The organism is Candidatus Hydrogenedentota bacterium (genome assembly GCA_012730045.1).
In the GTDB taxonomy this organism is placed as follows: Bacteria; Hydrogenedentota; Hydrogenedentia; order Hydrogenedentales; family CAITNO01; genus JAAYBR01.
Map to the genome: position 1 here is coordinate 1 of JAAYBR010000001.1, position 82,506 is coordinate 82,506.

An 82,506-nucleotide genomic window follows, 5' to 3' on the forward strand; every position below is an offset into this window, starting at 1 on the left:
CGGCTAATGTCCTGCATCCCTCCGGGATGCCCAAGACTTTCGCTTTCGGCCATTTCCACGTTTGGCAGAGAAAAACCGGCGGCTTGGGGCGCGGAAGAATACGTCCACTTCATTAGCAGCGAAGCGAGGCAATCTCGTTCCCGCAATGACTGCGGTCTGCGCCTGTTCCGTCCGGCGATCAGGTGATCGGCGCGGCTTGCCGGGGAGCGGGGGAGGGGGGTACAATCGCCCCTTCGCCCGGGGCATTTGGGTCCGGCGGGGCAAAGGAGCAGGCAAATGAACACGTTTCTGAAGATTGTGGGCGGCATTGTGGGCGTGAGCCTCGCCGTGCTGGCCATCCCGCTGTACGCCTATTTCCCCGGCCACAACTGGCGCACGGTGGAGAAGGGCGCCTTCTACGGGTCGCGCCAGATGAGCGGCGCGGCCATCAAGCGCTATGCCAAGAAGCACAACATCCAGACCCTGCTCAACATGCGCGGGCAGAACCCCGGCTCGTCGTGGTATGACGAGGAGGCCAGGGCCTGCGCCGAGGCGGGCATCGCCCACGAGAGCTTCGGCTGGTCCAAGAACAGCCTCCCCGATCCCGGGTCGCTGGCGCGCTTCATCTCCGTGCTGGAAACGGGGCGCAAGCCCTTCCTCGCCCACTGCCAGGGCGGCACCCACCGCACCGGCGTCGCGGCGGCGGTCTACCTCCTGCTCAAGGGCGCGGACGTCGCCACGGCGCGCAAACAGTTCGGCCCCATGTTCAACGACGCGCCCATCGGCGAGTTGCTGGCCCTCTACGAGCGTGGTGGCGCGGGCAGGCCGTTCAAACAGTGGGTCCTGGATGCGTACCCTGCGGCCTACGCCGCGCACAAGGCGGCCAAGGACGCCGCCGCCGCCCCGGCGGGCGCCGTTCCCGCCCCGGCCCCGGCCGGCTGAGGTCCGCCTTGATTGCTGGACAATTCAGGCGCGGGCCGGAGCCGTAGCGGGCAAGAGATTGCTTCGTTTCGCTCGCAATGACGCGGCAACGCATGCCATTGCAGTGGCGCGCATTTTCGTGTCATTGCCTTGACCGCGGAAAGACACGTCATTGCGAAGGAGCGCAGCGACTGAAGCAGCCTCGTTCTCGCCTCGGCTTCGGCTCTCACAACGTCTTATCCGGCAATCCGGGGGCCGCGCCCCGTTTGCGCGGGCAATCCGCCCTCGGGTAGCATCAGCGGCGCCCGAAGGGAACACGCCCATGCCCCCGGAACACAGCACGCCCCCCGGCCCCGCCCGCGACCATGTGCCCGAGATGTTCGACCGCATCTCCTGCACCTATGACCGCGCAAACACGGTGCTTTCCATGGGGTGCGACCGCGCCTGGCGGCGGCGGCTGGCGGGGATGGTCCCCCCCGGCGCGGCCCGCGTGCTGGACCTCGCCACGGGCACCTGCGATGTCCTGCTGACCCTGGCGCGGCGCGAAGGCGTCCGGCTGGCCGCGGGCGCCGACCTGTCGGCGGGCATGCTCCGCCGCGGCTGCTGCAAGGTGGCCGTCGCCCGGCAGGGGGGGAGGTGCGGCCTGGTCCGCGCCGACGCCACCCGCCTCGGCTTCGCCGACGGCGCCTTCGACGCCGTCACCATGGCCTTCGGCATCCGCAACGTCACGGACACCCTCGGCGCGCTCCGGGAGATCCGCCGGGTGCTGCGCCCCGGCGGCCGCGCGCTCATCCTTGAATTTTCCCTGCCGAAAAACGTCCTGTTAAGGGCGGGCTACCTGCTGTACTTCCGGCACATCCTGCCCCGCGTGGGCGGGCTTGTCTCCGGAGAGGCGGGCGCCTACCGTTATTTGAACAGGACTGTGGAGACCTTTCCCTACGGCGGGGCGTTTTGCGCCCTCCTGGCCGAGGCGGGGTTCTCCGCGCCGCGCGCGGTCCCGCTCACCTTCGGGATTGCGGCGATTTACGAGGCGGTCCGACCGGAAACCGGCTGAGATCCCCTGGAGGCACCGTACATGAAGCACCTGCTCCCTGCCCTGGCCCTGCTGCTGGGCGTTGCGCCCGCAGTGTTTGCCGAAGACCCCGCGCCGGCCGCCGCGCCCGCGGCCAAGGCCGACCCGGAAACCCTGGAGGAGTGGAAGCCGCCGCTGGCCAAGGTGCGCGAGCAGCTCGACCTGGTGGACCTCTTCGCCCAGACCACCCGTTTCGGCGGCATGACCGTGAAGGTGCCGGGGGACCTCCAGCGGGTGCCGCTGGAGCTGATCGAGGGCACTGAGGAGCTGCGCAAGCGCGACATCGAGCTGTATGTCAAGGAGCTGCGCTTCAAGGACCTGCGCGTCGCCCGCGAGCCCAAGGCCCTCTGGGTGGAGGCGGAGCGCCCCGGACTCCCCGCGCTTCTCGACTTCGCCACGCTGGGCCTGTCCATTGAGGCCAAGACCAAGATGGGGGTCATCCCCCTCGGCGCCACCTTCACGGACGGCAAGCTGCCCCTGGACTTCCTCCTGAAGCCCGAGGGCTACGACATCGGCGTGATCCCCGAGCGCCGCAAGGCCGACGCGAAGATGGACAACGTGAAGCTCGAGGTCGGCGGCCCGCTCACCAGCGGCATCGCCAACACCTTCTTCAAGAAGACCGTCGCCCAGCTCGTGATGAAATACGGCGTCGGCCAGACGCTAAAGCTCGGCGAGAAAGACCTCCTCAGCGGCGGCACCGCCGCCACCCTGCTCGACCTCAAGGCCGGCTCCGCCGAGGAAAAGGCCGTCTCCGGCGTGCTGGACCGCCTGCTGAAGAAATAGCGGGGGCAACGCGACCCCATCCGACCGATCCGACGGATCCGACCGATCGGTCCGATGGTTGGCGGCTGCGCTGCGGTGTTGTCCGGCGGGCGGCTGTTCTGTAGCGCAGGCGTCCCGCCTGACCGGTCTTCGTTTACCCGGCTTCCGGCCTCGTGCGGGAAAAAGACAAGGCCGCCGGGACGGCGGCGCTATGGAGTCGCCCGTTTCCCCCTACTCCTCCGCCGGGTCCTCTCCGAGGAGGAGGCGCACGACGGCGTTGGCCTGGTGGTCGCGGGGGGCCATGAGCCCCCGGCCGGGTTCTGCGGCGCGCCCTGTCAGTGGATCAGAACATTGCATACGGCAGGGGGATATGGATACTATCACTGTGGCGTTGGTCGTTTGGACTGGATCTGACCGACTCAAATGGATGGCGTCCCAAAAGAAAGGTTCTTGCTTGATCGTTGATCTTGGTGGTAGCATAGCCATACAGTCAGCAAAGAGGAGAAAAGTTGTGGAACAAACCCCTTTCAGTGATGTAACTTTCGCGGATAACCCGGAGCAACGGTGTCCAAGCCTGCTCCTTCTGGACGTTTCAGGCTCGATGGCCGGAGAACCGATCACAGAGCTTCAGGCAGGACTTGAGGGTTATTGTGACGAACTAGCCGCAGACCCATTGGCACGCAAGCGTGTGGAGATTGGGATCGTAACATTCGGCGGCCCCCCACGTGTTGTTCAGCCTTTCAGTACGGCTGATGCGGTATCAGTGCCACAGCTCCAGGCCAGAGGAGACACACCCATGGGGCAGGCTGTCAATATGGGCCTAAGCCTCTTGGACGAACGCAAGAAGGAGTATAAGCAGCACGGAATACCTTACTATCGACCCTGGGTCTTCCTGATTACTGATGGTGCGCCCACGGATGACTCTACCCCAGCGTGGCAGGAGGCTGTGGCGCGCCTGCGCACAGGGCAAGAGGAACGAGCTTTTCTGTTCTTTGCCGTGGGGGTAGAACGCGCCAACATGGACGTTCTGAAGCAACTGAGTGTTTCACGCGATCCTTTGAAGCTCAAGGGCCTTCGGTTTCGAGATCTATTTTCTTGGCTGTCAAATTCACAACAGGCGGTATCTCGGTCTATTTCTGGCGAAACAGTGCCCCTTGAAGACCCAACGGGGCCGACTGGATGGGGTGAGGTTAACGTCTAGTGTGGAAGACCATTTCCGCAAGTGTCGCAGGCTCAGCACACAGTCGACGGGCTGTAGAATGCCAAGATAAGTCCGAGGTCCTTGTCTATGATGTTCAAGGGTCGTGCCATCTCGTTGCCGCCGTTGCCGATGGGGCAGGCTCTGCTCTTCATGGAGCCCTTGGAGCCCAAATTGTTGTCACAGAAATGGTAAGAACTCTAATTCAATGCGCAGATGCAGTTACACCTCCTAGTGAAGTTGACGCTAGACAATGGATAAGCAACCTTCAAGGGATTCTTGATGAAAGGGCGGCGGAAATATCTGAAGAGATTGGGGCGCTTGCCTGCACTCTCCTAGCGTGTCTAATAGGTCCAATGCATTCAGTATTTATTCATATTGGGGATGGAGGTTGGATAGCAAAGGTTGATAATGAGTTGCAGGCTGTGACCTATCCGTACTCTGGAGAATACGAAAACGAGACCGTTTTCATTACTACACCAACATGCGTAGACAAGCTTCAATTCGTTTGCATTGAAAGGCCTGTCGAGATGGTTGCCGCCTACACAGATGGCCTTCAGCACCTATGCCTCGATTACAGATCTAGGCGTCCGCACGAGGGATTCTTTGGCCCAATCATGCTTAGACTCAGCGAGACGAAGAACGTGGATGCTCTCAACGAGAGCCTGGTGGCATTCCTGAATTCGGACGCTATCAACGAGCGCACAGATGACGACAAGACTCTCTTCATGGCGGTGCGCGATGAGGCATATCAGAATACATGCTTCTAGTTTCTGACATGGGTAGAGAGCATCACCTTGGCACCAGACTGGGCCGGGGAGGGGAGGGTGCTGTATTTAGAATATCCAATCGTCCTGGGTTTGTTGCCAAAATATACCACAAGGCTCTAGGACGCGATCGAATAGAGAAACTGCAGCACATGGTGGTCTTGAACGATAATGAGCTCGCTGCAAATTCTGCATGGCCATGTGAGCTGTTGTATCGCAAGCAGACTGAGCCTCCATGTGGATTCGTTATGCAGGCAGTACCATGTGGACACGAGCTCCATGAATTATATGGACCGGCATCTCGAAAAAGGCTGCTGCCAAACGCAACATGGGCATATTTGGTTCATGTCGCGCGCAACTTGGCGTGCGCCTTTTCTGTGCTTCACGCGCGAAACATCGTTATCGGCGACGTAAACCAGAGCAATGCTTTCGCGTGCTTGGACGGAAAAGTTATCCTTGTAGACTGCGACTCGTATCAAGTGACGAGTAGTACCCGATGCTATCCCTGCCATGTAGGAGTTCCAATGTACACTCCCCCAGAACTGCAGGGAATGAGCTTCAGAAACAGATGCCGCTCGCCTGAACACGATGGATTTGGGCTTGCTGTTCTCATATTCCAGCTTCTCTTCATGGGTAGGCATCCATTTGCCGGCATTGGTAAGATGGCCCAGCATCTTTCGCTCGAAAATGGCGAGGCAATTCGCAGAGGGCTGTACGTGTATGGCCAGCTTGCTCATCAGTCTGGAATGCGTGTTCCTCCTAATACACTGCCAATTAATTCTGTGCCTCCCCGTGTGCAGTCACTGCTAGAGGCAGCGTTTGTAAACAAAGGAGGACTGTTTCGCCGGCCACAGGCTACGGATTGGGCAACTGCTCTGGATCAACTGAAGAAGGGTCTAGTTATATGCCGTAGAAACAGTTGTCATGTGTACTCGAACCATCTCAAGAGTTGCCCTTGGTGCATGCTCGCACAGAACATGGGTACAGTGTTCTTTGGCCGAGCGTCCTTTCACGAGACATCAGGCTTTTCCATCAACAGCAGTTTGAACTACCGAGCTAAGGTAGATGCGCACGTTCTCCAGCTTTCGGCATATCACGATTTGAATGTATATGTGATGCGATACCACTATGAAGGAACCCCTTTGCCTGCTGCGTGCCGCGGAGTCGCTAATGACTTTATCGCTGGTGTTGTAATAGCATCTTGTTCTATACTGGCCGCTTATGCGTTTTCGGGTTTCTTTCTATTTGGAGTCCTCTTTGGTTTAGGTGGAATCATGCAAGGTTGGCGTAAGCCAGAGTACTATAACCAGCATATAGAAAGAAAAGCACGTCTTAATGTAAGTGAGAAACGTGCTAGGAGTGAATATCAATCCATGCGTGGCCTCCACGAGTCTCTAATGTCAAAGCATGCGAAAATGAAAACAAGTGCACTGCGAACCGTGTTGGAATATGAGCAGCTGGAATCAGTTTACGATTCTGAAATGCGCTCCCTAGTGCAAAAGAAAAGAACGCTTCAGTTAGAAGAATTCCTGAAGAGATATATGATTTGCTCTAGTTGTATTTCTGGCATAGGACCTGCTCGAAAAAATAGTTTATTAGCATATGGAATCGAAACTGCATCAGATATAGTTGCATCAAAAGTCCTGTTGGTTCCCGGAATCAAGGAACACTACTACCAAGTCTTGTCTCAGTGGAGGCGGGAATGTGAGAAGAAGTTCATCTACGATCCTAGTCTTCCAGTTCCTGCCGAGGAAATTGACCGATTCAACCGCAGGATGTTGGCGCGTAGAGACAACCTTCAGGAGCGCATTAGGAAGGTGTTGCACGAACTTGATTCCTTTGAGGCTTCAGCTTCGAAGGATATGAGTGAATCTATACGAGCAGTTGAGGTCGCCTGTCAAGAGTGGAAAAAGGCCGTTGCAGACTATCGTGTTATGGAAAACACATAGTATCACGTGCGCCTGCTGCCCTCCGACATGTGTTTCCCCCTATTCCTCCGCCGGGTCCTCGCCGAGGAGGAGGCGCACGACGGCGTTGGCCTGGTGGTGGGCGGCCACGCCGACGCGGGGGGCCATGAGCCCCCGGCCGGGTTCTGCGGCGGCGGTTCCGTCGCCCACGAGGTACAGGTGGGGCGCGGCGCGGCGGGTGCGGACCGTGTTGGCGGGGCCGTGGCCCGCGAGGCCGGACGCGGCGACGATGGGGACGCCGGGGAAGGCGCGGGCGTAGGCGGCCACAAGCAGGGCCTTCTGGTCGGCGCGGTCGAAGGCCTCCACCAGCACGTCCATGTCCCGGAAAATGCCCGGGATGTTCGCCTCCGTGAGGCGCACGGCGTGGGCGGTGAGGGCGACCCCCGGGTTCACGCGGCGCAGGGTGTCGCAGAGCGCTTCGGTCTTCAGCATCCCCAGCTGGTCCGTGAAATACTGCTGGCGGTTCAGGTTGCTCGGCTCCACCACGTCGAAATCCGCCAGCACGAGCCGGCCCACGCCCATGCGCGCGAGGGCCACGGCGACGGCGGAGCCCAGCCCGCCGAGCCCGGCGATCCCCACTGCGGCCGCCTTGAGCCGCCGGTGCACGCCGGGCGTGTGGCGCGCGGCCATGAGCGCCTCCAGCTCCTCCGGCGGCGGGGTTTCCCCCCGGCGGATGAACACCACGGCGTCCCCCTCGCGGAGCGGCAGGTCCTCCGTGACGGCCGCGCCGTTCACCACCACCACGTCGGCGCCGGGCTTGACGGCGTCGCGCAGGGAGAAGGCCGTCGCCCCGTCGGGGGCGTCGTGGGGCTGTTCTGACAGCAGAATGCGGGGCATGGGCGAATCCCTCATTGCGCGCGGGCGGTCCAACTTGGTAGAGTCAGCGGGGGCGCGGGACACCCCGGTCCCCCACGGAACAACCTCCCAAGGAGAGACACACGATGCGGCGCATGACTGTTCTTTCGGGCCTTCTCATTGTAGCACTCGCGGCGGCCGCCGCCCTTCCCGCCATGGCGGCGGACGACGACAAGGTGATGGGCGTGTACGAGGGCGCCTTTGACGGCGGCGGCTGGGACGGGAAGACGATCCGCGCCCAGGTCCGCGCCGAGAGCAAGTTCGCCCAGACGGCGGTGATCAAGATCGGTGACGGGACGCAGGAGGTCCGGGTCGAGGTGCCGGGCAAGGGCCGTGAGGGCCGTTTCACCTTCACCGGCGAAGTGGACCTCGGCGCGCTGGGCGGCAAGGCGGAGGTCTCCGGCAAGATCGCCAGCGAGACCTTCACGGGCGCAATCAAGACCAAGAAGGAGGCGGCCTTCACCCTGAAGCGGAGCTTCCCCGAGCCGCCGACGCGCGGCATGGCCGCCCCCGAGGGCGCCGTGGCCCTGTACGACGGCACGAACCTCGACCAGCACTGGAACCTGGTGCCCCACTGGTGCCCCCAGCCCGACGGCTCGGTCCAGATCTGCAACACGAACCTCCAGACGAAGGAGGAGTTCGGCTCCGGGCTCTACCACATCGAGTTCATGACGCCCTTCCTGCCCGAGGAGCGCGGCCAGGGCCGCGGCAACAGCGGCTGCTACATCCTGGGCCGCTACGAGGTGCAGGTGCTCGACAATTTCGGCTGGGCGCCCAAGGACAACCTCTGCGGCGGCATCTACCAGAAGGCCGTCCCCATTGCGGACGCCGTGCTGCCGCCCCTCCAGTGGCAGACCTATGACATCACCTTCACGGCCGCGCAGTACGACGCGGCGGGCAGCAAGACGGCCAACGCCCGCATCACCCTGGTGCACAACGGCGTCACGGTCCACGACGACGTGGAGCTGGACAGCCCGACGCCGGGCGGCGTGAGCGACCAGGACGCCCCGAAGGGCCCGCTCTTCTTCCAGGACCACGGCAACACCGTGAAGTTCCGGAACATCTGGTTCAAGCCCGCCGGCTGAGCCGCGCGGCAACCCAACGGGGGCTCCGGCCCCGGGGAGGCATGAGGCGTGCGTCTTTCGCTGGTGATACCCGCCTACAACGAGGCGGCCCGCATCGGGCCGACCCTCGAGCGGGCGCGGGACTATCTCCGCAGGCAGGAGGGCGATGCCGAGATCGTCGTGGTGGACGACGGCAGCACGGACGGCACGGCGGATGTGGTCCGCGGATTCGAGGCCGACGACGGGCCCGCTGTGCGCCTGCACGTCTTCCCGGAGAACCGGGGCAAGGGCGCGGCGGTGCGCGAAGGCATGCTCCGCCAGGCCACCGGCGCCTTCCGCTTCTTCACCGACGCCGACGGCTCCACCCCCGTGGAGGAGATGGAGAAATGCGGTGCCCTCTTCGGCGGGGAGGCCGACATCGTCATCGGGTCGCGCGCCCTGCCGGAATCGCGCATCGAGATCCACCAGGCGTGGCACCGCGAGCGCATGGGCCGCGTGTTCAACACCCTCCTGCGGACCGTCCGCCTGACGCGGTTCCGCGACACCCAGTGCGGCTTCAAGGGCTTCACCGCCGGCGCCGCGGAGCGCTGCTTCTCCCGCCAGACCCTCGACGGCTTCTCCTTCGACGTGGAGGTGCTGTTCATCGCGGGGCTCCAGGGCCTGCGCGTCCGGGAGGTGCCCGTGGTCTGGCGCAACAGCCCGCAGTCGCGGGTCCACGCCTGCACCGACTCCACCCGCATGTTCCGCGACGCCCTGCGCATCCGGCTGAACGCGGGCGCGGGGAGATACCGATAAGAAGACGAGGACGCGTTTGCCGGATACGGAAACGAGAGAACGGCTGGCTGCGGGAAAACGCGCCCGCCAAAGGAAGACCGGAGGCCTTCCGACAAGAGATTGCTTCGCTACGCTCGCAATGACGCGGGGACAAAAGCCGCTGTAATGACGCAAGAACACCCGTCATTGCGAAGGAGCGAAGCGAGGGAAGCAATCTCGTGCTGGAACCGCCTCTGCGGGCACAAAAGGAATGAAGGTTTGGCGGGCACGAGATGGCTTCGCTTCGCTCGCCATGACGCGCCGCCGCCCGTCATTGCGAAGGAGCGAAGCGACTGACGCAATCTCGTGCCCGGAAGACACCATGGGCGGGCTTCCAGCCCGTGATTAAGGAGCACTCACCATGAAGACAACCCGCAGAGCCTTCCTGGGCATGGCGGGGGCGGCGGCGCTGGCCGCCGCGCGGCGGCCAGCGCCCGCCCACGCCGCGGCGAAGCCGCCGAACATCATCTTCATCCTCGCCGACGACCTGGGCTACGGCGACCTGGGCTGCTACGGGCAGGAGCAGGTGCTCACGCCGCGCATTGACGCCATGGCCGCCGGGGGCGTGCGGTTCACCCAGTGCTATGCGGGCAGCACGGTCTGCGCGCCGTCGCGGTGCTGCCTCATGACGGGGATGCACACGGGCCACGCCCGCGTCCGCGGCAACAGCCTCGTGCCCCTGGAGCCGGGCGACGCGACGGTGGCCGGGGTGCTGCGCGGCGCGGGCTACGAGACCGCCCTCATCGGCAAATGGGGCCTGGGCGAGCCGGACACCACCGGCGTCCCCACGCGCATGGGCTTCGACTATTTCTTCGGCTACCTCAACCAGAAGCACGCCCACAACCACTACCCGGATTACCTCTGGGAAAACGAGACCCGGGTGGACATTCCCGAGAACGTGCAGGACGGGAAGCACGAGGGCGTCTGCGCGCAGTGCGGCGTTTACGCCGACGACCTCTTCGCGGACAAGGCGCTGGCGTTCATCGAAAAGGACCGCGAAAAGCCCTTCTTCCTCTACCTCAGCCACGTCATCCCCCACGCCAACAACGAGCGCGGCGCGGCTCTCGGCAACGGCATGGAGGTGCCCGACTTCGGCCCCTACGCCGACAAGCCCTGGCCCGACCCCATCAAGGGCCACGCCGCCATGATTACCCGCCTCGACAGCCACGTCGGCCGGGTCCTCGACACCCTCCGCGCGAAAGGCCTCGACCGCGACACGATCGTCCTCTTCGCCAGCGACAACGGCGTCCACAAGGAGGGCGGGGTAGACCCGGACTTCTTCAAGAGCTCCGGCCCGCTCCAGGGCATCAAGCGCAGCATGCACGACGGCGGCATCCGCGTGCCCATGGTGGCCTGGGGGCCGGGCCGCGTGCCCGCGGGCGCCGTGAGCGACCAGCTCTGGGCTTTCTGGGACTTCCTGCCCACGGCCGCCGAACTGGCGGGCGCGCAGGCCCCGGCGGGGCTCGACGGCGTCTCTGTCGCCGCCGCCCTCACCGGCGCCGCCAAGATTGACCACCCGCCGCTCTACTGGGAGTTCCACGAGGGCGGCTACTTCCGTGCCGCCCGGATGGGCGACTGGAAGGCCGTCAGCCTCAGTCCCAACGAGCCCACCCAGCTCTACAAATTCCCCGAAGACATCGGCGAGGCGAACAACGTCGCGGCGGACCACCCCGACATCGTCGCAAAGGTGGATGCCTTCATGGCCTCCGCCCGCACCCCCTCCGAACACTGGCCGGGACGCGCGGGAAAGAAGAAAAAGAAGTAGGCCGCGCCACGGAACCTCCAGCATGGCACACCCCCCGCCCGGCCGCCGGGCCTGCATACACACCCTCGGATGCCGCCTGAACCAGGCGGAGAGCGCCCTGCTGTGCGACCAGCTCGCCGCGGCGGGGTATGTGGTCGTGCCTTTCGGCGAGCCCGCGGACCTGGGGGTCGTCCACACCTGCACGGTCACGCGGGAGGCGGACGCGAAGTCGCGGCAGATGATCCGGCAGTTCATCCGGGCGAACCCCGGCGCGCGCACGGTGGTCATCGGCTGCTATGCCCAACTCCGGGGGGCGGACATCGCGGCGATCCCCGGGGTGGACCTCGTGCTGGGGAACGCGGAGAAGATGCGCCTCGCGGAGCACCTCGCCGCGCTGGACGCCGCGCCGCCGGAGGACCGCGTGCGCGCCCCGCGCCTGGGACGCGCGCCGTTCACCCTGCCCTGGACCCCGGACGGCCCGCCCGTCACGCGGCGCATGAACCTCAAGATCCAGGACGGCTGCGACTTCATGTGCAGCTACTGCATCATCCCCTTCGCCCGCGGGCGGTCGCGGTCGCGGCGGCTGGACGACCTCGTTGCCGAGGCGGCCTCCCTCGCGGCGCGCGGCGCGCGGGAGCTCATCCTCACGGGGGTGAACCTCGGGGGCTACGCCTGCGACGGGAAGACGCTGGTGGACGCAGTGGACCGGCTGAACGCCCTGCCCGGCGTGGAGCGGATCCGCATCAGCTCCATCGAGATGACAACGGTGCTTCCCGGGCTGCTGGAGCGCATGGCCGACCCGGCCCACCGCCTCGCGCCGCACCTGCACCTGCCGCTCCAGTCGGGGTCCGACCGCATCCTCGCCGCCATGCGCCGCCACTACACGCGCGCGGAGTACCTGGACACCCTGCGCGCCGCCGAAGCGGCCGTGCCCGGCATTGGCCTCGGCGCGGACGTGCTCGCGGGCTTCCCCGGCGAGACGGAGCAGGACCAGGCGGACACCCTGGCCCTCATCGCCGAAAGCCCCCTGGCCTACCTGCACGTCTTCAAGTACTCCCCCCGGCGCGGTTCGGCGGCCGAGCGCCTGCCCGAGAAGGCCGACCCCGAAACGGCGAAAAGGGGAAGCGCCGCCCTGCGCGCCCTCGGCGCGGCAAAACACCGCGCCTTCCAGGAGCGTCACTTGGGGCGGACGGTCGAGGTGCTTTTCGAGGACCGCGCGGGCGGCTGGTGGACCGGATTCACGGGGAGCTACCTGCGCGTCGGCGTCCGCGGCGGGGAAGACCTGGCCAACCGCATCGGCCGGGTGGCGGTGGAGGCCGCGCACAAGGACTTCGTCACCGGCACCCTCGACGGCCCCCTCCGCTGAGGGGGGGGCGCGTTTCGCGCGCTTGCAGACACCCGGGCCTTCCGCCCAAAAGGCCGTGACCCCCGTGTCCGGCGGAGCCCGGCAGCCGCGAGAAACTTGACACACGGCGGGGTTAACCGCTATGCTACCCGTCCTGTGCGGACGCGGTGTGTCCGCGTGCGTGTCTTTTTGCCGGAGACGGCGTCAGGCCGTTTCCCGTGAAAAACCACTGAACCCGGCGCGGGACACGTCCGCGCCGAAACGAAGGACCATCGGAAACTGACATGGCGAGATATCTCGGACCGAAGCACAAGTTGAGCCGCCGCATCGGGAAGTGCATCTGGGGCAAGCCGAACAGCCCCGCCGCGAAGCGCCCCTATCCGTCCGGACAGCACGGGCCGAACCTTCGGCGCAAGCTGTCGGTGTACGGCACGCAGCTGCTGGAGAAGCAGAAGCTGCGCATGTACTACGGCGCGATCATGGAGAGGCAGATGCGCCGGATTTTCGACAAGGCGCGGCGGCTGGGCGGCAACACGGGCACCAACCTGATGATGTTGCTGGAGTCCCGGCTGGACTGCGTGGTCTGGCGGATGGGCTTTGCGCCGACGATCTTCGCCGCGCGCCAGCTGGTCACGCACTGCCACATCCTGGTGGACGGCGAGAAGGTCAACATACCGTCCTTCCAGGTGAAGCCGGGCATGGCCGTTTCGGTCCGTCCGAAGAGCCGCAAGATTCCGATGATCATGGAAGGTGCGGAGCACCCGCCGGTGCAGATCCCCGAATTCCTGGACCGGGCGCCCAAGGCCTTCGAGGGCAAAATGATCGCCACGCCGAACGCGGCCACGATTCCGTACCAGGTGGACACGAACAGCATTATCGGTTTCTACTCCCGGTAATCCGGTTCCGAATGCGTTATCTTCCTGGCGGACCGCGCCATCGGCGGTTCGCCAGCCTTTTTTTTGCGATGGAAGGGCCGTTTCCCGGCGCCGCGCGGCGCGGGGCAGGAGCTTAAGGCATGAGCATTGAAGTCGTCGTCGGAGCCAACTGGGGGGACGAGGGCAAGGGGCGGATGGTGGACTACCTGGCGCAGGACGCGGATTTCGTGGTCCGGTTCCAGGGCGGGAACAACGCGGGCCACACGGTGGTCAACGAATTCGGCGAGTTCAAGCTGCACCTGCTGCCGTCGGGCGTGTTCAACCCGAACGTGGTGAACATCCTCGGGCCGGGCATGGTCATTGACCTCCAGGGGCTGGCCGGGGAGATTGCCGACCTGAAGGCGCGGGGCATCACGCCGAACCTGCGCGTGTCGGACCGCGCGACGATCTGCTTCCCCTTCCACCGGATGGAGGACGGCTGGGAGGAGGACCGGCTCGGCAAGAACGCCTACGGCTCCACGCGGCGCGGCATCGCCCCGGCCTACGGCGACCGCACGATGAAGAAGGCGATCCAGACCGGCGAGCTGCTGTATCCGGAGCGCTTCAGGGAGCGGCTGGCGTCGGTCTGCGAGTGGAAGCTCCAGAAGGCGGAGCGCTTCTACGGGCGCACGGGCGAGTTCACCTTCGAGGAGATGCTGGCGTGGTCGGAGGCGGCGGCGGAGACGGTCGCCCCGCTCATCTGCGACACGTCGGTGCTGCTGGAGGAGGGCGCGCGCGCCGGGAAGAAAATCCTCTTCGAGGCGCAGCTCGGCACCCTGCGCGACCTGAGTTTCGGCATCTACCCCTACACCACGTCGTCCTGCACGCTGGCGGCCTACGCCCCCATCGGCGGCGGGCTCTTTGGCCGTCCTGCGGACCGTGTGGTGGCGGTGGTCAAGGCGTTCTCCACCTGCGTGGGCGAGGGCCCCTTCGTCACGCTCATGGAGAAGGACCTGGCGGACCGGCTGCGCGAGTCGGCCAAGGAGTACGGCGCGGCGACGGGCCGCCCCCGGACCATCGGCCACTTCGACGCCCTGGCCACGCGCTACGGCGCGCAGGTGCAGGGGGCCACGGAAATCGCCCTCACCAAGCTGGACAGCCTGACCGGCATGCCCTCGCTGAAAATCTGCACGCACTACACGCACGGGGGAAAGGTCTACGACCGCTTCCCCCTGAACGCGGTCCTGGAGGAGGCGGCGCCGGTGTACGAGGAGACGGCGGGCTGGTCGGAGGACATCTCCGGCGTCCGCAAGTTCGCCGACCTGCCCGAGGCCGCGCGGAAGTACGTCCTCCGCATCGAGGAGCTGGTGCGGTGCCCCATCCGCTTCGTGTCCGTCGGGCCGGAGCGGGAGGCGCTGATTGACCGGGGGGCGCGCGGCTGAGGCCGGCCCGAGAAGACGCCCCATGCCAGAGACAACCATTCCATTCCCCCCCCTCGGCGCGGTCGGGCCCCTGGTCGCCGCGCTCCGGGAAAAGGGGCGCCGCGCCGCCCTGACGGGGGCGTGGGGCTCGGCGAAAACCCTGGCGGCCGCCCAGGCCGCCGAGGCCCTGGGCGCGCCCCTGTTCGCCGTGGCCCCCGGGCGCGTCGAGGCCGAGGCGCTCCACGACGACCTCTGCACCCTCTTCGGCGAGGAGCGCTGCGCCCTCTTCCCCGCGTGGGAGGTGCTTCCCACGGACCTCATGAGCCCGTCGGACGACATCGTGGCGGAGCGCATGAACACCCTGGAGCGCATGCTCGCCGCCCGCGACGCGGGCGCGCCGCTGCATGTGGCGGCCCCCTTGCGCGCGGTCATGCAGTATGTGGCCGACCAGCGCCGGCTGCGCGCGGACACGCTCACCCTGCGCGAGGGGGAGGAGCGCGACCTGGACGACCTGCTGGCGCAGCTGGTCAAACTCGGCTACGAGCGCGATGTGATGGTGGAGCGGCGCGGGGATTTCAGCCTGCGCGGCGGCATTCTGGACGTGTTTCCCATCTCCTCCGAGCTGCCCTTCCGCCTGGAGTTCTTCGGCGACCGCATCGAGTCCCTGCGCCTCTTCGAGCCCGAGACCCAGCGCAGCGTGGGCAAGGCCGTCTCCGTCACCCTGGCGCCCCGGTCGGAGAAGGCCCTGCTGGCCGAGGGCCTGCGCGCCGGACGCCACAAGGCCGCCCTCACGGAGTACCTGCCCGGCAACACGCTGGTGCTCGCGGACGAGCCCGTGTCCCTCGCGGAGAAGGCCGCGGAGATCGCGGAGCAGTCCCGGAACAACCCCTTCTTCATGTCGCCGGAGGACCTGGAGAAACGCCTCGGCGCGTTCCGCCGCCTGGACGCGGCGCAGTCGCCCTTCGACCCCCTTCCGGGCGTGAAGCCCGTGCGGATGGCCACACTTTCGGTCATGAACTTCAGCGGGCGCGGCCCGGAGTTCTGGGAGCAGATGCGCCGCTGGGAGCAGGAGCGCTACGCCGTCACCCTGTTCTGCGTGAACACGGGCGAGCAGCGCCGCCTGCTGGAGCTGCTGGAGGAGCAGGGGTTCATGCCGGGGCGCGGCGGGGACTTCGACCTGCGCGTGCGGGTGGGGCGGCTTCGGGCGGGTTTTGTGTCGCCCGCGGACCGGCTGGCCGTCCTGAGCGAGGGCGAGATCTTCGGCCGCCACTACGTGCGCCGCCGCCGCCGCCGCTTCGAGGCGGGGGCCGCGGTCACGCAGTTCAGCGACCTGAAGGCGGGCGACTACATCGTCCACGAGGTCCACGGCGTGGGCCGCTACCTGGGTCTGAAACGCTTCGCCGGGAAGGCGGGCGACTACATGGCCCTTCAGTACGCGGGGGGCGACACGGTCTACGTGCCCATCACGCACATGGACCAGATACAGAAGTTTGTGGGCGGCGAGGGCGCGCTGCCGAAGATGGACCGCATCGGCGGGGCGAGCTGGGCGCGGCGGCGCGCGCGCGTGAAGAAGGCGGTCCGCGAGATGACGGACGCGCTGGTGCGGCTCTACGCCGCGCGGGAGACCGTGCGCGGCCACGCGTTCGGCCCGGACACCCCGTGGCAGCACGAGTTCGAGGACGCCTTCGAGTACACCGAAACGCCGGACCAGGCGCGGGCCATCGCGGAGACCAAGCGGGACATGGAGTCGCACCGGCCCATGGACCGGCTCATCTGCGGCGACGTGGGCTACGGCAAGACGGAGGTGGCGCTGCGGGCGGCGTTCAAGGCCGCCATGGACGGCAGGCAGGCCGCCGTGCTCGCGCCGACGACCGTGCTCGCCCAGCAGCACTACAACACCTTCCGCGAGCGCATGGCCGACTACCCCGTGCGGATCGGCCTGCTCAACCGCTTTCGCACGCCCGCCCAGATCCGCGAGACGGTCCACCAGCTCCGCGACGGCGAGCTGGACATCGTCATCGGCACGCACCGGCTCCTGTCCAAGGACATCGTGTTCCGCGACCTGGGCCTCGTGGTGATTGACGAGGAGCAGCGCTTCGGCGTGGCGCACAAGGAGCGGCTCAAGCAGCTGCGCACGCATGTGGACGTGCTGACGCTGTCGGCCACGCCCATCCCGCGCACGCTCCACATGTCCCTCATCGGCATCCGCGACATGAGCGTCATCAACACGGCGCCCAACGACCGCCTGCCGATCCACACCTGCGTGGAGGCGTGGGACGCCAACCTGATCCGCGAGGCCGTGGAGCGCGAGCTGGCGCGCCAGGGCCAGGTCTTCTTCCTGCACAACCGCGTGCAGACCATCGAAAAGGCCGCCGCCTTCGTCGGCAAGCTCGTGCCGCGCGTGCGCGTCGGCGTGGGCCACGGCCAGATGCCCAAGCACGCCCTGGAGGAGGTCATGACGGCCTTCGTCAACCGCGAGCTGGACGTGCTGGTCTGCACGACCATCATCGGCTCCGGCATTGACATCCCCAACGCGTACACGATCATCGTGGACCGGGCGGACCATTTCGGGCTCAGCCAGCTCTACCAGATCCGAGGCCGCGTGGGCCGCTACAAGCACCGCGCCTTCGCCTACCTCCTCGTGCCCGGAGACCGCGCCCTCACCGAGGACGCCCAGCTCCGCCTCAAGGCCCTGGAGGACTTCTCCGCCCTCGGGTCGGGCTACCGCATCGCCATGCGCGACCTCGAAATCCGCGGCGCCGGCGACCTCCTCGGCGCGGACCAGGCCGGGCACATCGCCGAGGTCGGCTATGAGACCTACCGCCAGCTTATCGAGGACGCCGTGGCCGAGGCCCGCGGACGCCCCGCGCGCCGCCGCCAGCTCCCGCCCCTCGACGCCCCCGTGGACGCCCACATCCCCGAGGACTACATCCCCACGGGCCAGCAAAAGATGACCATGTACCGGCGGCTGGCGGGCGTCGGCTCCGTCGAGGAGCTCCGCGAACTGCGCGACGAGCTGCGCGACCGCTTCGGCCCGCCGCCCGCGCCCGTGGACCGCCTGCTCCAGGTGATGGAGGCCCGCGTGCTCGGGCTGGACGCGGGGGCCACCGCCGTCCGCGCCGGCCGCGCGGAGATCTTTGTGGCATTTGAAAGCGCCGCCACGCTTCCCCAGGCCGGCGAGGCGCGGCTCCGCCGCCTCTTCCAGGGAAGGCTCCGCCTCGACCTCCACGACAAGCCCGCCGCCGTGCTCACCCTGCCCCCCGCCGCCGACCCCCTCCGCGAATGCCTCGACTTCCTCCAAGTCCTCGCCCGCGAACGCGCCGGAGAGGGGGACGGGGAGGAGGAGTAGGCCGCCGCGCTGGTGACATGCGCCAGAAGGCCAGGCTAGAGCCTGGCGCTCCCAGGGGGCGCGATGGGCCGGTCATCCAACGGCCGCCGCGCTCCTGCAACACCACGGCTTCGACGTGTCCCTTACCCCGAAAGGACAGATACCCGCCGGTCAGTGCGCCCTGCCCCCCCCAGCGCACGGATAGCCGCCGGTCAGTGCACCCTGTCCCCCCAGCGCACGGGTAGCCGTCGGTCAGCGCACCCTGGGATCGCCAGGCTCCAGCCTGGCTGGGTCCACTCCACGGCCCAAGTACGGCGCGTTGACCCAAGAACATGCCTGGAGAGCGAAGACAAGGCCGCCGGGACGGCGGCGCTACGGGCGCGCTGACCCAACATGGAGCATGGAAGGCGAAGACAAGGCCGCCGGGACGGCGGCGCTACGTGGGCGTCGTCCACCGGTTGTCTCCGTAGGGGCGAATCATCCTTCGCCCTCTTTCCGGGAACGCCAATCTCACCCCCTGCCGGGTTTCTCCTCCCCCAGGAGGATGCGGTGCTGGCGGAGGCGTTCGGCGTCGGTGCGGGCTACGGGGAGGGGGTTCCCCTGGGGGTCTATGCCCGCGTAGTACATGGCGGTGGCGACGGTGCCGGGGGTGGGGATGAAGCACTGGACCTGACGGGGCCGCCAGCCGCGGGCTTCCAGCCAGCCGGCGAGGGCGCGCATGTCGTCGTCCGTGCAGCCGGGGAAGGCGGTGATGAGGTAGGGGATGACGTACTGCTCCTTGCCCGCGCCGCGGGTGCCCTCGTCGAAGAGGCGCAGGAATTCCTCGAAACGGGCGAAGGGGGGCTTGCGCATGAGGCGCAGCACCTTGTCGTCGCAGTGCTCGGGGGCCACCTTGAGCTGCCCGCCCACAAACTCACCCACCAGCGCGCGCAGGAAGTCCCCGTCGTTGTCGGCGAGGTCGTAGCGGATGCCGCTGGCGACGCGGACATGGCGGACGCCGTCCAGGGCGGCGATCCGGCGCAGGAGGTCCAGATAGGCGTTCTCGTCGGGCCGGAAATGGCGGCAGACCCGCGGCGTGAGGCAGTCGGGCCGGGCGCAGGCGTCGGGGTCGGCGGCGCAGCGGGCGCGCCACATGTTGGCCGTGGGTCCGCCCACATCGCTGATGGACCCCTTCCACGCCGGGTGCCGCGTGAGGGCGCGCGCCTCCTCCAGCAGGGAGTCCGCGCCGCGCGACTGGATGCGGCGGCCCTGGTGCAGGGCGATGGAGCAGAAGGTGCAGCCTCCGGCGCAGCCGCGGTGCGCGGTCATGCTGAAGCGGATCATCTCGGCGGCGGGCACGGGCTCCCGGTGCGAGGGGTGCGGGTCGCGGGTAAAGGACAGGCCGTGGAGCCGGTCCATCTCCGCCTCCGACAGGGGCACTGCGGGGGGCGTAAAGACGACCTGCCGTTTTCCGCAGGCCTGCACGGCCCACTGGACGCCCTGGTGGGTCTGGCGCTCCAGCGCGAGGGTGGCGCGCATGAGCGCCTTGGGGTCCGCGAGGATGTCCTCATGCGACGGCAGGCGCACCCAGTCCGCCGGGGGCGGCGCGCCGGGCAGGTCCCCCAGCCGCTCCTCCGACGCCGCGCAGCACGCGGTGCCCGGGATGCCCGCCAGCGCCTCCGCAGCCGGGGTGTCCGGCGCGCGCGCCTCCAGCCGCCGCGCAACCTCCAGCACGGCGCGCTCGCCCATGCCGCAGACCACGAGGTCGGCCTTGCTGTCGAGGAGAATCGGGCGGCGCAGGCTGTCGCTCCAGAAGTCGTAGTGGCTGGCGCGGCGCAGGGACGCCTCGACGCCCCCCAGCACCACGGGCAGGCCGGGGAAGGCGTGGCGCACGAGGCCGGTGTAGACGATGCACGCGCGGTTGGGCCGCGCGCCGTGGCGGTCGCCGGGGGTGTAGGCGTCGTCGTGGCGGAGTTTGCGGAAGGCCGTATAGTGCGCGAGCATCGAGTCCAGCGCGCCCGCCGTCACCCCGGCGAAAAGTCGGGGCCGCCCGAGGCGCAGGAAGTCCTCCGGCGTGTCCCAGCGCGGCTGGGCGATGATGCCCACGCGGTACCCGTGGGCCTGGAGCCACCGGCCGATGAGCGCCGCGCCGAACGACGGGTGGTCCACATAGGCGTCCCCCGTCACCAGCAGCACGTCCAGCGCCTCCCAGCCGAGGCGGTCCATCTCCTCCCGCGACACGGGCAGCGGCGCGGGCCCGGCCTCCCGCGGCGGACGCGCGCGCCCCCCGCCCCCGGACCGTGCCGGGGCGGGGGCGGGTCCGCGCGGCGGGCCGCCGCGTTGGGGGGGACGCTGTCCGCGCATCATGCTCTCCCGTGGGTGGGCCCTACTTCTTCGGCGGGTAGGCGTCCGGCAGGATGCTCACACCCGTGGTGAAGACGAAGGGGAAGGGGAAGTCGCCGTTGGGGAACTCCATCTCCAGGAAGAAGGCCGTCCAGCCCTTTTCCGGGGCTTTGACGTCCGTGGTGTAGACGCCGTCTGCGGACAGGGGAAACTCGACGGCCTCGTGCTTCTTGCCGAGGGTTTCCAGCCGGAAGTCGCGGGCGTCGGGGTTCACGGCCTTCCACAGGCGCACCGCCGTCGGCTTGGTCTCGCAGCGGACCGTGAGCGATCCGTCCGTGGCACGGTCCCAGGCGAACTTCGGACGCGGCGTGCCCGCCATGAGGGCGTGGTAGAAGCCCGCGATGCGGAAATAGGCGTCGGCGTTCAGGCCGTGGTCCGTGTTCGGGAAATAGCAGAGGAACTTCTCGTCCTTCAGCCCCTCCCAGTAAAAGCGCCAGGAGTCCGCCGGGAAGAACTGGTCGCCCGCGGAGTTGCAGACGTACTTTGGCATGGTCAGCCGGTCGCGGTAGCTGTACGGGTCCACGACGTCCAGCAGCGCCTTCATCTCCGGCGTGTGCAGCCGGTCCGTGATCTTCATGTCCACATAGTCGGAGACCGAGGGCGCCCAGAACCCGTAGGCGTTGATGTGGTTTTCGAGCGAGGGGATGAAGTTGAGCACGTCAATGACCGCCGGGGCGATGCCGATGACCCGCTTGTCCACCGCCGCGACGGTCCAGGTGGTCCAGCCGCGTTTGGACCCGCCCGCCACGAAGAATCCGTCCGTCTGCGGGAACTCCTTCTGCACGAGGTCCATGGCGCGGACCACGGCCTTCGTCATGGGCAGCCGCGCCAGCCAGACCGGGTCGCCGCCCTGGAGGAACTTGTCCCACCCGTAGGTGATCAGCTCGTCCTCCTTGCGGCCCTTCTCGGCATAGCGCGGGTCCGTCTCGTCCGGGAAGCGCAGGGGCTGGTTGGGGATCTGCCTCACCTGCGCCACAATGGACTTTGTCGCCAGGGCGATTTTGTCAAAGGGGTCGTTCTCCGGCGAGGGCTCCGCCTTCAGCGGGTTGCCGCCGCCGCCGATGAACATCATCGCCTTCGTGAACGCCGTCTCCTTCGGCACCGTCACCACCACCTCGTGCTCCCACAGCGGGCGGTCCACCTGCGACGCGTCCAGCCACGTCTGCGAGACCATGTGGTAGAGGTAGGTGGTCGCCGCCGCACTCTCGGACTTCCCCGCCAGGGTGTACTTGAACGCCGGGTCCGGCGCCGCCACATAGTCGTCCAACGGCGTCGCAACCGCCACCGCGCACCCCAGCATGCACACCGCCGCCGCCAGGACAAGCCGTCCAAACATCATCTGCCTGCGCGTCATCGGAAATCTCCTGTCCGGCGGGAAGCCGGTCTGGTTGCCTCGGGAAGGCGGTCAGTGTGACACACTCTCCCTGAAAACACAACATGCGGGCGGTTCATCGGTGTTCATCCCTGTTCATCGGTGGTTCTCCTTAGAGGAGGGAGGCAACCACCGATGAACACCGATGAACACCGATGAGGAAGGAAGATGCCGCAGCGGCCGGGGAGAGGGCAGGAGCGGAGGGCGGCGAACCGCACGGGCGGCTTTCCTCACTCGCCCGTGAGTTCGCGCAGGATGCCCTCCCGGTGGGCGAAGAAGTCGCTGGCGACGCGGTAGTGCTCGGTCTCCTCGTAGGGCGTCACGGTGATGCCGTCCGCGGACAGGACGTGGATGCGCGCGCGGGGATAAGCCATGAGTATGGGCGAGTGGGTGGCGATGATGAACTGGGAGTTCTCCCGCGCGAGCCCGGCCATCAGGGACAGCAGCGCCATCTGGCGCGTGGGGGAAAGCGCGGCCTCCGGCTCGTCGAAGACATACAGGCCGTTGCCCCGAAGCCGCTTCGTCATGAGGGTCATGAACGCCTCGCCGTGGGAGCAGGCGTGGAGCGACTCCCCGCCGTAGGGAACCAGCCCGCCGTCCGCTTCCAGCGACTCGAGGTAGGTGGCGGCGTTGTAGAAGGTCTCGGCGCGGAGAAAGAAGCCGTCCCGGGGTCGGCGCACGCCGCGCACGAGGCGGAGGTGCTCATGGAGTCCGGCGTGAGTCTCCCTGGTCGAGAAGTTGAAGTTGCGGCTGCCGCCCTCCGGATTGAAGCCTGCGGCCACCGCGAGGGCCTCCAGCAGGGTGGATTTACCCGTGCCGTTCTCCCCCACGAGGAAGGTGACCTCCGGATGCAGGTCAAGGGTGTCCAGATGCCGGACGGCGGGGATGTTGAAGGGGTACTCGGCGAACGAGGGCACCCCCTCCCGCTTCAGGGACACGCTGCGGAGGAACTGGTCTGAAAGCATGGCGCGCGGACTCCCGGCCCCTTCCGGGGCGGTTGATTTTCCGCCGGAGGCGCGCCTATAGTCAATTCATGGTTCGGTGACCGGCCCGGGGGCTGGAACCGGACACCACCCGGACGGGCCGGAGAGGTGTCATGGGCGCATGGTTTTTGCCAACCTTCGAGGGGGAGCTGGAAACGCCGGAGGGGGCGGAGGAGGCGCTGGCGCGGGTTACGCGCGCCTTAAAGGAGCGCCGCCTGTTCCCCTTCACGAGCCCCCGCTGGCGGTATGAGATTGTGGAGTCCAGCCGGAACCGCCTGCGGTTCCGCGCGGCAAATCTGGCCACGGAAATCACCATCGGCCTGAACGACGTCTTCATGGAAACCTACGGCGGCAGGGCGCTGCGCTACAGCGTTTCGTCCTTCAAGTGGATTCTCTATGTCGTCGCGCTGGCGGGGGGCATCATGGCTTTCCAGGGCGCGCTGTTTCTGGTGCTGCCGTCTGTTGGCAACGGCATGACCGGCGGAAACCCGGGCGCGCCCGTCTGGCTTCTTGCCGTGTCGCTCTTCTTCTTCCTCGTGGTGTTTTCCATGATCATGCTCCTGGTGCACCGCCCCATGGCCCGCCGGATGCTCGAGGCGCGGCTGCGCGCGGTCATTGCGGGGACGGATCCGGACGCGTCGCCGGAGGGGCGATTCATGACCAACAACGGCTACCGGTACCGGTCTGAGGCGACCGTCTGGGGGCTGCCGCTGGTCAGCATCGCCGTCGGCCCCAAGGACGGAAGCCTGCGGGGGGTCGCGAAGGGGGTTATCGCCGTCGGCGACGTGGCGGTGGGCGTGGTGGCCGTGGGCGGGGCGGCGTTCGGTGGGGTGGCGCTTGGAGGGCTGGCCGTGGGTGCCCTGGCCGTGGGCGGGGCGGCGCTCGGCCTGACGGCCTTTGGCGGCCTGGCCGTGGGACTCCTCGCGTTCGGGGGGCTGGCCGTGGGGGTCGGTGCCGTGGGCGGACTCGCCATTGGCATTTCGACTTTCTCCCCCGGCCCTTAATGCTAAGATGACCCCGCATGCGCGGCGGGATGCGCCGGCGCGGGGAGTCTTCCTTATGGCGCAAAAAATCGTGGTCACGGGCGCGGGCGGGTTTGTGGCGGGGAGCATTCTGGCGCAGGCGGGGTCGGCGGTGGGACTGCATGCCGTCACGCGGGGAAAACCGCTTCTGGAGCGGCCCGGCATCGTGTGGCATGCCGTGGACCCCGGCGACGGGACCCCGGTGGCGGAGCTCATCCAGGCCCTGCGGCCGGACGCGGTGATCCACACCGCCGCCATCGCGGACATTGATTATTGCGAGGCCCACCGCGACGAGGCGGAGCGGGTGAATGTCGCGTACACGCGCGCCGTGGCGCGCGCCTGCGCCGCCACCGGCGCCCGGCTGGTCCACTGTTCCACGGACACGGTTTTCGACGGGGAGACGGGCCAGTATGCCGAGGACGCCCCGGTCCACCCCCTGAACTTCTACGGCGAAACCAAGGTGCGGGCGGAGGAGGCGGTGCGCGCGGCGCTGGCGAACGCCGTGGTCGCGCGGGTCTCGCTGGTGATGGGCCTGCCGGTGCTGGGGGTCGGCAACTCGTTCCTCGCAAAGATGATCGCGGCGTTCAAGGAGGGCCGCGAGGTCGGCGTGCCGCCGAACGAGATCCGCAGCGCCGTGGACGTGGCCACGCTGGGCCTCGCCCTGCTGGAGCTGGCGGGCCACCCCTTCACGGGGACGATGCACCTGTCGGGCAACGACCGCCAGAGCCGGGTGGACCTGGTGCGGCGGGTCGCCCGCCATTTGGGGTATCCTGAAAGCCTCGTGGTCCCGAAGGACCCGGGGAACATCCCCGGCCGCGCCCCGCGGCCCCGGGACGTGTCGCTGGACAACACGCTCGCGCGCAGGACCCTCTCCACGCCCATGGCGGGCACGGAGGAGGGGCTGGACCGCGTGCTGGCACTGGAAAGGAAGACGAGACGTGGTGCCCAAGATTCTGTTTGAGCTGGAGAGCAAGTTCGGCTCCACCTACGGCGAGGAGGAGCAGGCCGCGATGATGCGGGTCCTGCGCGAGAACGCGCCCACCTCGGGCGACCACTGCATCGCCTTTGAGCGGGCCTTCGCGGAGTACTGCGGCACCGCCCACGCGCGGGTCGTCTCCAACGGCACCGCCGCCCTGTTCCTCGCGCTCCTGGGCGCGGGGGTCGGCCCGGGCGACCGCGTGCTGACGACGCCCCTCACCTGGATCGCCACGGCGGCGGCGGGCGTCACCCTCGGCGCCGAGGTGGACTTCGTGGACATTGACCCCGACACCTACAACATGGACCCGGCCCGGCTGGCGGAGAAGATCACGCCGAACACGAAGGCCGTGCTGCCGGTCCACCTCTACGGCCAGTGCTGCGACATGGACGCGATCCTCGGCCTCGCCCGGAAGCACGGTTTCGCGGTGATTGAGGACGCCTGCCACGCCGTCGGCGCGGAGCACAAGGGCCGCAAGGCGGGCAGCATGGGCGCGGCGGGCTGCTTCAGCTTCCACGAGCAGAAGAACATGTCCACCCTCGGCGAGGGCGGCGTCATCACCACCAGCGACCCGGAACTCTTCGAGCGCGCGGCGCTCTACCGCTCCCACTGCACGCGGGTCTACGGCAAGAGCACCAAGTATTGCAGCCTGGACGAGGCGAAACTGCCCATGGGCAAGCGGTTCTGGTGGCAGGACTTCGACGACTGCGGCTACAACTTCCGCATGACGGACATGCAGGCCGCCGTGGGGATCGTGCAGCTGGCGAAACTGGACGCCCTCAACGCCCGCCGCGCCGAGGTGACCGCGCAAATCCAGGAGGGGCTGGCCGGGGTGCCCGGGCTGAAACTGCCCAAGGCGCGCCCGGAGAACAAGCACGTGTGGCACCTGTGCCCCATGGAGATTGACGCCGCCGCCTTCGGCATGGGCAAGGACGACTTCGTCTACGCCATGCGCGAGGAGCACGGCGTCCGCATCGGCACGCACTACATCCCCCTGCACTGGACCACGGCGTTCCAGAAGCGGGGTTTCCGGCGCGGGCAGTTCCCCGTGGCCGACGCCGCGGCGGAGCGGCTGGTCACCCTGCCGATCCACCCCCGGCTGACCGACGAGGGCATCGCACACCTTGTTTCGAGCATCAAGGCCCTGTGCCGCCGTGGATGACCGTCCGGAGGTGAGCCCGCGCACGGCGGCCCTGCTGGCCGCGTTGCTGCTGTGCCTCGCCGCCGCGAATCTCTGGTGGCTTGCGAACGACCGCCATCCGTGGTGGCTCGACGAGCAGGTGCATCTGGAGAAGACCCGCGAGGTCTACCAGGCCCTGTTCCTCGATGATGCCCCCCTGCCCGCGCGCGTCGCCGCCGCGTTCCGCGTGCCCCCGGGCAACCCCGCGCATCCGCCGCTCCTGTACTGGTCCGGCGCGCTGCTCATGGGTGTCTTCGGCTACCACCCGGACATCATGACCGCCGCGAACACCCTGTGGTTCCTCCTGCTGCTGCTGGGGGTGTTTGCGCTTCTGCGGACCTGGCTCCCGCCGGGGGAGGCCCTGTGGGGCACCGCATTGGCCGGGCTCACGCCCGGCGTCTTTGCGCTGTCGCGGTATTTCATGACCGACTACCCCGCCGCGTGCCTCGTTGTGTGGGGCGTGTGCGCCCTCGCGCGGAGCGAGGGCTTTGCCCGCACGCGCTGGGTCCTGCTCTTTGCCGGGGTGAACGCCCTCGCGCTCCTCGCGCGCACCGTCGCCCCGGCGTATTACCTCGCGCCGCTCCTCTGGGTGCTGGCGGCGGGGGGCTGGGCCGCGCTGAGGGGAACACGGACCAACACGGACCGACACGGACGGAACACGGACGAAGCAGGCAGCGAGGGCCCGGGGTCCGCGCCCCCTGGGACCGCCAGGCTCCAGCGGGACCGGGCCGGGGGATGGCGCCCCGCGCTGCGCTTCGCCCTCCACCTGATCCTGCCCCCCCTGGCGGCGCTCCTGCTGGCCGGGCCGTGGTATGCCGTCCACCGCGACGCCTTCCTCGGCTACTGGACCGGTCACCGCGCGGCGGACACGCCGCCCTTCGCCTTTGTGGAGACGTCCGCCCCCGCCGCCCCGCGCGCGGGCCTCACGCTCATGGCCGAGCAGGCGCAGGGCGCGAAGGACCAGAAACCGGCCGCCACAAAGCCGAAACCCCAGCCCCCGCGCGGTCCCCTCGACCCCGTCCTGCGGCCCGCCGTGCCGTGGTCGCGCTATCCCGTCTTTGTCATCAACAACGGACTCTTCCTGATCCCCTTCCTGCTGGCGCTGGCGGGGGCTGTCGCCGCTCTGGCCGTGCCCCGGTTCCGGCGGATGGCGGGCTTTCTCGGCCTGTGGATCCTGGGATCGTGGGTGCTGTTCACCGTGCTGTTCCGTTTTGGAACCCCGCGCTACGCGCTCCCCGTGCTGCCCGCGCTGGCCGCCTTTGCGGCCCTGCCCGCGCTCCTGCCCCGGCGGCGGGCGGTGCGGTGGGCCTGCCAGGGCGCCTGCCTCGCCGTGTTCGCCGTGCCATGGTTCGTGCTGACAGTCCAGCCCGTGCCGGGGCTGCGCGGTCTCTGCCTGCCCCTCACCCCCGACGCCGGGTCGCTGGCCCGGTATGACGAAAAGGGCCTCTACCTCTGCAAGGACCGCCTGAGCATGGGGTTTGCCTATTCCTGGCTCGGCGCGCCGCAGCGCGACAACTATGTGGAGCGCATCTTCGCCGTGATGGCCGCCGAAACCGCCGACCGTCCCGATGCGCCGGGGCAGGACGCCCTCTACGCCGTGGTCAACCTGCGCGGGTTCGGGTTCCAGGACGCCCATTACCGCCCCGGCGACCCCTTCCGCCTCGCGGGCCTGCCGGAGGCGCGGCTGCGCCTCGGCGCGCACCGGAGCACGGTGGAGGAGCTGGAGCCGTTCCTGTCCAGCCTGCGCTTCGTCATCTTCGCCCTGGAGACGGGCCGCGAGGGCGGCGAGGCCGCGTGGACCGAATGGCTCACCGGGCGGGGTTTTCATCTGCTGGACCGCTTCGAGGAGCCGCGCCGCGCCACCGTGCCGGGGTATCTGGTCGCCGTCTTCGCGCGGAACCCCGAGCCCGGCACGGGGCCCGTGACGCCGGAGCAGGTGGAGGCGGCGGACATCCCGGCCCTTTTCACCGCCCTCAACACCCCCGGCGCGCTCCCCGCGCGCGCCGACGCCGACCGCGCCGCCGCCCGGCTCACGGCGCTCCTCGCCGAAGCCGACAAAACCGCCCAGCCCCTCGGCAGCGCGCTGGGGCTCACCGCCCACGCCTGGGAGCCGCGCCCCGGCGGCGGCCTCCGGCTCACCCTGGTCTTCCGCGTGGCCGCGGCGCCCGGCAACGGCACCATCGCCCTCGCCCCCCGCGACGCGGCGGGCGCCGCCCTCGCCCCCGCCCAGTTCCGCCCCGCCCCCCCCATGACCGAATGGCTCCCCGGCGACTACCGCATGGTCCGCCACGACTTCCCGGCGGACACCCCCGCGCCCGCCCAGGTCCAGGTGGCCCTCATCGGCCCCACCGGCGCCCCCGAGCCCCCCGCCGCCACCATCCCCGGGCCGCCGCCGCAACACTGAGCCCCCGCACGACTCCCGGCAGAAAAGACATTCATCCGCAGATTGCGCAGATGACGCAGAGGGTTGATTTCAAAGGACATAGGCGCGACCCATTCCCCCTGTCCATCTCGTCCATCCTGTCCATTTCGTCCATCCCTCCGCCGCATTCCCCAAAAAACCTTTCCGCCCCCCTTGACAAACGGCCAAACTTGTGTTAGTTTATTGATACAATCAGGCAAAGGAGCGGCCCCATGCTCATCACCATCAACCAGAGTGACGGAACCCCGATCTACTTCCAGATCGTCCGTCACATCAAGCACCTGATCGCCACGGGGCGTCTCGGGCCGGGGGACGAGCTCCCCACGGTCCGCGCCCTGGCCCAGCAACTGGTGATCAACCCGAACACCGTGGTCCGCGCCTACCGCGATCTGGAGGCCGCCGGGCTCATCTCGTCGCGGCGCGGCGCGGGCACCCGGGTGGCCGACCGTCCGGTGCCCTATTCGGAGGACGAGTGCCGCCGCATCCTGTCGGAGCGGCTGGACGGCGTCATTGTGGAGGCGAGAAACCTGAACATCCCCCTCGGGAAGGTTGTCGAACTGCTGAAAGAACGCGACCGGGCGCTGCGTCCGGCCGGAAACACAACGCGCAAGGAGGAAGGTCATGAGTAACGGGAACGAGTCGGCGCCGGTGATCGAGGTGACGGGGCTGGGCCGCAAGTACGGCAAAAAGGAGGCGCTCCAGGACGTGAGTCTGCGCGTCGGGTCGGGCGGCGTGTTCGGCCTGGTGGGCGAGAACGGCGCGGGCAAGACCACGCTGATCCAGCACCTGCTCGGGGCGCTGCGGCCCCAGTCGGGCACGGTGCGCGTGTTCGGGGCGGACCCCGCCTACGACCCGCCCGCCGTGCTGTCCCGCATTGGCTACCTTTCCGAGGACCGCGACCTGCCCGGGTGGATGCGCGTCGGCGAGTTTCTCCGCTACATGCGCGCCTTCTACCCCGGGTGGGACGCCGCCTTCGCGGAGCGCATGGTCGGCGAGTTCGGCCTGAACCCCGCCGCGAAGATCCGCAGCCTGTCGCGGGGCGAGCAGGCGCGCACGGGCCTGCTGGCCGCCGTCGCCCACCGGCCCGAGCTGCTGCTCCTCGACGAGCCGTCGTCCGGCCTGGACGCCGTGGCGCGCCAGCAGATCCTCGCCGCCGTCGTGCGCACCGTGGCCGAGGAGGGGCGCACCGTCGTCTTCTCCTCCCACCTCCTCGACGAGGTCGAGCGCGTCGCCGACCACGTCCTCATGCTGCACCAGGGCCGCGTGGTCATGGACATGCCCATGGACGAGGTCAAGGCCCGCCACCGGACCCATCTCCTCCGCTGGGCCGAAGTCCCCGCCGCAGACGCCCCCGCCCTGCCCGGCATGCTCCGCGCCGAGCGCGACGGCCGCGAATGGCGCGTCCTCTGCGATGGCGACCCCGAAGCCCTCGCCGCCGCCGTCCGCGCCGCGGGCGGGGAAATCCTCGAAACCGCCCCCGCCACCCTTGAGGCCGTTTTCGTCGCCCGCGTCGGCGCGTAGGGAAGGGAACGCATCGTGGTGGGTAACACGAAAATGCGCGCCCTCCTCTGGGAGGAGGCGCGGGTTGCGGGCAGCATCGCGGCGGCCATGCTTGCCGTCGGGGTTGTCGCGCTGGTGCCCCTCCGTCTTTCGTACATTGGGCAGCACAACCTCTGGCACCATGTGGGGGATCATGTGCGGGCCGTGGTCATTCTCGTGCCGGCCCTGACGGCGCTGCTGCTGGTGCTGGGCATGGGGAACTCCGGACAGATGCGGGGGGGCGGCTTTCCCCGCCGACTGCTGCGGCTGCCGGTGCGCACCCGCACGCTGGTCACCCTCGCGCTGGTCTCCCGGACGGCGCTGCTGCTCCTTGTGTCCGCTCTGCTTGTGCTGTGCGCGAACCTCCTGTTTGGACAACGGCTGGATTACTCGCCGGTCCTCCTCATTGCGGCGGGGTATCTCGTCATCCAACTGGCCGACTGGGTGCGCCCCGTCGCGCCGATGCTCGCCGTGGCCGCCGTTGCGGCGCTGGCCGCGCTGCTGCCGCAGGCTGACGCCCTGTCCCTGGGTGTCGCGGGGAACGCCCTGCCGTGGACCGCGCTGGCGGCGGGGGGGGCGGTGCTGGCCGGGGCGGTGTGGGGGCTGGGGCTGTGGGTGGTGGACCTCCACCGCCACGGCGAAACGGTCCGCTGGCTGGCCCTGCCGCGCTGGCGGGAGCCCTGGGAGGGGCACTGGACCCCAAAGGCCACCCCCTTCAAATCCCCCTTCGCCGCCCTGTTCTGGTTCGAGATGCGCCGCACAAGCCTCTTTCTTCCCCTCGCGACGGCTCTTTTCTGGGTGCTCGGGGCCGCTCTCATAGCCGGGCTTCAGTGGCCGAAGGGGGACGAGAATTCTTTTGTCATGCCCCCCGACGTCTTTGTATTCCAGATACTGCCCTTCGCGGCGCTGATTCTGGCCGCCTTCGTATGGCACGGGTTTGCTTTTCTCCCCAGCATCTCGGCCAGTGGAAAACGAGGGTTCGCAGGTCCTTCGCCGGTGCTGCCTGCCCCCCCCGGTGCCCTGGGGTCAGCGCGTCTCGCTGGGGCCGCCCTCAATCTGTCCCTGGCCTTGGGTATGGCCTGGACAACGCAGGTAGTGCATTTTTTGGTCATGGACGGGGGCCGCTATGGCCAAATGCTGGCGCGGGGACTGGCCGAGGACACCGTGAGCGTCCGCGAGGCGGTGATTAGCCTGCTGGGGCCCGGGCTGGTGGTGGCGGGCGCGTGCTGGGTTCTGATGACGTCCTTCTACGGGATCGTGTTTCTTTTTCTGGCAAGGCATGTGCTGTTCATTTCGCCCGACTTGTACGACTACTATTCGCTCGGTCTGTTTCTCTTCTTGATCATCGTTCTGCCGTTTCCCGCACTTTTTCTTGCCGAGGCCTGGGCAGGGCGCCATGCCCGCCGGACGGTTGCCGGGGTGATGCTGTTCTGGGCGCTGCTGGCAATGGCCCTCTTTCCCTTTTCCAACGCCGCGCCGCAACGCCAGATACTCGACGTCCTTTTCTGCCTGGGCCTTTCCGGGGCGCTGGTGTCGTGCTGGCCGTTCAGCCTCATCAACCGCTGGGGCTGTACAGGACACCGCGTGCCCGCGTTTCACCGATGCAACCATCCGGCTGTCGGCGGGCGAAAGGCGACGCCCAGAGTCCCGCGTGCGCTTGCGGTGGCGGCAGTGGCCTTGCTCTGTCTCACGGCCTGGCTGCGCTGGCCCTTTGAGCCCGCCTGGCAGAAGGAATTCCGCGACCAGGGACTCCCGGTGACCCTTGAGGAGCTTGAGGCCGCGCACCCGCCCGTCCCGAAGTCGGAAAACCTCGCGGAGCTTCTCCTGGCCGCCGCAGAGGCGGCGTGGCGGATGGAGGAGGAATGGGTGCGCACCCAGCCGGAGTATGGCACTCTGAAGTGGACTTTTCGGGACAGGCAGCCCCTCCGGGGGGAAGTCTCCGTGGAGCGGCGCTCAAAGGTGCCGGCCGACGCCCTGGAGATAACGGCGGCCTACCGCGAAAACGTGGGCAGGCATGTTTCCGCAATGGTGCATGAGGCCGTGACCTCCGGACTGACCCGGAGCCGGTATCCGATGAACATCCGGAAGTTGCTTGAAGACGACAGAAACCATCTCAGCTTTCTTTTTGAGCTGTCCAGGAACCAGTTGGTGGAGGCGTTTCTCGCGGTGATGGAGGGGCGCAATCAGGATGCCGTCACCGCGCTGGCCGACACACTCGGCATGGCGGATTCCCTGCGAGAGGACCCCTTTCTCATATCCCAACTGGGGCGCGGGCGCCTCCTGCAGCAAACGACAAGCGACTTGGAACTGGTGCTCAACCGGACGATCTTGAGCGAGGAGCATCTTGCGCGCCTTCAGACTGCCCTCTTCCATGCCCTGCCGCCAAGGTCGGAGCCCCCCTTCATGGAGCCGTCCTTCCATTTCGAGACCGTTATTGCCATGCACCAGTTGGAGAAGATGCTCGACGGACTGTTCGGAGTCTCAGACAAGCTTGTCATTGTTGACGATTACAGGGAACGGCGCGATTGGGCGCGCGCGATTCTGCGGACTCGGGCATTTCCGGACCGTTCAAAGGGCCATGGGTCACGCGATCTTGTTCCCCGGACTATCCCGCTCATGATGTACGGCATGCTCAGAGGCGCCTTCACCCGCGCCCAGGAGGCCGAATTCCGATTTCGAACCCACGTGAACCTGGCCCGCACCGCGCTGGCAGTGGAGCGGTTCCGGGGGGCGACTGGGCGTTTACCGGAACGGCTGGAGGAGCTGGTGCCGGAATGGCTGGACGAGGTGCCCGCCGACTATTGGAACGAGGGCAAGCCCCTGTCCTACCGCGTGCGGCAGGATGGGGAGTATGTGGTGTACTCCTTCAGTCAGGACCGGGAGGATGACGGCGGGGACGAGGTAAAGAAATGGTGGCGGGACGGCGACATGACCTTCACCGTCGCGCCGCCGGAGGCGCGGGCGGAACTGCGGGTGCCCGCAGTGGAAGGCGCGGAATCATGAGCATCGGGAGGGCGGGGCGATGAACCCAAAGACACGGGCGCTGGTGTGGGAGGAGGCGCGGGTCGCGGGCAGCATCGCGGCGGCCATGCTTGCCGTCGGGGTGTTCATTCTGGCAAGCCTCCGCGTTTCCCATGGCTTCGTGCAGAATCCCTGGAATGTTTTGGGGGACACAGCGCGGGCTGTGGTCATTCTCCTGCCGGCCCTGACGGCGCTGCTGCTGGTGCTGGGCATGGGGAACTCCGGACAGATGCGGGCGGGCGGCTTTCCCCGCAGGCTGCTGCGGCTGCCGGTGCGCACGCGCATGCTGGTCACTCTGGCGCTGGTCTCCCGGACGGCGCTCCTGCTCCTTGTGTCTGGTCTGCTTGTGCTGTGCGCAAACCTTCTGTTCGGCCAACGGCTGGATTACTCGCCCGTCCTGCTTGTCGCGGCGGGGTATCTCGTCATCCAATTGGCCGACTGGGTGCGCCCCGTCGCGCCGATGCTCGCCGTGGCCGCCGTTGCGGCGCTGGCCGCGCTGCTGCCGCAGGTGGACCCCCTTTCCCTGGGTATCGCGGGGAGCGCCCTGCCGTGGACCGCACTGGCGGCGGGGGGGGCGGTGCTGGCCGGGGCGGTGTGGGGACTGGGGTTGTGGATGGTGGACCGCCACCGCCACGGCGAAACGGTCCGCTGGCTGGCCCTGCCGCGCTGGCGGGACCCCTGGGAGGGGCACTGGACCCCCACAGCCGCGCCTTTTAAATCCCCCTTCGCCGCCCTGTTCTGGTTCGAGATGCGCCGCACGAGCCTCTTTCTTCCCCTGGCGACCGTCTGTTTCTGGGTGCTCGGGGCCGCTCTCATTGCCGGGCTTCAGTGGTGGGTGGGGGATGAGGACCACATGCTTGCGCCCCCCGAGGCCCAGGAAATCCTCTTCCAGATGCTGTCCTTCGCGGCGCTGATGCTGGCCGCCTTTATGTGGCAAATGATCTTCCATCGTCCTGATCGCGCGTCCAAGGGAAAGCGCCGGTTCGCTGGTCCCTCACCGGTAGTGCCCGTGCCCCCCGGCGCGCTGGGGTCGGCGCGCCTTGCTGTGGCCGCCCTCAATCTGGCCCTGGCTTTGGGAATCGCCTGGACGGTGCAGGTCGTCCACTTCTTGGTCCTAGACGGGGGCGTTTATGGCGAAATGCTGTCGGGAGGACTGGCCGAAGGCACCGTGAATTTCCGCGAGGCGGTGATTGTGCTGCTGGGGCCCGGGCTGGTGGTGGCGGGCACCTGCTGGGCGCTCATGACCACCCCCTATGGAATCATGGGCCTTCTTTTCATGGCCCAGCATCTCATCCTGATGTTCGCACCGGAGCGCGTATGGGTCCCCATCCTGATCCTTACCTTTTTCGCCCTCCAGTTCCCTGCGGTCTTCCTCGCCGGCGCCTGGGAGGGACACTACTCCCGACGGACAACCGTGGGTGTCATGGCCTTCTGGGTGTTGATGTCGGTGGCCCTTTATCCGTTTTCCAAGGGGCTGCCGGAGGCGCAGGTCGTGAACGCCCTTCTTTGCCTGGGGGTTTCAGGGGCTCTGGCCGCCTGCTGGCCGTCCAGTCTTGGGCAAACGTGGGCAATCGGGAGGCGCGGCATGCCTCTTCTTTACCGGTTCGAGCGCCCGGACTGCGGACACCGGAAGGCAACACCCACCATCCCGCGCGGGCTTGCGGTGGCGGCGGTGGCGGCCCTCTGTCTCGCCGCCTGGCTTCGCTGGCCCTTTGAGCCCGCCTGGAGGCGGGATTTCCGCGCCCAGGGGCTTCCGGTGACCCTGGAGGAGTTCGAGGCCGCCTATCCGCCCGTGCCCAAGGCGGAAAACCTAGCGGACCGCCTCCTGGACGCCGCAAGAGCGGCGAAAGAAATGGAGGAGGCTTGGGTGCGCACCCTGCCGGAATACGGCGATCCGGGGTGGAATCCGCAGGACAGGCAGCTCATCCGGGGGAAGGTGTTGGTGGAGCGGCGCGAAAAGGTGACGGCCGACGCACTGAAGATAACAGCCGCCTACCACGAAAACGTCGGCAGGCATGTGTCCGCGATGGTGCATGAGGCGGTGACCTCCGGACTGACCAGGAGCCGGTATTCGCTGAGCTTCAGGAGGGGGTATGGTCCAGACAGCAGGGATCCTTTCTCCGCTCTTTTTGATCTGTTCCAGATCCAGTCGCTGGAGGCCTTCCTGGCGGTGATGGAGGGGCGCAACCAGGACGCCGTCACCGCACTGACCGACATCCTCGGCATGGCGGACTCCGTGCGGCAGGAGCCCCTCCATTTCGCCCAGATGATTCACGGAGACCTATTGGGGTGGGCGGCAAGCAACGCGCAACGGCTGCTCAACCGGACGGTGTTGGGCGAGGAGGAGCTCGTCCGCCTGCAAGAAGCCCTTTCCCGCGCGCTGCCCCCCGAAGTGGAAGGCCCGTTCAGGGAGACCGCCCTTTATACGGAAACAATTCTGCAATGGGACTACTGGGAGAGGATTTATGGATTGCCCGGTGTCACGGAACAGCTTGTCATGATTGATTACTTCAGGAAATGCCGTGACCACGCCCGAAAAGCGCTGGATCGCCGGGTGCTGTCCGATTTTCCCCGGTGGAACTACTCCAGCAGTCTCTTTCCACGAACGTCGTTCCTCCCGATCTATGTGTCCGGACCTCACCTTGCCTTTTCCTATGAGAGGGAGTTCAGTTGCCGTACCTGGGTGAGCCTGGCCCGCACCGCGCTGGCGGTGGAGCGGTTCCGGGGAGCGACTGGCCGCCTGCCGGAACGGTTGGACGACCTGGTGCCAGAATGGCTGGACGAGGTGCCCGCCGACTATTGGAACGACGGCGAGCCCCTGTCCTACCGCGTGCGGGAGGACGGCGCCTTTGTGGTGTATTCCTACGGCGAGAACCGGACGGACAACGGCGGCGTCGAGGTGGACACAAATTGGCGCCGGGACGGCGATGTGACCTTCACCGTCGCGCCGCCGGAGGCTCGGGCGGAACTGCGTATGCCGGCCGCCGCAGAGGCGGCGTCATGAACCACGGGAGGTGTGAGCGATGAACCCCAAGATACGTGCGTTGATGTGGGAGGAGCTGCGGGCGGGCGGGGCGATTGCCGCGGTGAGCCTGGCCAGCGGGATGCTCTGCGTGGCCGTGGCGCGGGTGCATGTGCAGATAACGGTGATGAACGCGAAGACCGCGGTGGACGCGCTGCGCCTGCTCGCCGGGCTCCTGTCGGACTTCGCGGAAATCCTCCAGGTGTTTACGCTGGGCGTGCCGGCGATGTGCGCGCTGCTGCTGATTTTCAGCGTGGGCAACTCGGGCCACCTGTCGGGCGGGTTTTCCCGGCGGGTGCTGCATCTGCCGGTGACGACGCATTCGGCGGTGGCGGTGTCGCTGTTCCTGCGGCTGGTCGGGGTGATGCTGTTGACGGTTGCGCTGATGCTGTTCGCGGCGCTGCTGGGCTTTCCGCTGTCCGCGCCGGTGGACCCGGAGCTGCTGGGGCATGCGGCGCGCACCGGCGCGCGGATGCGCGTGGCAGTGCCGACTCCCCTTCGCCTGTCGGCGGACCCCGCCGAAGCCCTGCCGTGGTTTTTCGCGCAGGCCACGGCGCGGCCGTGGTCGTCCGTGCTGCTGCTGGGGCTGTTCTATCTGGCGGTGCAGCTCTTTGACTGGCTGCGCAAGATGAGCCTGCCCGTGGCGGCGGCAACCTTTGTGACCGTGTTCGCGGTGCCGTTCAACCCCACGGCGATGACCTGGCTGGCCACCCATTCGGGCGCGCCCGGCAGGGGCATGCCCCCTGCCTTCGCGCTGTTTTTCCTCGCCGCCGCGGCGGTGTCCTATGTGGCGGGGTGGGGGATGGTGCGGCAGTACCGCTGCGGCGATGGGTTCCCGGGATACATTTTGCCGCGCGTGCGGGACTATGTCCCCGACCTGCATTTCGGGACCGCGCGCCCCCTGCGGTCGCCCGCGTCGGCCCTGTTCTGGCACGAGGTGCGCCTGTCGCGCTGGTTGATGCCGGCGCTCACCGTCCCTTTCACGGTGGTGTTCGTCGGAATCATCGCGCTGGCGGGCCCCCAGGGCGGCCGGCTCACGCAAATCACCGTCTTCGCGCCCCTGCTGGGGCTGCTGGCGGCGGCCTTCGTGTGGAACCTGCGCATGACCTGGCGCAACCGTCCCCGAAAAATCCGGCGGGCGGATTTCGACATGCGGCTCCCCGTGCCGCGGGCAGAAGTGGCGCGGGCGCGCATGATGGCGGCGCTGGCCAACCTGGCGGCGGCGGTCGGGCTGCTCTGGGCGGCGCACACGGCGGCGTTCCTGTTCATGGACGGCACACTGGTGCCCCGGCTCTTCTGGGAGGGGCTCGCGTCGGGCGCGACCAGTCCGCGCGAGGTGGCGACCCTGCTCTTCGCCCCCTTCCTCCTCGCGGCGGCGGCGGCTTGGCTGGTCATGCACCTGCCCACGCGCCTGCTCCTGCCCGTGCTGGTCTTCGGCACCGTGGGCTTCCTCATCGTGTCGCTGTACCAGGACCGTTCCGACCTGCTCATAAGTCTGGCGGCGCGCCGGGACCTGCGGCACGCCGTTAATTGGGCGCTGGACCGCATTCCCTTCTTCCTGATGGTGCTGGCCGTGGTCGGGCTGCCGGTCACGGCGGCCGCGGGGGGCCGGATGGGGCGCCTCGCGCCGCGCCGCGCGGCGGTCATGCTGGCCCTGTGGGCGGCGCTGGCCGTCGGGCTGTATCCCTTCTCCCTGGGGCTCACGGGCACGGACGCGCGGAGCGCCGCCTTCCTGTGCCTGGCCCTCGGCGCGGCGCTGGTGCTGCCGTGGCCCGTGGTGACGCTGACCCTCGGCCGCGAGGGTTTCCGCACGCGCATGGACCTCGAGAACCCGGCGCAGCACGCCCGTTTCGCCGCCGGAGAGCCCGGCCCGGTCCGCCTGCGGCGCGCGGTGGGGGTGCTGCTCCTGTTCGGCCTGCTCGCGTGGATGCGCTGGCCCGCCGACCCCGCGTGGAAGACCCTGCTGCAGGAGCACGGGCTGCCCACGAGCTGGGAGACCCTGAACACCTGGTATCCGACCGTGCCTCCGGAAAGGAATCTGGCCCGGCTCTATGTGCAGGCGGGGGCAAACCTGATGCGCGGCGACGCGGCGCATATCAAGGAGAACGCGGAAAGGGACATGAACACCCTCATCGTCGGCCAGGCCACCCTGAAACGGTGGGAGCCTGTCCCGGAGGAAGTGCTGGCCAGCACGCGGGAGTATTACGCGCGGGTGGGCGCGCCGACGGCGGAGGCGCTGCACGCTGCGGCGCGGTCCGGCCTCACGGAGAGCCGCCACGATGTGGACCTGAGCGCGGGCTACAGCATGCTGCTCCCGCATCTGGCCAAGATGCGCCAGCTCGCCCGCGTCCTCTCCGTCGAGTCGCTGCTGGCCGCGATGGACAACCGGGGCGCCGACGCCGTCACGGCGGTCCTGGACATGGTGCCCATCGCGCATTCCCTTGCCCAGGAGCCGGTCCTCATCTCGCAGCTTGTGCGGGCAGCCATCCTCGGCATTGCGGTGGACGCGTCGCAGACCGCGATGAACCGCGCCGACCTGTCCGACGCCGACCTGCTCCGGCTCCAGGAGGGGCTGGCCGCCGCCGTGCCGCCCATGGACCGCGAGCCCATGTTCCGCCGCGCCCTGCTGGCGGAGTACATCATGAGCCTCCCGGCGCTGGAAGTGATGGCGCGCCGGGAAATCTCGGCGAAGAGCCACGAGCATCCCCCCACCATCCTGAACCTCCTTCGGGACGAGACGGCCGGAAGGCCGGGGTTGTGGCCTTTTTCACATAAACCCTGCACCAGGTACTGGCAGAGCCTCGCCCAGGGTGTGGGCGAGGGATTCTCCGGCATGCGGGAGATGGGCGCCCTGGTCACCTGCTGGACCATAAACCGCCGCATGGGCCTGCTGGAGGAGCGCAGCGCCGCCGCGGCGCTGGAGGACCACATCGCCTGGCTGAAGTCCCTGCCCAAGCGTAGCACCCCCCTGGGAGAGACCGCTCTTCCGCAATCCGACATGCTCGCCGCGCGGGCGGTCGTCGCCTACATCACCCTGCCCGCCCTGTCCCGCGCCTTCGAGGCGGAGTGGCGCATCCGCACCCAGCTTGGCCTGGCGCGGACGGCCATCGCCGTGGAGCGGTTCCGTCTGGCCAACGGCCGCCTGCCGGAGCGGCTGGAGGAGCTGGTGCCCGCCTTCCTCGACCGGGTGCCCGCAGACCCCTGGAACAAAGGCGCCTCCGTGACCTACAAAGTCCGGAAGGCGGGGGACTTCGTGCCCACGGGACACGCCATCAGGAACCGACAGGAGGCGCGGCAGGTGAGGGAGGACGGCGAGTTCGTGGTGTACTCCTACGGCCAGAACCTCAAGGACGACGGCGGCGGGGAGATGGACAGCTGGTGGTACGAGGGCGACATGACCTTCACCGTCGCCCCGCCGGGGCTCCGCGCCGAACTGCGCATTCCCCGTCCGCCGGAGGAGAAGAAGAAGGCGGAAGAGGAAGAGTTTATCCGCAGATGACGCAGAGGAGAACTCTTTGAGAGGCGCATCTGGGGTCGCGAAGGCCACGGGGCAAGCAGCGCGCGAAGCGCCTTGGAGTGCGGCAGCTTGCTGCCGCCTTCCAGACCGGGGCGCCGGGCTGACCTTCGGGGGAAGGCAGGGAGAAGACGGAAGCGTTCATCCGCAGATGACGCAGATAAGCGCAGATGACGGCCTGGTAACGGTCCCCACGGAAGAGAATGAAGAGCGTGGACGCGCGCATGGGGCGCGCGGTGCCAGGCTGGAGCCTGGCGGTCCCAGGGGGCGCGGACCGCAGGGTATGCGCGCGCGGAGCGCGCCTTGGAGTGCGGCAGCTTGCTGCCGCCTTCCAGACCGGGGCGCCGGGCTGACCGCGGGCGAACGCCCAAGCCGCGCGCGGGCAAGCCCGCGCGAAGAAAGGCGGTGGCAAGCCGCCGCACTCCAAGGCGCTCCGCGCTGTGCAAGACTGGGGCATTCGGGAAATCAGGGGGGGCATTTCCGCACCCTCCCGCGGCCCCGCTATTTCTTCGTGAAGCCCATGAAGTTGCGGATCATGGTCTTGCCGCAGGGGGTGAGGATGCTCTCGGGGTGGTACTGCACGCCCCAGATGGGGAACTCCCGGTGCGCCACGGCCATGATGACCCCGTCCTCGGTCTCGGCGGTGATGTCGAGGCAGGGGGGGCAGGTGTCGCGCTTGATGACCAGTGAGTGGTAGCGCGTGGCGGTGAAGGGGTTGTCCACCCCGGCGAAGAAGGGGTTTCCGTTGTGGCGGATGGTGCTGACCTTGCCGTGCATGATGACGCCCGCGCGGACGACGTCGCCGCCGAAGACGGCGCCGATGCTCTGGTGGCCGAGGCACACGCCGAGGGTGGGGTAGCGGGGGCCGAGCTCGCGGATGACCTCCATCGAGATGCCCGCCTCGTAGGGCGTGCACGGCCCGGGCGACACGACGATGCCGTCGGGCCGCAGCGCGTCAATGCCCGCGACGTCAATGGCGTCGTTGCGGAAGACCCGCACGTCGTTGTCCAGCTCGCCAAAGTACTGCACCAGGTTGTAGGTGAAGCTGTCGTAGTTGTCCACGATGATGATCATGACTCGAGCCCTTTCTCGGCGAAGTCCACGGCCTTGAACAGCGCCATCGCCTTGTTCACCGTCTCCTCGTACTCGCGGTCCGGGTCGCTGTCGTAGACGATGCCCGCGCCCGCCTGTAGGTAGGCCGCGCCGTCCTTGACGACCATGGTGCGGATGAGGATGCAGGTGTCCATCTGGCCGTCGTAGCTGATGTAGCCGCAGCCGCCCGCGTAGGGCCCGCGCCGCTCGGGCTCGAGCTCGTCAATGATCTCCATGGCCCGGATCTTCGGCGCGCCGCTCACGGTGCCCATGGGGAAGGTGTGCGCCAGGGCGTCGAAGGCGTCGCAGTCGGCGCGGAGCCTTCCGGCGACCTCGCTGACGATGTGCATGACGTGGGAGTAGCGCTCGACGACCATGAGCCGCCCCTCGACCGGCGCCACGGTGCCCGGGTCGCTGATGCGGCCGATGTCGTTGCGCCCGAGGTCCACCAGCATGATGTGCTCGGCGCGCTCCTTCTCGTCGGCCATGAGCTCGCGCTCGAGGGCGAGGTCCTCCTCCGGCGTGGCGCCGCGCCGGCGGGTGCCCGCGATGGGCCGCACCATGGCGGTGCCGCCGGTGGCCCGGGTCATCACCTCGGGGCTCGACCCCACCAGGGCGAAGTCGGGGAACTGGAGGAGCAGCATGTAGGGGGACGGGTTGATGCAGCGCAGGGCGCGGTAGAGGTTGACGGGGCTCGCGCCGACGGGGCGGCGGAAGCGCTGCGAGAGGACGACCTGGAAGATGTCGCCCGCGCAGATGTACTCCTTCGCCTTCTCTACGGCCTCGCAGAAGGCCCCGCGGGTGAAGTTGGACTCCACCGGCACGTCGCCGACCGCGTTGTGCAGGCGCTCGGTGCTCACCACCAGCGGCCCGCGCAGGCGCTGCTCGATCTCGTGGATCTTGCGCAGGGCCTCGTTGTACACCGCGTCCGCCGGGCCGTCCACATGGGCGTTGGACACGATCTGGATCTTGTTCTTCACATGGTTGAAGATCACGATGGTGTCCGTGATCATGAAGCAGAGGTCGGGCAGGTTGAGCGGGTCGGGGTTGGCGTCGGGCAGCTTCTCGAAGAAGCGCACCTGGTCGTAGCCGATGTAGCCGACCGCGCCGCCGTGGAAGGCGGGCAGCCCCGGCACGGCCACGGGCTCGTACTGTTTCAGCAGGGCGCGCAGCTCGTTGAGCGGGTTGTCGGACGTGAAGCGCTCCTCTTTGCCGTCGCGCAGAATGACGCCGTCGCGGCCCTTGGACCGGAACACGATGGACGGATGCGCGCCGAGGAAGGAGTACTGGCCGATGGTGTCGGCCTTCTCCACGCTCTCCAGGAGGAAGGAGAAGTCCTGGCCGCGCGAGAGCTTGAGGTAGGCGGTGACGGGGGTCTCGAGGTCCGCGAGAATCTCGCGGCAGACCGGGATCACGGCGTTGGGGCGGGCCAGGCCGCGGAAGGTTTCGAGGTCGGGGTAGGTCATGGCGATGTTCCTTTACGGGATGTCCACGCCGGCGGCGGGGCCGCTCCGGGGCGCGGGGGGTGCAAGCAACGCAACAAACGGAGACAGACTTCGGGGGTCAGATACTGGGGCCGCACCATCGGCGGACGCGCTGCTCGTGATGGAACATCTCTTTCCGTCTCCTTGGGCGGCCGGGTCCCCGGCCGCGCGGTGGTTACAATCGCACAGACACGCCGTGCCGTGCAAGATATTCCTTCGCCTCCCGGATCGTGTGCTCCTGGAAGTGGAAAATCGAGGCGGCCAGGGCGGCGTCCGCCCCGCCCTCCTGCAGCGCCGCGCGCAGGTGGTCCAGGTTTCCCGCGCCGCCGCTGGCGATCACGGGGATGCCCACGCTGTCGGCGACTTCCCGCGTCAGGGCGATGTCGTAGCCGTCCTTCATGCCGTCGCAGTCCATGCAGGTGAGCAGGATTTCGCCCGCGCCGCGCCGCTCGGCCTCCTTCGCCCAGGCCACCGGCTCCAGCCGCGTGGCCCGGCCGCCGTCGCGCCCGCCGTGGCTCTTCACATAGTAGCCGCCGCCCTCCTCCGGGGCGCGCCTCTTCGCGTCAATCGCCACGACGATGCACTGCGCGCCGAATCGGGACGCGGCCCGGTCAATGAAGTCCGGGTTCTCGATGGCCGGCGTGTTGATGGAGACCTTGTCCGCCCCGGCGTTCAGCATGCGGCGGATGTCGTCAATCGTGCGGATGCCGCCGCCCACGCACAGGGGCATGAACACCTGCTCCGCCGTGCGGCGGACCACGTCGAGCATGGTCTCCCGGTTGTCCGTCGAGGCGCGGATGTCCAGGAAGACGATCTCGTCCGCCTTCTCCTCGTCGTAGCGGCGGGCGATCTCCACCGGGTCCCCGGCGTCGCGCAGGCCGAGAAACTGGACCCCCTTGACGACGCGGCCGTCCGCGACGTCAAGGCAGGGAATGACACGTTTGCAGAGCATGGCAAGGGTTCCTCAAAAGATGCGGAAAAACCCGCGTATTGTACACCACCCCCCCGCCCCCGCGCACGGGAAGGCGCGCCGAAGCGCATCGCAGGCGTTTGCCTTTACGGATTGCCGGGCAAGCGGCGGGGCGGATCCGGGGCATTCCCGGAACACGATCGCATCCCTCGCTTGCGCCCCTTCGCGATGATGTTGCCCCCTTCGTTGTCGCGGGCCCCTGACCGCCGTGGGCGGGAATTCTGCCTATGAAATGGGGTTTGCGGGAGGGCAGGAAACGTAGACGCGGCATCTTGCCGCGTTCTTGGGTTTTTCGTTGGCCCAAAGAACGCGGCAAGATGCCGCGTCTACTGTGCGGGCGCGCGGCCCGCCACCCTCCGGTCGGGGCGTTGCCGTCCGCGGGGGTCGCGGCGCGCTATTTCCCCGCGCGCGGCGCGCGGCGGAGAAGGCGCGGGGCGAGAGCCGCGACCAGGTAGGCGGCCCCGGCGATCAGGATGATCACGGGGCCCGCGGGCCAGTCGGGGCGGTAGCTGACGGTGAGTCCGGCGACGCAGAACAGGGCGCACAGGACCGCGGCCCCGGCCATCATCTGGAGGAGGGACCCGGCGAAGCGGCCCGCGGCCGCCGCGGGCAGGGTGAGCAGGGCGATGACCAGCACGACGCCGACGACCATGGACAGGGCGACGACGGTGAGGGCGGTCATGGCCAGCAGCAGCAGGTAGTAGGCGTCGGCGGGCAGGTTGCGCAGGCGCACAAACTCCTCGTCGAAGCACACGGCGAGGAAGGGGCGGAAGAAGAGGGCCGCCAGCCCGAGGATCACCGCGTCGAGCAGGAGCAGGAACCAAAGCCCGCGCCCCGTCACGAGGAGGATGTTTCCGAAAAGATAGCCCATGAGGTCCTGGTTGTACCCCGGCGTGGCGTGGAGGAAAAGGATGCCCGCCGCCATGCCCACGCTCCACACGGCGCTGATGACGGTGTCCTCGCGCTCGCGGTGGCGCAGGGAGATCCACCCGATGAGCCCCGCCGCCGCCAGCGCCGCCGCCAGCGCGCCGTATTCCGGGCGCAGCCAGTCCCACCCGCGCGTCACGCTGAGGTACCGCGCCGCGCCGAGCCCGCCGAGCACGCAGTGCGCGACCCCGGCGGCGATGTAGGTGATCCGCCGCACCACGACATAGGACCCCACCACGCCGCAGGCCACGCTGACCAGCAGCGCGGCCAGCAGGGCGTTGCGCGCCAGGGGATACGCCGCCACAGCCAGCCAGAAGTCACCCATGGCCGCACCCCCCGCCGTCCGCGGCCGCGCTGCCCGGAAGACCCAGCCCCGTGATGTGGCGCATGAGGTCCTCGTCCACCCGCGCCGTGGGCGGGTGGACGTGCACCGTCCGGTTCACACAGTAGATGACGTCGAGGAAGCGCGAGGCCACCTTCGCGTGGTGCGTGATCAGCAGCACCGTCAGCCGCCCCCGCAGCCCGTCCAGCACCTCCAGCACCGCCTCCTCCGCCGTCGCGTCCAGGTTCGACGTCGGCTCGTCCAGCAGCAGCAGCTCGGGGTCCGTGGCCAGGCCGCGCGCGATGAGCACGCGCTGGCGCTGGCCCCCCGACAGGTCGTTGAACCACCGGCCCGCCAGGTCCGACAGCCCGACCGTCGCCAGCGCGCGGTCCACCCGCGCCGCCCGCTCGCGCCGCGGCTCCCGCGCCCCCAGCCGCCCCATGGCCGCCACCTCGCGCACCCGCACGGGGAACAAGGGGTCGGCGGTGAACTGCTGGGGCACGTAGCCGACGCGGCGGCGCGCGGCCTCGGGCGGCCCGCCAAAGAGGCGCACCTCGCCGGAGGCAACGGGCAGCAGCCCGAGCACGGCGCGGAAGAGGGTGGTCTTGCCGCCGCCGTTCGGGCCGACCACCGTCACAAACTGGCCCGGCATCACCGTCATGTCCACCTCCCGCAGCACCGGCTCGGCGCCGTAGCCGCAGGTGACGCGGCGCAGGGAGACGGCGGGGGAGGGGGTCATCGCGCGAGCCCCTCCGCCAGCGCGCGGGCCATGCGCTCCAGATTCTCCGCATAGTCCGGCGCCAGGTCGTCCAGCACCACCAGGCGCGCCCCCACGGTCTCGGCCAGCGCCGCAGCCTCCCCCTGCGTGAACTGGGGCTGGGTGAAGACGGTTGCCACGCCGGCGTCTTTCATGGCCTCCGCCAGCTCGTTAATCCGCCGCGCGCCGGGACTCTTCCCCGCGCTCTCCAGCGCCTCCTGTTTCAGGCCGTAGCGGTCGCAGAAATAGCCGAAGGCCGGGTGGTGCACATGCATCACCCCGCCCCGGAACGGGGCCAGCACCTCCGCCACCCGCGCGTGGACGGCCTCCAGCTCCGCGTCGAGGGCGGCGCGGTTTGCCGCAAAGGACGCCGCCTGCGCCGGGAACGCCTCCGCCAGCGCCGCCTCCATGGCCGCCGCCACCCGCTTGACCCGCAGGGGGTCCATCCAGTAGTGCGGGTCCGGCCCCTCGTGGGAGTGATCATGGCCGTGGTCATGGCCGCCGTGCCCCCCTGTGGACGGGGTGGACTCAATGGACGCAGTGGACGTGTGCCCATGGGGGCCGTCTTCTGCGCCGCAGTCGAAGTGCAGCAAGTCCACATGTTCCCGAAGGTCAACGATTTTCGGCGACCCCGGCATGCCGCGCAGCTTCCCCGCCAGTGCCTCCTCGAACGGCATCCCCGCCAGGAAATACACCCGCGAACGGCTCAACTCCTCCATCTGGCGCGGAAGCACCTGGAAGGTCTCCGCCGCCTGACCCGCCGGCACCAGCACCGTCACCGTCACCGCCCCCCCCCCGATCCGCTCCAGGAAATGGCCGAGCGGGGCGATGGATGTGGCCACCCGCACCGACCCGGCATCCGGGGACGCCCCGCCGTCCGGAGACGGCGCGGAACCTCCGCACCCCGCCAGGCATGCGGCCAGCAGCCCCGTCCACACCAAGCCACGCCATCCGCGCATCCAGTCTCCTTTCGGCGGTGAAGCCGTCGGCAGCACCTCGTAAAATGATAATCCATTATTACCAAGGGCGTCAACCCCGGCAGGACCACAGGGTGGGTGGGACGGTTGCCCGTTTTTAAGAGAGCCTTCCGGGGGGATTGACACGGGCGGCAAGAAATGCTATCATACCGTTAGAGTTCTAACAATCATGCCGGGTCTGAGGCCCACGCGGGGTGGGAACAGGGAAAGGAGACGGTCATGGGTGCCGCGATCTTGCTGGCGCTGGTCGTTGTGGGCGGACTGGTGGCGGGATATGTGGGCATGTTCCGGTCGTTCTCGCTGGGCCGGCGCGTGAAAGAACTGGAAGACGCCCTGCGGATCCTGGAACAGCGGGAAGACCGGCAGACGGTGCCCGCGCCGGAAACGCGGGCCGAATCTCCGCCGGCGTCTTCAGCGCCTGCCGCGCAGAGGGCGCCCATCGCGCCGCCGCCGATGCCGGCGGAGCCGGTGGTCACGGGGCCGCGGCCCGTGCCGACGCCCCCTCCCGCGCCTGTGACGGTGCGCGTGGAAACCCCCGCGACGCTCCCCCCCGCGCCTGTGACGGCGCGCGTGGCCCCCTCCGCCGCGCCCGCCCCCGCCCTTTCCGCGGCGGCGCGGGTGGAAACCGCGCCCCCCGGAGCGCCCAAGCCGCCGGCGATGTCCCCGGAGATCACGGGCCGCGGTCTGGAAATGATGCTGGGGATGCGGGGCATCGTGTGGGCCGGGGTGGCGATGATGCTGGTGGCGTCGGCCTTCTTCCTCAAGATGGCCTTCGACAACGCGTGGATCGGCCCGGCGGGGCGTCTGGCCATGACGGCGGCGGCGTCGCTCGCGGCGATGGGCCTGGGGCAGCTCGGTCGGCGGCGGGGGTACCGCGTGATTTTCTACAGCCTTTCCGGCGGCGGACTGGCGGGGCTCTATGGGGCGGTCTTCGCGTCCGTGCACCTGTACAGTCTGCTGTCGCCGGGGGCGGCGCTGCCGCTGGCGGTATTGGTGACCCTGGGGGCGGTGGGGCTTTCGGTGTGGAACGGGGCGGAGGCGTTGGCGCTCATCGCGCTGCTGGGCGGCTACGCAAGCCCGGTGCTGCTCTCCACGGGGGAGAACCGGCCCGACGCCTTCTTCCCGTACCTGTTCGTCCTGTCGCTGGTGGCCTTCGGCACCTCGCTGGCGCGGCGGTGGCGCTGGGTGAACGTGACGGCCTTCACCTGCGTGACGGCGCTCTACCAGATGTGGCATGTCTCCTCGTTCTCGGCGGAGTTTCAGCGGCCGGCGGTGATGTACGCCATGCTGTTCTATGTCTTCTTCCTTCTCGTGCCGACGGTGTTCGGCCTCGTGCGCCGCGCGCCGGGGCGCGTGCCGGAGATGACGCTGGTGGCGGTGAACGCCGCGCACGGGTTCTACGCCCTGTACATGAGCCTGCACACCCTGAACCCCGGGGTGCTGGGGTGGCTGCTGGCGGCGCAGGCGCTGTTTGCCTTGGCGCTGTACCTGCTGTGGACGGTGCGCGTGCGGGGGGACCGGCCCATGGCCGAGTGCCTGCTCGTGGTGGCGATCCTCCTGATGCTGGCGGCGGTACCCGTGCAGATGCGGGTCTACGGCATCCCGCTGATGTGGGCGCTCCAGGGCTTCGCGCTGGTCTTCATCGCGGGGCGTTTCCAGAACTTCTTTACCCTGGCGGGCGGGGCGCTCGCGCTGCTGCTGGCGGCGGGCGGGCTGCTCTACCGCCTGCCGATGCACGACGCGCCGTTCCGGCTGGCCTTCAACGCGCCCTTCGCCTCGTGGATGCTGGTGACGGCGGCCTGGGCGGCGGCGGCGGTTTTCGCCGGTCTCAGGCCCGTGCGCGACTGGACGGGGGAAAGCCGCGCGGCGGCGGGAGGCTTTGCCGTGGGCGCGCTGGCCCTGCTCGGCGCGGCCCTCAGCCTGGAGTTCGCGCTGGCGTGGGAGTTTAACGGGGCACACCTGCCCCTGTGGCCGCGCCACCGTGTGGAGACGCTGATCGCGCTGTGGTCCGTGATGACGCTGGTCACCGCCGGGATGGGACGCCGCGCGGGCGGCCCCTGGCGGTGGGCGGGACTCGCGCCGGTGGTGGTGGCGCTCGCGGCGGCGCAGCTGGGCTTCCGCCACTGGGACTCAGCCTTCACGCTGCTCTTCCTAAATGAGGCCTTCCTGCCGTATCTTCTGCTGATGGGGGTCCTCCTGGCAATGGCCGGGATCCGGTTCCGGTCCAGGGACGCTGAGGAGGCGGCGCTCGCCGCCGTGCTCGAATGCGCCGCCGTCGTGCTGCTCGCCGTGACAACGCGGCTGGAGTTCATCCGGTGGGCGGGCACGCTGGAGGGGTCCGCGCCGAACGCCGGGCCAATGCTTGCGGGGGCCGCGTGGGCGGTGGAGGGGCTGACTCTCACGGCGCTGGGCCTGCGGCCCGGCCGGGCGCACCGCGCTGTCGCGGGCCTGCTGCTGCTGTCCCTGGCGGTGGGCGGCCTGTTCACCGCCCTGCCCATGCACGCGGACATCTTCCGGCCCCTGGCCAATCTGCCCTTCCTCTGCTGGGTGGCGGTGGCGGCGTGCTGGGGCGTGGCGGCGCGGCTGCTGCGCCGCAGCGCGGAGATCGGCGGTCCGGCGTCCAACGCCCAGGCCGGCAACGCGGCGGCCTTTGCCTGTCTCATGCTGTGCGGGTTCGCGCTCCACTTCGAGGCGGACGCCTTCTGGCGGCATGTGCTGCCGCAGGCCGGGGTCCGGGCGCACAACGCCCGCCTGTACGCGTCCATGCTGGTGATCTGGCCGGCCATCGCGTTGACGGCCGCACGCACCGCCCGCGACCGCGGCGTGGTGTGGCGCGGCGCGGCCCTGGTGCCCGCCGCCATCGGCGTGCTCGCGGCCCTCGGCATGCTTTTCGACAGGGCCTACCTGCCCGCCTCGTCCTGGCTATTCCTCAACGACGCCTTCCTGCCCTGGATGGGCTTGGTGGCGGCGCTCTGCCTGCTGGCCCGGGCGGACTACGGGAACGCGGGGAAAGCCGCCGCCCCGGCGCTGGGGCTGGGGGCGGCGGTTTTGGCGGCGGCGGCGCTGGCGCTGGAGATGCCCCGCTGGGCGGGCACCCTCACCAGCCTCGACAGCCGCGTGGGGATCAGCCTGGTGTCCGCCGCGTGGGCGGTGGAGGCCTTCGCGCTGATCTGGCTGGGCCTGCGGTTCCGGCGGGTGTCCCTGCGCGCGGGCGGCATGGCGCTCTTCGCCGTGACCATGGGGAAGGTCATCCTCTTCGACACGTCAACCCTGCTCCAATACCAGCGCGTGCTGTCCTGGATGGCCTGCGGCATGCTCCTCGTGGTGGCGGGCTGGGTCTACCACCTCTTCAGTGCGCGGCTCCTGGAGGAAGACGCGGCGGGCTCAGGCCACGCCGAGCAGTGACACGATGAGGGCCAGGGCGCCCGAAATGATCATGAGGATTTCCCCGATCTTCTCCTCGCCGGAAACGTACAGCCCGAGACCGATCGCAAAAATCACGGTTCATTCCTCCTGTTGAAGGCGGCGGGCCGCCTGTGCGTCCCGGCGCCGGATTCCAAGAATGTCCGCCGAAGTCTAGCACGCCCCCGAAGGCCCGTTCATCCCGTGCGTGCCCCCGCCCGCTTCGCCCACGCCTGTCCGGGATTTCAACTTTCCTTTCAAACATGAGATTTCAAATCACAGAAAGAACGGACGAGGCAAGGCGTCCGTGCGGGAAGCCGCTGCGGGGGGGCGGACGGAGAGCATCCGGACAGTTGCTGAAGAAAGCCGCGGGTGGACGGCTATTCTGAGAGTTTCCGGAGCAGGTCGCGGCGGGCGGCGCGGAAGGCCGGGATGCCGGTGTCGTAGCTGTCAAAGTCTTTGACGAGGCGCGCGGCGATCTCCTTTGCGGCGTCGGGGTCCCTCTCCGCGAGCTGGGCGAGGAGCTCGTAGTCGGCGACGCCGTCGCGCATGGCCTCATGGCGGAGGGAGTCGAGGGGGCCGTTCTTGCCGGGGTAGACGATCCATGGGTCGCCCGCGGGCAGGTAGGGCGGGCCGCCGTGGGGGCGGGTGGTGTGGGTGACGGGGTCGTCGCTGGCCCAGTGGTTGTATCCCCAGTGCAGGTAGCCGGTGATCCCGTAGCGGAAGTTGATCCAGTGGAGGAGCCGGGTCTTGATGAGGGGCTGCTCAATGAAGCGGTTGGCGTACTCGCCCTGGGGGAAGACGCAGGTGTAGAACCACACCTCCTCGCCGGCGGCCTGGCGCGCCTGGTAGTGCGCGAAGTCGTCCTTGAGGAAGTTGAGCTGGGGCACCCAGACGTCCATGGCGCCGACGAGGTCCTTCTCGTGGCAGGCCTCCACGATCCTCAGCTCCGGCGCGTGCTTGCGCAGGAGCGCGGCGAGGGCGCGGTAGGAGGCCTTGTTGGTCGGCGTGGGCTCGTCGGCCAGATGCTGGAGGTAGATGTCCAGCCAGCCGTTCTCCTTGAGGTGCGCCACGAGTTTCGGCAGGAACCACGCGTGGAAAGTCTCCGCCCCCGGCGCATCGGGGGCGACATGTTCACCCACCACCTTGCCGTCGCGCACGACGCGGATGCTGGCGCCAAAATCGGAGTCCCAGCCGCCGGTGCGGCCGCCGAGGTGGCCGCCCTCGATGCGGCCGATGACACCCTCCTCCTGGAAGATGCGGACCCAGCGGTCGAAACGGCTGAAGTCCACGGTCAGCCCGCCGTCGGCGCCCACGCCGAATTCGGCCAGGCCCAGGGGGGAGATGAGCGCGACGTTCTGGCGGTGCTCCGCCATGTTCCGCGCGAAGCGGCGCAGGAGGGCGTAGTACTCCTCCGACTCCGGCTCGGGCGAAATATCCATGTGGTTCCAGTTCACGGAGAACCAGTTGGTCACCCACAGGCGCGACGGCCCGGCGGCGGCGGCGAAGACCTCCAGTTCCAGCGGCACGGCGGCGTTGAACCCGCCGGCGGGCGTCATGGCGGACACGCGCGCCATGCCCCGGTAGAGGCCGGGGGCGGCGTCCATCGGCACGTCCACGGTGATCCAGACGGGCCGCGCCTGCCCCGGCCCCAGGTCCATCGTGTCCGTTTCCATCAGCACGTCGGGATAGTCGGCGGGCGGCTTGCGCAACTGGTCATTGGAGGGTTTCTGCGAGGGCCGGTCCACGTAGACGTAGCCGACCACGCGCGGCGCGCGCGCGGTGAGGACCGCGCCGGAGGGGCCGGTCATCGGGTCCGCGGCCACGCGTACCGCGGTGAGGGGGTGTTCCGCGCGGACGACCACCTGGAAGGTGGCCTGCTCGCCCCGGGCGGCCTCCAGGGGCGGCACGGGTTCGGCGCCGGGCCGCGCGTCGGCGAAGACTTTTTCCAGGGGGTCAACGAGCCAGACCGCGACGGGATCGGCGGCGGCGGACACGGCGCACAGCGCCATCGCGCACAGGCACAGGAACGGCTTCATCATGGCGGACTCTCCCTCGTTTCGCGGCGGCAGCCGCGCCGGGGTCCATGATACCCCCCGTTCCACGAAAAAAGCGAACGGGAAACAGTCCCTGGGTCGCCGGATAAGGAATGACCGTTGGCTCATTGGATGCGGGGAACCTGGGGCGTTCTGACAAGAGGTTGCTTCGCTTCGCTGCTAAGAGAGTACCGGGTTCGCTGGAGAGGCCGCGCCCCTGGGATCGCCAAGCTTCCCCTTGGCTTTCGGGGAAACACGGATCGAACAGGCCCGCGCGGAAGAACCCAAGAGGCCAAGCTGGAGCTTGGCGAGCCCAGGGGGCGCGCGGTTTGGGCGATGGAGGGAGCCGAAGCCGCGGCGAGACGGGAGGGGCGCGCGGCGTCTCCTTTTGGAGTGCGGCGGCAACGACGCCGCTTTGGTTCCCGGAAAAGAGCTGCCGGGAGGGGTGCGGCATGGATCATCCCCGGGAAAAGCGGTGTCGCCGCTTCGCTCTGCCACCGCACTCCATATAACAGACGGACCCGCCAAGGACGTGCGGGGGCTCCCGCGACGTCTGACGCCTGACCCGCCTTTCTTCAACGACATTCCCGCCGCCGGGCGGTCTGGGGCTCGCAATTGCGAGGCGGCCGCCCCGGGCCGCCGCGGCAATCTCTTGTCGGAAGGCCTCGGGTTCTCCACATCTCATGGGTGAACGCACACCTTTCGCACCGCCGAGGCATTCAGCGCGAACCCCCAAGGGGTGCGGTCCCTCGAACACGTCCACGACCGTTTCTTATCCGGCGATTCGGGATCCCTGACGCGTTTGCTTTCCCCCCTCTCCTGTGGCAGACTGGGACACCAGCGGACGACACCTTGGAGGGTTTGACGATGCGCGTGTTTCTCCGGCGGTTCTTTGGGTGGGCGGTTCCTGCGGTGTGCGCGGCGGCGCTGCTGGTTTCCGCCGGCTGCGCCACCTCCTCCAAGCCCGCGCGGGAGGACGCCGTGGCGCGGCGGATCGCGGCGGCGGAGATGCACCCCCGGCTGCTGATGACGGCGGCGGGGGGGGAGGCCGTCCGGGAGCGCATCGCGCGCGACAAGACGGCGGCGGCGCTCTTCGCGGCGGTGCGGGCGGACGCGGACGCGCTGCTGGACGCGCCGCCGGTGGTCTACAAGAAGGACGGCAAGCGCCTGCTGTCGGTGTCGCGCGAGGCGCTGGTGCGGGTGCTGTGCCTGGCGTTCGTCCACCGCATGACGGACGACCCGAAGTACGCGGCGCGCGCGCTGGCGGAGATGGAGGCCGCCGCCGGGTTCAACGACTGGAACCCGTCGCACTTTCTGGACACGGCGGAGATGGCCGCGGCCCTGGCCATCGGCTACGACTGGCTCTACCCGCTGCTGTCACCCGAGCAGGAAAGCATGATCCGCCGGGCGATCCTCGACAAGGGTATCCAGCCCTCCTTCGAGGATAAGCGCGGATGGGTCACCGGGAACAACAACTGGAACCAGGTCTGCCACGGCGGCATGGTCTTCGGCGCGCTGGCCCTGCTGGAGCGCGAGCCGGAGCTGGCGGAAAAGGTCGTGACCCGCGCGCTGGACGGCCTGCCCCACGCGATGGACGTGCTCGCCCCGGACGGCGTCTACCCGGAGGGGCCGTCCTACTGGGAGTACGGCACCACCTACAACGTCCTGCTCATCGCCGCGCTGGAGTCCGCCCTGGGCACCGATTTCGGCCTGAAGCGCCGCCCCGGTTTCCGCGAGACGGGCGCGTATCCCCTCCTCATGACCGGCCCCACCGGCGGCGTCTTCGGCTTCTCCGACAGCGGCCAGACGTTTGGCCTCTCCCCCGCCGTGTTCTGGTTCGCCCGCGAGAACCGGGACCCCGGCCTCGCCTGGGCCAACCACGCCCGCCTCGGCGAGATGCTGGCAACGGAGGGAACCGGACGGAGAAGCCGCTTCCTGCCGCTGCTGCTGGTCTGGTGGGACGGCAAGCCCGCCGCGGAGCCGCGCCAGCCCCTCGCCTGGAAGGGCGAGGGCATCAACCCCGTGGCCGTGTTCCGCACGTCCTGGACCGACCCCGGCGCGGCCTTCCTCGCCGTGAAGGCGGGCACGCCCGCGGCCAACCACGGCCACATGGACACCGGCTCGTTCATCTACGAGGCCGACGGCGTCCGCTGGGCCCTGGACCTCGGCTCGGAGAACTACGGCAGGCTGGAGGCCCGCGGCATGGACATCTGGAACAGGAAGCAGGGCTCCGACCGCTGGCAAATCTTCCGCTACCACACCCTCAGCCACAACACCCTCACGGTGGACGGCGCGGAGCAGGTGGTGGAGGCGCGGGCGGACTTCACCCGCTTCTCCGCGCGGAAGGCCCGCGCCGTCATGGACCTGTCCGCCGTCTACGGCGGCCGGCTCGCCCGCGCGGAGCGCGGATTCACCCTCCTGCCCGACGGACGCGTCCTCATCCAGGACGAGATCACGGCGGGCGACGCCCCCGCCCGCGTGCGCTGGGCCATGACCACCCCCGGCGAGGTGGCCGAAACCGCGCCGGGCCGGGCCCTGCTCACCAAGGACGGGAAACAGCTCCGCGTCGAGGTGCTGTCCCGCCCCGACGCCGTGATGGAAACCTTCCCCACGGACCCGCCGCCCAGCGAATGGGACACTCCCAACCCCGGCACCCGCCAGATCGGCTTCCACACCGACCTCGCCCCCGGCGCGTCCGCCACCCTGGCCGTGCTCTTGACGCCGGAAAGCGCGGGAACCCCGCCGCCACCGGAACTGCGCCCGCTGTCCCGGTGAGCGCCCGCAGAAAAACCCATAAAGTGCCAAACTGTGCTGCTTCTGCGGAGGTTGCATCCCGTGTCCGGCCCCGCTATATACTCACTTTGAAACAACAATCCCCATGCCGTGCATGGGCATAAGGAGCCGCGGGATGAAGAAAGGTTTGGTTTTCTTGTGTCTCGGGATGGCGCTGGCCGGATGTTCGGGAAACGTGCTGGTAACCGGTGTCGCCTCGACGGAGGATCCCATCACCGGGGCGGATGTCTCCCTGGTCTCCCCCAAGGGCCGGGTACTGGCCAACTATCTGGAGGAAACGCAGCAGGGGGGCACCTTCGTGGTGTCCGTGCCGCCGCGGCTGCTTCGGGACGGGTACCGGATCGTGGTGTCCGGCGGCGTCTTCGCGTCCACCGGGGCCCCCTCGCCGCATGTGCTTTCCGCCTTTGTGCCTCCTGTTGAGGATGGACGGCCGGGGTTCGTCCATGTCGGATTCCTTTCGACGCTGACGGACGCGCTGTTGGAGCGGCGGCCGGGCATGACGCCGGAGGAGGCCGAGAACGCGGTCGGCGCCTACCTGGGGCTGCCGGAGACGCTGGACCTGCACCGCGACGGGTTCTTCAACGACGATTTCTTCGACCATGACGTGTTTGCGGAGGCCGTCGGAGAGAACGGGCTGAACGCCTTCGTGGACGGCCTGCTGGACGAACTGGAGGCGGACCCCGGCACGACGCGCACCTTTTTGGGCACGCCTGCGGACGAAACCCCCGAAAAGGGGCTGGCGGGGACTTTTCTGAACGGGCTGGTGGAGGGCGCGGGCCAGGAGGTGGGCAGCCGTGCCGCCGGCTGGGCGATGGACCAGATCTTCGGCAAGGCAGACACCCCTTCCGCACCGACGGACCCCGTGGTGTTGGCGGCGCTCCAGGAGAACGCCCAGCAGTTGAAGGCCATCGCGGACGCCCTGGAGGTGTTCCAAAGCCGCACCAGCGCCATGCTGCTCCAGATTCTGACCACCGCCGAGCGGACCCAGTACCTCACCCTGGTCGCCCCGCTGGGTTCGGAGATCGCCCTGCTGGAGACGCTGCAGGACCAGCTCTGGCTCCTGTGCGAGCACGTCCACGACAACGACCCGGACTATGCGCAGCTTGCCACAGACCTGAACGCCTCGCTGAACTCCATCCAGATCAAGACCATCCTGAAACACATGCAGGATGTGCTCGGCGGCACGGCGTCCACGCCGGGCGCCATTGACACCTGGGGCTTCCTCCAGGCCCGCTACGCCACGCGCGCGCAGAACCACAACGCGCTCTTCGGCCAGTTCCAGTACTACGCCAACATGCAGATCACGGCGCTCAACCTGCTGCTCGAGCGGACCCACAAGGACGCTGCAAAGAGCCTGGGGGACATCTACGTGGCGGACTACCTGCGGGGCATGGAGGTCCAGGCGGACGCCTTCCTCGCCCGCGTCGAGGGCATGATGGCCCTCATGCAGAACTATGGTGAACTCCCCGCGTACATGTCCTATGTGCGCGAATGGAACGCGTACAACGGCGACGTCCTTCTAAAGAGCCCCACCCGGGAATCGGCGGTGCTGGCCCAGGCCGACGCCATCGCGCTGGAGGTCCAGAACACGTCCGGCGCGCTGGTCATCCGGCTGGCCAGAGGCATGTACGCCGACAAGCCCCACACGCCGTCGTGGCTGGCCACGGTGCCCGTGACCATTCAGAACGTGAACACCGGGGCCGAGTATGTCCCGGACAAGGTTTACCGGCGCCGCATCAACCAGCCGGACATCGTCAGCTCGGGGCAGACGACCCATGCCTGGCAGTTGGGACTCTGGGACGTGAACCGGTACGTCTTCACCACCCTGCCCCAGGGCGCCTACGCGGTGAAGAACATCAACATCGCCTATCCCTGCCCGGACCCAACGTTTCGCAAAGCCGGAAACGAGTTGTTCCATCCGGTCTATCTGAACACCCAGACCCCCATGGTTCCGGGGGAATTCCACAACCTGCTGGTGACCGCCTACGCCAATCCCATGGCCCCCGTGTGACCTTGAATCGGGGTGAAAACGCCCCCGCACCCGTCCTCCCCGCCGGGCGGAAGCGGCTGCCGCTTCCGTCCGGCGCCTTTTTTCCAGAAACCGGGGGCGCCCCCGCGCCCGAAGGTTGCATCGGGCCCCCGCACCGGATATACTTCGCGCCTCGAACGGTTTGACACGCGAACTTTCAGGGACAACCCAAAGATGAACAGCAGGGAACGGATGGAGACCGCGCGGGTGGTGTACGCCGCGGAGCGGATGCTGCACCGCCACTGCGTGGCGCGGTTCACCTCGGAGTCGCCGAGGGCGAAACGGTCGCCGGCCCTCACCTTTCCGCAGGTGAACATGATCATGACGATCCGCGCGGGCGGCGGCATGACGGTCACGCGGCTGGCGGAGGAGCTGCGTGTGAAGGCGCCGGCCGTGTCCGCGATGGTGGACCGGCTGGTCGAGATGGGGGTGCTGACGCGCACGGCCAACCCGGAGGACCGCCGGGAGGTGATCATCCGGGTGTCCGACCGGCATGAGGCCTGGGTGGCCGAGCTGGAGCGGCGCAAGCTCCAGACCTTTGCGGAGCTGGTGGACCGCGTGGGCGACGACTGCGCCCGCACCTGGGCGGAGGTGGCCCTTCGCATCCGGGAGGCGCTGCGGGAGGAGGACGCGGGGGCGGGGAAACGGCGGGAAACAGGGGCGCGCGGCGCGCGTCCGGCGAAAGGCGGCACTCTATGAAACGCGCGGCTGGACTCCTGGCCCTTTGGATGGTTCTCGCGGGCGCGGCCCCGCTGTTCGCCCAGGGCCCGCCGGGCGGGAAGAAGATGCCGCCGCAGGTGGCCCTGGCCCCGGCGGCAGTGAAGACCGTCCCGGTCGCCTTCGAGTACGTGGGCCTCACGGAGGCGTCGAAGGCCGTCGAGGTCCGCGCGCGGATCCAGGGGTTCCTCGAAACCCGCGAGTTCCAGGACGGCGCGTTTCTGGAGGAGGGCGCGCGCCTGTTCACCATAGACCCGCGCCCCTTCGAGGCGGACCGCGACGTGGCGGCGGCGCAGGTGGCCGAGGCCGCGGCGCGGCTGCGGCTGGCGGAGCAGGAGCTGGCGCGGCTGAAGGCGGTGCGGACGCCGGGGGCGGTGGCCGCGGCCGACGTGGACCAGCGCGAGGCGGAGGCGGCGGGGGCGGCGGCGTCGCTGCGGCTGGCGGAGGCCCAGCTCAAGAAGACGGAGCTGAACCTGGACTACACGAAGGTCTCCGCGCCCCTGACCGGGTTCATCGGCAAGGCGCAGAAGGAGGCCGGGAGCTATGTGGACAGCGCGCAGAACAGCCTGCTGGCCGTGATGCACCAGGTGGACCCGCTCTATGTGACCTTCAAGGTCAGCGAGTCGGACTTCCTCGCGTGGCGGCGCGGCGAGAAGGAGGGCACGCTGGCGCTGGCGGGCGGCAGGACCGTGCCGGACGTGGCGATCACGCTGCTGGACGGCACCCCCTTCGGCGAGCCGGGCGCGCTCGACTACGAGAACACCGGCGTGGACACGCAGACGGGCACCGTGGAGCTGCGCGCCACGTTCAAAAACGCCGACCGGACGCTCAAGCCGGGCCAGTTTGTGAAGGTAAACCTGTCGGGCTGGGAGCGGCCGAACGTGCTGACAGTGCCCCGCCGGGCCGTGGGCCAGACCCCCAAGGGCCCCGTGGTCTACCTGGTGGGTCCGGACAGCAAGGCGCAGGAGCGCGTCGTGAAGACCGGCGAGTGGTCCGGCGACGACTGGATCATCCTGGAGGGTCTTGAGGCGGGGGACCAGGTCATCGTGGAGGGGCTGACGAAGGTCCGCGAGGGGACCGAGGTGTCCACCGGCCCGCCGCCGGGCGCGCCGGACGCCCCCAAACCCGCAGCCCCGGCCAACTAGGGGCGCGCGCATGATCTCCCGATTCTTCATAGACCGTCCGATCTTCGCCACCGTGGTGGCCGTGGTGATCGTGCTGTGCGGCCTCGTGTCGCTGTTCTCGCTGCCCGTGGAGTCGTCCCCGCAGATCACGCCGCCGACAGTGGTGATCAGCACGTCGTATCCGGGGGCCGACGCGCAGACGGTGATGGAGAGCGTGGCCACGCCCATCGAGCAGGAGCTCAGCGGCGTGGAGCACCTGCTCTATTACCAGTCCTCCAGCGCGAACGACGGCAGCCTCTCGATCACCCTCTCCTTCGAGATCGGCACGGACCTGAACATCGCGGCGGTGGACGTGCAGAACCGCATCAAGCGCGCCGAGCGCCGCCTGCCCGAGGAGGTCATGCGCCAGGGCATGAACGTCAGCAAGCGCATGAGCACCTTCCTCGGGATCATCGCCCTGCAGTCGGACAAGCCGGAGCACGACACGCTCTTCCTGAGCAACTACGCCACGATCCACATGGTGGACGCCCTGGCGCGCGTGCCCGGCGTGGGCCAGGTGCGCATCTTCGGCAACAAGGACTACTCGATGCGGGTCACCCTCGACCCCGACCAGCTCGTGCTCAAGGGGCTGACGGTGAACGACGTGGCCCAGGCGATCCGCGAGCAGAACGGGCAGTACGCGGCCGGCGAGATCGGCGGCGCCCCGAACCCGGAGCCGGTGGACTTCACGTTCCCCGTGCTGGCGCCGGGGCGGCTCACCACCCCGCAGCAGTTCGAGGAGATCATCCTGCTGGCGCGGCCCGACGGCTCCCGCGTGCTCCTGAAGGATGTGGCAAAGGTGGAGCTGGGAACCCTCAGCTACGGCACCGAGGGCCGCTACAACGGCAAGGCCACGGCCATGATCCCGGTGTCGGCCCAGCCCGACGCCAACGCGCTGGAGACGATGAACGGGGTGAAGGAGGAGCTGGAGCGGCTGGCCGGGGACTTCCCGGAGGGCGTCCGGCACATGGTCCCGCTGGACACGACCACGTTCATCACCGTGTCCATCCAGGAGGTGGCCAAGACCTTCCTGGAGGCCACCATTCTGGTGACCATCGTCGTGCTCCTGTTCCTGGGGAGCTGGCGCGCCGCGGTGATCCCCATGGTCGCCGTGCCGGTGTCCATTGTGGGCGCCTTCATGGGCCTGCTCGCCCTGGGGTTCTCCGTCAACTCGCTGACCCTGTTCGCGCTGGTGCTGGCCATCGGCATCGTGGTGGACGACGCCATCATCGCCGTGGAGAACGTCGAGCGGCTCATGCACGACGAGCGTCTGGCCCCGCGCGAGGCGACCATCAAGGCCATGGGCCAGGTGCAGGGCCCCATCATCGCCAGCGTGCTCTCCCTGGCCGCGGTCTACCTTCCCGTGGCCTTCGTCGGCGGCAGCACGGGCGTCATGTACCGCCAGTTCGGCATCACCATCACGCTGGCCGTGGCCATCTCCGGCACCATCGCCCTGGTCCTGACCCCGGCGCTGTGCCGGCTCCTGCTGCGGCCCAACCACCGCAAACTCTTCCTCTTCCGCTGGTTCGACGCGGGCGTGCGCGGGTTCACCGCCCTCTTCGCCTTCAGCGCGCGCTGGATGATCCGGCTGGGCGTCGTCTCCATGGTGCTCTTCGGGGTGCTCGTCTGGGCCACCTACTCCCTCTTCATGCGGGTTCCGTCGGCCTTCGTGCCCCAGGAGGACCAGGGCTACCTCATGATGGTGGCGCAGCTGCCGAAGGGGGCCTCCCTCGACCGGACCAAGGCGGTGGTCTCCCAGATCGAGGAGTTCATGCTGGCGCAGCCGGAGGTCCGGGGAATCACCGCCATGTGCGGGCAGGACCAGCTCTCGAACGCCGCAGTCTCCTCGTCGGCCAGCATGTTCGTCAGCCTCAAGGACTGGGCGGAGCGCGTCGGGCCGGAGCACTCCGCCGACGCCCTGGTGGCGCGCGTCTTCCAGCGCTTCGGCGGGCTCAAGGAGGCGACGGTCCTCGCGTTCGTGCCGCCGCCCATCCGCGGGCTGGGCATGCGCGCGGGGTTCGAGGCGCAGCTCGAGACCCGCGGCGGCGACGACCTGGCCTCCCTGGCGCGGGTCATGTCCGAGTTCATCGCCGAGCTGAACAAGGACCCGATGTTCAGCGGCGTGTCCGGCACGCTGGACGTCACGCAGCCGAAGATCCGGGTGAAACTGGACCACACACGGGCCAAACTGCTGGGCATCCCGGTGGGCGAGGTGTACAACACGCTCCAGGCGCTGCTCGGATCCTTCTACGTCGACGACTTCAACATCTACGGGCGCGTGTACCGCGTGCAGCTGCAGGCGGAACCGCAGTACCGCGACGAGCCCTCCGACATCCGGAAGATTTACGTGCGCAACAACGCGGGCGAGATGATCGAACTGTCCGGCGTGGTGGACGTTTCCATTGAGGCGGGCCCCAGCGTGGTCGGACGGTTCAACAGTTTCACGTCGGCCCAGATCACCGGCGCGCCCGCCCCGGGCATCAGCACGGGGCAGTGCATCCGGCGCGTTGAGGAGATCGCCGCGCGCACCCTGCCGCCCGGCTACACCGTCGAGTGGAGCTCGGGCTCGTACCAGGAGGTGCGCACGGGCAACCAGTCCTACTACGTCATGCTCTTCGGCCTGGTCATGATCTTCCTCGTCCTCGCCGCGCAGTACGAGAAGTGGTCGCTCCCCCTCGCCGTCCTCATGGCCGTGCCCTTCTGCGTCTTCGGCGCCTTCGCGTCGCTGGTCCTGCGCGCCGCCCCCGCCGACATCTACTTTCAGATCGGCCTGCTCACCCTCATCGGCCTGTCGGCCAAGAACGCCATCCTCATCGTCGAGTTCTGCTCCAAGATGCGCGCCGACGGCGCGGGCATCCTGGAGGCGGCCATCGCCGCCGCCCGCATCCGCCTGCGCCCCGTGCTCATGACCGCCATCAGCACCATCCTCGGCGCGCTCCCCCTGGCCCTGAGCCAGGGCGCGGGCGCGGCCGGACGCCACTCCATCGGCAACAGCGTCGTGGCCGGCATGATCACGGCCACCTTCCTCGCCGTGTTCTTCGTGCCCCTCTTCTTTGTCATCATCCAGTGGCTCAGCGAGCTGGGGTCGCGGAAGCCGGCCCCCGCGGCGGCTGAGGCGCCCCCGCCCCCCGAAGCCGTCACGGAACCGGCCGCCCCCGCCGGGGAGGATCAGGCATGAGCCCCCGCGCGTTTTCCACCGCCGCCGCCCTGCTGGCCCTGCTCCTCTCAGGGTGCGTGGTCGGCCCGGACTATGAGAAGCCGTCGCCGCCGGTGCCGGACGCCTGGAGCACCCCGCTGGAGGGCGGCGAGGCCGCCGGCGAGCCCGATATCGCCGAATGGTGGCGCGTGTTCGGCGACCCCGCCCTGGACGCCCTGGTGGCCCGCGCCCTGGAGGGAAGCCTCGACCTGCGGATGGCGGAGGCGCGCATCCGCGAGTCCCGCGCCGCGGAGGAGATTTCCGGCGCGGACCTCTGGCCCGCCCTGAACGCCTCGGCGGGCTACAAGCGCCTCCAGAACAAGAAGGCGGCCTCCACCGGCATCTCGTCCAGCTCGTCCACCGGCCTCTCCGCCCAGGGCGTCTCCCGGTCCTACTCCCTCTCCGCCGGCGGCACCTCTGTCTCCGTCGCGCCGGACCTCACCGGCGCGGGCAATTCCCGCGTCACGGTGAACCGGGGGCAGGCCGCGTCCGCGCCGTCGCGCTGGGACGACCTTTTCCAGGCGGGCTTCGACGCGCGCTGGGAGCTGGACGTCTTCGGCGGCACGCGCCGCGAAATGGAGGCGGCCCGCGCGTCGCGCGAGGCGGCCGAGGAGGACCTCCGCGCGGTGCGGGTGTCCCTCGCCGCCGAGGTGGCCCGCAACTACTTCACCCTGCGCGAGGCGCAGGCGAGCCTCGACATCGCGTCGCGGAACGCCGCCCTCCAGCGCGACAGCCTGGACCTCGTGCGCGCGCGCTTTGAGGCGGGCCTCACCAACGAGCTCGACATCCGCGCCGCCGAGACCCAGCTCGCCGTCACCGAGTCGGGCCTGCCCGGCCACGCCGCCCGCGTGCAGTACGCCATCCACCGCCTCGGCGTGCTGATGGGCCGCGCGCCCGGCGCGCTCCAGGAGGAGCTGGCCCCCGCCGCCGACCTGCCCCCCGCGCCGCCCACGGTGCCCGTCGGCCTGCCCTCGGACCTCCTGCGCCGGCGACCCGACGTGCGCGCCGCCGAGCGCGACCTCGCCGCCGCCACCGCCCGCATCGGCGTGGCCACGGCGGACCTCTTCCCCAAATTCGCCCTCACGGGATCGCTCTCCGGGCAGGACGACGCCCTCTACGGCCTCAAGCGCGGCGCGAACCTGCTCTGGTCCGTCGGCCCGACGGTCCAGTGGCCCGTCTTCGACGCGGGCCGCATCCGCGCCAACATCCGCGTCCAGAACGCGCGGCAGGAGCAGGCGCTCACGGCCTATGAGAAGGCGGTCCTGACATCGCTGGAGGAGGCCGAAAACGCCCTCGTCGCCTACGCCCGCGAGCAGAACCGCCTCGCCTCGCTGGACCAGGCCGTGACCGCCGCGAACGGCACGCTCACCCTTGCCAGCGACCTCTACGCCCAGGGGCTCACGGACTACCTGCGCGTTCTCGACGCCGAGCGCTCCATCGCCTCCGCCGAGGCCCAGCGCGCCCAGAGCCGCGCCGCCGTCCTCACCAATCTCACCGCCCTCTACAAGGCCCTCGGCGGCGGCTGGAATCCCGAAGAGACGACACCGCCCGCACCGGCGGACGTCGAAGAGGCAAAGGCCGCACCGGCGTCCTGATTCCGCGCGCACGCAAGGACAGCCCGGGGCTGTTTCAGGCGTTGGTGTTGAGCGTGAGGCCGTGGAGTCTCGCGAAGGTCTTCGCCCGGCGGGCAAACTCCCCGCAGTACAGGACCGGATGGGGGCCGGGGTAGACGGCGCAGACGTCGGCGACGCCGCGGATTCTCACCAGCACGCGGGTGGCGCAGCCGCCGGCGGGCGGGCACGCGGGGGAGTTCACCACCTCGCCCGCCCACGCGTCCAGCTCGGGGGTCTCGGTGCGGTACTTGAACAGCGTGACGGGGGCGCCGGCGGGCCACTGCACGTCGAGGGCGAGGGTCTTGGGCATCTGGTGGAAGAAGGGGCGCAGGCGGAAGGGGGCCTCGGGCCTGTCCGGCCCGGCGAGGCGCGGGGTGCAGGTGCAGTGGGACCCGTAGTACAGGTTCTCCACCGTGTCGAAGTCGGGGTTGTGCTGGAAGCCGCCGACGCCGAAGAGCTGCGCCCCGAGCATGAGGGACACCGTGGCGTTCAGGTCGTTCTCGCAGCCGCAGGGCACAAGCGCGCCGTTGTTGATCGCGAAGCTCAGGCAGGGCTTGCGGTGCTTGAGGAAGAGGCACTCGATGGTGACGGCGTCCGCGTCGTGGCGCGCCATGAGCTGAAGCACCGCCCCGTGGGCGCGCACGGCGTCCTCGAAGGCGTTGTCCGCGAGATCCGTGACCGCCCCCGCGTTCTTCCGCACCGCATCCGCCAGCCGGCGCATCTCGTCCGTGACCTCCATCCCGTCGTAGAGGTCGTTGAAGTGGGCGGCGGGCACGCCATGGATGGGCAGGCCGAAAAAGGGCTCCGCGGCGTCCGCCTCCTGCTCCAGTTTTCCGCTCACGCGGAGGAGGCGGCTGCTGGCCATGCGCGCCCGCGCGTGGACCGCGCGCAGGCCGTCCTCCAGGGCGGCGAAATTCTCGATGGAGTGGATGTAGTGGAGGCGCGGGCTTGTGCGGAAGCGCTCCGGCGGGAGCTGGTGGCTCGACCCCACGGGGTGGTACACGATGACCGGCCCGTCATACGCGTCGAGAATGGGGAAAATCTTCGCGCTGAAGCTGTTCCAGAAGTTGACCAGCAGCAGGGCGGCGGGCGGCGCGGCCTTGATCTCCTCCGCGAAGGCGGCGACTGCCGCGTCCGTGTATGCCGGATCCGCGTCCATCTTCACGTCCAGATCAAGGCCCGTGGTGATCCGCCGGATCTCGGTCATCAGGCGCGCCTGCTGCTCCTCCGGCTTGAACTGGTTGCCCGGCCAGGTGAACCACTGGTGAACCGCCCAGCCGTCCTCGCACTTGCCGTCGAGCACGACCTGCGCGGGCGGATAGAAAAAGGCGCCGCGCACCACGGCGGGCGGCTTGGGCCGCGGCGCGGGAAACAGCCCCGAGTCCGCGGCGAGGGCGGCAAACCCCGGCCACAGGGGCATGCCGGAGAATGCGGCGGTGGACTTCAGGAAACTCCGGCGTGAAAAGTCCATGGGCATGGCGTGTCTCCTCGGCAGTCCGCCGCCACACGGCGGCGGGAAGGTCAGTATGTCAGGCTGCGAAAATTCGGAACGGTGTGGAAGGTGATCAGGTTGCCGTCGTGGGCGTTCTTGGCCCGGTGGTCGCCCGACCGCGACAGCACCACCAGGTTCTCGCCGTCCACGGCCATGGATGCGTAGTTCCGGCTCTGTCCGGGGGCGCCGGTGTCGGCCACGCGGCAGGCAAAGCACCAGTCCACGCAGTTGCGCGAGAAGTGCAGGACGAGCCGGTGCCGCTCGTTGTTGGGGAGGTTGTAGCGGTCTGCGGGCAGGCGTTCCGGCCGGGTCATGGAGTCCGTGGACTGGTTGGACAGCAGCCAGAAGAGCTTCGTCGGCTCGTCATAGAGGAGGTGGAACTTGAGCTGGCCGCCCGGGCACGGGACATAGAGCATCGGCTCGCCGGAGGGCGCCTTTTCCAGGGAGACCGTGATCTGCCCGTCCTCCCCCTCCACGGCCTTCGCCACGGCCGCCAGGTTGGTGCCGCCGGTGTGCGCGCGCATCCAGAGGTGGAAGGTGCGGCCCGCCGGGTCGTGCCAGACATGGTCCTTGTCCGTGAACTGGACAATGTTTGTCTCGAGCCACCCGGCAGGGGCCATGTTCCGGTGGTCCTTCAGGGTGAGCAGGACGGTCGGACCCGTGCTGAAAAAGGGCACGCCGAGCAGGCGCGGCGGCCCCGCCTGGGCCACGGCGTCGCGGAAGGTCAGTTCGGAGGAGAAGGTCCACGACGCGCGGCGCGTGAGGTCGGCGTCCGCGGCGGCGGCCATCACGACGGGCGCGAGCACGCTGACCGCCCAGCCCTTGAACTTCGGCTCCGTCTTGCGCTCCATCACGAGGTAGACGCGCCCGCGGGTGTGAAGCACGTTGCAGGGGGCCTGGTGCCACGACTGGCCCTGCGTCAGCATCGCGGCTTCGGACCAGGTGTCGCCGTTGTCCGTGGAGCGCACGATGCCCAGGTCGCCCCGGTGGCCCAGCACATAGACGGACCCGCCCGCCGCAAAGGGCCGCGCGTGCAGCAGCGGCATGTGCGCCCGGAAGGTCCATGTCGCGCCGTGGTCGTCGCTGGTGTAGATGCGCCCGCGCCACGGCCTGCCTTTGGCGTCCCGCGGAATGTCCGGCAGCTTCTCCAGCCCCGGCCCGCCCGCGTCCATCGTCGCCACCAGCCGGCCGCCGTCCAGCCGGGTGATGCCCGGACTGTAGGCGTAGACTCCCTTGGGGTCCGGGGACTCAAACACCACCACGCCCGGCCCGCCCAGCACGGGCGGCGGCCCCGGAGCGCCGGGAGGCGGGGCCGCGGGCGCGGGCGCCGCCGGGCTCCCCGCGAGGGCGCCCCCCGCGGCCATGCCGCCCAGAAAGGTCCTCCGTCCAAACCGGTTCTCGTTTGCGCCCATGGCCGCGCCCTCCGTGCCGTTTGCCTCGCCACAGGATACATCACCGGGCGGCGGACGGCGAAATATTCATTGACGCCCGGGGAGAACCGTTCTATACTGATGCCGCAACCTTGGAGAGTGTGACAGTCATGAAGATGCGTGACACGGTCCGTGGGCGGGGCGGGTTCACCCTGATTGAGCTGCTGGTGGTCATTGCCATCATCGGCATTCTGGCAGCGATTCTGCTGCCCGCGCTGGCGCGGGCGCGCGAGGCGGCCCGGCGCTCCTCCTGCCAGAACAACCTGAAGCAGTGGGGGCTGATCTTTAAGATGTACTCGGGCGAGTCGAAGGGGCAGCGGTTCCCGCATCTCCAGGTGTCGCGCTCCCACCGGTGGAACGGCGACCCGTACCCCTCGCCCGTTGAGGCGCTGGCCCTGGGCCCGCAGACGACCTCCGTCTACCCGGAGTACATGACGGACACCATGATCATGTTCTGCCCGTCGGACTCCGACCCGCCCGGATCCGTGCTGGAGAACCCCGACGGGACCTTCGGAAACCCCATCACGCGCCCGAAGGACGTGGACGCGAGCTACTGCTATCTCGGATGGGTCTTCGACCGGATTGACCGGAACTTCGTCCCCATCAGCACCTATCCCATGATCCAGGCGCTGATAGACATTCTCAGCGACGAGGTGATTCCGGATGTGGACGTGCCCATCCAGCTCGCCGCCGCGCTGAACGACGCCTTCAACACGCAGACCATGGCGGCCTACATGAACCACCAGGGCGCGGCGCTGGCCGCCATCGCCGACGAGGACCGGGACATCAGCGACCAGCCCCAGGGCGAGGGCAACGGAAACGGCGGCAGCAACGTGGTCTACCGGATCCGCGAGGGGATCGAGCGCTTCCTCATCACGGACATCAACAACCCCGGCGCCAGCGCGTCCGCCCAGAGCACGGTGTTCATCATGATGGACCAGCTCGGCACGGGCGCGGCCATCCAGAAGTTCAACCACCTGCCCGGCGGGTGCAACGTGCTCTACATGGACGGGCACGTGGAGTTTGTCCGCTACATCGGCGGCGACGCCAGCGGGATCCCTCCTGTCACCAAGGCCGTGGCGGTGGTGACGGGGGCCCTCTCCACCGGCGGATGACGCCCCGGCCTACTCCATGACGAGCCGCCAGCGGGTGGCCCACAGGCAGGTGTTCTGGTCCGGCCCCGGGTCCTGATAGTACACCGTCAGGATCGTGCCGTTGTCGAGCTGCACGGACGCCGGGTAGCCCAGGTCGCTGTTGACCGCCTCGCACAGGGTGAGCTCGTGCGCCGTGTCCCAGGTCGCGCCGCCGTCGGTGCTCACACAGGCCCGCTCGCTGAAGGGGGCCTTGCGCCGCCCGTACACCACGACCAGCGGCCCCTCCTTCAGCGGCAGGAGGTGCGGCGGGTAGCCCCAGATGCCCGTGGAATGCGTGACGGTCCAGGTGCGGCCGCCGTCGCGGCTCTCCGACTGCCTCATGACGTGGTCCTCCTTGTCCTCTGGCTGGTAGCGGAACATCGCCACGAGCGCGCCGTCGGGAAGTTCGGCCACATGCGGCTCGTGGTAGTGCTTCTGCTGCTCCCCCGCCGGGATCGGCACGGTCCCGATCACCTGCCACGACCGCGCGTCGTCCACCGAGCTCTCGGCCACGAGGGCCATCTCCCCGCCGCCCACCTTGCCCACGCTCAGGAGGCGGCCGTCGCGCAGGGCGATGGACCCGTGGGGCGAGGTGCCCTGCATCCGGACCGCATCCTCCCAGGTGACGCCGCCGTCGGCGGACCGGCGGGTCCAGTAGCCCAGCCCGTCGCGGCGGAGTTCCGGCGTGACCTTTTCGGCGTGGCGCGCGTACTTTTCATCGCGCTCGAAGGCCAGCGAGGTGAACCACGTCAGCACCAGCGTGCCCTGGGCCGTCTCGACGATCCCCGTGTCCCGGTCGTCCAGCGGCGTGTTGTTGACGGTCACGGGCGCGCCCCAGGTCGCGCCGTTGTCCGTGCTGGTGATGATCTGGCTCTTGCCGAAGGGGCACACATGCTGGTCGCGGTCGCCGGAGAAGGCGGCCACCAGCCGCCCGTCCCTCGTGCGGCACACCGTCGGCCAGCCGATGTAGCGGCCCTCCTGGACGCAGATGACCTTCGTGTCCAGAATCTCGGCGCGGGGCGCCGCCGCAGCAGGCGGCGCGGACAGTACGGCCAGGCAGGCGAGGAGGGGAACAAGGCGGCTCATGGCGAATCTCCCTTCAGGTTGCGGGCGCCGGGGCGCCCTCCGGCGACTATAGCCCCGGGAAACGGCGCGCCGCAAGCGGGGGGCGCGAGCCCGGATCGCCGGACAAGAAGTCGCGCGCGCCCGAGACATTCCGACAAGAGGTCGCCGCGTCGGCCGCAGGACGGCCTCCTCGCGATGACGGCTGGAATCGGCGTCATCGCGAAGGAGCGCAGCGACTGCGGCGATCTCGTTCCCGGCATGGCCGCACGCTCGAGGAATTCTTGTCCCGCATCCGCGCGCCAGATTTCCCCGTCTTGCGCGGGCGGGGGGGGAGTGCTATCATGGCGGCCTGTCCGGGGAACACCCCGGATTTCCGGAAAACCACGAAAGGAACGCTGTCATGGGAGACAAGGGATCATTGACGCGCCGCGCCTTCATCGCGGCGGCGACGACGACCGCCGTGATGGGCATGGCGAGGGGGGCGGACGAGGCGCCGAAGGTGAACACCGCGAAGGTCGTGCCGCGGAAACTGTCGCCGAACGACAAGGTGAACGTGGCGGCCATCGGCGCGGGCGGCAAGGGCACGAGCGACATCATGAGCTGCCACAAGCTGGGCGAGAACGTGGTGGCGCTGTGCGACGTGGACTGGAACCGCGCGGAGGAGACGGCGTACCGGCTGAAGGACGCGAAGCATTTCAACGACTACCGGAACATGCTGGAGCAGATGCCGGAGATTGACGCGGTGACGATCTCCACGCCGGACCACACGCACGCCCCGGCGGCCTACATGGCCATGAAAATGGGCAAGCACGTCTACGTCCAGAAGCCGCTCACGCACACCGTCGCCGAGGCGCGCCTGCTCACCCGCACGGCCGCCGAAACGGGCGTCATGACGCAGATGGGCAACCAGGGCCACAGCGGCGACGGCATCCGCCAGGTCTGCGAGATGATCTGGAGCGGCGCCATCGGCGACGTGCGCGAGGCCCACGTGTGGACGCACCGCCCGGTGTGGGACAACCAGGGCGTCACCGAGCCCCTGCCCCCCGAGACCGCCCCCGAGGGGCTCGACTGGGACCGCTGGATCGGCAGCGCCCCCTGGCGGCCCTACCACCACAAGCTCGCCCCGCATGACTGGCGCGCGTGGCTCGACTTCGGCGGCGGCTCCCTCGGCGACATGGCTTGCCACATCATGGACGCCCCCTACTGGGCCCTCAAGCTGGTCGAGGCCTCCGACTTCACCGTCGAGGTCGTCATGCAGAAGGGCCGAAACGAGCAGACCTTCCCCCTCATGACCACCATCAAGTACGCCTTCCCCGAGCGCGCCGGCATGCCCCCCGTGGACGTGTACTGGTACGACGGGCACGAGCCCGACCCCGCCACGGGCGAGGAGAAGTACAACCGCCCCGCCCGCCCCGAGGGCCTCGCGGCGGACGTCGTCCTCGGCGACAAGGACATGAACGGCTCGTTCTTCATCGGCACCAAGGGCATCCTCACGGCGGGCGAGTACGGCGGCGAGCCGCGCCTCGTGCCGGACAACCTGATGAAGGACTACAAAATGCCCGACGCCACCATCGAGCGCATCCCGGAAGAGAACCCCTACTTCGACTGGATCCGCGGCATCAAGACGGGCCAGAAGCCCTGCTCCAACTTCGACTACGCCGGCCCCTTCACCGAGATGGTCCAGTTCGGCAACCTCGTCGTGAAGTCCGGACAGAAACTCCACTGGGACAACAAAAACGGCGTCGTCACCAACGTGCCCAACGCCAAGGAGGTCGTCACCAAGGAGTACCGCAAGGGCTGGGAGATCCCCTGCTAGGCCCCTGAAGCAACAGACAGCATCCGCCGCGCCCCGCATCCCACGCGGGGCGCGGCTCTTTTATGGACGGGGACGGCCTTAGGGGTGTGGCAGAGGGTGCCGCCCCTCTTGGTCCCCCCTTGAGGGGGGTGGCCGCGTCTTCGCGGCCGGGGGATGTTCTTACAGCCCGCCAACGCCCCGGGATCCTGAACATCCCCCGGTTCGCTCCCGCGAACCGCCCCCCTCAAGGGGGGACCCAAGGCGGAGAATGCCGGGTTCCTGCAACTTCCCCCCGCGCGGCCCCCTGTGCTATCCTGCCTATATCGGCGCGCGGGGCGCCTGGTGGAGGGTGCGCATGATTTCGGTCAAGTCGCTGCGGGTGGACTACGACACCGTCACCGCCGTGGAGGATCTGGACCTGGAGGTGGCGCCGGGGGAGATCTTCGGCCTGCTCGGTCCCAACGGCGCGGGGAAGACCTCCACCATCAAGGCCATTGCCCGGGCCATCGAGCCGACCTACGGCGAAATCCGCATTGACGGCGTGGACCCCGACGTCCACCCGGAGGAGGCCTGGCGCCGCATCGGCTACATGCCCGACCTCCCGCCGCTCTACCCCGACCTGACGGTCCGCCAATACCTCGACGTGTTCGCCGCCGCGCACCTCGTGGCCCGCCCCGGACGGGCGGACCGGGTGCGCGACTGGGCCGCCCGGGTGGACCTCGAGAAGAAACTCGACACCCGGGTCTCCGAGCTTTCGCGGGGCATGAAGCAGCGGCTCGTGCTGGCGAAAACGCTGCTCCCCGAGCCGAAGGCGCTCCTCCTCGACGAGCCCGCCAGCGGCATGGACCCCATCGCCCGCGTCGAGATGCGCCGCCTCCTTCACGAGGCCGCCGCCAACGGCGCCGCCGTCGTCATCTCCAGCCACATCCTGTCCGAGCTCGACGAGCTCTGCACCGCCGTCGGCGTCATGGAAAAGGGCCGCATGGTCGTCTCCGGCAGCATCGCGGACATCCGCCGCCGCCTCGAGACGGGCGTGCGCCTGCGCATCCGCCCGGCGGGTGCCACCTCCGCCGAAGCCGTCGCCGCGTTCCTGGAGGGCAATCCGCTCGTCTCCGGACCCGCCGTCGCCGCAGGACAGTGCCTTGCCGAGTTCCACGGCACGGAGGACCAGGCGGCGGAGCTGCTGTCCGCCCTCGCGGGCGGCGGCCTCACCGTCGCCGAGTTCGCCCTGGAGCACGAGAGCCTCGAAAGCCTCTTCATGCGCATCGGTGCACGAGAGACGTCATGAAACTGGTGCCGCTCCGCGACAATCCGCAGTTCCTCAAGGGGTTCTACCTGCGCACCCGCTTCCCCGAGGTCATCTTCGAGCCCGTGCTGGCCGCGCTGGTGCTGGTGGTGTTTCTGGTCCTGTGGACGCCGATGGGGGGAGGGCCGCTGTCTTGGAAAGCGCTTGTGCTGGTGCTAGCCGGGATGCAGGTCTGCCTCGCCCTGTTACTCGCGCCGCTCGCCGTGGTCCGTCTGACGCTTTTGGATAGAATGGCGGGAGTGGTGGATTTTTACCGCGCGTCCCCGCTGCCCACCCGAAACCACCTGGTTGGGCTGGTTCTGGGGGGGGTGTTCCCCGAATGGCTGCTGGGGGGCGCGCTGTTTCTTCTGTTCCTTCCCATCGCCCACGCGGCGGGTATTCCCTGGCACCTGTCCTGCGCCTTTGCCGCTAGCCTCCTCCTGTCCAGTCTGGTGCTCGCTCTCGGGCTCTCCGGTTCAGCGGCGGGAAACGCGCGAACGGGCGGAGAAGGGCTGATCGTTTTTGTTCTCATGGCCTATGGAATGGCGCTGCTCTTTGCCGGCAAAGAGGGGTTCGGCATGTGGATTCACGCCGCCGGCGCGCCCGTCGTGAGGGCGGTCCTCACGCACCACCATTTGACGGCGGGGGAGGGATATGGATTGGGGCAGACGCTTGTCCTGGTGGGGTTTCAGGCGGCCATGCAGCTGCCCCTGCTGCTGCTGGGATGGGTTTCCCTTTGGCGGGGGTTTCGCGGGCCGCGCTGGCACAACGGCCGGAAATTCCAGGCGCTGCTCCTGTCGGTCTACGTCTTCTGCTGCCTCCTTCCTGGCGGCGGGTGGTCGGTTCCACAGGGCCTTTCCCCTGCGCGGGTCGGAAACGGCGTTGTCATGCGGGACCCCGAGGAAACGAATGCTGAGAGGGAGGTTCAGGACTATTGGTGGCAGCACCGGGGGATGGTGGTCGTGTGCGGCGGGATGGCCGCCGCACTCCTGCTGGGGACCATGGCTGCGGCGACTCCGGCGCGGGGCGAGACCGTCCGCGGCATGCGCAGAGCGCTAAAGACTGGCGCGCGCCGCGCGGCATTGCTGGACGACTGGGCGCTCAACCCGCCCGTCATGGTTGGCGTTAGTCTGGTTTCACTTCTTGCCATAGCGGCGTTTCACGCCACGGGGGTGGTTCATCTCACGGCGGGCGCGGCCTGCTGGCTGGTCCTGGTCTTCCTGGGCTGCCTGTGGTTCGCCCTGCTCCACCAATACGTTCAGCTCAGGTGGGGCTCCCGCGCCCGGCAGATGTTCATCCTGTTTGTTCTGGCCACCTGGGTGATCCTTCCCCTGGTCGCGCTTTTCAACCCCTTCGGCATGATTCTATCCCCCTTCCTGCCCTTCGGCCTTCTGCTGGCCAACTTTCCGAGTTTCTTTGACGCCGGAACAAGGGGAGAGTGGGTTACCCCCGCAACCTTCATTTTTCTCGCGGCGGACCTCATGCTTGTGTGCGTCTTCTCGGGGATTCTGTGGGCGCAGTACCGGCGAGTTTGTGAGGCCGTGAGTGGAAAGCGGCCGGACGGAAAAGATGATGCGGAGACTCGTCCTCTGGACAAAGGAACGGGGGGCGGTTCGGCGCCCGCCACACCTGAAGTGACCGGGCGCGTCGGCGCGAGGGAAACGTCATGAAACTGGTTTCGCTTCAGGACAATCCGCAGTTCCTCAAGGGGTTCTACCTGCGCACCCGCTTTCCCGAGGTCATCTTCGAGCCCGTGCTGGCCGCGCTGGTGCTGGTGGTGTTTCTCGTGCTGTGGGTGCCCATGGCCGATGTGGAGGGGGCCTGGAGCGCTCTGGCCGCCGTGACGGGGGCCATGGCGCTGTTTGTCGCGGGGTTTGTCGCGCCGGTCGCGGTGGGGCGCATGGCCATGGCGGAGGTGCGCGAGGGCACGCTGGATTTCTACCGCGCCTCCCCGCTGGCGGCGCGCAACCATGTGGCCGGGCTTGTGGTGGGCGCGGGGTTTCCCGAATGGGCGCTTGCCGGGGTGCTGCTGCTCGTCTTCGTGCCTTCCGCCCTCGTGGCGCGGTTTCCGTGGCATTTGGTCTGCGCGTTTGTGCTTTCCTGCGCCATGACCAGCGCCCTCCTGATGTTCGCTTCGGCGACGGTTGGCCTGAACACGCAGGATGGAAAACGGGGAAACGGCGGGCTGATTGCGGTGGTCGCCGTGGGGTTTCTCGTGTGGCTCATGGTCGTGGGGCGCCTGAGCGACCGCGCGGACACCGTCTGGGCGCACATGGTCGGCTTGCCCCTTCTGGTGATCATGGCGAACGCGGGGAGCCTCCGAGGCGGCGGGTTTGGCGCGGGGGATTCGGCCGTGCTGCTCCTGCTTCAGTGTGCGATGCAGGCGCCCCTGTTTGTCCTGTGCTGGGTCAACCTGTGGCGCGCCTTCCGCGGCCCGCGCTGGCACAACAGCTGGAAACTCCAGGCGCTGCTGGTCGCCGTGTACGCCTTCTGCTGCCTGATTCCCAACGGCACCGTGGGGCGGCCGCCGTTGACCCCGGCGGAACAGCAGAACGCGCAACGCATGGGGGACCTCCCGGAGAAGCCGCAGGGCGCCGGCGGACTGAGCGCCTCCGCCGTCACCATGGCCCTCCTGCTGGGCACGATGGTCGCCGGATCGCCCGGGGCGGCGCAGGTGGCCCGGGGCCTCCGCCGGGCGCGCAAGGCCGGCAAACGGGGCGTCTCCTGGCTGGACGACTGCGCGGTCAGCGCGACGGCCATGCTCGCCGTGACGGGCGTGTGCCTGCTGGCCCAGGGGGCGCTGTACGCCGCCGGCATCTCCCGGTTCACCCCCCAGATGGCCCTCGGATTCCTGCTCCTATGCCTCAACCTTCTGTTTCTGGCCCTCTTCTACCAGTGCGTGCAGATCGGCTGGGGCGCGCGGGGCCGAAAACTCTTCATGCTCTACATTATTGTCGCGTGGGTGGTCCTTCCCGCGGTCCTGCGGTTCAACATGGTTGGGATGCTCCTGGCCCCCTGGCTTCCCTTCACGCTGCTGATCGTCGGCTCGGGGATGCCCCTCGGCGAGGAAGTCGTCGCCGAGGCAACCGCCGCCACCGCCGCCGCCCTCGTGCTAAACGCCGCGTTGGCCTGCGCGGCCGCCGTGGTCCTCCACAACCAGTACCGGCGCCTGAAGGAGCAGGTTTTCAAAGCGTAATCCGGCGGGCCGGCGGATGCGAAAGGAATCGCCCGGCGGGTGAGCGGGGGCTGTGGCTTCGAGGAAGAGGGCGCGGCAAGCAGCGCCCCTACATGCGCTTGCCATGAGCCACACCAGGCGCGCGGCTCGTAGGGGCGCTACTTGCTGCGCCCCTACATGCGCTTGCTATGAGCCACACCAGGCGCGCGGTTCGTAGGGGCGCCGCTTGCTGCGCCCTCTTTGCGCCCACCGGGGGCGCCGCTTGCCGCGCCCCGGAGTTTGGGGGTCAGCGGCCGCTTTCCGCGGCCGGGGCGAGCAGCGGCAGGAGGGCCTGCTCGAAGGCCTCGGCCTTTTTCCCGATGCCCCAGGTGCGAAGGTGGCAGATGTCGGTGAACATGTCCGCGCCGCCGGTGAAGGCGGCGGCGACATCGAGGCAGGGGAGGTTCTCCCGTTCGCAGAAGGCACGGACGCGGCGGTTGTAGGCGTCCACGAGGCGGCAGTAGCCCGCCATGTTCACGAGCCGCCCCCAGAGCATGGTGCCGACGCGGTGCTCGTAGAAGGCGCGCTCGTCGGGCGGGAGGTGCTCGTAGTCGGGCCGGGCGAAGGTGGCGGGGGCGAAGTCCGCGCCCTGGGCGCGGCAGGCCTCCGCCAGACGGCCCAGATGGGCGATGAGGGTCTCGTCCACGATGCGGTCGAGGGCGGCGTCGCCGGGCAGGAGCAGGGGGCCCAGGTAGTCAAACACGAACCGGGACCGCCCGAGCAGGTTCCGCAGGTTTGCCAGGGTGCCGGCCCGGGCGGGGTTTGTCCACTGTTCCACGAGCAGCGGCACGTCGTTCACGAAGTTGTAGTGGATGACGAGGTCCGGCTGGAGGGCCAGATAGTCGGGCAGGTGCTCCGCCTCGCCGCCCGCGCCCAGCGCGAAGATGCCCGCGTTCACCACGTCCACGCCGCGCCCCGGCAGGGATTCCCGCAGCCGCGCCTCGAGGATGTTGGGCCAGGTCAGCTCGTTGGTCACCCCCTCGGCGGTGGTGGATCCGCCGATGCAGACGATGCGGTAGACGCCTTCGGGTTTGGGCAGGACGACCTCGTCGTCGCGGAACCCGCGGGCGTTGGTGCGCAGGTCAATGAAGTCGGCGTGGCGCAGGTTGGGCCGGAGGGTGGTCCAGAGTTTTTCCCATTGGGAGGCGCGGAGGAACACGCCGACCTGCTCCGGGGCGGCGGCGTCTTTGGGGAAGGGGTGAAAGGCGAACTGGACGACCCGGGGCTCCCCGCCGCCGTCCGGGGGCAGGGGGTAGTCGCGGAACTGGCGGGCGCCGCCCCAGGCCATGCCGAGGGCCGCGCGGGCGTCCCCGGCCACCTCGGGGGGCAGGGGGGCGAAGAGGTTCGCCGCCCCGGCGATCTTCGCGGCGACCTCGGCAACCTCGGGGGCCGTCTGCGGGGACTCCGGCCTCCATCCCTCCACCACCGCGCCCGCGGGGCCCGTCTGAAAGGCGGCCCAGCCGCGTTCGGCGAGGAAACCGGTCCGTTCGGCGGGGTTCAGGGCGAGGAAGGCGTCGCGCGCGCGGACATCGGCGTCCGTATCGGGGGGGGCGGGGGCGTGGCGGGCGATGACGTCGGCGTCCTCGGCGGCGCGGGTGTCATACAGCCGCGCCTCGACGGCCCGGACGCGGGACAGGGACTTCCCCGCCCTCCAGACGGCAAACGCCTCCACGAGAACGGCGGCAACGACACCCCATGCGACCAGGGAGAAGGCGAAAAGCAGAACCCGCCGTTTCATGGGCTGCTCCGGCCCGCCCGGAACACGATTTCGCTATTGCGGCGGGCCCGTGCGCGGCTTAGGCGGCACTTATGCCGCGGATCTGGGTGACGAGCGTGATGATCATGGTGATCAAACTCAGGATGCCCATGATCGCATCAATAATGCTGAAGAGGTCCTGGGCCCGGGCGGGGCGCCGGGTGATGAGGGGGGTGCGGGTTGCCATGTCTTTGTCTCCGTGCTTTCGGGGACGCCGGGGGCTCCGGAGCCGGACCCTCCGGCGGTGACCCGCCGGTTGCTTCCGGAAGTATAGCAAGTTTGGCCCAAAAAAGCGACGCCCCCGGCAAGAACCGGGGGCGTCGGAAAGGGGCGGAATCAGGTGTTGATCTTCGGGATGCTCTCGGCGCCCTTGCGCAGGGACTCCTCGTCGAGGGCGATGTCCTGCAGGTTGCCCGACAGGTAGTTGTCATAGGCGGTCAGGTCGAAGTGGCCGTGGCCGCTGAGGTTGAAGAGGATGGTCTTCGCCTCGCCGACCTCCTTGCAGCGCAGGGCCTCCTCGACGGCGCCGCGGATGGCGTGGCTGGACTCGGGCGCGGGAAGGATGCCCTCGCACTTGGCGAAGAGCAGGCTGGACTCGAAGCAGGGGTTCTGCATGAGGGCCAGCGCGCCGATGCACCCCTCCTTCTTCAGGTGGGCCACCTGGGTGGCCACGCCGTGGTAGCGCAGGCCGCCCGCGTGGATGCCCGGCGGCATGAAGTTGTGGCCCAGGGTATACTGCTTCATCAGCGGCGTCATGCCGCCCGTGTCGCCGAAGTCATAGGCGAAGGGCCCGCGGGTCAGGGTCGGGCAGGCGGCCGGCTCGACGGCCACGCACCACACATTGCTCTTGCCGTCCAGGCGGTCCTTCACGAAGGGGAACGCGACGCCGGCGAAGTTGGACCCGCCGCCGCAGCAGCCGATGACCACGTCGGGGTACTCGCCCACGCTCTCCAGCTGGAGCTTGGCCTCCTGGCCGATGATGGTCTGGTGCATGCACACGTGGTTGAGGACGCTGCCCAGGCTGTACTTGATGGAGCCGCCGCTCTTGGCCGCGATCTCCACGGCCTCCGAGATGGCCATGCCCAGGCTCCCCGTGGTGCCGGGAAAGTCCTGGTTGAACTTGCGGCCGATGTCCGTCTCCATGCTGGGGCTGGCGACCACGCGGCCGCCGTAGGCCTGCATCACGCTCTTGCGGTAGGGCTTCTGCTCGAAGCTGATCCGCACCATGTAGACCGTGCACTTCATGTCGAACATGGCGCACGCGATGGAGAGCGCCGTGCCCCACTGGCCCGCGCCGGTCTCCGTGCTCAGCTCGTTCACGCCCTCCATCTTGTTGTAGTAGGCCTGCGCGATGGACGTGTTGATCTTGTGGCTGCCCGCCGGGCTCACGCTCTCGTTCTTGTAGAAGATCTTCGCCGGGGTGCCCAGGGCCGCCTCCAGCCGGTACGCCCGGCGCAGCGGCGTCGGCCGGTACAGCAGCAGCTTGTCCATCACCTCGCCGGGAATGGAAATGTACCGCTCCGCGCTCATCTCCTGCGCGATCAGCCCCATCGGGAAGATGGCGGCCAGGTCCTCCGCCTTCACCGGCTGCTGCGTGCCGGGGTGCAGCACGGGCGCCATCGGCGTCGGCATGTCCGCGTTGATGTTGTACCACGCGTCCGGCATCTTCTTGGGGTCAAGCAGGATGTTGTACTCGTTCATTGCTCGGTTTCCTGATGAGGGTTGACTGCGGCCCGGGCGGGGTCCGGGCCGGTAACACCCGAAGCGCCCGCGTTATTGTAAAGAATTCCGGGAGAAAAACCAAACCGGGCGCTCCCGCGCGGATGCAATACCCCCTCCGGGGCGGCTACAATGGCCCAGGACGCGCGCCGCGCGCGGGGAAGAACCATGGAAAACACGGGCCCCGGACAGCACAGCACCCCCCCGGAGATCGTCGTCGTTTCCGGACTGCCCCGTTCCGGCACCTCCATGATGATGCGCATGCTGGCGGCGGGCGGCATGCCCCTGTTCACCGACGACGCGCGCGCCGCGGACGAGGACAACCCCCTGGGCTACTTCGAGCACGAGGCGGTGAGGCGCCTGCGGGAGGACGCCTCCTGGGTGCCCGGGGCCGCGGGAAAGGCCGTCAAGGTGGTCTCGTTCCTGCTTCCCGCCCTCCCGGAGGGATTTCTCTACCGCGTGATCCTCATGCGGCGGCCCCTGGAGGAGGTGCTCGAATCGCAACGGCGCATGCTGGAGCGCCGGGGCGCCCCCGCGGCGGACGACGACGCGCGCATGGCCGCCCTCTTCCTTCGGCACCTGGCGGCGACGGAGCGGTGGCTTGCCGCGCGGCAGGGCGTGAGGGCGCTCGCCGTGGACTACGCGGAGGCCCTGGCCGCGCCCGCGGACACGGCACGCCGGGTGGCCGACTTCCTCGGCGGCGGGCTCGACGCCGCGGCGATGGCGGCGGCGGTGGACCCCGCGCTGCGGCGCGCGGGGCGGCCAATAAAGAAATAATTCCTTAAAGTTGCAATAGAGAAATTTTTCTTGGTATACTGCGCGGCGACCGGCCTCGCAGTGCGGCGTGGGGCGCGCGGCCCCGTTACGGCGGCGCGCCCCACGCCGAAAACAGGAAGACCGGAGGAAAGGGCCCCTGCGGGCCCGTTCCGGACGGGAGCGAACGACAAGGCATGAACGATCTGCTTTCCTGGAAGAACCGGCTGACGACCACGCTGGCCATGGAGCTGCTGGCGGCGCTCTCGGGGCTGGCGCTGGTGGGGTTCATTCTCGGCCACCTGGGCGGCAACTTTCTGCTGTTCCTGGGCCCGGAGGCCTTCAACGCCTACGCGGCGCGCCTCCAGTCGCTGGGGCCGCTGCTGTGGCTGGCGCGCGGCGGGCTGCTGGCGGCGGCGGCGGCGCACATCTCCATGACCGTGTGGCTGAAGCTGCGCAACCGCGCGGCGCGCGGCGGGGCGGCCTACGCGGTGTCCGCGCGGGCGGCGGACCGCGCCGTGGGCACGCGCACCATGATCTACACGGGCGTCATCATCGCGTGCTTCCTGCTGCTGCATGTCTGCGATTTCACCCTCTCCGACAAGGCGGGCCCCCGGTCCGTGGTGAACGGCGGGAGCCTGCACCTGTACGGCGTGGTCTTCAACGGGTTTGCGAACCCCGTCCGGTCGCTGCTGTACATCGTGGCGGTGTGGGCGGTGGGGCTGCACTTCACCCACGTCATCTCCAGTTTCTGGGTGACCCTGGGCATTCTCAGCGACCGGGCGACGCGTCTGGCCGACCGGGCCGCCCGCACGGCGGGGATCCTCGTGGCCCTGTCCTTCACGTCCATTCCCGTGTTCATTCTCATCAAGGCGCATTTCCTGGGGTGACCCGCCCCGTCGTCCATAGGAGCCCACAGTCATGCTGAATTCCAAGATTCCCGGCGGACCCCTCGCCCAGAAATGGTCCCGGCACCAGTTCGAGATGAAGCTGGTGAACCCCGCCAACAAGCGGAAGTTCACGGTGATCGTCGTGGGGACCGGGCTCGCGGGCGCGTCCGCCTCGGCCTCGCTCTCCGAGCTGGGCTACAACGTGAAGACCTTCTGCATCAACGACTCGCCCCGGCGCGCCCACAGCATCGCCGCGCAGGGCGGGATCAACGCGGCCAAGAACTACCCGAACGACGGCGACAGCGTGCACCGGCTCTTCTACGACACCGTGAAGGGCGGGGACTACCGGGCCCGCGAGGCCAACGTGCACCGCCTGGCCGAGGTGAGCTCCGCCATCATTGACCAGTGTGCCGCCCAGGGCGTGCCCTTCGCGCGGGACTACGCGGGCTACCTCGACAACCGCTCCTTCGGCGGCGCGCAGGTGTCGCGCACCTTCTACGCGCGCGGCCAGACGGGCCAGCAGCTCCTGCTGGGGGCCTACGGCGCCCTGATGAAGGAGGCGGCCGGCGGCAACGTGACGCTGTTCCCGCGCCGCGAGATGGCGGAGCTGGTGGTGGTCAACGGGCGCGCCGCGGGGATCGTGGTCCGCAACCTGCTCACGGGGAAACTGGAGACCCATCTCGGCGACGCCGTGGTGCTGGCCACGGGCGGCTACGGAAACACCTTCTACCTCAGCACGAACGGCAAGACCTGCAACGTGTCCGCCGCGTGGCGGGCGCACAAACGCGGCGCCTGCTTCGCCAACCCGTGCTTCACGCAGATCCACCCCACCTGCATCCCCGTGCACGGCGACCTCCAGTCGAAGCTGACGCTCATGAGCGAGAGCCTGCGCAACGACGGGCGCATCTGGGTGTCCCGCGTGCCCGGCGAGACCCGCCACCCCAACGACATCCCCGAGGGGGACCGCAACTATTACCTCGAGGAGAAGTACCCGAGCTTCGGCAACCTCGTGCCCCGGGACGTGGCCTCGCGCAACGCGAAGACCGTGTGCGACGCGGGCTTCGGCGCGGGCGGCGGCAACGCGGTCTACCTGGACTTCAGCGACGCCATCCGGCGCCAGGGCGCGGCGGCCATCCGGGAGAAGTACGGCAACCTCTTTGACATGTACCAGCGGATCATGGACGACGACCCCTACACCGAGCCGATGATGATCTTCCCGGCGATCCACTACACCATGGGCGGGCTCTGGGTGGACTACAACCTCATGAGCACCGTGCCGGGGCTGCACGTCATCGGCGAGGCCAACTTCTCCGACCACGGCGCGAACCGGCTGGGCGCGAGCGCCCTCATGCAGGGCCTGGCCGACGGCTATTTCGTCCTGCCGTACACCCTCGGCGACTACCTCGCCCAGGCGGGCCCCGCAAAGACCCCGGAGGACGCCCCCGAGGTTCGCGAGGCGGAGCAGTCCGCCGCGGACCGCATCACGCGGCTCATGGGCATCCGCGGCAGGCGCACGGTCAACGACATCCACCGCGAGCTCGGCCTGCTGCTCTGGGAGAAGTGCGGCATGGCCCGCAACGAGAAGGGGCTCACGGAGGCCCTCGCCCGAATCCCCGAAATCCGCGACGAGTTCTGGGGCAACGTGAACATCCCCGGCGAGTCCGGCGGCTTCAACCAGGTGCTCGAGCGGGCCGTGCGGCTGGCGGACTTCCTGGAGTTCGCCGAGCTGATGGTGCTGGACGCCCTGGAGCGCCGCGAGTCCTGCGGCGGCCACTTCCGCGAGGAGTCGCAGACCGAGGACGGCGAGGCGAGGCGCGACGACGAGAACTTCAGCCATGTGTCGGCGTGGGAGCACACGGGCGAAGGGAAGCGCCCGGTCCTGCACAAGGAGCCCCTCGTGTTCGAGGTGGCGCACCCCAGCCAGAGGAGCTACAAGTAATGGACAACCGGACCATCTCCCTGACCCTGAAAGTGTGGCGGCAGCCCTCGGCGGACGCGCCCGGAACCTTCCAGACCATCGCCGCGAAGGACGTCTCCACGGACATCTCCTTCCTGGAGATGCTCGACATCGTGAACGACGGCCTTGAGGCGCGCGGCGAGGAGCCCGTCGCCTTCGACCATGACTGCCGCGAGGGCATCTGCGGCTCCTGCGGCGCCGTCGTCAACGGCCAGGCCCACGGCCCCCAGGCCGCCACCACCCTCTGCCAGCTCCACATGCGCAAGTTCAACGACGGCGACACCATCATCATCGAGCCGTTCCGCGCGCGGGCGTTCCCGGTCGTCAAGGACCTCGTGGTGGACCGCGGCGCCCTCGACCGCATCATCCAGGCGGGCGGCTACATTTCCGTGCGCACCGGCGCCGCGCCCGACGCCCACGCCGTCCCCGTGAAGAAGGACGACGCGGAGCGGGCCATGGACGCCGCCGCCTGCATCGGCTGCGGCGCCTGCGTCGCCGCCTGCCCCAACGCCTCCGCCAGCCTCTTCACCTCCGCGAAGATCACCCAGCTCTGCAAGCTGCCCCAGGGCCACCCCGAGCGCAACCGCCGCGTCGTCGCCATGGTGCGCCAGATGGACGCCGAGGGATTCGGGAGCTGCTCGAAGCACTACGAGTGCCAGGCCGCCTGCCCCAAGGAGGTCAAGGTCGAAAACATCACCCTCATGAACCGCGAGTACCTGCGCGCCCTCGCCGGACTGGACTGATCCGCCGGACAGGGCGGACGCGCGCCGCGGCAGTGGCGGGAACGAGGTTGCTTCGCTGCGCTCGCAACGACGGGGAGAACACGCGTCGTTGCGAGCCCCAGACCGCCCGGCGGCGGGAATGTCGTTGAAGAAAGGCGTGTCAGGCGTCAGATGTCGCGGGAGCCCCCGCACGTTCTTGGCGGGTCCGTCTGTTATGTGGAGTGCGGTGGCAGAGCGAAGCGGCGACACCGCTTTGCCCGGGGAGGGTCCATGCCGCACCCCTCCCGGCAGCTC

The 82,506-nt window shown here is 68.8% G+C and carries 55 protein-coding genes; 38 read left to right on the top strand and 17 right to left on the bottom strand.

The genetic code is table 11. The features are described from left to right. Window positions 1–276 precede the first annotated feature (276 nt). The 6 genes from GXY15_00005 to GXY15_00030 all read left to right on the top strand — a co-directional run bounded on the left by GXY15_00005 (window position 277) and on the right by GXY15_00030 (window position 6,648). Entirely contained in the window at window positions 277–921 is a 645-nt protein-coding gene (locus tag GXY15_00005; protein ID NLV39598.1) for a dual specificity protein phosphatase family protein, read from the top strand. A gap of 355 nt (window positions 922–1,276) precedes the next feature. Beyond that, window positions 1,277–1,954 carry a ubiquinone/menaquinone biosynthesis methyltransferase gene (locus GXY15_00010; GenBank protein ID NLV39599.1) on the top strand — a complete coding sequence of 226 codons (678 nt, stop codon included), beginning with the start codon at window positions 1,277–1,279 and terminating at the stop codon, window positions 1,952–1,954. A 21-nt stretch (window positions 1,955–1,975) separates the two neighbouring features. Beyond that, complete coding sequence (locus tag GXY15_00015) at window positions 1,976–2,755, top strand: hypothetical protein (GenBank protein ID NLV39600.1); 780 nt, start codon at window positions 1,976–1,978, stop codon at window positions 2,753–2,755. Between the two features lie 406 nt (window positions 2,756–3,161). Next, entirely contained in the window at window positions 3,162–3,935 is a 774-nt protein-coding gene (locus GXY15_00020) for a VWA domain-containing protein (GenBank protein NLV39601.1), read from the top strand. Next, window positions 3,935–4,702, top strand: coding sequence for a protein phosphatase 2C domain-containing protein (locus tag GXY15_00025; GenBank protein NLV39602.1), 768 nt, complete (start codon window positions 3,935–3,937; stop codon window positions 4,700–4,702). The genes GXY15_00020 and GXY15_00025 overlap by 1 nt, the downstream gene beginning before the upstream one ends. Continuing rightward, window positions 4,693–6,648 (top strand): hypothetical protein, encoded by a 1,956-nt coding sequence (locus GXY15_00030; protein ID NLV39603.1) that lies wholly within the window; start codon window positions 4,693–4,695, stop codon window positions 6,646–6,648. Before GXY15_00025 ends, GXY15_00030 begins: the two co-directional genes overlap by 10 nt. Window positions 6,649–6,687: 39 nt before the next feature. Here the strand turns inward: GXY15_00030 and thiF are convergent, their stop codons facing one another. Continuing rightward, window positions 6,688–7,503, bottom strand: a complete 816-nt coding sequence (thiF, locus tag GXY15_00035) for a sulfur carrier protein ThiS adenylyltransferase ThiF (GenBank protein NLV39604.1) — start codon at window positions 7,501–7,503, stop codon at window positions 6,688–6,690. 104 nt (window positions 7,504–7,607) lie between these two features. Here thiF and GXY15_00040 point away from each other — a divergent pair, with 104 nt between their 5' ends. The 7 genes from GXY15_00040 to mfd all read left to right on the top strand — a co-directional run bounded on the left by GXY15_00040 (window position 7,608) and on the right by mfd (window position 18,111). Next, complete coding sequence (locus tag GXY15_00040; GenBank protein NLV39605.1) at window positions 7,608–8,606, top strand: DUF1080 domain-containing protein; 999 nt, start codon at window positions 7,608–7,610, stop codon at window positions 8,604–8,606. 48 nt (window positions 8,607–8,654) lie between these two features. Next, window positions 8,655–9,380 carry a glycosyltransferase family 2 protein gene (locus tag GXY15_00045; GenBank protein ID NLV39606.1) on the top strand — a complete coding sequence of 242 codons (726 nt, stop codon included), beginning with the start codon at window positions 8,655–8,657 and terminating at the stop codon, window positions 9,378–9,380. Between the two features lie 409 nt (window positions 9,381–9,789). Continuing rightward, window positions 9,790–11,163 carry an arylsulfatase gene (locus tag GXY15_00050; GenBank protein NLV39607.1) on the top strand — a complete coding sequence of 458 codons (1,374 nt, stop codon included), beginning with the start codon at window positions 9,790–9,792 and terminating at the stop codon, window positions 11,161–11,163. A gap of 22 nt (window positions 11,164–11,185) precedes the next feature. Next, the gene (gene mtaB, locus GXY15_00055) at window positions 11,186–12,508 is read left to right on the top strand and encodes a tRNA (N(6)-L-threonylcarbamoyladenosine(37)-C(2))-methylthiotransferase MtaB (GenBank protein NLV39608.1); all 1,323 of its coding nucleotides are present in this window, start codon (window positions 11,186–11,188) and stop codon (window positions 12,506–12,508) included. A 263-nt stretch (window positions 12,509–12,771) separates the two neighbouring features. After that, the gene (gene rpsD, locus GXY15_00060; protein NLV39609.1) at window positions 12,772–13,383 is read left to right on the top strand and encodes a 30S ribosomal protein S4; all 612 of its coding nucleotides are present in this window, start codon (window positions 12,772–12,774) and stop codon (window positions 13,381–13,383) included. A 119-nt stretch (window positions 13,384–13,502) separates the two neighbouring features. Beyond that, window positions 13,503–14,783 (top strand): adenylosuccinate synthase, encoded by a 1,281-nt coding sequence (locus tag GXY15_00065; GenBank protein NLV39610.1) that lies wholly within the window; start codon window positions 13,503–13,505, stop codon window positions 14,781–14,783. Between the two features lie 22 nt (window positions 14,784–14,805). Continuing rightward, complete coding sequence (gene mfd / locus GXY15_00070) at window positions 14,806–18,111, top strand: transcription-repair coupling factor (protein NLV39611.1); 3,306 nt, start codon at window positions 14,806–14,808, stop codon at window positions 18,109–18,111. A 489-nt stretch (window positions 18,112–18,600) separates the two neighbouring features. On the opposite strand, the gene GXY15_00075 is transcribed toward mfd, so the two are convergent. From GXY15_00075 to GXY15_00085, 3 genes are all read right to left on the bottom strand, one after another. Next, complete coding sequence (locus tag GXY15_00075; protein NLV39612.1) at window positions 18,601–20,433, bottom strand: YgiQ family radical SAM protein; 1,833 nt, start codon at window positions 20,431–20,433, stop codon at window positions 18,601–18,603. 22 nt (window positions 20,434–20,455) lie between these two features. Next, window positions 20,456–21,826: a PhoPQ-activated pathogenicity gene (locus GXY15_00080; protein ID NLV39613.1), complete on the bottom strand. Its 1,371-nt coding sequence runs from the start codon at window positions 21,824–21,826 to the stop codon at window positions 20,456–20,458. Between the two features lie 248 nt (window positions 21,827–22,074). After that, a complete protein-coding gene (locus GXY15_00085) occupies window positions 22,075–22,809 on the bottom strand; it encodes an AAA family ATPase (protein ID NLV39614.1) in 735 nt (244 codons plus the stop codon). A gap of 131 nt (window positions 22,810–22,940) precedes the next feature. On the opposite strand from GXY15_00085, the gene GXY15_00090 reads away from it, so the two are divergent. From GXY15_00090 to GXY15_00130, 9 genes are all read left to right on the top strand, one after another. Further along, window positions 22,941–23,831 carry a hypothetical protein gene (locus tag GXY15_00090; protein NLV39615.1) on the top strand — a complete coding sequence of 297 codons (891 nt, stop codon included), beginning with the start codon at window positions 22,941–22,943 and terminating at the stop codon, window positions 23,829–23,831. A gap of 55 nt (window positions 23,832–23,886) precedes the next feature. Next, window positions 23,887–24,810: an SDR family oxidoreductase gene (locus GXY15_00095; protein NLV39616.1), complete on the top strand. Its 924-nt coding sequence runs from the start codon at window positions 23,887–23,889 to the stop codon at window positions 24,808–24,810. Further along, window positions 24,788–25,987, top strand: a complete 1,200-nt coding sequence (locus tag GXY15_00100) for a DegT/DnrJ/EryC1/StrS family aminotransferase (GenBank protein ID NLV39617.1) — start codon at window positions 24,788–24,790, stop codon at window positions 25,985–25,987. Before GXY15_00095 ends, GXY15_00100 begins: the two co-directional genes overlap by 23 nt. Continuing rightward, entirely contained in the window at window positions 25,980–28,409 is a 2,430-nt protein-coding gene (locus GXY15_00105; protein ID NLV39618.1) for a hypothetical protein, read from the top strand. Before GXY15_00100 ends, GXY15_00105 begins: the two co-directional genes overlap by 8 nt. A gap of 230 nt (window positions 28,410–28,639) precedes the next feature. Further along, the gene (locus GXY15_00110) at window positions 28,640–29,056 is read left to right on the top strand and encodes a GntR family transcriptional regulator (GenBank protein NLV39619.1); all 417 of its coding nucleotides are present in this window, start codon (window positions 28,640–28,642) and stop codon (window positions 29,054–29,056) included. Continuing rightward, window positions 29,049–29,948, top strand: a complete 900-nt coding sequence (locus GXY15_00115) for an ABC transporter ATP-binding protein (protein ID NLV39620.1) — start codon at window positions 29,049–29,051, stop codon at window positions 29,946–29,948. The genes GXY15_00110 and GXY15_00115 overlap by 8 nt, the downstream gene beginning before the upstream one ends. 18 nt (window positions 29,949–29,966) lie before the next feature. After that, a complete protein-coding gene (locus tag GXY15_00120) occupies window positions 29,967–32,969 on the top strand; it encodes a hypothetical protein (protein NLV39621.1) in 3,003 nt (1,000 codons plus the stop codon). Between the two features lie 19 nt (window positions 32,970–32,988). Further along, the gene (locus tag GXY15_00125) at window positions 32,989–35,991 is read left to right on the top strand and encodes a hypothetical protein (GenBank protein ID NLV39622.1); all 3,003 of its coding nucleotides are present in this window, start codon (window positions 32,989–32,991) and stop codon (window positions 35,989–35,991) included. Window positions 35,992–36,010: 19 nt separating this feature from the next. Then, window positions 36,011–39,508 carry a hypothetical protein gene (locus GXY15_00130; GenBank protein ID NLV39623.1) on the top strand — a complete coding sequence of 1,166 codons (3,498 nt, stop codon included), beginning with the start codon at window positions 36,011–36,013 and terminating at the stop codon, window positions 39,506–39,508. 516 nt (window positions 39,509–40,024) lie between these two features. Here the strand turns inward: GXY15_00130 and GXY15_00135 are convergent. From GXY15_00135 to GXY15_00160, 6 genes are all read right to left on the bottom strand, one after another. Further along, window positions 40,025–40,597: an aminodeoxychorismate/anthranilate synthase component II gene (locus GXY15_00135; GenBank protein ID NLV39624.1), complete on the bottom strand. Its 573-nt coding sequence runs from the start codon at window positions 40,595–40,597 to the stop codon at window positions 40,025–40,027. After that, window positions 40,594–42,081, bottom strand: coding sequence for an anthranilate synthase component I (gene trpE / locus GXY15_00140; GenBank protein ID NLV39625.1), 1,488 nt, complete (start codon window positions 42,079–42,081; stop codon window positions 40,594–40,596). Before trpE ends, GXY15_00135 begins: the two co-directional genes overlap by 4 nt. A gap of 193 nt (window positions 42,082–42,274) precedes the next feature. Next, a complete protein-coding gene (hisF, locus tag GXY15_00145; protein NLV39626.1) occupies window positions 42,275–43,051 on the bottom strand; it encodes an imidazole glycerol phosphate synthase subunit HisF in 777 nt (258 codons plus the stop codon). Window positions 43,052–43,463: 412 nt separating this feature from the next. Next, window positions 43,464–44,321: a metal ABC transporter permease gene (locus GXY15_00150; GenBank protein NLV39627.1), complete on the bottom strand. Its 858-nt coding sequence runs from the start codon at window positions 44,319–44,321 to the stop codon at window positions 43,464–43,466. Continuing rightward, on the bottom strand, window positions 44,314–45,057 hold the full coding sequence (locus GXY15_00155) for an ABC transporter ATP-binding protein (protein ID NLV39628.1): 744 nt from the start codon (window positions 45,055–45,057) through the stop codon (window positions 44,314–44,316). The genes GXY15_00150 and GXY15_00155 overlap by 8 nt, the downstream gene beginning before the upstream one ends. Then, window positions 45,054–46,034, bottom strand: coding sequence for a zinc ABC transporter solute-binding protein (locus GXY15_00160; protein ID NLV39629.1), 981 nt, complete (start codon window positions 46,032–46,034; stop codon window positions 45,054–45,056). Before GXY15_00160 ends, GXY15_00155 begins: the two co-directional genes overlap by 4 nt. A gap of 237 nt (window positions 46,035–46,271) precedes the next feature. On the opposite strand from GXY15_00160, the gene GXY15_00165 reads away from it, so the two are divergent. Beyond that, a complete protein-coding gene (locus tag GXY15_00165) occupies window positions 46,272–49,457 on the top strand; it encodes a DUF2339 domain-containing protein (protein ID NLV39630.1) in 3,186 nt (1,061 codons plus the stop codon). A 377-nt stretch (window positions 49,458–49,834) separates the two neighbouring features. Here GXY15_00165 and GXY15_00170 read toward each other — a convergent pair whose 3' ends face one another. Continuing rightward, window positions 49,835–51,496: a DUF4091 domain-containing protein gene (locus GXY15_00170; protein ID NLV39631.1), complete on the bottom strand. Its 1,662-nt coding sequence runs from the start codon at window positions 51,494–51,496 to the stop codon at window positions 49,835–49,837. Between the two features lie 861 nt (window positions 51,497–52,357). Between GXY15_00170 and GXY15_00175 the strand changes: the two genes are divergently transcribed. The 6 genes from GXY15_00175 to GXY15_00200 all read left to right on the top strand — a co-directional run bounded on the left by GXY15_00175 (window position 52,358) and on the right by GXY15_00200 (window position 62,983). Further along, a complete protein-coding gene (locus tag GXY15_00175; protein ID NLV39632.1) occupies window positions 52,358–54,265 on the top strand; it encodes a heparinase in 1,908 nt (635 codons plus the stop codon). A gap of 133 nt (window positions 54,266–54,398) precedes the next feature. After that, a complete protein-coding gene (locus tag GXY15_00180) occupies window positions 54,399–56,294 on the top strand; it encodes a hypothetical protein (GenBank protein NLV39633.1) in 1,896 nt (631 codons plus the stop codon). Window positions 56,295–56,486: 192 nt separating this feature from the next. Beyond that, the gene (locus tag GXY15_00185; GenBank protein NLV39634.1) at window positions 56,487–57,011 is read left to right on the top strand and encodes a MarR family transcriptional regulator; all 525 of its coding nucleotides are present in this window, start codon (window positions 56,487–56,489) and stop codon (window positions 57,009–57,011) included. Next, entirely contained in the window at window positions 57,008–58,174 is a 1,167-nt protein-coding gene (locus tag GXY15_00190; protein ID NLV39635.1) for an efflux RND transporter periplasmic adaptor subunit, read from the top strand. Before GXY15_00185 ends, GXY15_00190 begins: the two co-directional genes overlap by 4 nt. A 10-nt stretch (window positions 58,175–58,184) precedes the next feature. Next, entirely contained in the window at window positions 58,185–61,370 is a 3,186-nt protein-coding gene (locus tag GXY15_00195; protein ID NLV39636.1) for a multidrug efflux RND transporter permease subunit, read from the top strand. Then, window positions 61,367–62,983 carry an efflux transporter outer membrane subunit gene (locus GXY15_00200; GenBank protein NLV39637.1) on the top strand — a complete coding sequence of 539 codons (1,617 nt, stop codon included), beginning with the start codon at window positions 61,367–61,369 and terminating at the stop codon, window positions 62,981–62,983. The genes GXY15_00195 and GXY15_00200 overlap by 4 nt, the downstream gene beginning before the upstream one ends. Window positions 62,984–63,017: 34 nt before the next feature. On the opposite strand, the gene GXY15_00205 is transcribed toward GXY15_00200, so the two are convergent. Together GXY15_00205 and GXY15_00210 are read right to left on the bottom strand one after the other, a co-directional pair. Beyond that, window positions 63,018–64,472, bottom strand: coding sequence for a hypothetical protein (locus tag GXY15_00205; protein NLV39638.1), 1,455 nt, complete (start codon window positions 64,470–64,472; stop codon window positions 63,018–63,020). 50 nt (window positions 64,473–64,522) lie between these two features. Then, on the bottom strand, window positions 64,523–65,857 hold the full coding sequence (locus GXY15_00210) for an exo-alpha-sialidase (GenBank protein NLV39639.1): 1,335 nt from the start codon (window positions 65,855–65,857) through the stop codon (window positions 64,523–64,525). Between the two features lie 176 nt (window positions 65,858–66,033). Between GXY15_00210 and GXY15_00215 the strand changes: the two genes are divergently transcribed. After that, on the top strand, window positions 66,034–67,038 hold the full coding sequence (locus GXY15_00215) for a DUF1559 domain-containing protein (protein NLV39640.1): 1,005 nt from the start codon (window positions 66,034–66,036) through the stop codon (window positions 67,036–67,038). Window positions 67,039–67,047: 9 nt separating this feature from the next. On the opposite strand, the gene GXY15_00220 is transcribed toward GXY15_00215, so the two are convergent. Then, a complete protein-coding gene (locus GXY15_00220; protein NLV39641.1) occupies window positions 67,048–68,142 on the bottom strand; it encodes an exo-alpha-sialidase in 1,095 nt (364 codons plus the stop codon). A gap of 478 nt (window positions 68,143–68,620) precedes the next feature. Here GXY15_00220 and GXY15_00225 point away from each other — a divergent pair, with 478 nt between their 5' ends. From GXY15_00225 to GXY15_00240, 4 genes are all read left to right on the top strand, one after another. Next, the gene (locus GXY15_00225) at window positions 68,621–69,937 is read left to right on the top strand and encodes a Gfo/Idh/MocA family oxidoreductase (GenBank protein NLV39642.1); all 1,317 of its coding nucleotides are present in this window, start codon (window positions 68,621–68,623) and stop codon (window positions 69,935–69,937) included. A gap of 334 nt (window positions 69,938–70,271) precedes the next feature. Continuing rightward, complete coding sequence (locus GXY15_00230) at window positions 70,272–71,204, top strand: ABC transporter ATP-binding protein (GenBank protein ID NLV39643.1); 933 nt, start codon at window positions 70,272–70,274, stop codon at window positions 71,202–71,204. Next, complete coding sequence (locus GXY15_00235; protein NLV39644.1) at window positions 71,201–72,871, top strand: hypothetical protein; 1,671 nt, start codon at window positions 71,201–71,203, stop codon at window positions 72,869–72,871. The genes GXY15_00230 and GXY15_00235 overlap by 4 nt, the downstream gene beginning before the upstream one ends. Further along, window positions 72,868–74,397, top strand: a complete 1,530-nt coding sequence (locus GXY15_00240) for a hypothetical protein (GenBank protein NLV39645.1) — start codon at window positions 72,868–72,870, stop codon at window positions 74,395–74,397. Before GXY15_00235 ends, GXY15_00240 begins: the two co-directional genes overlap by 4 nt. Window positions 74,398–74,662: 265 nt before the next feature. Here the strand turns inward: GXY15_00240 and GXY15_00245 are convergent, their stop codons facing one another. The 3 genes from GXY15_00245 to GXY15_00255 form a co-directional block, all read right to left on the bottom strand. Beyond that, the gene (locus tag GXY15_00245) at window positions 74,663–76,153 is read right to left on the bottom strand and encodes a hypothetical protein (protein NLV39646.1); all 1,491 of its coding nucleotides are present in this window, start codon (window positions 76,151–76,153) and stop codon (window positions 74,663–74,665) included. 58 nt (window positions 76,154–76,211) lie between these two features. Continuing rightward, window positions 76,212–76,358, bottom strand: a complete 147-nt coding sequence (locus GXY15_00250; GenBank protein NLV39647.1) for a hypothetical protein — start codon at window positions 76,356–76,358, stop codon at window positions 76,212–76,214. 149 nt (window positions 76,359–76,507) lie between these two features. Next, a complete protein-coding gene (locus tag GXY15_00255; protein NLV39648.1) occupies window positions 76,508–77,872 on the bottom strand; it encodes a TrpB-like pyridoxal phosphate-dependent enzyme in 1,365 nt (454 codons plus the stop codon). Window positions 77,873–78,058: 186 nt separating this feature from the next. On the opposite strand from GXY15_00255, the gene GXY15_00260 reads away from it, so the two are divergent. The 4 genes from GXY15_00260 to GXY15_00275 all read left to right on the top strand — a co-directional run bounded on the left by GXY15_00260 (window position 78,059) and on the right by GXY15_00275 (window position 82,233). Then, a complete protein-coding gene (locus GXY15_00260) occupies window positions 78,059–78,667 on the top strand; it encodes a sulfotransferase (protein NLV39649.1) in 609 nt (202 codons plus the stop codon). Window positions 78,668–78,840: 173 nt separating this feature from the next. Further along, window positions 78,841–79,533, top strand: a complete 693-nt coding sequence (locus GXY15_00265) for a hypothetical protein (GenBank protein NLV39650.1) — start codon at window positions 78,841–78,843, stop codon at window positions 79,531–79,533. Between the two features lie 31 nt (window positions 79,534–79,564). Further along, window positions 79,565–81,472: a fumarate reductase/succinate dehydrogenase flavoprotein subunit gene (locus GXY15_00270; GenBank protein NLV39651.1), complete on the top strand. Its 1,908-nt coding sequence runs from the start codon at window positions 79,565–79,567 to the stop codon at window positions 81,470–81,472. Between the two features lie 14 nt (window positions 81,473–81,486). After that, window positions 81,487–82,233, top strand: coding sequence for a succinate dehydrogenase/fumarate reductase iron-sulfur subunit (locus tag GXY15_00275; protein NLV39652.1), 747 nt, complete (start codon window positions 81,487–81,489; stop codon window positions 82,231–82,233). Window positions 82,234–82,506 lie beyond the last annotated feature (273 nt).

Coding starts and splice junctions, on each gene's coding strand:
- GXY15_00130 (NLV39623.1), top strand. CDS start 36,011: ATGAACCCCAAGATACGTGCGTTGATGTGGGAGGAGCTGCGGGCGGGC.
- GXY15_00240 (NLV39645.1), top strand. CDS start 72,868: ATGAAACTGGTTTCGCTTCAGGACAATCCGCAGTTCCTCAAGGGGTTC.
- GXY15_00255 (NLV39648.1), bottom strand. CDS start 77,872: ATGAACGAGTACAACATCCTGCTTGACCCCAAGAAGATGCCGGACGCG.
- GXY15_00230 (NLV39643.1), top strand. CDS start 70,272: ATGATTTCGGTCAAGTCGCTGCGGGTGGACTACGACACCGTCACCGCC.
- GXY15_00090 (NLV39615.1), top strand. CDS start 22,941: ATGGGCGCATGGTTTTTGCCAACCTTCGAGGGGGAGCTGGAAACGCCG.
- GXY15_00135 (NLV39624.1), bottom strand. CDS start 40,597: ATGATCATCATCGTGGACAACTACGACAGCTTCACCTACAACCTGGTG.
- GXY15_00215 (NLV39640.1), top strand. CDS start 66,034: ATGAAGATGCGTGACACGGTCCGTGGGCGGGGCGGGTTCACCCTGATT.
- GXY15_00205 (NLV39638.1), bottom strand. CDS start 64,472: ATGGACTTTTCACGCCGGAGTTTCCTGAAGTCCACCGCCGCATTCTCC.
- GXY15_00160 (NLV39629.1), bottom strand. CDS start 46,034: ATGCGCGGATGGCGTGGCTTGGTGTGGACGGGGCTGCTGGCCGCATGC.
- GXY15_00125 (NLV39622.1), top strand. CDS start 32,989: ATGAACCCAAAGACACGGGCGCTGGTGTGGGAGGAGGCGCGGGTCGCG.
- GXY15_00085 (NLV39614.1), bottom strand. CDS start 22,809: ATGCTTTCAGACCAGTTCCTCCGCAGCGTGTCCCTGAAGCGGGAGGGG.
- trpE (NLV39625.1), bottom strand. CDS start 42,081: ATGACCTACCCCGACCTCGAAACCTTCCGCGGCCTGGCCCGCCCCAAC.
- GXY15_00195 (NLV39636.1), top strand. CDS start 58,185: ATGATCTCCCGATTCTTCATAGACCGTCCGATCTTCGCCACCGTGGTG.
- GXY15_00095 (NLV39616.1), top strand. CDS start 23,887: ATGGCGCAAAAAATCGTGGTCACGGGCGCGGGCGGGTTTGTGGCGGGG.
- GXY15_00245 (NLV39646.1), bottom strand. CDS start 76,153: ATGAAACGGCGGGTTCTGCTTTTCGCCTTCTCCCTGGTCGCATGGGGT.
- GXY15_00165 (NLV39630.1), top strand. CDS start 46,272: ATGGGTGCCGCGATCTTGCTGGCGCTGGTCGTTGTGGGCGGACTGGTG.
- GXY15_00110 (NLV39619.1), top strand. CDS start 28,640: ATGCTCATCACCATCAACCAGAGTGACGGAACCCCGATCTACTTCCAG.
- hisF (NLV39626.1), bottom strand. CDS start 43,051: ATGCTCTGCAAACGTGTCATTCCCTGCCTTGACGTCGCGGACGGCCGC.
- GXY15_00260 (NLV39649.1), top strand. CDS start 78,059: ATGGAAAACACGGGCCCCGGACAGCACAGCACCCCCCCGGAGATCGTC.
- GXY15_00180 (NLV39633.1), top strand. CDS start 54,399: ATGAAGAAAGGTTTGGTTTTCTTGTGTCTCGGGATGGCGCTGGCCGGA.
- GXY15_00010 (NLV39599.1), top strand. CDS start 1,277: ATGTTCGACCGCATCTCCTGCACCTATGACCGCGCAAACACGGTGCTT.
- rpsD (NLV39609.1), top strand. CDS start 12,772: ATGGCGAGATATCTCGGACCGAAGCACAAGTTGAGCCGCCGCATCGGG.
- thiF (NLV39604.1), bottom strand. CDS start 7,503: ATGCCCCGCATTCTGCTGTCAGAACAGCCCCACGACGCCCCCGACGGG.
- GXY15_00265 (NLV39650.1), top strand. CDS start 78,841: ATGAACGATCTGCTTTCCTGGAAGAACCGGCTGACGACCACGCTGGCC.
- GXY15_00235 (NLV39644.1), top strand. CDS start 71,201: ATGAAACTGGTGCCGCTCCGCGACAATCCGCAGTTCCTCAAGGGGTTC.
- mfd (NLV39611.1), top strand. CDS start 14,806: ATGCCAGAGACAACCATTCCATTCCCCCCCCTCGGCGCGGTCGGGCCC.
- mtaB (NLV39608.1), top strand. CDS start 11,186: ATGGCACACCCCCCGCCCGGCCGCCGGGCCTGCATACACACCCTCGGA.
- GXY15_00250 (NLV39647.1), bottom strand. CDS start 76,358: ATGGCAACCCGCACCCCCCTCATCACCCGGCGCCCCGCCCGGGCCCAG.
- GXY15_00200 (NLV39637.1), top strand. CDS start 61,367: ATGAGCCCCCGCGCGTTTTCCACCGCCGCCGCCCTGCTGGCCCTGCTC.
- GXY15_00065 (NLV39610.1), top strand. CDS start 13,503: ATGAGCATTGAAGTCGTCGTCGGAGCCAACTGGGGGGACGAGGGCAAG.
- GXY15_00185 (NLV39634.1), top strand. CDS start 56,487: ATGAACAGCAGGGAACGGATGGAGACCGCGCGGGTGGTGTACGCCGCG.
- GXY15_00050 (NLV39607.1), top strand. CDS start 9,790: ATGGCGGGGGCGGCGGCGCTGGCCGCCGCGCGGCGGCCAGCGCCCGCC.
- GXY15_00030 (NLV39603.1), top strand. CDS start 4,693: ATGCTTCTAGTTTCTGACATGGGTAGAGAGCATCACCTTGGCACCAGA.
- GXY15_00170 (NLV39631.1), bottom strand. CDS start 51,496: ATGATGAAGCCGTTCCTGTGCCTGTGCGCGATGGCGCTGTGCGCCGTG.
- GXY15_00220 (NLV39641.1), bottom strand. CDS start 68,142: ATGAGCCGCCTTGTTCCCCTCCTCGCCTGCCTGGCCGTACTGTCCGCG.
- GXY15_00155 (NLV39628.1), bottom strand. CDS start 45,057: ATGACCCCCTCCCCCGCCGTCTCCCTGCGCCGCGTCACCTGCGGCTAC.
- GXY15_00080 (NLV39613.1), bottom strand. CDS start 21,826: ATGACGCGCAGGCAGATGATGTTTGGACGGCTTGTCCTGGCGGCGGCG.
- GXY15_00020 (NLV39601.1), top strand. CDS start 3,162: ATGGCGTCCCAAAAGAAAGGTTCTTGCTTGATCGTTGATCTTGGTGGT.
- GXY15_00150 (NLV39627.1), bottom strand. CDS start 44,321: ATGGGTGACTTCTGGCTGGCTGTGGCGGCGTATCCCCTGGCGCGCAAC.
- GXY15_00005 (NLV39598.1), top strand. CDS start 277: ATGAACACGTTTCTGAAGATTGTGGGCGGCATTGTGGGCGTGAGCCTC.
- GXY15_00015 (NLV39600.1), top strand. CDS start 1,976: ATGAAGCACCTGCTCCCTGCCCTGGCCCTGCTGCTGGGCGTTGCGCCC.
- GXY15_00270 (NLV39651.1), top strand. CDS start 79,565: ATGCTGAATTCCAAGATTCCCGGCGGACCCCTCGCCCAGAAATGGTCC.
- GXY15_00075 (NLV39612.1), bottom strand. CDS start 20,433: ATGCGCGGACAGCGTCCCCCCCAACGCGGCGGCCCGCCGCGCGGACCC.
- GXY15_00190 (NLV39635.1), top strand. CDS start 57,008: ATGAAACGCGCGGCTGGACTCCTGGCCCTTTGGATGGTTCTCGCGGGC.
- GXY15_00175 (NLV39632.1), top strand. CDS start 52,358: ATGCGCGTGTTTCTCCGGCGGTTCTTTGGGTGGGCGGTTCCTGCGGTG.
- GXY15_00040 (NLV39605.1), top strand. CDS start 7,608: ATGCGGCGCATGACTGTTCTTTCGGGCCTTCTCATTGTAGCACTCGCG.
- GXY15_00210 (NLV39639.1), bottom strand. CDS start 65,857: ATGGCCGCGGGGGGCGCCCTCGCGGGGAGCCCGGCGGCGCCCGCGCCC.
- GXY15_00115 (NLV39620.1), top strand. CDS start 29,049: ATGAGTAACGGGAACGAGTCGGCGCCGGTGATCGAGGTGACGGGGCTG.